Here is a 115343-nt window from a genome sequence, read left to right as displayed (position 1 = left end):
ACACCGCGATTGCCCCCGCTCCTGCGTATTTCGTTACGACGACGAGGCTGTGGGAGCTCGCCATCGGCGCGGCAGTTGCTGTGTTCGCAACGCATCTCGAGCGTCTTCCCGATGGCGTCGGAAGGGTGCTCGGATGGGCCGGACTGCTTGGCGTCCTTGCCGCGTGCCTCGTATTTAGTTCCGATACCCCGTTCCCAGGAAGCGCAGCGCTCCTGCCGACGTTGAGTGCGGCGGCACTGATCATCGGCGGAATGGGGGGACGAGCTGGTTCTGGCGCGGGACGACTGCTCGCCGTTCGGCCAATGCGCTGGCTCGGCGACATCTCATACTCGCTCTATTTGTGGCACTGGCCACTTATCGTGATCGCGACATATCTCCTGGGCGGTGAATTGCGTTTCCGATACGGAGCACTCGTCGCGATCCTGTCGTTACTTCCGGCGTGGCTGAGCTACCGATTCATTGAGAATCCGTTTCGTGACTGGAAATGGGCTGCAGCGCGTTCGGCGAGGGCACTGTGGATGGGTAGCGCGCTCGTAGTGATCTCCGCACTTCTCGGCGGACTCCTCGCCTTCGCCCCAGCGAGCTCACCGGTGCCAAAGAACCCGCTGGGAGCGGCAGCCTTGGAGACCGACCAATCGGCCGGAGTGGTGTCCGATACTGTACCCGGAGGGTTTGTTCCTTCAGCCGTCGCCGCCCGCGACGACAATCCGATTGTGTATGCAAACGGCTGCCACGCTGACCAGGGAAAAACAGTGGATCCGGGTTGCACACTCGGAGCTGCCGATGGTGACGTCACGATTGCACTTGTTGGTGACTCCCACGCTGCGAACTGGGTCCCTGCGCTTGACGCAGTTGCGCAGGAGCAGGGGTGGCGGCTCCGCGTATTCACGAAGTCATCCTGCGCTTTTGCGAATATCATGATTGCCGGCGGTAACGGCAAACCCTATGTCAATTGTCAGGACTGGAACCGTAAGGTGCTCAATATCCTTGCGGAGGAACAGCCGGCGCTCGTGATCACGGCGAACGCGGCGGGTCGCTCAGTGTGGGACGAAGCTCCTCTCTCGGCCGAAGAGAGTGCCCAAGCGTTTTCGCAGGGGTTGCACCGCACGTGGACGCGTTTGGAAGATCAGGGCATCCCAGTGGTGGCCATTCGGGATGTGCCCGACATGGGCATCGACATTCCAGAGTGCGTGTCGGCGAACCCTGATCAGCTCTCCTCCTGCAGTCGTGACCGGTCTCTTGCGGTCGATGACCGCCCGTACCCGGAGCCGGATGCTGCGGCCGGCATCTCGAACGCCAGTGTGATTGATATGAACGCTTGGATCTGTCCGACTGACCGCTGCCCCGCGGTCATTGGAAATGTGCTGATTTGGCGCGACAACCAGCATCTGACCGCGACCTATGCTCGAAGTCTTGCCGCGCCGCTTTTGAATGCTCTCCAGGAAGACTCGACTGCCGCGCGCGTTCTCGTGCGCAGTCGGTAAAAGCACAGAGTATTTACAGCCTCGCGACGATCCGTGAACTCGCGGCTCCGTCGCGATACGTGAATGCGGCGTCCATGCGGCGTTGGTACGGTGACGGAATCCCCTCGAGTAGTGTGCGAGTGGCCTCCACCGCGTCCGCACTTGATGTCACTACTGGGCCGAATCCTTCAGCCTCCGCCGCCTGAGATTTGCTACGAGCGCTATCGGGGGCACCCAACACCGTTTCTCTGTCAACGCGTAAATAAATGGATGGCCGATGCAAATACGCGGCATCATGAGCCAATTGCGAGTAATCGGTGACGAGTAAGGCTGCGGTGCCAATCGCATCGTAACGCCGTTCGTGGGTAACGAGATCAATTCCAGCAGGAGCCGCAAATACCTCGGAAGGAACACCGTCAGGGAGGATCAGAATTATGCGGCGTCCTGAGTCCCGGGCAAAGTCATGCAGCGCGGATGACGATAGATACGCGCACCACTCCCGCAGGAACGGGAGCTCGCGGAACTCGCTCATGGCGTGACCAAGTGATTCTTCCGGAAGTGCCACACCTGCTCGCCATTCTGGTGCGACAACGATGTTTGTCGGACGTCCCGCCTTTCGGAGGAGTAGATCGTGATGGGGGAGACCGGTCAACGCCGCTTCGCTTACCAAGAAGTCATGGAAGGAATGCGAGCCGCTGACACGTTCGAGTTCAATCGCTGACGAAACCGCTACGAATTCAGCCTGGCGGAGCGCCGGGTCACGGAACGACAGTCGATCGTAAGGACGGTCGGATATCAGCGCGACGCGCCAACTTCGTGGGAGTTCAGTCCCAGGAATTGGATCGAGCACTGCTCGGGTGATACGTGAAGTGATCACTTGTGTTGCAAGCTGCAGCAGATCGTGGTGTTCGCCCGACCCCGCGGTAACCGTTTTGCCAGCGGCGCGGCGCATGCGGTGGGCTGCATGCGAACCTGATTTCGCGACGAAACGTGCGTTGACGTCGGGCCTCAGCTTGCGCGCGGCTTTGTAGAGCAGTTCGCTATCAGACACTGCTCGCGCCGAATCATCTCCGGTAGTGAAGATCCAAACATCGCGAGTGTCGCGCAGCAAGCGGCGGGCCTGCGTTGCAATGCGCTCCCTTGCCGGTCGGGGTTGAATCGCGACGGCGGATTTTCCGCGAGCTGCTTGCAACGCAATGGGCGCTTGTAAGCCCGAGTGATCGCGAATCTCGTCAGCAGTAAGTACTTCGCCACCGAATTCGACGGTGAATTTTGGAGTTGGAGATTCGAGACGCACTGCGTCGGTGAAACGACCGCGTAGCTTAACCACACGCTTCGTGAGCCACCTCGTGCCGAGGAAATCTATTCCGCACAATTTTGATTCAATGATTTCCACCGGGCCTGCGGCAACCCGCAGTTCTGGAACTGACGGTTGTGAGGCATATACAGCGACTCGACGCATTCCCCGGGACCGATACCATCTGAGATGCTCGACCGGAGATTCATTGACCGGCTCGATAGCGGAAAGCCACGCGTATCGAAATTCCAGTGGCACCGCGAAGAGGTCGAAAGCGCGAACGTTTGCCGCGCCGATCGACTGTAAGTTCTCCACGAGTCGAGCTCGAATCTCAGCTAGTTGCTGACCTGAGGCAAGATCGACAGGGCTTTGAGTCGAGCGATTGCGACGAAACAGCATGAAAACGAAGTACAGCAGCAAGTTCGCAAGCCACGACGGGCATTCGGTGCCTGCGCGATCTAAGAGGCCCCTGTGGGAGACCCCAAATAGCGACGCGTACCGAGACATGTTACCGCTGTGGGTGGAGACGATTGATGAGGCGTCATTCCGACGTAAGTAGAGATATCTGGCATCGGGAACGAGCACATAGCGGGCATCAGTGCACAACAAGTAGTGGCCGATGAAGTCAGTGTCGGAAGACTGCAAGATCTGCTCATTGAACCGCAGAGCGTGCAGCTCGATGAGGTCGCGGCGGAAGAATGCGACTCCGCCAAGCGTGTGTATTTTTCGTGGGTCTTCAATGAGATCGATGATCCGAGTTTCGCCGTCCTCGTATCGTGCATCCAGGGTGTGACCCACTACCGTTCCGTCGGCCGCGGTGAGCACCGCTCGAGCGGCGAACATAGTTTCGTCGGGGAATCGCTGCTGGGAGCGCTCAAACTCGGTCAGGTAGTCAGGTTCTAGGCGATCGTCGGGATCGGGATGAGTGACCCATACGCCCCGCGCACATGCGAGGCCCGCATTTCTGGCTGAAGCGACGCCGCCATTCTCCTTGACGACGATGCGAACCGCGTAATCGGTGGTACCCATCCACTGCCTCACGACTGCTTCCGAGTCTTCGGGGCAGCCGTCGATGACAAATATGAGTTCGTAAGCACCGTGCACCGCAGTCTGGGCGTCCAGCGACTGCAGAAAGGCCGGCAAATACGGACCAACCTTGTAGCAAGCAATAATTAACGAGGTCTGCGGCAGGAGGGCATCCCACTTATCCTGCTGGAGATTCACCTGAGACCTGTCCATCGCGATATCCACGATCACTCACCAATCTCTTCACGTGCGGCCTGCACCCCTACGTCATAGATTCGCCGAGAGTTCTCGTAATCCAGATGGGCAAAGAAACGCTCAATTCGTTTCTCGAACTTCGGCTCAATCGCGCACTCCCGTGCCATGAGCTCATCCAGCAGAGCGAGCAGTGCATCTTCTGTCCCCGCGACGTCCCCGAAGGCATCACGTTCGTAATCGAATGACCCCGATTGGTAGTGCGGCGGGATTGCAGCCGGCTGGTAATAGACCACCGGTTTTCGCATGAATGCGAAATCGAACTGGACCCCTGAATAGTCGGTGATCATCAGATCAGATGTCGTCAGCAATTGCTCATACGTTACGTCTTCTGTGCCTGAAATTACTGACACTCGATCGCTACTCGATTTGAAATCTGCGACCTGTGCGGCGACATTAGGGTGCAGCAGGAACGATAGACGGTAGTTATAACGCGCAAGCGCATCGTGAAGACGAGGGCTATTGATGAGGGAGTCGAAAACGCGGTAGTAAGGTGTGCGGGTGAAGTCACGATGTCGTTCTGCGCGAGTGTCACCTTGCTGCGGTGTATGGAGATAGGTACGCCAAGTCGGAGCGAGCAACAACGTCCGCGTCGTCGCAGAACGCAGCCCGTCGTAGCGTGCAAATCCTGTCACCTCGACCTGCTCCGGGCGATACCCGTAGTTCGGCTGGAGGAGGTTGTGACGTTCGGTCTCCGAGACCACGCAGACTCGGTCGAAACCAGTGAATCCGGTGTTGAGTACGTAGTCGAGCTGGTCAACTACGAGACCGTGATTGATATAGATCTCCCGGGCTGAGAATAGATCCCGAAAGTGCTTCTGCATGTACTGAAAACCGAACGTATTGCTGGGCATGAGTCGCGTCGCAAACACAATAGATGCGTTCAAGAAGTGCAGACGCTGCTCGTCTGTGCCGAACTCCAGGTACGGTGTGCCGTGAGACGCGAAACGCGATTCAAGCGCAGTCCCAGGCTGTAAGACGTAGTACTTCTCGAACTCATCGTGTTGATCGGCGGCGTACATGTAGGCGTATTCGCCGTTGTCGCCGCCATTGACGATGCGATCCGCGTACATCCAGATACGCCGCTTACGGTATCGAGGCAGTGTAAGAAAGTACTTGAGACGCAATCGTGCGGCCTCTAACTGCTCGGGGTCCTGAGAACCCCTGAGCGCTCTTTGCCTTCGGATCTCTGCGCGTACGTGCTTCCGCCGCGAGTACGGTTCGACGGCGATTGCCCTACCGTCCACCGACAACACTCCGAGGTCAGGGACAGCCCAATACGCCTGATCGATTTCACTCAACTTCGAAGACGGGCGAGTAAAGCGCAAGCGAAGTGGCGTAGATGGGAGCTTTCCATCTGAAAAATAAAACGCGAGTCGGTCGCCGACATCGGCGAACGGAAGTTGGACGGAGAACGTGCGGGAACGCCCGAGTGCGATGCCATGAAAAGTGGTGTCGGCGTATCGTCCACGATCGGGAAGGAGCATGATTCCGTCGCGGACCTGGAGGTAAAGATCCCATCCCGCATACTCCGAAGTGATCGGGTAGTTGCCGTGAATGGTGAGGATGCCGTTTCTCGCTGACATCGTGTCGATTCGCACTTGCACGTCGCGGGGGCGTTCAATCGCCAGATCGCCGAACACTGTCCGCGGCTCGCCGTTCTCCACTGTCACCGTGGGCGTAAAGGCTGTGCCATGTTTCAACCGGAGAAGATGCTGTCGAATCGCACCCGATGTCGGCTTGGCGGGCTTTCCGGGCGCCCAAATCTGCTCATCGCCAATGAACTGGAGCGCGCGACTGAGACTTGCGCAGTATTCGGTGAATTCATCGGGGGTGAATGCGCGTCGTTGACGACGCCCGCTATTCAGGTGCATGCGTACCGAGAGCAGATAAATGAACACGCGATGCAGATACAGTCGCGTCGGTCCGATGTGCTGAATTTCCGAGAGCATTGCGGCCCAGTCACGCGCGAATTCCGTATACCAACTCCCTTTTAGTGCCTTCGGAGCAGCTTCAGCTCGGTCTTCAAGGGAGTGGTGAGAATTCACCTCGCCGAGTACTCCGAATGTTCCGCAAATCGCGAGTATTGATGCGAAGGCGAGCCCTGGTGCCGTTGCCCACGGGAATCGCCTCGCGGCGCTGCCGAACGTATCTGCGCGAACGAGCAGAGGAGTCGAACCCGCCCAGAGCGGCGAAGCCTTCGATGTGGCTACGACTCGATCGACATTACGGACATCCCGGTTCAGCGCGTACGTTTCACTCGCCTCGGTGAAGATTTGGAGATCGTCTTTCGCGCTGTAGCTGAATCGTTCGAAAGCGTTCGAAGTGAACTCCGTCCCAGCCCTTACGATGCAGATACGGTCCCCCGAAGAGAGACCCGCTAACGCTCCGCTCGCAGCGATTTCTTTGAGGGTGCGCCCCGCGACAAGATGAATATCAGCCGCGTGTGTCACTGACGTGAGTGCCGAGATCGATTCTCGCGTGCGCTCACAGCGTTCTAACTTGTCGCTCTCAAACACGACGAATCGGATATGCGCCTGTGTGGACACCCCGCGGGCGCGCTGTTTCTTCGTCTGACGAGTTCTCTGATCCCAACGTTTACGATACGCAGGATCAACTGCAAGAACGGAGAGAACATCCCGACTCCCCATGGGGGGATATCTGACGATGTCCGCGAGCTGCCAAGTTTCGAGCTCATCGGGGAGGGCCGCGACGACACGATGCTCACCGCAGAGGCGAATCCATGATTCTGCTGCGAGCAGTCTTTCGCCGAAGACATCCGGTAACAGAATGTCGGTGTTCTGAAGGAATTCGAGACGAGACATTTCTGATGCGCGCACCACCTGCAACTCGGCGGCGGCGACCTCGTCGGGCGGGAGAACTCCGTGTTCATCGAAAATTCTCACCTCCGCGACGTTCGAATCCGGCAGGAACGACTTCAACTTTCGGAGATCCCATTGCGCGTTGTCGGCCGGGCCCGGAAGCACGATGCCGACCTTCGGGTTCTCTGGGATGCGCACTCGCTTGATCTCTGCCGCATTAATCAGTTCTGCGGCGTGCCCTTGTTGAGTAAGCAAATTCTGGACCTCGGCGGAGGCGACTAGCCAGATGACGTCTGCCCCGAATGCTTCGCGTGCAACTTTCGTACACCAACCGATTGGCGGGAGTACGGCTTGGGCGGAGTGGCGGACGGTCTCATCGAGTACGATCTTGACCACGCCAGCGGTAATTCCGCGATCGTTCGGGCTGGGAAGACCGAGTAAAAACTCTGGATTGTCTACGAGCAACGTGCCGACGTGGGTTTCGTCGCGCCAAGTGAGCCACTGAAGTTCACCGCGTTCTACGGCGTCCGTTAACTCCGTGGAGACCTGGCTGCGAACGTGTGAGCTAAATCTCGGGCGCGAGCCACTGAGGAGACCTATCGGGCCCTCGAATTCAGGGACAAGCATTTGCAGGCGGCGGAAGCCGTCGCGAGGGCGCTCAAGTTGGGCATTCCAGTCTGAGAGCACCGCATAATCGATGTGGACTTTCGCACGTTCGCGGCGCATCCCGGAGGTGGAGTCGCAGACCGCGGGGCGCGCAGGTCCCAGTCGCCAATTGTGGGTCGAAGCAGCCGCGATGCGGCGGTGCGCTGCGCGGAACTGCTGCAAATACGCCCACCGATGGCCCGACATCCAATTGGGGGTGAAATCGGATCGAGAGAGAGAGCCCAGAGTCAGCTGCACCAGACTGAGAGGGATCGGTATTTCGACCAGACAGTCATTCCCGAAAGCTTGGCGCAATCGCTCCGTGAATTCAGAATCCGCGCCCTTGCGCACATCATCGAACTGGCCGAGAACGCGTAAGACCGGCTCTTTGCGAAACAGGAGCGAGGACGCGTTCGTACGGTGCGGAAGATACCCGAAATACGTCACGGCGCCATTGCTGAGTACGCGCTGAGCCTGCGAAACCGATGCCAGTTTCGAGAGATCGTTTCGCAGCGGAAGGACCTGACGCTCGATGCGATCCGAGTGTGACAGATCGTCCGCGTCCTGAAACGCCACGAACGTCCCACGGGCCTCTGCGAGCCCACGGTTTCGAGCTCGATAGGCTCCGCCATTGGTGGGTTGGCGCAGCACTCGAACCCTCGGATCAAGCGCGGCTGCTGCGTTGAGATACTCCACGCCAGTATCGGAGCAATCGTCGACTACGAGGACTTCGATATTTGACCAAGATTGCTGCACCAAGGACTGGAGAGTGTTCAGGAAGCTGGCTTCCGGATTGAACGTCGGAACGATGATCGAGACGAGTTCCTGTGCTGCGGGTGCGATCGCGGGGGCCGCTCGCTTACCCGGCGTGATGCGCCCGAACATGTCGTCGCTCACCACGCATGAGCCATCGCTAACAACGAATGGTGCGAGCCCATGCGCGGTGAAGGGAGCATTGAAACTGGCCCACCACTGGTCGAAACGCTCGCGTTCGTTCCCATTGTCGAGTCGGCGCTCGCCGTCCGCGCCTCGTTCCGGGCGGAGAAAGTCAGTGGCGCCGGCCCAAGCGACACCTGGAGCTGTTGTCGGGAATCGGGCAAGTTCCGCGAAGAGTTCGTGTGCGCGCATCATTGCGGCAATCTGCGTCGCAAGGCGTAAGGCCCCGGCTGCAAATGGGGATGAGAGCATCGTTCGGTCAAGGGTCTGCGTCAGCAGTTCAACAACGATCGAAAAGTTACGCCGATGTGGCTCCATTACACAAGCGAGTAGTGTCGTCGATACCAGTCGCGGCACGTCCCAGAGGAGGAGTCGATCTCGGCCCGGGCTCGACTCAAGCACGTCACGCAGCGCCGACCAGTTATGCTCGCCCGCGGTTGCCGCATGAGCGGCGAGATCAAGAAACTCATCCGAGCGCATGCGCGAGCCGAGCAAGAGTGTTCTCCAGGGGCCCTGGCGATTGACGCGCAGAAATTCTTCGACGCTACTCTCGCGCAGTTTGCCCTGGGTTCGCTTCGTGAGTCGAGTGCGCTCGGATCCCGTATTCTGCATGTCTACAGCGTCACCTCAGCCTTCAGGTGATTCCTTGTCGCGGCGCGCTAGCTCGAATGCCACCCGGGCTGCCAGGCGCTCGGGAAGGTGCAGCTCGATACTGTCCAGCCTCGCTGCGACGTCACCGAGTTCACGCTGCATAGAATCTCTGGCTCCCCGCGACGAATCACCCCGAGTCACGTGGTCTCGCAACTCGTAGACAGCTCTGAGTACCTTGCGAAGAAACAGAAGAGTGACCGCCGTGCATGCTCCCACAACGATGAGGACCGCAAGCAGCCCGAGGCGCAGCGGGGCAAATAGGCACACAATCGCAGCGGCTAGACCACACACCGCCATGAAAGCGATGACAGCGAGTTGGTGGCGTGAGAGAGACATCATTCTTACCTCGTAGGTCGACCGGTGATTCGGGCGTCGGTGAGTGTGCGGAGAATCTGCCTACAGGCGCGAAACGTTTGAGCCGTCGACGCTGTTTCTCGTGTCGAATACGGGCACCGAAGAGTCAATGAGCAGCGACAAGTCAATGTCAGAGTGATCGGTGACCACAATTGCGATATCTGCGGACTCGATGGTTGCCGCGTCGAGATCGACCCGCGTCGCTCCTTCGGGCCAACGGTGGTCTTCGACGTGGCTGTCAACCGCGAGTACATTCGCGCCGTAATTGTTGAGAAGCTCGATGATACGTACTGCGGGCGATTCGCGTGAGTCGCCCGAGTCTTTCTTATATGCGATGCCAATGAGCACGACGTTTGAGCCGCGCAGCGCCTTGTTTTGGTCGTTCAAGATGTGCATCGTTCGCTGCACTACATGGTCGGGCATGTGTTCGTTCACGTCGTTCGCAAGTTCCACAAAGCGGAAGCTTCGCCCGAGCTCGGTGCGTACCTTCCACGAAAGGTAGCTGGGATCGATCGGGAGGCAATGACCGCCGACGCCGGGTCCCGGAGTGAACTTCATGTACCCGAACGGCTTCGTGGCTGCCGCATCGATCGCTTCCCAGACGTTGACGCCGAGCTCGTGCGCGAACACAGCGAGCTCATTCACGAGAGCGATATTGACGTGCCGGAACGTGTTCTCGAGAAGTTTTGCCATCTCGGCTTCACGGGGCGTACTCACCGGAACCGTCTCGTCTACGAGATCCGAAAACAACCTATCGACCCGTTCCAATGAAGCGGCGTCGATACCGGACACAATCTTGGGAGTGGTCTTGAAACTGAACTTCGGATTTCCAGGATCGATGCGCTCGGGACTGTAACCGACATGAAAATCAGCACCAGCAGTGAGGCCTGAGCCACTCTCGAGAATCGGGAGAAGTAGTTCTTGCGTTGTGCCGGGGTACGTTGTCGACTCGAGTACCACGGTCGCGCCTCGTGTGATGTGAGGAGCGAGCGAGGCCCCCGAGCTCTCGATATAGCTGAGGTCGGGCAGTGAGTCCTTCAACGGGGTCGGCACAGTGATCACCGCGAACTCGAAATCCGAGGCCGTTGCGTAGTCGTCGGTCGCGCGGTAACGCCCTGTTGCGCGAGCAGCTGTCAGCGCGGCGTTCGACACATCTTCAACGTACGATTCACCGCGGTTGAGCGCATCGATGCGTCGCTGATCGAAATCGATTCCGACCACGTCATATCCCGCTTCCACGGCTCGTACAGATAGCGGAAGGCCGACATAGCCCTGTCCGATCACGACAAGCTTGGGTGCTGATGAGTTACTCACCGTCTTATCTTAAAGGGTCCTGCCCTCGGCTGGTGGCAATGGCCCCGGTGCTGAACCCTGAACGGGTAGATTGAAGCGGCGATCAAATTCTGGAGGGCAATTGGAATCCGACGAAACCCGGACATATGTGAATTTGGAACCGGAGGCGTGGGATCTTCGACAGCCGGAAACCTCCTTGATCGTTGCGTGTTTCCGGGTCGAACGTTACCTGCCTGACTTTCTTCGTTCCTTAGACGTGCAAACGGCCGTGCACGAGGGGCACGAACTCATTTTCGTGATCGATGGTTGCCCTGAGCGGTCAGAAGAACTCGTTCGTGAGTGGATGCATCAGTCGGATTTTCCGGTGCGTGTGATTGTCCAGCCGAACCGCGGTGTTGCTGCAGCCAGAAACGCCGGGATAGCCGCGGCACGTGGACGCTGGATATCTTCGCCCGATCCCGACGACGTCCTTCACCCGGATTATTTGCGCGACATCGCACATAGTCGAAACATGTATCCAGCTGAGTCGATGTTTGTAGGCCGCATCCGATTCGTGAACGAGAGAGGCACAGAGCAAGAGCATCCGCTTGACTTCAAGTACGGTTCCAGCGGAACTCGAATCGTCGACCTTCTCGTCGAACCCGATGCGATCCAAACGCTCGGCGGCGTCGTGTTCTTTGACCGCCACGAGATTCAGCGTCACCAACTCTCGGTGAGAACGGATTTGCCTACAGCGTCTGACGCGGATTTCATCATGCAGTACCTGATTGCCACTCGAGCAAGATACGTGTTAATTCCCTCTGCTGAGTACTTTTATCAGCGTCGGGCAGACGGTTCATCCATCGTGAAATCCCAGGAGTCGAACATCGCTCGAAACGTCGTCGTTTTTGGGGTGTCACACCGTGAGCTGCTCCGCCGCGCGGGCACTCAATGCCCGCAGTGGCTTGCGAACACGCTGTTATATTTCGCTTTTTACCTTTTCAGGCGGAATCGGACCGAGCATTCTCCGGTGTATTCGACCCCGCGGCCGGTGTTGGCAGAGATTAGTCGCGAGTTCCGGACGAATCTTCAGTTGATCGGCAGCGATCGCATCATGAAGTTTCGGCTGCACGATGTACCGGTTGACATCAGAGCGGCGTGGCTGGCGGCCACGGGTGCTCTCCGGTCGAGTCCGGTCGAACTTTTGAACGACCGGGGCTTCGGTATCGCTCGAGTCGCAGTGTATTCACCGGAGGCTAATCCGCCGATGGGGCTACAACTGGCGGGGAAACTTGGGCGCATTGTGGCGGTTAAGACCCGTAGTGTCGAATATCTCGAGGAGGAGTGGGTCTTTCAACACATTGTCCTCGTGGAGTCCAGAGAGGGCACTCCCATTAGGCTTACCTGCGACCCGCACTTCCCGTTGGAATTCGACGGCACTGCTTTGACTGCAGCTCGACTGCGCGAAAAGTGGGGCCTCAGCAAGCCACGGGTACTTCGCCAGAAGCAAGGCGAACCGGTGCGTATCTCAGAGATATCGCGAAAGCAGCGTCTGAGCGTCGGGCTTCATCGTGTCCTTGCAAAGCTGCGCCGTGCGAAGTACTCCTTGCCATTGCGTTGGTACAGACTTATGAAGAATCGCACGGCCGCGGTGGGCGCCATTGTGTGCGACCTCGACGGGATTGACGCTTCCGCTCGCCCTGACGTGCTTCGCTGCATCGCCGGGATCGATCCGAACGTGCCCGTCTGGATCGTGGGTTCCTCTTTGACGCGCGCTGAGCATCGTGTGTCAACGCGCGTGATACGGCCAGGCGGGGTTCGTCACTTTGTCGTGATGAAACACACGCGAGTGCTTATAACGGGGGATGCGAATCGCGGAGTGCCGTTCCCGGCTGATGTGCTCGGACACACGTGGGCGCGCGTGCTCGTGCTCGAGGCTGAACTCGGCCCTCATTCGTATTGGAGTCTCAACGCTGCCAACGTGGACGGGGTCCTCGCACGTTCAAGTATCCAGGAGCAGGTACTTGTGGCCGATCGAGGCAGGTATCGATTCACGGCCTCCGAGGTCCGAGTTGTCGCCAGCGCTGATACTCCGGAAGTTTCCAGCTTGGACGAGCGTGCCTCGGCTTGGTTGCAAGAAATGGGTGAATGGGTCTGACGATGACCTTGAATTCGCGTGCTTGACACGTCCTCGACATTGTTCATCCGGAGTAGCATGCGGCTTGCCGGATATGCTGAGGCACAGTATCGCCGGCGGGAAAGTGGGAGCAGCGTGAAAGTAATCGTTATCGGAGATGTGAGCTGGAAACAGAGCTACCATCTCGGAGACGAGGCGATGACCGAGGTCGCGATCGCAGAATTGCGAAGTCGTGGTGCCGAAGTCACCCTCATCGCGGGGGACCCCGAACTCTCGTCGGAATTCTATGGCGTGGATACCGTACCGCAGTTCGGCTTTCGGACACTCTCTAGACGAACTGCCTGGGAAGCGCGGCTAGATGAGATTACCCGTGCCTTGGCTGGCGCCGTTGATGTGCCTGCGTACGCGGCATCGACACTCCGAGCTGTCCAAAGTGCAGACGCTGTGGTCATTGCGGGCGGGGGCAATTTGAACTCCGAGTGGGGCCACCATATATTCGAGCGACTCGCACTGACTCGCGCCGCAGCGCAGGCGGGAATTCCTCTCTACGTGTCGAGTCAGACGGTTGGTCCTGAACTGATCGACGAGGACCGTGACCGGATCGCGGAGATTCTTGAGTACGCCCGGGCTTTCGGAGCGCGCGAACCTACTACCGCCGCGCTGCTACGTGAGATCGGCAGCGATAACACTCGGATCGTTCATACTCTCGACGACGCGCTCCTCCTCACACCCGCCGACCTCACTCAAGAGGAGCGCGCCTCTCTTGCGGCGACCACTCCGTACGCGGTGGGGAGTTTCACGTTCCATCCACGTACGACCGGTCTCCACCCCGAGGAGTATTACAGGCGTGTCGCCGAGATTCTCGACTCGCTGGTGAGCCGCTGTGACCTTGACGTCGTGCTGCTGCCACATATGGGCAGCTTGGGTGACGGTGAGGTCGATGCCTCAGTCGTGGGGAGTGATCGCTACGGGCACGATCGCATCGTGGGTTATACGAAGTCGGGCCGGGTGCACTCGCGACCAATGTTGACCGCTCGGAAACTCCTTGCGATCACTGCCGGCGCCCGCTTCACACTCTCGACCCGGTACCACCCCGTAGTATTCGGTCCGAGTGTCGGTGTTCCGGCGATTGGCCTGGTCACCAGCTACTACTCTGCAATCCGCATGCGCGGGGCGCTTGGAAACGTGGGGATGGAACAGTTCGCCATTCCTTTCGAAGCCTGGCAGCCTGTGTTCGGGCGGCGTCTGCTTGACGCGCTCATGGAGAAGCGAGACGAGCTTGCCTCATCTGCGGCGCAGGCGGGTAGGGCGGCACGAGCCTTCCAAAGTCGCTGGTGGGACGGGATCGTCGCCGACATCACCACGGCCGGGTCCGTGCGCCTCGATGACCTTCCTCCGGTCGAAGAGGTGGGCTGGTCGGGTCAGAATGAGCGTGACTTGTTGGCTCTCGCGCGGGTGGCGCACGAGGGCACAAATCTGACGCGGCTCAACGTGGCGGCAGCGGCACGACTCGAACGTCAGCGAAACACGGAAACGGCTGAGGACCAAAAGCGTGCTTGGGAGGAGGTCGGTCGCATCGCCGAGGAACTTGCCGACACCCGAGAAGAACTCGCCCGGGTCCGGCATCGCTTGCGTCCACCTGGAGCCAACGCCAGAGACCGGTTGCAACTTTCTCTGCGCCGCTTTTTCCGTCGCGGAGAGTAGCTCGCCGACGTCGAGTCACCGCGGAGGCGGCTGAGCTACACTGTGGTGAATGCGCCCTCAGAGTGACCCCGTACGCGTGCCGCTACTGACCGTGGTTGTTCCTGTTTACAATGTGGCGCAGTATCTCGATCAGTGTCTGTCATCTGTGCTCAGACAGGGGCTTGGCGACGCCCTCGAACTCGTCCTCGTCGAGGACGGATCAACGGACGGGTCTGAGCTTATCGCGCGTAAGTGGGCGAGAAGACACCCTCAGATTGAACTGATCGAGCGTTCGAATGGCGGCCTGTCAGCAGCGCGGAACACCGGCCTCGACGCTGCTCGTGGCGAGTTCGTAACGTTTCTCGACTCTGATGACATCGTTCCCGATGGCGTCTACCAAAAAATGGTCACTCGACTGCAGGCGAGTGGCTCCGACTTTATTACCTCAGCCCCATATCGTTTCGCGGGCTGGAAACGTTTCGCAACACCGTTCAATCGAAACGCGGATCTCTTTTCGAAGAGCGTAAGCGGCTTGACGCTTGAATCAGCTCCGGAGTACGTCCGAGATTTCACGGCCTGGAACAAGGTGTATCGCCGGAAGTTCTTCGTTGAGAGCGGTATCAGGTTTCCCGAAGGCCGCATATACGAGGATGTAGCGACTAGCCCGATGCTCTACAGTAGGGCTGCGGCATTCGACGTGCTGGGCGAAGTTGGCTATTTCTGGCGGGTGACGCCCGGGGGTATTACGCAGACGATACTCCCAGTGAAAGCGGTCGACCGGCTCTGGGCTGTCGACCGAGTGCAACGCTACTTCCATGAGAGCGGTGCATCGGCGGAACTCGTGAGCGAAGTCGGTTTCGCGATAGTGGACTACAACCTGCGCTGGATCTTTCTCGAGTACTACAGATTCGACTCGACGACGCGGGAACACATCTTGCAGGAATCCGAGCGCCTACTCGCCGATGTCCCGGACACTGTGATCGCCAGGGTCCAGTCTCCACTCAGCACATGGGCCATGCTCGCAAAGCGAGGCAGGACCAGCGAGTTGGCGGAGATCTTGCGAGTTCAGCAGGATCTGCCAGATATCCGGGTGCGCGAGAGCAGCGCTGAGCGGAATGCGCTGAGTGCCGAGGAACCCATTGACGACGAGAGGATTGAGGAAGGGGAGATCCCTGGCGCGATGGCCGATGATGCCGTAATGGAACGCAAAACGACGGCTCGCGCGCGACGGCTCATTGAGGGACTAGCGCCGAGTCGAACGACTCAACGTCGAGTCCGAAATGCCGTCCTCTACCTCGTCATGCGACCAATCTTGTTCCGCCTACCAGTGCTTCCGCGAACGGCTGTGTTCTCCGCGTACTGGGGACGAAAATTCTCGCTTTCGGACGGCCCAGCGGCACTGTGCGTCGAGCTGAACCGTCTCGCCCCCGAATTTCAGAGCGTCGTGTTTGCTGGTCGCCGCGAGCGCGACCGTGTCCGCGCAGCTGTCAGGGAACTCGTGGATCACCCCAACCGTGTTCGAGTCGTACTCAGCAGCTCATTTCGTGCCCATTACTATCTCTGGCGGGCGAAGTACCTCTTTAATGATGTGAACTTCCAGGTGGGGTTTAGGGTCGACCGCGGAATCGGAAAACGGCCAGATCAGATTGAAGTGCAGACAACGCACGGAATCCCAATCAAGAAAATGGGCATCGACTCCGAGGCGGCGATCGATCCGTCTCAGCGAGACGTCTTCCTTGAGCGCAGCCAACGATACGACTACCTTGTCGCTTCAAGCCCTGAGGTTGGGGCCACATTCGCGCGCTCACACGGCGTTACCCCGAAACTGCTCCAGACCGGCCTTCCCCAACACGACGTGCTCTTCCAACGAAGAAGCAGCACTGAACTCGAGAAACTTCGCGCAAAGTACTCGCTTGATCCCCGCAAGCGTATCGCGCTGTATGCCCCGACGTTTCGCAACGACAATGGTGCGGTGTTCCCGTACCTCATCGACTTCGAGGTTCTACAGGAGCGGCTCGGTGATGACTACCAGATCGTCGTCAAACCGCATCCGTTCAATCACACTCAGCTGAGCATCATAGATTTTCGAGAACTTACGGATTTTGCACTGGCGCCACAAACCTCACCGTTCATCAAGTTGATGGGAGAAGTGCGTCGGGACGACGCATATGTTGCCGCAACGCTCGATTATGAAGCGTCTCGTTCGGAAGATCAGGTGCTGAACATCGAGGGGTCCATCAACGAGCTGATGGAGATTGCGGACGTCGTCGTGAGCGATTATTCGTCACTGATGTTCGGGTATATGCACCTACAGAAGCCGCTGGTCCTCTTCACGCCCGACATTGGGCATTATGAAGCTTCACGCGGCAGTTACTTCAACGTCGATGATGTCGCTCCGGGGGCTGTGGCAAAAGACACAGAAGAACTTGCAGATGCGCTACGTCTCGCTGAGTCGATCGAGGCCTGGAATGTCCGGTATGCGACCGCGCGCAGCGTGTTCATCGACCGTTTCCTCGAATGGGAGCGGGGCGGTGCTTCGCGCCGGATCCTCGCCGATATTGGCCTGATTGCGTCAGATGCCCGCTGAGTTCTTACGGGGCGGGGCTCGGTTCGGCCGCGAACTTTGCCTCAATCGTGGGTGAAGGTCACGTCCCCGGAACCGGGGGAGTACTTCGCGACACCCGATTGGAACCGCAGTGAACGACGGCCGCCCTGATCGAGAATCTGCACCTTCCCCATAACAAAACCCCAGTCGCCCCTCGGGCCCCCTGCCGCATCGTACGCGCGTTGAAATGCGCCATTCCGTAGTCCTTGAGTGACTTGGAGCTCTCGCGAAGACACGATGATCCCCTTTGTGCATTGCTGCAGCAGGCCGCCGCCGTTTTCTGTGATCTCGATAGGTGCGCCGAGAGGCTCACCATAGCTTTCCGGATGCTTCTTGATGTATCTCGCAAGTGCGTCGCTAGGCACGAATGCCCGTTTTGAGGCCTGATGCAGCCGTCGGTCAACCGCTCCAGACTTCGCGTTCATTTCTTTGATGGCGTCTTCGATTGGTCCGTCGAATACGATTTTGCCCTGGTGCAGCACGATACCGCGATCACACAGCTGTTTGACCTGGCTTGAGCTGTGGCTCACGATGAACATTGTCTTACCCGCGGCCCTCAATTCGGTCATGCGCGCGATGCACTTCTTACGGAAAGCGGCGTCTCCGACTGAGAGGACTTCGTCGACGAGGAGGACGTCGAGCTGCGTATGCACAGCTACCGCAAACCCGAGGCGTGAATACATCCCAGATGAGTAGAACTTCACTTCCGTGTCGATAAAGTCACCGATTTCGGCAAATTCAACGATGTCATCGAAGACTGCTTCGGTTTCGTCTTTGCTCATGCCGAGAATGGCGGCATTGAGATAGACGTTATCTCGGCCGGTGAGATTTGGATTGAAGCCCGCGCCCACTTCCAATAGACCCGCAATACGACCTCGAGTCCGTATCCAACCGCTGTCCGGGCGCAACACACCTGAAAGCATCTTGAGTGTCGTCGACTTGCCAGATCCGTTGCGGCCCATCAACGCCACCGACTGCCCCTCGGGCACGTCGAAACTCAGGTGATCGATTGCCTGAAATTTCGTACTTACCTTCTGTCGGCGTATCAGCGAGACGACAGCCTCTTTCACCGATGTCGCGTGTCGAATCGTGAACGCCTTGCTGATGTCATTAATGACGATCGCGGGCTTTGCGGTGGTCGTCGGGGTTTCAGAGATACTGGGCAAAGGTCCCCTCCAACTTGCGGAACGTCAGCTGGCCGACGAGCAGGGTGATGATCGCAATTCCGAGCGCGATGAGGGCATTCAGCATGAGGCCGTCTGGGCGGTCTGATCCCGGCGCGATTGGCAGCCAGAACACGTTGTGGAACAACTCGACCGCCGCAGTAACCGGGTTGATCATGTAGATCTCATAGACCCACTGTGGTGCGATGTCGCGAATCATCGAAGATGAGTAAAGAACCGGCGACGCCCACGTCGAGAACATCAGAATCAGCCCGACAACGTTGTGTGCATCACGGTATGCCACGTTCAACGCGCCGAAGAAGAGCCCGAGTCCGAGTGCGAACACAATGACGATAATGAGGCCCAAGACGAAGGCGATGACCTGCATCACGGTCACGGTCCAGCCGAGGAATAGACAGATGATGAGCAGCACGGCGGCCTGAGGGAGGAAGTGCGTGATCGCGCCTCCAACTGCGGCGACCGGGAACAGTTCGCGGGGCAGATAGATTTTCTTCACGAGCGAAGCGTTGTCTGTGATCGCGCTCGTCGTATTGCGCAGAACCTCACTGAACAGGCCGACTGTGATCAGACCGCAGAAGAGGTACACCGGGAAGTACTTGACGTCACGGTGCATGCCGAGCACGACGCCGATAACGACGTAGTACATCAGGAAGTGTGCGATGGTCTGCACGTACGACCAGATCCAACCGAGCGCGGATCCGTAATAGCGCGTGGTGACGCTCTTCTTCAGGAGAAGCGACAGCAGATAGCGATGTCGAAAGACATCCCACAGTCCCTTGCTCTTCCCCGGAGTATCGAACTCCGGGTCAGTGAGCGCAGCTTGGTAAGTCACAAACGTACATTCTACTTATTCTGTCTGGGGAGTGCCGGTGGAGGGCGACGGTCAGGCCTCGGCGTCGAAGATCTGGCCGACCGCCTCGCGCTTCTCCGCCTGGAACCCGTCTTCTGCACGGCCGACTGCCCAATATGCAGAGAGCGACAGGGCGCGCCTGTCGATGCCCCACTCGTTATGGAGCAATACTCGGAGCGCGCGCATCGCGCCGCGCTCGCCGTGTGCGAAGACCTCGGGGAGCGCGTCGCTCGCGGGAGCGGGAAGCGCGCGGGCGGCCTCGACAAGCAGTCCACCGAAGGCTGCCTGCGTGCCATCGGGGCGATTGCGGTGTAGCCACCGGACGTCGATTCCGACCGGGTGGCGCAGTTCGAGCTCGTCGTCGGCGCTACCGACCTCGATCAGGGCGACACCGTGTGCACTCGCTGGAGTGTTTTCGAGGGCGGCGGCGATCGCGGGGAGCGCCGAATCGTCGCCGAGGTAGAGTCGCGGCACCTGGGCATCGATCGATGGTGCGAATTGGCCGCCTGGGCCAGAGAGAGTAACCACGTCGCCCGGCTGGGCCTTGGCCGCCCACGGACCCGCGATGCCCTCGTCACCGTGGACCACGAAGTCGATCGCGAGCGTGTCGGTGGCCGGGTCAACCGAGCGGATCGTGTAGGTGCGCCGCACTGGCATGTCTTCGAGGGGAAGCGTCTCGCGCAGTTCGTCGAGGTCATACGGGGGCGTCAGCCCGAGTTCGGGTTTCGCGAACAGCAGCTTCACATACTTGTCGGTCTTCGCGAGGCGCTCGGGATCGGCATGACCGATAAAGGCGGCGAAATCGTCGCCCCCGAGATGCACGCGCACCAGATGTTCGCTGATGCGCTCAGTGTGATCGACGACGAGGGCTCTGGCGGGCCCACCGCGTCGGCGGGCGGGTGCGGATGCAGTCACTCCCTCACCGTACTCCGCTGGAGCTGGGGCTTTCTAGTGTTCTGTGGGGCGGCTCCGCGCGCTCGCTATAATTGTTGGTTTGACGAGAGGCGCACGATGATCGAGATTCTGAACGAAGACCAGCTGGCACGTGCACGTCGAGCCGGATCCCTCGTTGGCAACACGCTGCAGACTCTGCGCGAGCGCGCCACCGTCGGCACAAACCTGCTCGAACTCGACCGGCTCACCGCGGAGATGATCGAGGCCGGCGGAGGGGTGTCCTGCTACGTCGACTACGCGCCGTCGTTCGGAAACGGCCCCTTCGGGCACTACGTGTGCACGGCCGTCAATGACGCGGTGCTGCATGGCATGCCGCACGACTACGCGCTCGCCGACGGCGACCTGCTTACTCTCGACCTCGCGATCTCGGTTGACGGCATCGCCGCCGATGCTGCAATCAGCTTCATCGTTGGCGAGTCCCGCCCCGAAGAGAGCGTTGCGCTCATCGAGGCGACGCAGTGTGCGCTCGCGGCCGGCATCGCAGTCGCGAAGCCCGACGCTCGAATCGGTGACATCTCCCATGCGATCGGCGGCGTGCTGAAAAGCGCGGGCTACTCGATCAACATGGAATTCGGTGGACACGGCATCGGTTCAACGATGCACCAGGAGCCGCACGTGGCGAACAACGGTCGAGCTGGCCGAGGCTACCGCCTGCGCCCCGGCCTGCTGCTCGCCGTTGAGCCATGGGTCATGGCCGATACTGATCGCCTCGCGGTCGATGCTGACGGCTGGACGTTGCGCAGTGCTACCGGTGGGCGCACCGCGCATAGCGAGCACACGATTGCGATCACCGAAGACGGTGCCGAAATCTTGACGCTCCCGACGTCCTCGTAGCCGCGGCGAACTACTGACGTTCGAGCGTCAGCGACTTGGCAGCGTCGACGCCTCCGTCTGACGAGCCGAGCAGCATGATGTGGTCTTCGTCGATGAAGCCGGCGAAGGTAGCGTCGTGCAACAGTGACGAGATCGGCACCTCGTCTAGGTCGGCACACGCCATATTCGTCCATCGGCCTCCGTCGGCCGTGAACGCGCCATGCAGGGGAGCGGAGTCCATAGACGCTTCGCCGTAGCCCTCGGCCGGGCCCAGGCTCCAGGTGCCTGTCGTCGAGTTGCAGCCGTCGGTGGCGCTCCACTCCGACTCTGACGTGAACTCGATTTGTGCGCCGCCCGTCGCCATCGGATCGCTCGGCACCCACGTGCCGACGAGGGAAACCCCAGTGTCGCGCGTCCGAACGAGGTCCATGCTGTCGCCCTCGGCAGTAGTGAGTACCAGGTCACCACCATCTACAACAGCTGAGACCGCCTGCGAAACCGAGGTCGGGATTGCGACGTTGTCGCACGCGATGAGTGTCATCGCGGTCGAGCCGGCAATCTCGAGCGCGCCGTCGTCACCGACGCTCCACGTGCCGTCGAGCCCGTTGCAGCCATCGGAGGCAAACCACAGACCGTAATCGGTGAACTCGACGAACGCATCTTGATTCGCCGGCTTTGGTGCCTGCCAACGGCCGACGAGCTCGGCGGCGACGAGCGCTTCTGATCCCGAATCGCTTGAATCGCCGGATTCAGAACCAGCGTGACCGTCCGAGTTCGGCGCGATCGCCCACACGGCGAAGACGCTGCCGAACGCGAGTGCCCCCGCCGCGAGGGTGCCAATTGCATGCTTCAGATTGTCAGACACGGGCGCTCCTTCGTCGGTGGGCTGGTGCCAGTGTATGCCAGCTGGGCCCGGCGCAACTAGTCAGTTTTTGGTGTAAACGCCTGTTCAGCGAGATCAATCAACTCGGCGACGCGCAGACTATCGCGCCGTAGCTCGTCGAGTTCGCCCTCAAGGCGGGTAATGCGCTCACGTTCGACTTGCAGCTCGTCTTCGAGACGGGCAATCGTCTCGTGTGGGGTGCCGAGAATACGGCGGGCTCGGCCGACTGCGCGTCGCGCCGCACTGGGTTCGGTCATGCGGATCCTCCGATAGTCGAAGCGGGCGAGGGGTTCGGTGCGTGCTCGGATGCGAGACGCACGTGCGCGCCGATTGGGCGGCGCGAGCGACGCGCGAATGTCTCGGCGCGAGCGAGCGGCATCGTCTCGATGGCGCCGGTGGTGAGCTTCGGGAGGGGCTCGTGAATCGCATCGAACTCAACGATGAGTCCGTATGTCTCGGCCTCCTCGACCAGCGCGGCCTCCTCGAGGTGCCACCCGGTCGGATCGTCGATCGTCACATCCCGCGCGTGCCGCGAGTGGAAGGTAAACGCCGCCCGCCCGCCCGAGCGCAGTGCCATGCGCATGAGCCGCCATGCGTAACCGCGCGCGAGGTGGCCGATCTGTTCGAGCGTGTGATTTGCCACGACATCGAAGGATCCACTGATGCCGAGTTCGAGCGGGATCGCAAGCGACTGCGCGCGGTATAGATTGACGTGCGCGTACTCGGGGGTGCCGCCGCTGGCGGGCGCTTCGCCGAAGTCTGCGGCGCTGGTCGCAAACGAGCTCGCTCGCCGGAACGCCTCCGAGGAGTAATCGAGACCAATCACGCGGCTCTCGGCGAGCGCGGAGTTGAGGGCTCGGGTGAGGGCGCCTGCCCCACTCCCCAAGTCAAGTACTACGGCTGATGGTGTCTGCCGGGCAGTTGCGAGCAGCCACTCGCGGCCCAGCTCCCACTGCGCGTCTACGGCGGCGTACGTTGCCGCGGCGGTGCTTGAGTAGTGCGCATCCCAAAAATCACGCTGAAAGTTGAACGCCCCGAACCAGCTATCAAAGCGGCGGCGGGTGTTCTCTGGCGTCTCAAGTACGAAGCCCGGGATCGGCGTGCGCCAGTTCTCGTCGTAGTTGATCGTGAGCCATCGGTCGGTATCGGCCGGCGCGGGAAAGACGACGCCGGTGATGGTCACCTCGCTGAAGGGGAGCATTTGCGACTGGGTCATCTCACCGCGCACGTGAAACGGCTGATTGATGATTCCGTCGTCGGAAAAGAACGCGGCAAACACGTCGATATAGTGCACGACGGCTTTGCGATCTTCGTCCCGGAAAATGAGCTGCATGTGTGTCGCGCTGTGTCGCTTGACCTCGTAGCCGAGTTCGGCGAGCGCGTGCCCGATTCGGAACGCCTCGATTGCGACGTCAACGGGGTGTGTATGCCGCGAGAGGTATGCAAGATCCGCGTCGTCATCGTGAGGGAGGAGTCGGCCATCACGCACCGCGCCGAGCAGCGTGCCGCCGACGACAAAGGGGCGAAGCCTGAGCTCGCGCAACTGCTCGATCAGGATCGCGGAGCGCTCAACAATGAGTGCCTGGACTTCGGCCCCCATCGCGTCGATCGCAACCCCAAGACGACCCCACTTGTTCACTACGAGGGGGGTGCCAGTGTCGTCGACCACAACGGTGCGGTGCGGTGCCTGGTTGAACGCCACCTCGGCCTCGCTCAGCAGGGCGCCGGTTTCTGAGTCGTGCACGCTCACGACGGTGCTGCCGGTGAGGCGGGGGAGCAGGCTCTCCGGCCACTCGACCTCTGCCGGAGTGTCAACGTCTCGCACATCGATGGACCAGATACGCACGTCATCGAATCTGACGTCGACTGACGCCGTGCGCTCGGGAAGCGCTGAGAGGACGAGGTGTCGAGGCGTAGATTTCACGTTCATATGGTGCCCTGCACTGCGGGTGCGCTCAGTCTAGCGTCGGCCAGTATGGCTCCGGCCTCTAAGCTAGGGGGTATGGATCTTCTCGTAGTCGGATCAGGCTTCTTCGGACTCACCATCGCCGAGCGCGCAGCGAACGCGGGCAAGCGGGTCGTCGTCATCGATCGTCGCTCGCACATTGGCGGCAACGCTTACTCCGAGGCTGAGCCCGAGACGGGTATCGAGGTGCACCGCTACGGTGCGCACCTCTTCCACACCTCGAACGAGACGGTGTGGGAGTACGTGAATCGCTTTACGACGTTCACGAACTACGTGCACAAGGTCTACTCGAACTTTAAGGGCGAGGTGTACCCGCTGCCGATCAACCTCGGCACGATCAATCAGTTCTTCCGCGCCGCCCACGGCCCGCAGCAGGCGCGCGAGCTCATTGCCGAGCAGGCCGAAGAGTTCGACACCAAGTCGGCTCAGAACCTCGAGGAAAAGGGAATTTCGCTCATCGGCCGCCCCCTCTACGAGGCGTTCATTCGTGACTACACGGCGAAGCAGTGGCAGACGCCGACCACCGACCTACCGGCCGAGATCATCAGCCGCCTCCCGGTGCGATACACCTACGACAACCGCTACTTCAACGACACGCACGAGGGGCTGCCGACCGACGGCTACACGGCCTGGCTCGAGCGCATGGCCGATCACCCCAATATTGAGGTGCGGCTCAACACCGACTTCTTCGACGAGAGCCAGCCGCTGAACAAGCGCGCGGTCGTCGGCACTGTGCCGATCGTCTACACCGGTCCTGTCGACCGCTACTTCGACTACACGGAGGGCGAGCTCGGCTGGCGCACGCTCGACTTCGAGCAGGAGGTGCTGCCGGTTGGAGACTTCCAGGGCACCAGCGTGATGAACTACGCGGGCGCAGACGTGCCGTACACGCGTATCCACGAGTTCCGCCACTTCCACCCAGAGCGGGAGTACCCGAGCGACAAAACCGTGATCATGCGCGAGTTCTCGCGCTTCGCGACCCGCGAGGATGAGCCCTACTACCCGGTGAATACCCCCGAGGATCGGGATCGCCTACTGAAGTACCGCGAACTCACTGCGGGCGAGGACGGCGTCTTCTTCGGTGGACGCCTCGGTACATACCAGTACCTCGACATGCACATGGCGATCGGAGCGGCGCTCTCGATGTACCAGAACAAGCTCGCGGAGCGCCTCGGCGCCTAGCGGCCGCCCGCTGCGGGCGCAGCGGGCGCAGCGCAAGGCTGCGCCCGCGCAGCCGCTGACCACGAGGGTTCGCGCTGACCACGAGGGAAAACTAGACGAAAGTTCCCTCGGTCTCGCGCGAAACCCTCGTGTTCAGCGGGCGCCCGGGCGACCGGTCGGCGGGCGCCCGCAGCGGGCGCCCGCCGCGGGTTACGCCTTTGCGAGGTAGGCGGCTAGCGCGTCTTCGGCAGCGCGCGGCGTGAAGCCCGTTGCCTCGATCTTCGCGAGGGCGAGCGTGCTGCGCAGTGGGCGCGGCGCAGCCTCCTTGCCAGCGAAATACTCGGCCGTGCTCACTCCAGTCACTCGCGCGGCGTCGTGGCCCGACAGCTCGTAGACGCGCTGTGCGATCTGCGCCCACGAGACCGCAGGCCCCGAGTTCGTCAGGTTGTACGTGCCGTAGGCCGGCCGCGCGTTGAGCAGGTGGACGATGCCGGCGGCGATGTCTTCTGTGAAGCTGAGGCGACCGATCTGGTCATCGACGACGCTCGGGTCGATGCCGCGCTCCGCGAGCGAACGCATCGTGCGCACGAAGTTGCCACCCTCACCGATGACCCAGCTGGTGCGCACGATGTAGTGGCGCGGCACCGTCTGCACGACTGCGTCGCCGGCGGCCTTGGTCTGACCGTAGACGCCGAGCGGAGCGAACGGCTGCTCCTCGGTGTAGCTCTCGTGCGTGCCATCGAAGACGTAGTCACTCGACACGTGCACGAGCGTGATGCCGTGCTCAGCGCAGGCCCGTGCGAGGCGTGTGACGCCCGACACGTTTGCGGCCCAGGCGTCTGCGCGCCCGGCCTCGGTCTCTGCGTCGTCGACCTTCGTGTAGGCCGCAGCATTGATCACGGTGTCGTAATCAGCCCACCGCAAGCCGTCGAAGGCCCCCGGGTCGGCAAGGTCGATGCGATCCCGAGCCGCGAAATCGGCGGCGGGGAGCGCCTCGCGCAGCGCGCGGCCGAGCTGGCCGTTCGCGCCGAGTACGAGCGTGCGTTTCGGCGACATCGGCACAACGTCGGGGAGTTCGGGGTGCGCGAGATCCTTCGCCGACCGCTCCGCCTGGTCGAGGGGGATCGGCCATTGGATCGCGGCGGTCGGGTCCGCGAGGTTCAGGAACGTGTACTCGCTCTGCGCCTCGGCGCTCCAGTGCGCGTTGACGAGGTAGACGTACGCGGTGTTGTCTTCAAGTGTCTGGTACGAGTTGCCGACGCCGCGCGGCACGAAGATCGCCGAGTCGGGGCCGAGCTCGGCCGTGAAGACGGTTCCGAAGGTGTCACCCTCGCGCAGGTCGACCCAGGCGCCGAAAATGCGCCCGGTGGCAACCGACACGTATTTGTCCCAGGGCTCCGCGTGAATACCGCGGGTTGCGCCTGTCGCATCGTTGAACGAGATGTTGTTCTGTACCGGCCCGAAGTCGGGCAGCCCGAGGGCCACCATCTTCTCGCGCTGCCAGTTCTCTTTGAACCAGCCGCGGTTGTCGCCGTGCACGGGGAGATCGAGCAGTACGAGGCCCGGAATCGTAGTCTCGGTAATGGAGAGCGGCTTCGCTGCCATGATTACTGGCCCTGCTCGCGGTACTTGGCCTCGGTTGCGGCCTTCTGCGGCTGCCACCACTCCTCGTTCGCCCGATACCAATCGATGGTCGCGGCGAGGCCGCGCTCGAAGTCGGGGAACGACGGCTGCCAGCCGAGCTCGGTGCGCAGCTTCGTCGAGTCGATGGCGTAGCGGAGGTCATGGCCGGGACGATCGACGACGTGGTCGTAGGCGTCGCTCGGCTGACCCATGCCGGTAAGGATCAGCTCGAGTACCTGCTTGTTGTTCTTCTCGCCGTCGGCGCCGATGAGGTAGGTCTCGCCAATGCGGCCTGCCTCAACGATGCGGAGCACCGCCGAAGAGTGGTCGTCAGCGTGGATCCAGTCGCGCACGTTCAGACCCTCACCGTACAGCTTCGGGCGCTCGCCGACCAGGATGTTCGTGATCTGACGAGGGATGAACTTCTCGACGTGCTGACGCGGGCCGTAGTTGTTCGAGCAGTTCGAGATGGTCGCCTCGACGCCGAACGAGCGCACCCAGGCGCGCACGAGCAGGTCTGATCCGGCTTTCGTCGACGAGTACGGGCTGGACGGGTTGTACGGCGTCGACTCGGTGAAGCGCTGGGGATCGTCAAGCTCGAGGTCGCCGTAGACCTCATCGGTCGAGATGTGGTGGTAGCGCTTGCCGTGGCGGCGCACGGCCTCGAGCAGCGTGTACGTGCCAATGATGTTGGTGTCGAGGAACGGCTTCGGGTCGTGCAGCGAGTTGTCGTTGTGCGATTCAGCCGCGTAGTGCACGAGCACGTCGGTCTCGGCGACGAGCCGGTCAACGAGCTCGGCGTCGCAGATATCGCCGCGTACGACGGTGACGCGGTTCTCGGGGAGACCCGCGAGAGAGGCTGCGTTACCGGCGTAGGTGAAGTTGTCGAGCACGGTCACGACGTCGTCGGTGTTCGCGACGAGATAGTGCACGAAGTTCGATCCGATGAAGCCGGCTGCGCCGGTCACGAGAATCTTGCGGGCCACGGAGTTCCTCCAGGGGATCGATGTTGTCAGTCGGTGCGGGCCGCGATCACGGCGTCCGCGGGATTCAGTCTAGCCACGGCTCATGGGCCGAAGGCGTGACGCAGCATTCGGCCTACGGCCGCAAAGTTACCGCGCACGAGCGCCCCTGGCGCGAGGCTGAGCGCGTGCGCGCGCGACGTGAGGTGCAGTTTGGCCGCTCGGCGGGTGCGTCGCCAGCCGTGCTCGTCCGCGAGCGTCGCCGCGAGCGCGAAGTACTCGCGTTCACCGGCGAAGCGGCTGCCGTCGAGTAGCAGCACCGATGACGCGCTTTCGTCGTGCCGCCGGTAGGCGAACACCTCGTCAGGAATGACGAGCAGCGTCGTGCCAGCGAAGAACATGTCCATCAGTAGCGCGAGGTCTTGGATCACGGCAAACTCGTCGCGAAACTCGAAACCGCGAATTGTCTCGGTGCGGAAGGTCAGTGACGGCCAGTACAGCCAGTCGCCGTGCATCAGCCCGGTCCCCAGCCGATCGCCCGAAAGCAGCACCGGGCCCGCGGCGCGGGGTCGCAGTAACCGCTGCTTGACCGTATCGACGAGGGTTGACGCCGGCGCGCCCGCGGCGTCGATGACGCGCACCCCCGGCTGAATGATGTCGGCGCCCGGAATGACCTCGGCCGTGCGAACGATTGCGGCGACGTAGTCGGGCAACAGCAGATCGTCGTTACCCATCACCGTGACGAGCGGCGCGGTCGCGGCGGCGACGCAGCTGCGGAAATTCGCGGTGATGCCCTCATTCTGCGACTTCTTCACGTACGTGATGCGGTCGTCGGCGAACGACGCGACGAGGTCGCGGGCGGCGTCGCCGGGGGTGGCGTCGTCGATCACTGTCAGGTGCCAGCGCGGGTCTGTCTGCGCCACGACGCTTGCGATTGCTTCGCGCAGGTACGCCGTGTCACCCCAGTGCGGCACGCAGATGTCGATTACTGCGGGCACGTCCGCCCCCATTACTCGCACCCGACGACGCGGTACAGCCGCGCGTCGCCCTCGCTGTCGACCAGCTTCACCGCAGACGACTTATCGAGGTCATCGAGACCCGGCATATCGTGATTTCCCTTGTGTACTTCGCGGTCACCAAAATCGAGTACGTACTCGATGTTCTCGGCAGCGATCGCGTCACACACCTTGCTGCCGGGCTGAGCGTCGCGCAGTTCCTCGTTGACGAGCAGTGTGTCTTCGGTGAAGTCGATCATGACGTGCGGCATCGTGACCCAGCGTCCACTGAACGCGTACGCCATGCCGGCTCCCGTCCAGCCGTTGCCGGCGATGGTCGCACCCTCTGGCACCTCATCGGCCAGGCGCTTCAGCAGTGCGAGCTCATCGGTGTTGACCAGATCGGAGTCCTTGCCGTACGCGAAGGAGTCGCGAGTCTTCTCGGTGATCTTCTGCATTGCCGTGCTGGCCTGGGTGAGCACGAGCACGGCAGCGACGAGCAGCAGCGTGAGCCCGCCCGCGAGTACGCGCCGGTCTCCGGCCAGGCGGGCGATCCACACGATGATGGTGCTGAGCCCGAGCACGGCCAACGGCAGCGTCGCGAAAACAGTGATCGCTTCGATACGGGGAATGTTCTGGTACCAGATACCGGTCACCCAGAATCGTGTGCCCCAGTGGTGCACACCGGCGACCACGATGAACATGATGCCGACCATCGCGTACGTGCCGAGCATGGCGATCGACACCCGATCGCGCCGGATCAGCGCAACGACGACCCCGATGAGCACGAGCGCCCCGGTGACGTAGGGAATCGCACCGCGGTCAAGCTGTGAGGTAAAGAAGCGGAGCGTCGCCTCCGGGGCGCCCATCTCGGCCTGCCAGAACGCCTGCGCACGCGGCGGGCGTACGGCGAGGAACAGTGCGAAGCCGCCGACGAGGTACAGCACGAGCGAGATGAGCGGGAACGCAATCGAACGCCCCTCGCGGCGGCGATCTCGCACGGCATTGAACGCCCAGACCAGCACGAACGGCACCGAGCAGGCCAGCAGCGCCATGAGGGCGCCCGGGTGCGTCACCGCGAGGCCGGGGGTGAGCCCGAGCAGCAGCAGCCACCGCGTCGACAGCTTCATCGTGGTCGGAATCTTCTCGAATCCGATGATGCCGACGACGACCGCAAGCGCGGCCGGCACGAGCGCGAAGCCCAGGAACATCGGGTAGAGCACGCCGTACCCGAGCATCAGAATCGGGAACACCGGGAAGGCCGCCGACAGCACCGCAGCCGAGAGTGCCACCGCAGCGCCGCGTCCCAGCAGCGTACGTGCCAGCAGCACGCCGCCGGAGCCCCAGATGATTGCTGCAACGACGAGCGTCACCGCATTGGTCGCGACGGGAATGCTCGCGCCGCTGAGATCGACGACGAGGGAAACGACGGCGTGCCAGCCCGACGGGTAGAAGCCGAGGTTGCCCATCGGCGAGTTCATCAGGCCGATCTTCAGCGGAGACGCGTCCTGCTGATCCAACACGAACTGCACCGCATTGAGATGGAAGATGTTGTCGAACGTCTGCGAGATATCGTCGGGCGAACCGATCGCGTGCGTGACGCGCCAGGCCATGATGATTCCGACGAGCACGAGGGTCGCCACGAGCGAGACCTTCGCCCCGGTCGAGAGCCCGAGTGGGGCATACGCCGGAGCACCGTCGGCAACGCGCATGACCGGCTGCCTAAAGACGAAGCGCACGAGCAAGCCGATGAGCACCGCGAGCACCACGCTCACCGCGAGCACGGGCCACACGCCCCACCCGATGCCGGCGAACGATAGCCCAAGCGCTGAGAGCGCGATTACGCTCACTGAAATCGGGCCAGCGGTCGCCCAGAGCCACAGCCCGCGCAGTCGAAGCGCCACGCCGATCAGCAGACCGGGCAGCAGCAGCACCGCGGCAGCGGCGAGGAAGACGGGAGTAATGGCGAACCAGGAGGTCATGAACCGCGCTTTCGCTGGGGGGAACGGAGATTGCTGAGCCCGCGGCGACCGCGCGCCGCGACGATCATGCGCAGCACAAGCAGCCGCGAACGGAGCACGTGCACTATCGAGCGCGGTTGCGACGGCGAGGCGTTGCTGTCGTGCAGGCGACGCAGCGTCACAACGTCATCGATGTGAACCATCTCTCCGGCGAGATTGCCGACGAGCGCGAGCCAGAGATCGTGCGATTCATACAGCCAATTGGGAAACGGCGTCACGCGGTGGGCGAAAGATCGGCGAAACCCCATCGCGCACCCGAAATACGGCATGACGCCGCCGAGCACGCCGAGTGCATTGCGGATCGGGGCCCTGCGGCCGACGCGGGGGAGCCGCCACTCGCGAATGCCGAGCGGCCCCGAGATCGGGCGCGCCTCGCCGAGTAGATCGAGGTTGCCGGCGACGACGTCGGCGTTCGCGAGCGCGCGACGCATCGCGTCGACGCGGCCGGGCGCCCACACGTCGTCTTGGTCTGCGAGCAGCACGACGTCGCCCCTTGATTCGAGAAGCGCGTGCTCGAACGTGCGCACGTACCCGCGGTTCACCGGCTGCTCGATCAAGCGAATGCGCGAATCGTCGATGCCGCGGATGACGTCGACGCTGTCGTCAGGAGAGGCGTCATCGACCACAACGACCTCGTCGTGCGGGCCGAGCTGCGCCAGAATGCTCTCGAGCTGCTCACGCACGTAGGCTGCGCCTCGGTAGCTCGCGACGCACACTGACACCTCGGGCACGGACCCGGGTGAATCGGAATCAGGGTGCTGCACGCGTAAATCGTCTCCTTGTGGCCTGTGGGAGAGGCGGCTCGATGCGCCGGTCCCGCTCCGTCCTCCAGTGAGCCGGGTCACCATCCAGGATAGAGTAAGCGCATCATGAATGATGCGAAGCCCCTGCATACGGCACGGAAATCAGCGTCCGAGCGGGTGGCAGCGATCGTCACTTCGTTCCGCCCAGAGCCCTCGCTTGTCGAGTACTGCGCGCTACTCGCGGAACAGGTGTCCGCGATCATCGTCGTCGACGACGGGAGCGGACCCGCTGCAGACGAGGTGCTGGCCGCGCTCGCCGCCGCTGGCGTGCAGATCGAGCGCCAGCCAGAGAACGCCGGTATCGCCAACGCGATCAACCGCGGGTACGAGGCGATGGCAGCGCACGATCCCGAGCTCGTGATCACGTTCGACCAGGATTCAAAGGTCACCCCCGGCTTCGTGGAGGCACTCGTCGCGCAGTACGACCTGAGCGTCGCCGCCGGGCTGCGGGTCGGCATGGTCGCGCCCGAGTATTTCGCCGGTTTCAAGCAGACGCAGATGCCGCAGCGGAACGGTTATCTCGAGGCGTATCAGCCGATTCAGTCGGGCCTGGTGATGCCGTTCAAGGTGATTCGGGATCTCGGGCCGCAGCGCGGCGATTACTTCATCGACTCGGTCGACACGGAGTACTACTTGCGTGCAATTCGCGCGGGTTACGCCTCGGTGTGTGCGCCCGGTCTCGACATGCCGCACAGCCTCGGCCACAAGCTGCACGTGCGCGTGCTCGGTCGCACGCTGATGAATAAGCAGGGCAATCCGCGCTCGATCTCGGTGAGCAGCCCGTTCCGGTACTACTACCGCATCCGCAACCGGATGGTGCTGAACCGCGAGTATCTATCGCTCGCGTCGCACCGTTCCCTGATGCTGCGTGACACGTTTCGCGAGTACCTCCACTACTGCTTCGCGCTCTATTGCTGCCGGGGCAAACTGTCGCTCGTGAGCGTGCTGTGGGCTGGCTGCCGCGCGGGGCGCAAGCACCGCATGGGCAAGATTCCCGACGCCGTGGCGGCGCGTTCGCGGCGCGTGAGCTGGCGCAACCCGGCGTAGAGTCAGTCGGCCGGGCGCTGCGTGCGCGCGACCTTGCGCAGCTCGATGATCGCCGACGGCAGCAGCACGGCGAAGATCAGCATCTCTGACGCGGCGAGACCCGCGGCGATGCCAGCCGACGATCCGGCGATGCCGAGCGAGATCATGAGTGCCAGGCCGATTACGGCCGCAACAACTGTCGCCACGAAGACCTGCCTGAAGCGCGCGGCCGGAATCATGATGTTGCGAATCAGCGGGGTCGTTGCCGAGATGAAGAACAGCGCCATGCCGAAGTACAGCGACTGCGGGTAGGTCGCTGCGACCGCTTCGCCGAACACGAAACCGGTAACCCACGGGCCGAGGATCGCGATGAGCATACCGCCCACCAGCCCGAGCGCGGTGTGGGCGATGATCGCGGCGAAGTGGCGCTTGATCGGACTCGTCGCGGTCGGTTCGAGCACCCACCCCTGAAAGGCGTCACCGAGTGCGGTGACCGCCATGATCGAGATGCGGTAGAGCCGCTCTGCCGAGCTGAACGTGCTCGCGTTCGCCGGCGCGAGCGTTGCCGTCGAGATGGGCACCGGCGTCGAGCCGTAGGAGTTGCCGGTGAAGTCGATGAGCGCGGTCGGCAGCAGGAAGCGCAGTTCGGAAAGCACGCGCCGCGGCGAAAACCGCTCGTGCTCAGAGCCCCGCAGCACCATGCGGCTGAACGCCCACACCGAGCCGAGACTCACGGCGATCAGCGTCACGGGGTAAAACCACACCCACCCGGTCGCGAGCAGCACGGGCACCGCGGCGAGCGAGACGATGAGGCGCGGGATCGCGTCGTACTTGCCCATCAGCATGGGCCGCCCGACGCCGATGCAGTACCAGTTCGGGCTGAGCCCGACGAGCACGCCGCCGACGGCCATGAGCACCGACTCGAGCCGATAGTCGTCGCTCGTGATGAGCAGCGTCGCGATCACCACGACCGGCAGCGCGATCGCGATCACGCTCAGCCGCGTGTGCAGGCTGATCCGGTAAATGCGCTGGCGCTCGACGTCGTCGGCGGCCTTCGCGATGCGCACGGGGCCCAACACGCCCCAACCGAACAGCACGCCGATCGCGCCGAGCGTGCCGATCGCCTGGCCCGCCGTGTAGTTCGCCCAGCCTCCGTCGCCCAGGAGTCGAGAAATGATCGGGAGCAGCAGGAACGGCGCAATGAGCGCGAGAAGCGGAAACCCGGTGAACCCCGCGAGGCGCTTGAATACGGTCTTCATTAGGGGCGCTCGGGCGCGCGGTGATCCTCGTCGTCGCTCACGCCAATCGTGCCAGGCGCGTCGCCAGCGTCGCCTGCGCCGCGAGCGTCCCGCTCGTCCAGGCGCGCCGCAAGCTGCTCGACCTCGAGGCGATTGATCGCAACGTCTTCAGCGAGCCGGCGAATCTCAGCCTCTGCTCGCGAAAGCTCCCATGAGAGATGCAGCGCGACGCCGACGAGCAGCACGATCGCGCCGCCGAACAGCAGATTCGCGGGCACCTGCACGTGCAGCGCATCGGTGAGCCACTCGAGCAACCCGGGCACCACGGTCACGATGATCGCGGCGATGCCGATCACGAGCCACATCACGGCGTACTTCTCGCTGAGCTGACGCTTCGCGAGCATCACGAGAATCACGGCCACCATGATGATTGCCAGAACTGCGCCGAACGCGATGATCATGCGGAATGCTCCTGCACGTTGGAGGACGCTGGCCGGGTCACCGCGATGAGCAGGGCGAACGCGGAGCGCAACAGGTAGATAGTGGAGCCGATGGCGCCCTGGCTGGGCTGACCGTGACGGCGCGGACGCATCGCGACCGGAACCTGAGTCACGGTGAGACCCGCGCGCAGCGCGCCGACGAGCGAGTCGACGGTGTCGCCGAGATATTCGGCCGGGTAGTAGTCGACATACTGCTGGATCGCGCGCGGCCCGGCCGCGCGGAAGCCAGAGGTGACGTCGGTGAGGCGCGTGCGCGCGATGCCCGAGAGCGCGCGCCCGAGCAGCACCATGGCCCACCTGCGCGGGCCCTTCGCGGTGTAGGTGCCGACGTCAGCGAAGCGAGCGCCGATCGCGATGTCGGCGGTGGTGAGCGCCGCCACGATCTGCGCGATATCTGCGGGGTTGTGCTGCCCATCTGCGTCGACCTGAATAGCAGCCTGGTAATTGTGGCGGAGCGCGTAGTGGAAGCCCGCGCGCATCGCGCCGCCCACGCCGAGATTGAACGGCAGCACGAGCACGAGCGCGCCGGCTGAGCGCGCCACGTCAGCGGTGTCGTCGGTCGAACCGTCGTCTACAACGAGCACGTCGTACCGCGCGTCGGCGGCGCGAATCTCGGCCACCGTTTCAGCGACGTTGGCGCGCTCGTTCCAGGCTGGCACGATCACGAGCACTCGGGTCGATGGTGCCGAAACGGGAATGCCGGAGTGCTGCACTACTGCTCCAGAAGGCGGTTCAGGTACGCGCCGTATCCGCTCTTCACGAGCGGCGCGGCGAGTGCCGCGAGCTGCGCGTCGTCGATCCAGCCATTGCGCCACGCGAGTTCTTCGACGCAGCCGATCTTGAAGCCCTGGCGCTCCTCGATGATGCGCACGTACTCGCCGGCCTGCATCATCGACTCGAATGTGCCGGTGTCGAGCCACGCGGTGCCGCGATCAAGCACCTGCACGCTGAGCGTGCCGGCATCGAGGTAGCGCTCGTTCACCGACGAGATCTCGAGTTCGCCGCGCGCGCTCGGCTCGATGGTCTTGGAGATTTCAACCACCCGATTGTCGTAGAAGTAAAGGCCGGGCACGGCGTAGTTGCTCTTCGGGTGCTCTGGCTTCTCTTCGATCGAAAGAGCCTTGCCCTGCTCATCGAACTCGACGACGCCGTACGCCTTCGGGTTCGCGACCGGGTAAGCGAACACGCGCGCCCCCTCGATCTCGCTGTTGTGACGCAGCGCCGTGCCGAGGCCCGAACCGTGAAACAGGTTGTCGCCGAGCACGAGCGCGACGCTCTCGTCGCCGATGAATTCTTCGCCGATGATGAAGGCCTGCGCGAGCCCGTCAGGCGACGGCTGCACCGCGTACTCGAGGCGCATGCCCCAGTCGCTGCCGTCGCCGAGCAACGCCTTGAACTGGTCGTTGTACTCGGGAGTCGTGATGATGAGCACCTCTCGGATGCCAGCCGCCATCAGCGTCGCGAGGGGGTAGTAGACCATCGGCTTGTCGTAGATGGGCATGAGCTGCTTCGAGATGCCCTTGGTGATCGGCCACAGGCGTGTGCCAGAGCCGCCCGCCAAAATGATTCCGCGCATGTCTACCTATTTCATTCGTATCGGTGGGATGGGTGCGAACTGCACCGAGTCTAGCTGGGGCCTCGGGCGATGCCCCTTAACGACCCTCGAAGGTGCGCTTCCACTCATCGAGCGACGTGACGTGGGGAAGCGCGGCGCGGTACTCGGCGGCCAGACGGTCCCAGTTTTGCTCGATCTCGCGCGCGAGGGCTCGCGACTCCCGCAGCAAACGGCGGAATTTGGCGCGGTCGTGGCGGTACCACATCTTGCCGCTGCCGTCGGCGGCACCCACGATCACGCTTGAGTGATGCGGAATGCGCCACCACAGCGCGTCGACCTTCGCATACTCGAGCTCGGGGGCTTGGGCGTCAGCCTCGCTGACGGTACGGCGCCAGTGCTGCGGCAGCATCCGCGCCGTGAAGATTCCGAGCCGCACGCCGGTGGGGTAATCGGTGGGCTTCTCGAGCAGTGGGAGGGCGCGGCCGCCCCGGGCGAACGGGGTGTCGCTGTCGCCCGGGCGATAGACGTGGGTCTCGGGGAAGTCTGCGGCGCGTGCTCGGGCCGCAGGCATGTCCTGCGAAAGATCCTTGTGCAGGCTGTCGGGCCCGCGAAGCACCGCGCGCATGCCGTCGACCGCGAGCTGCGTCGCGTAGTACTGCATGTTCAGCAGCTTCTTGATGTCTTGCCGGCCGCTGTTGCGCATGAGGCCGCCGCCCTTCGGGCGATCCGAATGCAGCAATCCCGCGATGATGCGGTTGCGCGTGTGGAAAAACGCCTGCCAGTCTTGCGAGTCGTCCTTGTCGATCCAGGAGACGTGCCACAGGGCGACACCCGGCAGCGACACAGTGCGGTAGCCGGCATCGCGCGCGCGGAGGCCGTACTCGGCGTCGTCCCACTTGATGAAGACGGGCAGTGACAGGCCGATGTCAGCGATGATCTTCTTCGGGATCATGCACATCCACCAGCCGTTGTAGTCGGCGTCGAGGCGCGCGTGCATCCACGGAGTCTGCCGCAGGTTGCGTTTGCGGAAGTCGTGGCGGTGCTGCTCTTCGAACGATGGCCCCCACATGAACGGATCTGGGCGCACGACCTCGGCCCATGCGTGCAGCACGGGCTTGTCGAGCAGGTCGAACATGTGGCCGCCGACGATCACCGGGGTTCGGCTGAATCGACCGAACTGCAGGGCGCGAAGCGCGCTCTCGGTCTCGAACTCGACGTCGTCATCGAGCAGCAGCAGAAAGTCGGTGTCTTCACTCTCTAACGTCTCGGCCATGGAACGAGCGAAGCCGCCAGAGCCGCCAATGTTGCCCTGCTCGATGACGCGCAGCTTCTCGCCGAGCACTCCAGCGGCCTCGTCGAAGCCTTCTTCGTCACGCACCTTCTGCGTGCCCTGATCGACCAGGAAGATGCGATCGATGCCCTCGAGCAGCGCGGGGTTGTCAGCGATGTTCCGCAGGGTGCCAACGCAGTAGTCGGGTTTGTTGTAGGTCGTCATGCCGAGGCTGAGTTTGCCCGTCTCAACCGGCTCAGCTTCGGTCGACCAGCGGCCGCCCTCAAGCACCAGATCAGCATTGCTCGCAATCAGGTCGAACCAGTACCAGCCGCCGTCGCTGAACGAGCGCAGGGGCAGGTCGAACGTTGAGGTCGCCTGACCGGTGACCGCTACGGAGTCGACGCGCTGCTGCACGCCAGAGGCGTTCGAGCGGTACACGACGATGGTGCCTGGGCCCTGTGTGCGCAGCTCGAGCTGCACCTGCGTGACGACCGTCCAGCGCTGCCAGTAGGCGGCCGGAAAGGCGTTGAAGTAGCTCGCGTACGAGACGCGATTGCCCGAGCGCACGCGGACGCTGTCGCGGGAGAGCACGTTGTCGATGTGCGCGTTGTGGCTGATGCGCACCGGGCGGTCGCGCACGGCGGTCCAGGTTTCGGCGTCCGCATAGAGCGGCAGCACATCCGGGTCTTTCGCGACCGGGAAAACGACGTTTTGGAGGATGGTCGGCATCAGAATCGTGCCTCTCTTAGCGTGCGTCGGGCAGAGTACCGGGTCAGTCTAGCCGCGGGGCCCGGGGGTTTCGCTGGGGCGCGGCGGCCTAGGGTGGGAGGGCGGCCCGATCTGGGCCGCCGATCCGCCGTTCTGAAGAGGAGCCACCGTGGCCGCACCCGACCGTCCCGTAGCGTCTGAAGTTGCTGATGACGGAGGCCCTGCCGGCCTCGCCCGCGCGATCGATCACACGTTCTTGCAGCCCGACGGGCAGCGGGCAGATGTCGAGCGGGCCGTCGCGGAAGCCGTGGCGCTCGGCACCTACAGCGTGTGCGTGTCGCCGTCTGAGCTGCCGCTGTCGCTGCCTGTGGACACGTCGCTGAAAGTAACCGCTGTGTGCGGCTTCCCGAGCGGCAAGCATCAGTCGTCGGTGAAGGCGGCCGAGGCGGCGCTCGCGGTGTCGCAGGGCGCAGACGAGATCGACATGGTGATCAACGTGGGGGCGGCGCGCGATGGTCGCTACGGCGAGGTCGAGGCCGATATTCGCGCCGTGCGCGAGGCCGTGCCTGCGCCGACCGTGCTGAAGGTGATTATCGAGTCGGCAGCGCTTGAAGACGACGCGATCACGGCGGTCTGCGGGGCGGCAGAGGCTGCTGGGGCAGACTTCGTGAAGACCTCAACCGGGTTCCACGCGGCGGGCGGTGCGACGCTGCACGCCGTCGAGGTGATGAAACAAGCAGTGGGGGATCGCCTGCAGATCAAGGCGTCAGGCGGTATTCGCACCCGCGAGGCAGCAGAGGCGATGCTGCGCGCGGGTGCGACCCGCCTGGGCCTCTCGTCGACGCGGGCGGTCCTCGAGGGCGCCCAAGCCCCAGATACCTACTAGCCCCCCACCCCCAAGCCCTAAACCCACCCCCAAGCCCTAATCCCACCCCCCATAGCCCTAGGGCCCGAGCCCCTCAAACCCCAAGCTTCTGTCGTCGCAAATGATCTCTTCGCGCGCATGAAGGGATCATTTGCGACGACAGAACGGGGCGGGCGGGGGAGGAGGGGGAGGGAGCGAGGGGGGAAGGGGTCCCTAGTGGATTTCTAGGCCCTGGCCTGCTCGCCAGACTGCGACCGTGAGCGGGGGAGCGCTCGCGGCGATCTCGCGGAGGAGCTCGAACTCCACGCGATCCGCGTTGCGGCGGTGGATTTCCGCGTCGGATCCGCCCGCCCGGCCCGCGAGTCGCGCGAGCCCGAACTCCGCGAGCTGACCGCGCGCTTCGAGCAGCTCGTCGCGCAGGGCGAGCACCACGAAGTCATCGATATCTGGGGTTTCGGCATACGCGATCGCGGGGTCTTCGCCGTCGCGCACGCGGTGTTCCATGATCGTCTGCCGTTCGAGGCGCGCCTCGGATCGCAGCTGCACGAGCCGCTCCGTGGTGAGGTGCAGTGTGGTCATCGCTGCGTCCCGCCAGAGCCACTAGATGCGCCAGAGCTACTAGATGCGCCAGTGCCACCAGGCCCGCTAGCGCCGCCGACCCCACCCGACCCTGCTGTTTCGATCACGCCGGTGTCGTGCGTGATTGGTACGCGGCGCCACGGCAGTTTCGTCGGCTCGTTGTCGCGCCACGGGAGCTGGAAGTCGAACCGCGACTTCACCGCGAGCAGCACCAGCAGCAGCCAGTTGCCCTCGATGATGAGCCTGCTCTCGGTCAATGACTGCACGAGCAGAGCGACGACGACGAGAAAGGGCCACAGCGCGCTCGTCGCGTACGCCAGGGGTGCCCCGTAGCCTCGCCGGGGCGGATCCACGGCCCTGAACCAGACCCGCCACATCGTAAGCACAATCAGCGGGGCGAACGCGAGCAGGCCGACGATACCGAGCTGTAGCCAGACGTCGAGCCACGCGTTGTGCGCGCTCATCACGGCAATGCCAGCCTTCTCGTCGAGCGACTTGAATGGCTCCGCCCACGGTGCCCAGTAACTCACCCAGCCCCAGCCGAACCACGGTCGCTGCTCTGCGAGGTCGATGACCTTCTGCCAGGTTTCGACCCGTCCGGTGAGATCGCCGCTCTTGCCGAGCAGCCCGAACACGAAGTCGCGCGCGAAGAGCACGAGCGCAATGGCGACCGCGAGTACGGCTGCGCCAGTGATGTAGAGCGGTACGCGTCGCTCTGGCCCGAGCCGGCGTGCCCACAGCGCGAGCGCAAGCGCGACGAGCACTGCGGCGAGCGCCACCCACACGGTTGCGCCGCGGGTGAGCAGGATCGTGCCGAATGAGATCACCACCCAGCACCAGCCCCACGAGGGTCGTACGAGGCCCGCGCGCAGCTGAATACCGAAGACGATCAGGCCGAGGAGGGCGAGGAAGCCGAGCAGCACAGAGCTTGCCACGACGCCCTGGATGGGCCCACCGCTAAAGAGCAGGTCACGGCTCCAGTAGAGCAGCTTCGGGACCTTGCCAGACTCGGGCACCTCGATGAAATTCTGCATGACGGGATGGCCGACGAACACGGCCACGACCAGTTCAAACACGAGCGAGAGACCGAGCAGGTAGCGCAGCGCCGTGCCGAGGGTGCGCAGCACCTCGTGCCACGAGAGTACGTACGCGATGACCACGGCGAGCAGCGTGGTCGCGAGCTGCGCGATGACGCCGAGCACGCTCTCGAATCGGTACTGCGACCAGATGATCGAGAGCGTCGCGAGCCCGAGAAACCAGTACAGCGGAGAGGGCAGGCGATACCACCTGAATCGCTCCGGTTTTTCGCGCACGAAGATGACGACGCCCCACACGACGAGGGCGACTGCGAGGCCCAAGAACCCCGGCCAGCCCACGATATTTCGGATCCCGTTACTCCCCAGCGCGAGGATGAACACGCAAATCGCAAACGCGCTCACACCAAGTCTGGTCTTGCTCTCCGACATAGTCGGTATGGTAGTTCATGCCTCGCGGGAGATGGTGTGCCGCTGCTGGCGTGGGGCACCCGGTGCGCGGCAGAATCGCGTGCCCAGGCCACGCGCATCGGCCCCGCGACGACTGAGGAGAGACGTGCTGATCTTCATCGAGAACACCCCGCGCGCTTACGCCTGGGGTTCGACCGATGCGCTCCCCAACATGCTGGGCACGGCCCCCACCGGAGAGCCGCAGGCCGAGCTCTGGCTCGGCACCCATCCGGGAAGCCCTGCGCACGTTGCGAAGGCGACCCCGGTGCAGCACACGCTCATCGATCTCGTCGAGAGCGACCCCGACCGCTACGGCGTCAATGGCGGGCCGCTGCCGTTCTTGCTGAAGGTGCTCGCCATCGGCGCGCCGCTGTCACTGCAGGTGCATCCCGATCGTGACCAGGCGGCTGCCGGATTCGCCGCCGAAGAGGCCGCCGGCGTGCCGCGCGACGCCCCCGAGCGCAACTACAGCGACCCGACGCACAAGCCAGAGCTGCTCGTCGCGCTGAGCGAGGTCACCGCGCTGAGCGGTTTCCGCGACCTCGCGACCGCCCGCGAAGACCTGCTGCTGCTCGCCGCCGCCGCGCGCGAACTCGGCCACACCACTGGTGCCGCTGGCCTCGAGTACGCAGCCTGCCGGCTCGTCGGGCGCGACGGGGGAGCGCTGCGCCGAGAATTTCTGACCTGGGTGTTCAGTGGCGATCAGCGTATTGCCGATGCGCTTGCCTGCCTGCCCGCTGTGCTGCATGCCGAAGTGCTGCAGACCGTTGCGCTGCATACCGAGGTGCTGCAGACCGCTGCGACCACGGCGGTTCCAGATGCGCCGGCGGCTGTTGCGACCGACGCTGGCGAGACGCCTCCCGCGAACGGGTTCTGGGAGCGCGCGCTCGAAGACGGGATCGCCGATCCGGATCGCCTCGCGGCCCTCCGCGCCCTCGTCACGGCGCATCCCAGCGATGCAGGGGTGCTCGTCTCCCTGCTGCTGCACCTCGTGCGACTCGCTCCCGGCGAGGCCATTTTTCTCGGGGCCGGTCAGCTGCACGCGTACCTCGGCGGCGTCGCGGTCGAGGTGATGGCGTCATCGGACAATGTGCTGCGCGCGGGACTGACCCGAAAGCACGTCGACATCGCCGAACTCTGTCGCATCGTCGACACCTCTGAGCTCAGCGACCCTCGATTCTCCGCTGAGCGCGTCGGACAGGGCCTGCTCGCGTGGCGACCGGGGGTGCCGGAGTTTCAGCTCGGACGGGCACGACTGCGCGAGGCCGACGCCGACGCGGGATCCGGCTACGCCGACTCCGAAGCTGCGACATCGATCGATCTGCCCGCGCGGGCGCCGGTCGTGCTCGTGGTCACCGCTGGCAAGGTGCGCATCGAACGCCCCGATGCCTCCCCGGCCGAGGTCGCGAGCGCGCGGCGAGGTCAATCGCTCTACGTGTCGGCCGGCGAACCCATTCGCCTGACGGGTCACGGTGAGGTGTTCCTCGCGAGCGTGGGCACTGAGCTGGACGAACTGAGCTGAGCTGAGCTCAGCTGGGCTGAGCGCCAGCCGCCGACGGAGTACACTGATCCGCGTGTCAAACGCCGAATCTGGAGCCGCCGCGTCACCCGTGACCGCACCCGAGTCAGTAGCTACCTCCGCTACCTCCGCGGACTCCGCAGCCACCGGGTCAACGAGCGGGCACAGTTCTGACCGGCTCGGCGGCCTGGGCCGCGTGTTGATCGCCGTCTACGTCGTGCTCGCGCTCGCCGCAACGTTCCGTTCGGTCTACCAGATCATCTCGAAGTTTGATGAGGCGCCGGTCGCCTACTCGCTCTCGGCCCTGTCGGGCGTGGTGTATATCGTTGCGACCATCGCCCTCATTAAGCGCCGCGGCGTCTGGCGCAAGATCGCGTGGGGCGCGCTGATCTTCGAGCTCTGCGGCGTGCTCGTCGTCGGTGTTCTGAGCATCATCGAACCGCAGCTCTTCGGCCACCCGTCGGTGTGGTCGTTCTTTGGCAGTGGATACCTCTTCATTCCGCTGGTGCTGCCGGTGCTCGGCCTGTTCTGGCTGCGCCGCACGGGGCGCGCAGAGGCGGCCGCGCAGCCGGGCGGCGCGACTCAGGGCGCGGGATCCGCCTGATGCAGATCATCGATTCGGTCGACGCGATCCAGCGCGCTGATTTCGCGGCGGGCAGCTGCATTGCGATTGGTAAGTTCGACGGCCTGCATCTCGGGCACCAGGCGATTCTTGAGCGCATGCGCACGACCGCGGAGGAGAGCGGCGCCCGCAGCGTCGCGTTCACCTTCGCGAATCACCCGCTGAGTTTTCTGCGCCCGGATGCCTGCCCGCGACCGTTGATGAGTCGCGAGCAGCGCATTGAGGCCATCGCCGGGCTTGGACTCGACGCGTGTGTGATGGTGGAGTTCAACGCTGACTTTGCCTCGATTCCGGCGGAGGACTTCGTCGTCGACGTGCTCGTCGGCAAGCTCAACGCGAAGCACATCATTATGGGTGCCGACTTCCGGTTCGGGCACCGCGGCGCGGGCGACGGCGAGTTGCTGCGCGCGCTCGGCGCGAAACACGGCTTCGTTGCCGAGGTGCTCGACTGGGTCGAAGACGATGAGGAGGGGCAGGTTTCGTCCTCCCGCATTCGCGAAGCGCTGCTCGCTGGCGATGTCGAGGCAGCCGGTCGCATGACGGGCCGCCCCGTTGCGGTGCGCGGCGAGGTCGTGCACGGCGACGCGCGCGGGCGCGAACTCGGGTTTCCGACCGCGAATCTCGGCGGCCACGTCGAGGGGCTCGTGCCGGCCGATGGCGTGTACGCCGGGTGGGCGGTGCTCGACGGTGTCTCGCACCCCGCTGCGATCTCCGTCGGCAACAATCCGACGTTTACGCCGAACGAGGTGTCTCGCGTCGAGGCCTTCATCTTGGACTTCGCGGACGACCTCTACGGCCAGACCATGGAGGTGCGCTTCGCTCACCACCTGCGCGGCATGGTGCGCTTCGATTCGCTCGACGCCCTGATTGTGCAGATGGACGCCGACGTCGTCGAAACGCGCGCGTTGCTCGGCTGCTGACGACCCGCTGCACCGCGCCAAAGACCGGCATCGCACGGCGCTCTCGCGATCCGCCCAGCACCGGGTGCTAGAATCGGCAATACGGTCGCGCTTTGATGCGGTTCGTGAGTCCCATGCCGCGCATGAGGTCAGGCTCCGAACCCGCGAGCGGCCCGCGACTCGGTACGCGTTCCGAGACTGCAACTCGCCGATCAGGAGATCCATTGGCAACCACCTCTGCCACGCGTCAGCCCCAGACGAAAAGCGGCGCGCAGCGCGGTCAATCGCGCTCGAACGGACGCCGCAAGCACACGCACAACGAGGGCATCATCCCGCTGCTCGCTCGCGCCGTCCGTGAAGTTGAGGCTTCGGCCCAGCGCGGCAAGGCAACCCCGGCGAACCGCACGAAGTTCCACGTCATCGCGCTGCTCATGCGTGAGGAGCGCGCCCGCGTCAAAACCGACGACCAGGTGAGCGACGCCGAGCGCGCCGAAACCCTGAAGCGGCTCGACGGCGTGGCCTCGATCCTCGCCAAGACCGCTGCCCGCGACACGAGCCTCATCACGCTGCTCGAGCCGACGGCCCCGATCACCGAGGGCACGCGCCTGCTGAAGCGCAAGATGCTCTCGCAGGCCGGCATCGAGCTGCCCGAGGAAGAGAAAGCGGCGCCCGAGCCCGCCCGCGCCATCGTGCCGCCCGAGCTCGCCGAGCGCCAGGTGGAGCCCGCCGGCATCGAATCGCGAATGCTCGCGAACCCGTTCTTGAAGCCCGATCTTGCACCGCCGAAGCAGCCGACTCCGGTCGTACGCCTCGCGAACTGGGAGTTGCTCGGACCGCTGCTGAAGTCGTTCGAGCAGGGTGGCGGCGGCTCGGCGTGCATGGAGCTTCCCGAGCCTCCCGTGCCCGACCGCTTGGCCCCGGCCGGCACCGAGCTGATGCCGCACCAGGCGCGTTTCCTCGCCGGCGTGCGCGATGGACACCGCAGCTTCCTGCTCGCCGACGAGCCGGGTCTCGGCAAGACCGCGCAGTCCGTGCTGGCCGCGTCGGTCGCCGACGCCTACCCGCTGCTCGTGGTCGTGCCCAACGTCGTGAAGATGAACTGGGCCCGCGAGGTCGAGCGGTGGACCCCGCAGCGCCGCGTCACCGTGATTCACGGTGACGGCCAAGACATTGACGCGTTCGCCGACGTATTCGTCGTGAACTACGACATTCTTGACCGGCACCTCAGCTGGATCTCCGATTTCGGCTTCAAGGGCATGGTCGTCGACGAGGCGCACATGATTAAGAATGTGCAGTCGCAGCGCTCACGCAACGTGCTCGCAATCGCCGAGCGCATTCGCGAGCGCACGCCGGGAGTCTCCCCGCTGCTCATCGCGTTGACCGGTACGCCGCTGATCAACGACATCGACGACTTCCGCGCGATCTGGCGTTTCCTCGGCTGGACCGAGAGCGACAAGCCGGGCCCCGAGCTCATGGCGCAGCTCGAGAACAACGGCTGGACCCCGGCCGACGCGTCGTTCTACCCCGAGGCGCGACAGACCGTCATCGACATGGGCATCGTGCGCCGTCGCAAGATCGACGTCGCTGCCGACCTTCCGGCAAAGCGCGTCGTCGACCTACCGGTGGAGCTCGACGACGAATTCGGGCGTGGCATCAAGGAGGCCGAGGCGCAGCTCGCGAAAAAGCTGCTCGACCGCTTCCGCCTGGTCAAGCGCGGCAAGCTCGGCGAAAAGCTCGACGACGCGGCCATCATTCGCATGGTGGCGTCGCAGGAGCTCGAAGAGTCGCACGCGTCCGCTGACGGGCTCAACGTCTTCACGATGGTCCGCCAGATCGGCCAGGCGAAGGCCTCGCTCGCCGCAGACTACGCGGCGCAGCTCGCGCGCTCGGTCGGCAAGGTCGTCTTCTTCGCGAAGCACATCGACGTGATGGATCGCGTCGAGCGCCAGCTCGCCGATGCTGGTCTCAAGACCGTCTCGATTCGTGGCGACCAAACCGCGGCGTTCCGTCAGGAGCAGATCGACGCGTTCAACCAGGATCCGGACGTCGCTGTGGCGGTCTGCTCGCTCACCGCGGCCGGTGTCGGCGTGAACCTGCAGGCATCGTCGAACGTTGTGCTCGCGGAGCTCAGCTGGACTGACGCCGAGCAGACGCAGGCGATTGACCGCGTGCACCGCATTGGTCAAGACGAGCCGGTCACCGCGTGGCGCATCGTCGCTGCGCAGACGATCGACGCGAAGATCGCCGAGCTTATAGACGGTAAGGCCGGCCTCGCGGCGCGCGCGCTTGACGGTGCGGCAGCGCCTGTGGAGAACGCCGACTCCGTGCAGTTGCTGGCGCTCATCAGCGTGCTCACGAACGCCGTGGAGCAGGCTGGCGAGTAACCTCACACTCACAGAACCGGCCGCCCGATCAGGGTCTGGCCGGTTTTGTGTTGAATAATGGCGAGAATGACAGTGTCCGAGAGGATCCTGCCAAAGCTAGGCTGCTGTGGGGTGCGGTATCTCCACCCGCCCGCCACGAAGAATGAGGGATCGCATGCGCATTGGTGTTCTGTGCTCGGGGGGCGACAGCCCCGGAATGAATGCGGCCATTCGTGGCGCGGTGCTGCGTGGTGTAGAAGTGCACGGCTTCGACATGGTCGGGTTCATGGACGGCTGGCGCGGCTTCCACGAAGACGATCGGGTGCAGCTCGATCGCGCGTCAGTGCGCGGTATTTCGCCGCTTGGCGGCGTGATCCTCGGCACGAGCCGCGTGCGGCCCTTCGTCTCGGGTGCGGGTGATGCGGCCGATATTCAGGCGATTCGGGATCGCGTCGAGCAGTACGGCATCGACGCTTTTCTGCTGATCGGCGGCAACGGCACCCAGACCGTTGCGCAGATTTTGACGGAGCACGGCATCCCCGCGATCGGGCTGCCGAAGACCATCGACAACGACCTCGGCGGCACCGACTACACTTTCGGCTTCGACACGGCCGTCTCGATCGCCTCTGAGGCCATCGATAGGTTGCGCACGACGGGGGATTCGCACCGCCGCTGTATGGTGCTCGAGGTGATGGGCCGTGACGTGGGGTGGATCGCGCTGCACGCTGGCATGGCCGGCGGCGCGCAGGTCACTCTCGTGCCTGAGTTTCCCGAGTCAATCGAGCAGATCAGCGAGTGGGTGCTGAGCGTGCGCGACCGCGGTCGCTCGTCGCTCGTGGTCGTCGCGGAGGGCTTCAAGCTCGCGGGCGATGCCGCGCAGACGACCCGCGAGGGGCTTGACGGCTTCGGTCGCCCACGGCTCGGTGGTATCGCGGAGGTGCTCGCGCCGCTCATCGAGCAGCGCACGGGCATCGAGACGCGGGCGACGGTACTCGGGCACGTGCAGCGCGGCGGATCGCCCACCGCGTTCGACCGCGTGCTCGCGACACGCACCGGTATCGCCGCGGCCGACGCCGCAGAAGCGGGGCAGTGGGGCACGATGGCCGGGCTGCACGGCGACCGCATTGAGATGGTGCCGCTCGCCGAGGCAATCGGGAGCTTGAAAACCGTGTCAGAGGCGCGCTACGAAGAAGCTCGACTCAACTTCGGGTAGCGTGCTGCGCGCGGTCGAATCTGATGCGCAGGTAAACGGAACGTGAACGAGGCACGGCCAGCTTGACCTGTTGCGGGTGAGGTGGAACCATGATTACGGCGCTTGCGCGGCAGCTGTCAGGGTTTACGGAAACGTGAACGCGAGGTGACTTCGCCGGTGTCCGATAGGACTCCCAGCCCCCCAACGGAAAGACGCCGGTGGAACTCACAATCATCGTGCTGCTGGTCATCGTACTGGCCCTCTTCTTTGACTTCACGAACGGTTTTCACGACACCGCGAACGCGATGGCAACGCCCATCGCGACGGGGGCGCTGAAGCCGAAGACCGCGGTGATGCTCGCCGCGATTCTGAACCTCGTGGGTGCATTCCTCTCGACGGAGGTCGCGAAGACCATCTCGGGTGGCTTGATCAATGAGGGCGGCGGCGGGGTGCTGATCACTCCAGAGCTCATCTTCGCTGGCCTGATCGGCGCGATTGTCTGGAACCTCGTGACCTGGCTCTACGGTCTGCCGTCGAGTTCGTCACACGCACTCTTCGGTGGCCTGATCGGCGCAGCAATCGTGGGCGCCGGTGTCGCAGCTATTAACGGCGGGGTGTTCCTGTCGAAGATCCTGATTCCAATGGTCGCCGCGCCACTCACCGCGGGTATCGTGGCCTTCACCGCGACGAAGGTGGCCTACGCCATCACCCGCCGCCACGACGGTAAAAAAGACGGTCGCGGTCGATTCCGGTACGCGCAGATCGCATCGTCGTCGCTCATCGCGCTCGCGCACGGCACGAATGATGCGCAGAAGACGATGGGTGTTATTACCCTGACGCTTGTCGCGGCCAACATGCAGGAACCCGGCACGGGCCCCCACATTTGGGTGGTCGTTGCCTGTGCACTCGCGATCGCGATTGGCACCTACTCGGGGGGCTGGCGCATTATTCGCACGCTCGGTTCGGGTCTGACGCAGGTGAAGCCCGCCCAGGGCTTCGCTGCAGAGACCAGCACCGCGGCCACCATTCTCGCGTCGAGCCACCTCGGCTTCGCGCTTTCGACGACGCAGGTTGCCTCTGGCTCGGTCATCGGTTCGGGCCTCGGCCGCCGCGGTTCGAGCGTGCGCTGGCGCACCGTCGGCCGCATTGCCTCTGGCTGGCTCTTTACGCTGCCGGCGTCGGGTGTGGTCGGCGCGATCGCCGCCGCAATCGCGCACACCGGCATGGTGGGCGTCATCATCGACGCCGTGCTCGGCCTGGCGTTCATTGTCTTCATCTTCTGGCGCTCGAGCCGCAATAAGGTAGACCACGCGAACGCGATCCCGGTGCCCGACGTGGCCGAATCGGGTTACGCGGTGCGCATTCGCAAGGGCAAGGTCAAGCAGATCAAGACGAAGACCGGCTCCATCTCGCCGCTCACTTCGGTCGCTCAGGCCGCGGTTCGCGACGACGACGCGGCCCGCGATGCAGTGAAGGCGGCGCGCGACGACGCGCAGCTGGCTGAGGCCGCCGCACAGGGCGAGGTTCAGAGACCGAGCGCGACGAGCGCCGAACAGCGGGAGGGCGACCGATGATCGACTGGATGGCCTTTCTCATCGTCTTTGGCTCGGCGCTCTTCTCCGCGATCTTCGTGGTCGCGCTGTATTCGCTCGGACTGCGCTTTCTCGCGACACCGTCGCCGCGCGTGCGCCGGGCCGACGGCTCGCTCGAACCGCTCGGCCCGTCCCGCGATGACGAAGACGACGATGTCGACAATGTCGGCCGACCGCGGTGGGCGACCGTCTCGGCGTACATCTGCTTCGGCCTCTCGGTACTTGCGGTGCTCGTCGGAATCTTCCTGATTATTCCCGTGCTCCACTTCTGGTAAGCCTTCTCAAAGTCGGTCCGTTCGAAGCCAGCCGGAGTAGTGTGACGGCATGACTGCCACCGCGCTCGACCGGATCCCCGATCTCGTAGCTGGGCTCAGGCACAGCCACTCCCAGGGCGTGACGCGCCCCGCCAGCTGGCGGCGTGCTCAGCTGCTGCAATTGCGCGCGCTACTGATAGAGCGCGGCGCCGATTTTGAGGCAGCGCTGCAGGCTGATTTGGGCAAGTCGGGCACGGAGGCTCAGCTGACCGAAATCGGCTTTTTGATTTCGGAGATCGATCACGCCCTCGCGCATCTGGCGAAGTGGATGCGGCCCCGGCGCGTGCGCGTGCCGCTCGCCGTGCAGCCTGCGACAGCGCGCGTCGTGCCCGAACCGCTCGGGGTCGTACTCGTGATCGCGCCGTGGAACTACCCGCTGATGCTCGCGCTCTCGCCCGTGATCGGGGCGCTCGCGGCGGGCAACGCGGTCGTCGTCAAGCCGAGCGAACTCGCCCCGGCGACATCGTCACTCATTGCCAAGCTCGTGCCAGACGCGCTCGACCGTCGCGCGATCGTCGTCATCGAGGGCGCGGTGCCCGAGACGACGGCGCTGCTCGCCGAGCGCTTCGACCACATCTTCTACACCGGCAACGGCAGGGTTGGCCGCATCGTCGCCCGCGCTGCGGCGGAGCACTTGACTCCGATCACGCTCGAACTCGGTGGAAAGTCGCCCGTCTACGTTGACGACTCCACCCCGCTCGACGCCGCCGCGAAGCGGATCGCCTGGGGCAAGTTCATGAACGCCGGTCAGACGTGCGTCGCACCGGACTATGTACTCGGTCGGCCGGAGGTGCTCCGCGAGCTGGCCCCGCTGCTCGCCGAAGCTATTCACGAACTCTACGGCAGCGCGCCCGCGAAGAACCCCGACTATGGCCGCATCGTGAACGCCGCGCAATTCGAGCGCCTGACGTCGTATCTCGGCGACGGCGAAATACTGATGGGCGGCGAATACGACCCGGCAGACCGGTTCATTGCTCCGACGCTGCTCGGCAATGTCGATCGGGCGGCAGCGGTCATGCGCGACGAGATCTTTGGGCCGATCCTGCCGCTCATCGAGGTTTCTGGCGTCGACGACGCCCTCGCCCTCGTGTCGGGGCGTGACAAGCCGCTCGCCGCCTACGTCTTCAGCGGCGATGCTGCGGTGCGGCGGCGCTGGGAAGCGGAGACCAGCTCAGGGGCGCTCGGCTTCGACGTGCCTGCGCTGCATCTGGTCGTTCCCGACCTCCCGTTTGGCGGGGTCGGGGAGAGCGGCATGGGGGCCTACCACGGTGAACGCTCGTTCCGAGTCTTCAGCCACGAGAAGGCCGTGCTGTCGAAGCCGCTCGCACCTGACACCCTCGCGCCCACAATCATGCCGCCGTTCACTCTCGGCAAGGACGCGCTTGTGAGGCGCTGGCTCGGCAAGCTGCTGGAACGCAGCGTATGACGGGTTTCGAATCACTCGATCGCTAGGATTGCTCTGTGGAAGACCCCCAGAACCCCGGTGACACCGGCACCGAAATCTCCCGTGCTGAGATCGTTGGTGTCGCGACCGCCGGTGCCGATGATCTCGATGCGCGCGATGCGACGCGAGAGGTGCCACTCGGCGTGCGGGTGGCCGCGGCCTGGTCGTGGCGTCTGCTGCTGATCGGGATCGCACTCGCGGGTTTCCTGTGGCTGATCGTGCAGGTGCGGATCATCGTGATCCCGCTGCTCGTCGCGATCCTCTTGACGGCGTTGCTTTCGCCCGTCGTGCACCTGTTCGAGCGGCAGAAACTGCCTCGCTGGCTCGGTGTGATGTTTGCGCTCGGCCTGTTCGGGGCGTTCGTCTGGGTACTGCTCACACTGATTATCACGCAACTTCGGGATGGGCTCGGCGATGTCGCCAGCCGGTCAGAAGACGTGTGGTGGGACATGCTGAGGTGGGCGGAAGCTACGTTCGGCATTTCTGCGAAAGAGATTGGCGGTTTCACGGACCAGCTGCTGAAGACCGTCGAGGGTCATCAGTCGGAACTCTGGAATGGCGCGCTCGGCATCGCGACCTCGGCCGGGCAGTTCGTGACGGGGCTGCTGCTCACCATTTTCTCGCTCATCTTCATGCTCATTGACGGCCGTCGTATCTGGAACTGGGTGCTCGGCTTTCTGCCGGCTCGCGCTCACGCGCCGGTCGACGCCGCGGGGCGAAACGGATGGGTCTCGGTTGGTCAGTACGTGCGCGTGCAGATCTTCGTCGCGTTCGTTGACGCGGTCGGCATCGGCGTCGGTGCCGCGGTACTGGGTGTGCCACTAGCGATCCCGATCGCGATCCTCGTCTTTCTCGGGTCGTTTATTCCGTTCCTCGGTGCGATTACGACGGGCCTCCTGGCCGCATTCGTGGCGCTCGTGTACAACGGGCCCGTCAACGCCCTCATCATGCTCGGCGTCGTCATTCTCGTGAACCAAATTGAGGGCCACGTGCTGCAGCCGCTCGTGATGGGCAGCGCGGTGCGTGTGCACCCGCTGGGCGTGGTGCTCGCAGTGTCGACGGGTGCACTTGTCGCCGGCATTCCCGGCGCACTGTTCGCAGTGCCGCTCGCCGCCGCCGCAAATTCGATCGTCAACACCCTTGTGAAACGGCAATGGCAAGACGGCATCGACCCGGTCGCCGAGTATCACCGACAAGATCAACTGCAGCATCGCGCCCGTCACCGGGCGCGCGTCGTCGCCAAGCTGCGGCGCAAGGAAGGACACGCATGAGCGAGCAGACCCCCGCACCGGTGCTGGAAGATTTCGAGCGGGCGCTTGAAGTGGTGCACCGCGTGACGCAGCGCACCCCGCTTGAGACATCACGCTACCTCGCCGAGATTCTTGACGTGCCGACCGTCTACATGAAGTGCGAGAACCTGCAGCGCACCGGCGCGTATAAGCTGCGTGGGGCGTACTACCGGCTCACGCAGCTCACCGATGAGGAGCGCTCGCGCGGTGTGGTCGCGGCCTCCGCGGGAAACCACGCCCAGGGTGTCGCGTTCGCGGCGCGCGAGCTCGGCATCAAGGCGACGATCTTCACGCCGCTGGGCGTCGCACTGCCGAAGCTGCAGGCGACCCGCAACTACGGTGCCGAGGTCGTGCTTGAGGGCGCGACGTTCCACGAGACCAATGCGGCAGCGCAGGCCTTCGTTGCCGCGACCGGCGCGATCTTCATTCCGCCGTTTGACCATGAGGCAGTGATCCACGGCCAAGGGACGGTCGCGCTCGAAATTCTCGACGAGGCGCCCGAGGTTGAGACCATTGTTGTGCCCATCGGTGGCGGCGGTCTCATTTCGGGCGTTGCCGTCGCAGCCAAGCTGCGCGCGGAGCGCGACGGCAAGCCGATGCGGATCGTGGGCGTGCAGTCTGAGAATGCGTCGCCGTTCCAGCCGTCACTCGCGGCCGGGCACCCCGTAACTGTTGACACGCGGCCGACGATCGCCGACGGTATCGCGGTCGCGCGGCCGGGGGAGCGCACGTTCGAACTGGTGCGCGACTTCGTCGACGAGGTGGTCACGGTCAGCGACGACGACATCGCGCGGGCAATCGTGGTGCTGCTTGAGCGGGCGAAGCTCGTGGTTGAGCCGGCCGGAGCTGCCGGTGTCGCCGCGATGCTCGCGGGCAAGGCACGGGCCAGTGGGCCTACTGCCGTGATTCTGTCTGGCGGAAACATCGACCCGCTGCTGCTGCAGCGAGTGATCGGACACGGCCTCGCGGCATCGGCGCGCTACCTGAAGCTGCGCATTCTGTTGGCCGACGTTCCGGGACAGCTCGTGCGCACGGCGTCGATCGTCGCGGAACACAACGCGAACGTTGTCGAGGTGATTCACACGCGCCACGCGACCGAGCTGCCCATCAGTGAGGTCGAGCTTGAGCTGCACATCGAAACGCGCGGCCACGACCACGGCGAAATCGTCGTCCAGGCGCTGCGCGATGCCGGCTACGTGGTGCGAGTGGGCGAGCGGTACTAGCGCTGCTGGGCGGCGGCGCGCGGCGGCGCGCTGCGTCGCCGCCGCGCTGCTTCGCGCTATTTCCGCCGAAGCCCTTGCTCGTCGCCGAACCCCTTGCGTTATTGCGCGTTTACGCGAGGGGCTCGGCGAGTTGCAAGGGGCTCGGCGAGCCAGCCCGGGGCTCGGCGAGCCAGCCCGGGGCGAGACGAGCCAGCCGAGGGCGAGGCGAGCGCGCCCAGGGCTCGGCGAGTCGGCGAGTCAGCCCAGCCTGGCGCCCGCCTGGGCGGCGTAGAGCACGATGGCTCGCCGCGCGTCTGCGACGGTGATCATGCCGCCGCCGGTGATGTGCAGCCCGTAGGCGTCTTCGAGGGCGACGAGGTTCATGGCGATGTCATCGATCGGGCCGGTGAGCACGAAGTCGCCGGCGGCGACACCCTCCGCGAGGATGCCGCGGAACAGCTCCAGCTGCTCGCGGTACAACCGCTGCACGAGCTCGTCGTGCAGCGGGGATTTTCCGCCGAGCACGTCAAACTCATACAACAGGCTCATCAGTGCGTCGTCAGGGCCGGTCGGCAGCCCGGCGGTGATCGCGACGTCAAGTTTGGCGGGCGCACCCTCTTGCTGGGCGACGAGCGCTGCGCGTTCTGATCCGACGCGCGCCATTCCCGCCGCGTGCGCCTCCACGAGAATCGCGTCGAGATCTTCGTAGTAGTAGAGCAGTGCGCCGCGGGTGACCCCAGCCTGATTCGCGACGTCTGTCAGCGAGAGGCTGCGGAGGCCGTGCTCCGCCGCCGCGGCGAGCGCGGCGTCGACGACGTCCTTGCGGCGCTGCTGCTGAGTGCTCGGGCGGGCCATGCCTGCAATTATGCCAGTCGGCAGTGGCAAAAATTGCTCACCCCCTGCGGCGCGGACGAGTTATTTGACTTCTGAGTGAATTAATTTACTCTTGAGTAAAAGAACTCGTCGGGATCGTCGGCGAGCCGAACACGCAGGAGCTGACATGGCCGTCGACACCCTTTTCACCGGTGGGAAGATTCGCACCTTTGACCCCGCGCAGCCGTGGGCCGAGGCGCTGGGCGTCACGGGCGACCGCATCACCTACGTGGGCTCCGCGGCCGATGCGCCCGCCGCGCGCCGCACCGTGCAGCTCGAGGGGCGCCTGCTCACCCCCGGCGTCGCCGACACCCACAACCACCTGCTGCTCGGCTTTGACGACCTCGCGGTCAGCCTCGACCAAGTGCAGAGCCTCGACGTGGTGCGCCAGCGCATCGCCGAGTTCGCTGAGACGCATCCCGAGCTCGAGTGGGTGTGCGCCGAGAACGCGCTCTACTCGGTGGTCGAGGGTCGCCGCCCCCGCGCAGACGACCTCGTGGGCGTCACCGATAAGCCCGTCTTCATCACGACCTATGACCAGCACTCGGTGTGGCTGAACCGCCCGGCCCTTGCGAAGCTCGGCATCCTCAACGGTGGCGACATCGCCTGGGGCAACCCCGAGCTCGACCCGACGACTGGGGAGCCGACCGGCTGGGTGACCGACTTTTACACGAGCGCGATGACGATCAACGGGCTGGCCGAACTGCAGCGAGACATTCCGATGTACTCTCCAGACCGTCGCTACCGCAAGATTACGAATAGCCTGGAAATGGCTGCGCGATCCGGCATCACGACCGTGGTGGAGCCGCAGGTGCCGCTCGCCGAACTCGACCTGTTTGCACGCGCAGAGCGCGAGGGCAAGCTGACGAGCCGCACGATCGCCGCGATCTATCACCCGGTGGGGGCAGACGGCGATTTCCGCTCGCGCATCACCGAGGCGATTCGTGACACCCCGCAGCACGAGCGCTTCAAGCTCGGGCCCGTGAAGCTCTACGCCGACGACGTGATCGAACCCCACACGGCTGCCATGCTCGAGGACTACGCGAACCGCCCGGGTCACCGAGGGCACCCGAGCCTCGAACCCACTGAGTTCACGAAGCTGTTCGTCGAGCTCGACCGGCTCGGCTACCAGGTGCACACCCACGCGACGGGCGACTGGGGCATTCGCATGACCCTCGACTCGATCGAAGCGGCGCAGCGACAGAACGGCCGCACCGATACTCGTCACGGCATCGTGCACGTCGAGTGCCTCTCACCGTCTGATCTGCCGCGCTTCGCTGAGCTGGGCGTCGTCGCCGCGATGCAGCCACGGCACGCGTCGCCCGATCTCGTCGCGGGCACCTGGATGGAGAACGTGGGCGAGGCCCGCTGGGATCGCGCGTGGCGTTTTAAGTCGATGATCGAATCGGGCGCACGCGTCACGTTCTCAAGCGACTGGCAGGTGGGCGAGATGGATCCGCTGATCGGTCTCTACAGCGCCATGACCCGCGCCCGCCTCGACGGCACCGACCCCTGGACGAACGACGAGCGACTCGACCTCGACCGCGCACTTCGGGCGTACACGCAGGGCGGCGCTGAAGCGTTCCACCACGAGGATTCGCTTGGCGTGCTGCGCGTCGGCGCGCTCGCTGACGTCGTCGTCTGGTCGGGAGATCTCTACGCCATGGAACCGGCCGAACTGCTCGCTCAGCGCGCCGATCTCACGGTCGTGGGGGGCGCGCCGATCCACGACGCTCACGGGGAGCTGGGTGGCGCGGCCGCGGCAACGCGGGCGCAGGATCCGGCCGGCGCCGGCCAGGCCTGTGCCGAGCCCGCCGACGATCACCACTGCCACAGCCACGCACACACCCCCACTGCCTGACCGGCGAGAGACCCAGAGGAAAAAGAAGATGTCGACGTTGCCATCACACTCCGCCGTTGAAGTTGCGGCCGCAAGTCCGAGTGGAGCCACCCTGAAGCGCACCTTGAAACTGCGCCACCTCGTGTTCATCGGGCTGGCCTACATGGCACCGCTCGCGGTGTTCGACATGTTCGGCATCGTCGCCGATGTCACGGACGGCCACGTGCCGCTCGCGTACATCGTGGTGATGATCGCGGTGCTGTTCACGGCGTTCAGCTACTCGCGCATGGTGCGATTCTTCCCGATTGCCGGATCCGCCTACACCTACGCCAAGGAGGCGATCAACGCGCATCTCGGCTTCTTGGTGGGCTGGGTCGCGACGCTCGACTATCTGCTGCTGCCGATGATCAACGCGATTCTGTCGGCGATCTACATGACCGCCGTCATTCCGGGGGTGCCGTTCTGGGTGTGGGTGCTGCTCACCGTCGCCATCTGCACGGTGCTGAACCTCGTCGGGGTAAAGCTTGCGGCGAGCCTCAACGTCATTCTCGTCGGCATTCAGCTCGTGGTCGCAGTCGTGTTCGTCGTGCTGACCGTGATCAACATATCGAACGGCGCAAACGGTGCCGAGTTCACGGCGCGGCCGTTCATCTCAAACGACGTACAGGGCGCCGCGATCGCTGCCGGCGCGGCGATCCTCGCCCTCTCCTTCTTGGGCTTCGATGCGGTCTCAACGCTCGCGGAAGAGGCAGAGCGGCCCGAGCGGGACATTCCGCGCGCGATCTTCATCATCATCGCGGTCGCGGGTGCGTTCTTCATCACGGTCACGTACGTGATGCAGACGCTCTTCCCCGATGTGTCGCAGCTCGCCGACATCGTCGGTGCGTCACCGGAGATCGCGAAGTACATCGGCGGAGCCGCGTTCCAGGCGATGTTTGTCGGCGGGTACATGATGGCGGTGCTCGGCTGCGGTATCACCCAGCAGATGAGCGCGGCGCGGCTGCTCTACGCGATGGGCCGCGACGGAGCGCTTCCGAAGCGACTCTTCGGCAGCGTCAACCCGCGCACCGGCGTGCCCGTCGCGAACGTGCTGATCGTCGCGGCCGTTGCGCTGACCGCGCTGTTCATTGATTTGGATCAGGCCGCCTCGATGATCAACTTCGGCGCCTTCATCGCGTTCACGTTTGTGAACCTGTCGGTGATCTTCATGTTCTTCCGCTTCTTGAAGCGGCGCACGGCCGCATCGTGGCTGACGTTCGTCGCGATCCCGGGCATCGGCGTCGTCATCAATGTCTGGTTGTGGTTCAGTCTCGACTCGATCTCGATGATCGTCGGCGGCGTCTGGCTGGCGCTCGGGATCATCTTCTTGCTCGTGAAGACGCGCGGCTTCCGCATGCCGGCCCCCGATCTCACGGGGCCCATCAATATTTCGATGTACGAGTAGGGCGGCCCCCGCACACGACGGAGGGGCAGGATCGCGCCCAGCGATCCTGCCCCTCCGTATTGCTATTGCGGTCTTGCGGCTGCGGTCTTGCTGCTGCGGCCGCGTAGCTGCGGTCGTGCGGCTCGTTAGCCCGCGTAGGTGTCGACCGCGATGATCTTGACCGCGATCTCCTTGCCGGTCGGGGCCGTGTAGCTGACCTCGTCGCCGACCTTGCGACCGAGGATCGCCGCGCCTAGCGGGCTCTCGGCGCTGTACACGTCGAGATCTGAGCCGTTCGCGAGCTCGCGATTACCGAGCAGGAACCGCTCGTCGTCCCCGAAAATGTTCGCGGTCACGACGGTGCCGACCTCGACGACGCCGCTCGCTTCGGGGGCCTCGCCGACGACGACGTGCTTGAGCAGCTCTTCGAGGTCGCGAATGCGCGCCTCCATCTTGCCCTGCTCGTCTTTCGCAGCGTGGTAGCCGCCGTTCTCCTTCAGGTCGCCCTCGTCGCGCGCCGCTTCAATACGCGCAGCGATCTCTTTTCGGCCGGCCACAGAGAGCTGCTCCAACTCACCATTGAGTCGGTCGTATGCTTCCTGGGTCAGCCAGGTCTGGGTGGGCTCGGCCATGGACGATCCTCGATTCAGAGAGTGGCGCGCACGCGCGCCCGGATACAGACAACGCCCTGAGTGAACCAGGGCGCAACCTCCAGGATACCAGTCTTGACCGGTTCGGTGGGGATTGGCCGACGTTAGCTGGCGTCGACCTCGATCACCCAGCACTCGCGCACGCTCACGGCGGTGACCGGGTTCGTCGTGACCACGCGCGCAGTCACCGTGTGCGATTGCTGCTCGGTGACCGGCAGCTCGACGACTTTCCAGCCGACGGTCGCCTTCGAGGAGTTGAGCGCTTCGACGGCGCACGCGACTGGCGTGTTCGCCTCGGTCGTGACCTGGAACTTCATGTCGACGCTGGTGTCGCCCTGCCTCGTGAACCCGATGTCTTGGAACGAGACGCGGTTCGTTTGTTGCCACCCGCTGAACGCGAAGAACGCAATACCGGCCGCGACGAGCAGCCCCGCGGCGGTCCACGCGAAACGACGGTCGAAGCGAGACCGCCGTCCCCTGCCGTAGCGGTCCTCGAGCGACTGCGCTGGTGCGCCGGAAATCAGGGGTCCGGAGGAGGGAATGTCGGCCTGCGGCACGGCAATCTCCGATCTGCGCTGGGTAAACTGGATGTCTGTTGCCAGAGTACCGGGAAGCTCCCGGGAAGCACGTGGGAGGACCCTCATGACGCTCAGGTTGATCGCGGTGCATGCACACCCCGACGACGAGTCCAGCAAGGGTGCTGCCACCTACGCGCACTACGTCGAAGCGGGTGCCGAAGTGCTCATTGTGAGCTGCACCGGTGGCGAGCGGGGTGACCTGCTCAACGAGTTGGTGGCCCGCGATCCGAAGAGCCGCCGCGACCTCCCCGGGCTGCGCCGCGACGAGATGGCGCGCGCCCGGGAAATCATCGGATTCGAGCACAAGTGGCTGGGGTACCAAGATTCGGGCCTGCCCGACGAGGGCGAGACCGTACCGGAAACGTCGTTCGCCGGCATTCCCGCAGAGGTCTCGGCCGAGGCGCTCGTGCGCATCATTCGCGAGTTCCGCCCGCACGTGATGATCACGTACAACGAGCAGGGCGGCTACCCGCACCCCGATCACATTCGCTGCCACGACATCAGCCGAATTGCGTGGGAGGTGTCGGGCGACGCAAATGCCTACCCCGAGGCCGGTGCCCCGTGGGAAATGTCGAAGATGTACTACGAGGAAATCTTCAACGCGAAGCGCGTCAACACGATCTATCAGTGGCTGATCGACAACGACCCGTCGTCGCCCATGATCGATCAGTTCACCGAGATTCGCGAGTGGATGACGCGCCGCCCCTACGTCGGCACCGCGAGCGTTGACGTCGGCCGTTTCTTTGAGCGCCGCGACGAGGCGCTGCGGGCGCACGCGAGCCAGGTGGCTCCCGATAGCTCGTTCTTCTTCTGGCCGAACGAGCTGCAGCGCCAAGCGTGGCCGTTCGAGGATTACCGCCTCGCCGCGTCGCGCGTGGCGACCAGCGAGTTCGAAGCAGATCTTTTCCAGGGAATTGAGGAGGGCGCATGAGCCTGTTGGCTGCTGTGGTGCGCGTCGCCGAAGAGACCGAGTTTGACCCCGACACAGTGAGCCCCGGCGTTGCCGGATTCTTCGCGTTCGCAGCGCTCGGTATCGGCATCATCTTGCTCGGTTTCAACATGGTGCGGCGCTTGCGTCGCAACAGCTACCGCGCCGACGTGCGCGAGCAGATCGAGCAGGAGCTCGCTGATCAAAACGGCACGGTCGGGGCCGCTGATACCGGCGGCGCCGAGCCGGGTGCTGTCGAGCCGGGTGCTGCTGAGCCGGGTGCTGTCGAGCCGGGCGCTGCTGAGCCGGGTGCTGATCCGGCGGCGGGGCCGCGAGGCTGAGCGTATGACGGGCGGGCGCATGACGGGCGACTGGGCCGCAGGCGCAGACGAGCAGAGCGCCGATTTCGATTTCGGCGACGACGAGCGCTGGCCCGGCGAGGCCTGGGGCGCCCCGGCGCCTGACGGTTGGTCTGGCGGTGCTGCCGCGGATGGCGCGGCTCCTGGACGCGCGGGTGCACCCGCTGCGGCTGCGAACGGCGCGGGCGCTCTCGGATCCCGCGCGGCGAGCCAGTCCTTGCAACCGGGCGGCCCCCACGTCGGCCGTGAACCGGGGGAGGTGCTCGCCGAGGTTTTCGGCTATGACGCGTTCCGTGGTGAGCAAGAGGCGATCATTCGCCAGGTCATCGACGGTGGCGACGCCGTTGTGCTGATGCCGACCGGCGGCGGCAAGTCGATGTGTTACCAGATCCCGTCGCTCGTTCGCGAGGGCACCGGCATTGTGCTGTCTCCGCTCGTCGCGTTGATGCACGATCAGGTCGCGGCCCTGCGGCTCGTCGGCGTGCGCGCCGCGGCACTGAACTCGGCGATGTCGATCGAGGATCGCCGCGCCGTCGAGCAGGCGTACCGCAACGGGCAGCTCGACGTGCTCTACCTCGCGCCTGAGCGGCTGTCGGCGCCCGGCACAGTCGAGTTGCTCGCTCAGGGGCGTATCGCGCTGTTCGCGATCGACGAAGCGCACTGTGTGTCGCAGTGGGGCCACGACTTCCGCCCCGACTACCTGCGCCTCGGAGCGCTCGCTGAGCGGTGGCCCGACGTGCCACGCATCGCGCTCACGGCGACCGCAACTCCAGAGACGCACTCCGAAATCACTGAGCGTCTGCACCTGCAGCGCGCGCGGCACTTCGTGTCGAGCTTCGACCGGCCCAACATCCGCTACCGCATTGAGTCGAAGCAGAGCGGTCGCGCGCAACTGATCTCGTTCGTGCGCGGCGAGCACGCCGGTGAAGCGGGCATCGTGTACGCGCTCAGCCGCAAGCGCGTCGAGCAGACCGCGGCAGCGCTGCGCGACGCTGGGGTCGACGCCGTCGCGTATCACGCGGGGCTTCCCGCCGAGGTGCGGCTCGACGCGCAGACCCGTTTCTTGCGCGAAGACGGCGTCGTTGTCGTCGCGACGATCGCGTTTGGAATGGGCATCGATAAGCCCGACGTGCGTTTTGTCGCGCACATCGACCTGCCGAAGTCCGTTGAGGGCTACTACCAGGAGACGGGTCGCGCCGGTCGTGACGGGCTGCCGTCAGACACGTGGCTGGCGTACGGACTGCAAGACGTCGTGCAGCAGCGCCAGATGATTGAGTCGGGCGAGGGCGATCAGGCGTCGCGCGCGGCCAAGTCGCGCCACCTGAACGCGATGCTCGCGCTCTGCGAGGGCGTGCAGTGTCGGCGCGTCTACCTGCTGCGTTACTTCGGCGAAGATCGCACGGAGCCGTGCGGCAACTGCGACGTCTGCCTGACACCGCCGAAGCTGTGGGACGCGACGGTGCCATCGCAGATGCTGCTGTCGACGGTGATCCGCACGCAGAAGGAACGCAATCGCACCTACGCAGCGGGACAGCACATCGATGTGCTGCGCGGCGTGACCTCGGAACGCGCGACCCAGATGCGACTTGACCAGCTCTCCACGTGGGGGATCGGCACCGAGTGGTCGGTCGCCCAGTGGCGCGGCGTCGTGCGACACCTGCTCGCGGCGGGGCTACTCGAAGCGCAAGGTGAGTGGGGCGTGCTCGCTCCGACCGAGGCTGCGAAGCCCGTGTTGCGCGGCGAAGAGTCCGTGCAGATGCGCGAGGAGGTCGTGACCCGCGCAGCGTCCGGGCGCGGTGGGCGCGCGACTCGCGGTTCGGGCGGCGAAAAGCGCTCGGCGGCCGCTGCAGACCTGTCGCCGGATCAGGCCGAGGTGTTCGAGCGGCTGCGAGCATGGCGCGCGGGCGAGGCGCGCGGCCAGGGCGTGCCAGGGTACGTCGTGTTCGGCGACGCGACCCTTGCGGCGCTCGCGGTGCACGAACCTAAGACAGACGAAGAACTACTCGCTATCTCGGGTATCGGCCAGGTCAAGCTCGAGCGCTACGGCGCGGCTGTACTGGAGACGCTCGCTGGGCCTCGGTGAGAGAATCGGCTTCGGTGAGATAACTGTGCTGCGCTCAGCCTCACCGAAGCCGAATCGCCGACGCTGGCGGCGGCCGCTCGGCTCAGAGAGCGTCAGCATCACTGAGCGCGTAGCCCTCGATTTCCTCCTGAATGTGGTCGATCGCTGCGGCGTCGAGCCCGCCGTCGCCCGAAACACTCATCCAACCGCTGAGCACGACGTCGCCGTAGTTGGGGCCATGGCGCGCGGGCACTGATTCGCCCATCAGCATGTCGACGACGACCTGCACGGCGGTGACGCCCGGGATCCACCGCATCGATGGCGACACGTCGGGCGCGCGTGCGTCGCCGAGCCACTCGGGTGGTGACCACAGCAGTTCGGGCGTCAGCCAGGTCACTGGATCGGTCGCGTGCTGCAGATACACGACGCGCGGCGCGAGCCACGGGCCGGGAAGCAGCCGCTCGTCGCCGAGCTGCGATAGCCACCTCACCTCCCGCCCGTTGTCGAGCACGGGCCGCCACACGGGTGATCCCGGGTCGCGAGCGGATTGCAGCTCTCGCCACAGTGGCGAGCTGTTCGGGCTGCCGACGAGCATCGCACCGTCGGTGCTCGCGCGGAGATCGGTGAGATCGTCGAACACTGCCTGGGTGCCGTGAGCCCCGAGGCTCAGCCCGTACACCAGCAGTTCGGGGCGGTCACCCGGATCAAGCGTCTCCCACTTGTCGTGCACCGCGTCGAACAGTGCGTCCGCGGCACTGACTGGTGCATCCGGATCAAACAGGAACGACACCCAGCTCGGCGTGTACGCGTACTGCATCGCCGCGATGGCGGTGTCGCCGCCGTGCAGATATTCGAAGGCGTCGACCGTCTGCGGTTCGAGCCAGCCTGAGCCCGTGGTCGTTGCGACGACGAGCCACTTGCGGTCGAACGCACCGGTGCGTTCGAGTTCGTCGACGACGAGTGCGGCGCGTGCGCGTACGTCGGGGGCTGAATCGAGCCCGGCGTACACGCGAATCGGCTCGATTGCTTCGTGCTCGGTGAGTGCGCTGATCTGGTTTGCGGTTGGTCCACCGCCCACGAAGTCCGAGCCGTGGCGGCCGAGCGTGTCCCAGTCGATGGCTGAGTCGGGGCCGGCTGAACGGAACTCGGAGGCGGGCTCGACGCTGTCGGCAGATACCGTGCCATTGCGGCCGAGATATACGGCGTCGACGGCGGCGACGGCTCCGGCTACAACGGCGGTGCCCCCGACCGCGACTACAACGATGACCGTGATCGAGGCGAATCCGCGCCCGCGCAGCCGCCCACCGTCGCGCCGCGCGATACGGCGAAACAGTCGCACGCACCCATTCGCAATCGCGAAACAGAGCGCCACGGTGACGACGAACCCCACGATTGCGAGCCAGGGGGCGAGCGCATCGAGCGGTGGCATCTCGACCGCCGCACGCACGCCGTTCTGCCACCCGAGCACGAGCGCGCCGACGGGGACGATGCCGACGAGCAGCGCGATTCCGACGCCCCACCACACGCGGCGGCGCACGCGCGCTGACCACCTAACCGCCGTGGTGCGCCGCACGATCGCCGTAAGTGCGCGGCCGCACAGGTAGGCGGCACCGAACGAGAGCCCGGCAATCACGCCCTGCAGCAGGGCCGGCCTCGGCAGCAGCGAGGGCGTCATTGAGAGGACTGCTCCCAGGAGCCCCAAGAGGGTCCCGAGCAGATCCGGCCGCCATGAAAATCTGTGCACGTCACTCACTGTAAACCTCAGCCCAGCGCCTGCCTCCACCGCCTGTCCGGTGAGCGATTCGGGTTCGGTGAGACGTAATGGCGTGGTTTCGTCTCACCGAAGCCGAATCTCTCACGCTACGGGCGTGGCAGAAGTGGTGGGGGCGCCAGAGGTGGCAGAAGTTTGCCGTGCCCACTCCGCCAGGGCCTGGTCCCAGGGGGTCGGCCGCTGGCCCAGCTCGGTTTCGAGGCGACCCGGGCGCATCACGCTGGGGGCGTTCCAGAGGTAGCGCTGGTGATACAGCTCGCGTGCCATGGGCGAGAACAGCCCGCCGATGGCGAACACCGCGGTGGGGATGCGTCGCACGGGGCGCACCCGCTGCCCGGTGACCCGTGCCCCGTCGCGCGCCATGCTGCGTTGCGAGCGCGCCTCGGCCGTCGGCGCCATGAGCACCGTGTCACCCGAGGTCGCGAGCGGCACGGCGGCTATCATCGCTCGGCTGAGATCCGGGATCAGCGTGATCGCGTGCGGTGCATCCGGGTCTCCCATGACCCACGCCGTGCGCCCGGCGGCTGCCGGGGTGAGCACCGTTCCGAGGACGACCGATGTGCTCGCTTCGGCGGTTGGGCCGAATAGGTCGGACGCGATCACCGACGCGGTGCGGGCGGGGTGCGCGGCGCGGGCCGCGAGTAACTCGGCTCGCACCTCACCGAGCGGGGACGCTGGAGCAAGGGGTGACGTCTCGCTCAGATCGCGCGCTCCTCGGCCGAAGGCGTAGACCGACTCGGGAAAGACGACGGGGATGCCGAGCTCTGCCGCGACATCCATTACGGCGAGTTCGCGCTGGGGCAGCTCCGCACGCCAGGTCTTCGCGGAGTAACTCGTGTGGATGCAGTGGAAGATCGCGCTCGCGCCAACCGCGGCGGCGCGCAACTGGTCGCGGTCGCCCGCGTCTCCCGAGCGCACGGTGGCACCCGCTACAGCGCCGTTCCCGCGAAGAAGCACGGTTGCCGTGTGGCCGGCCGCCTCGAGGTCGAGCGCCAGTTGTGAGCCGATCTGGCCGGCTCCGGTGATGAGGGTGTGCATGTCTACGTCCATTCTGTGAGCACTGCTCTCTAAAGCGTTCGTGTTCACCGTAGTGCGTGCGCAGAGAATAAACAAGAGCAGTGATCGCAAAATTGCGTCGAGGCCGCGCTGCTGACACACTGATGCACATGGAACGACCACGCCGCACGCACGCCGAGGCCCGCGCGCAGATGCGCGCGGGGATCCTGCGCCTCGGCCGAGACCAGCTCGCAGAAACGGGGGCAGCGGGTCTCTCTGTGCGCGAGATTGCTCGCGGACTCGGCGTCGCATCGTCCGCAATCTATCGCCACGTGGCGAATCGCGACGCGCTGCTCACCCTGCTTGTCGTTGACGCCTATACCGAGCTGGCCGAGGCAGCGGAGGCGGCAGATACCGCCACAGAGCCCGACGAGCGACTCCGACAGCTCGCGACGAGCGTGCGCGCCTGGGGCACCGCCAACCCCGCGTCGTGGTCTCTGATCTACGGATCACCCGTGCCCGGATACGCGGCCCCCGCCGATGAGACCACCCCCGCGGGTACCCGCGTCATGCTGCAGTTCCTCTTCATTCTGGTACAGGGCGACCCCGCTGCGCGTCGCTCCCCGCGTCCCCCGGTCAGCGACGGGCTAGCGCAGACGCTCAGCGGGGGCATCACTGAACTCGTCGGGCAGGAGGCGACAGTCGGTGCGGCGCTCGCCGCCGAGGCGCTCGCGGTGCCGGGCTTCGCCGCGGACGCTGTCGAGGCCTGGACGGCGCTCATCGGCCTGGTGAGCGCGGAGATCTTCGGGCAGCTGGGCCCCGAGCTGTCGGTGTTTGGTGAGGAGATTCTCGGGCGCTGGGTCGCCGCTACCGCGGAGAGGTTCGGCCTGAGCTCGCCTAGCCGCTAGCTGCCTGCTCGCAGATAGTACGGGTCGATCACCAGCAGCAGCGCCGCCGTCCAGTGGCAGAAGAACGCCAGCACGGTGAGCGCGTGAAAGATCTCGTGGAATCCGAACACGCCCGGCACGGGATTCGGGCGCTTCATGCCGTACACGACAGATCCGATCGTGTAGAGCAGCCCGCCGACCACGACGAGCACCATCGCTGCGAAGTTCGCGTGCGCGATGTCGACGATGTACATCATCGCCGCCCAGCCGAGCAGCACGTACAGCGGCACGTACAACCAGCGCGGTGCGTCGAGCCAGAACATGCGGAAGCCGATGCCGAGCAGTGCGCCAATCCACACCAGCACGAGTAACAACACGCCCTTGTCGAGGGGCAGCGCCAGCAGCGCAATCGGCGTGTAGGTGCCCGCGATGAGTACGAAGATATTTGCGTGGTCGAGCCGCCTGAACACCTGCTTGGTGCTCGGCTTCCAGCTGAAGCGGTGATAGAGCGCCGACACTCCGAAGAGCAGCATGCTCGAGAGCGTATACACGAGCGACGCCCATTTTGCGACCGGCCCGTGCGCCACCGTGATCAGCACAATTCCCGCGATGATCGTGAGCGGGAAGGTGGCCGCGTGGATCCACCCGCGCCACGTCGGGGGAGCGGCGATGGGGCTCGTCGACGTCATATCTTCGAGTGTATGTTCCCCACAGTTGCGTTGACGCATATGTGCGGGGATCGGCAGCGGCTAAGCCCCGGCCCGGTACACTCGGAACGTGAGTGCCCAGCCGTCGAATCCGCGGGCCGGTTTGCTCTACCGGCTGTATCAGCGACGCCTTCGGCGCGAGATTGACCCGAAGCAGGTGCCGCAGCACATCGCCGTGATCGTCGATGGTAATCGGCGCTGGGCGAAGCAGCGGCTGCAGGAGCGCGCCGCGTTTGGCCACCGGGCCGGCGCGCGCAAGATTCCCGAGTTTCTCGGCTGGTGCGAAGAAATCGGGGTCGGCACCGTCACGCTGTATCTGCTCTCCGCAGACAACCTTGGCGCGCGCGATCGCCAGGAACTTGAAGACCTGTTCGGCATCATCGCCGAACTTGCGGGCCTCCTCGCGGAGCACCCCGGCTGGCGGGTGAAGCACGTCGGCACCTGCGAGGGGCTCTCGCCCGAGCTGACCGAAGCCCTGCGCGACGCGGAACAGTCGACCGAGAACCGTGCCGGGCTGCACATCAACCTGGCGGTTGGCTACGGCGGACGCAGCGAGATCACGGCGGCAATGCACAGCGTGATCGCCGAGCACCAGGCCGCTGGTGGCACGATCGACACGCTCGCCGAGCGGCTGACGCCGGAGCTCATTGGCGAGCACCTGTGGACGCGCGGGCAAGCTGACCCCGACCTCGTGATTCGCACCTCGGGCGAGCAGCGACTCTCCGACTTCATGATCTGGCAGTCGGCGCACTCCGAGTTCTACTTCGTTGAGGCGCTCTACCCCGACCTGCGCGAGGTCGATCTGTTGCGCGCTCTGCGCGACTATTCATCACGGCAGCGACGGCTCGGGGGCTAGGGCAATGACCATTCAGACTGGACCAAACCTCGCGGGCCAGCGCGTATTGATTACCGGCGCTTCCGGCGGCGTCGGCGGCGGCATTGCGCGCGCGTTCGCGGCCGCCGGTGCGCGACTCGCATTGCACTACCGGGGCGCAAGCCAGTCGTCGAACGACACGATGGGTGCGCTCATGCGCGAGCTGCGCGACGCGGGCGCCGAGGTTGAACTGGTGCGTGCCGATCTCACGGATCCGGGCGCGGCTCGGGCGCTGATCGCCGCGGCAACTGCCGCGCTGGGCGGCCTCGACGGGCTCGTCAACAACGCCGGCGTGCAACCGGTCACGCCGCTCGCCGAGACTGCTCGCAGCGAGTGGGACGAGGTGCTCGATACGAACCTCGGTGCCGTATTCGAGCTGTCGCAGGCAGCAGCTGCCGTGATGGCGAACGACCGAGAGCGGCACGCTGCGCGGGATCGCTGGATCACCCACATCGCCTCGATTGAAGCCTCGCGTCCGAGCCCGGCGCACGCGCACTACGCGGCGGCGAAGGCGGGTCTCGTCATGCACGCGCGGGCGGCGGCACTCGAACTCGGACCCAGCGGCATCAGGGTAAACACGGTGTCACCGGGACTCGTCGACCGGCCGGGTCTCGCGCAGGACTGGCCCGCGGGTGTCGAAAGCTGGCTCAGCCACGCGCCGCTCGGCAGGCTCGCGACGCCAGCCGACATCGGTGGGGCCTGCGTGCTGCTCGCCTCGCCCGGAGCGAGTTTTATCACCGGTCAAGATCTGGCCGTCGACGGCGGAATGCTGGCGACGCCCGGCTGGTGAGTTGATCCTTCACGCCCAGACCACACACTGACTCGAGAACGGAGCCGCGCATGAGCGAACACGAAACGGTGCTGCGCGCCGACGCAATGCTGACCCCGGGCGGCGTCGTCACCGACGCAGAGCTCGCCTTCGATGGCAGCGGACGCATCACCTACGTTGGCCCGGCCCGGCCCGACGCTGAGTCGGCGAGTGACCGCGTGGTACACGAACTGGGCGGGCACGTACTGATGCCCGGCCTCGTGAACGGCCACACGCACTCGGCGATGACGCTGCTCCGAGGTGTCTCTGACGACGAGGGATTCATGCCGTGGCTCGCGGCCGTGCAGGCCCTCGAACAGCACCTCACTCACGACGATGTCGAGGTGGGTCTGCAGCTCGCGATGGTCGAGATGATCGAGACCGGCACGACGACGTTCGCCGACATGTACCACTGGGATGCGCAGCTCATCGAGCTCGTGCGCGCGGCGGGTATGCGCGCGCTGGTCGCGCTCGCGTCGTTCGCCCCCGACGCGGTTGGCTTTCCGGGGGTCTCGCCGTGGAACGGGGCTGAGGCAACGGACCAGACAGAGGCGCTCGCCGAGCAGTTCGCCGGCGACGCGCAGGTGCGGATCGCCTACGGCCCCCACGCGCCGTACACCTGCCCGCCCGAGTTTCTCCGCGACATCGCCCGCCGAGCGATCGAGCGTGGCATCCCGATTCACACGCACATCTCCGAGTCGGCGGCAGAGGTCGCGCAGATTCAGGAGCGGTACGGGGCGACGCCCGCCGACCACCTCGACTCGCTCGGACTGTTCGAGGCAGATGTGCTCGCGGCGCACTGCGTACACCTGACCGAGGGCGAGATCGCGCTCTTCGCGCGCACGGGAACCGCTGTCAGCCACAATCCGGTCTCGAACCTGAAACTCGGCAACGGTATTGCCCCGTTGCCCGAGTGGCAGGCCGCCGGGCTGCGCATCTCGCTCGGCACCGACTCGGTCGCGAGCAACAACACGCTCGACCTGTTCGAGGAGATCAAGACGGGCACGATTCTGCACCGCGGAGCCAGACAAGACGCCGCCATCGTGCGCGCGGCCGACGTGCTCGATATCGCGACGCGACGCGGAGCCGAGGCCGTCGGGTTCCCCGAGACCGGGGCGCTCGAGGTGGGCCGCCTGGCAGACGTGATTGCGCTCGACGTCACGGGATCCAGCGCCGTTCCGTTCGAAGCGGCCTCGCTCATCTCGCACCTCGGCTTCGCGGCCACCGGTGCCGACGTGCGCCACGTCTTCATCGGCGGACGCCACGTCTACGCCGAGGGGGAGCACCTGACGCTCGACGCCGACGAGATCCGCCTGCGGGCCGCTGCCGCCCGCGCACGACTGACCGCAGCGAACGCCGCGGCCGCCGCGACCGCACACTGATTCTGACTGATCTGAACGAAAGGCCTCCAATGCCCGTACGACTTCCCTCCGGCGCCGAACTGCCGCTGCTGCGCGCCCGCGTTTCTGACCTGGCAGACCGCGCACTCGTGGTGGGCGATCCGGCCCGCGCCGCGCTCGTTGCCGAGCGACTCGACGACGTTCGCCAGCTCACCGCCAACCGCGAATACCACGTGTACGCGGGCAGCTGGAAGGGTGTGCCAGTAACGGTCGCGTCACACGGCGTCGGCGCTGCCGGTGCAGCCGTGTGCTTCGAGGAACTCGCACGCGGCGGGGTCACCCGCATCATCCGCTCCGGCACCGCGGGCGGCATTCAGCCCGAGGTCGTCGACGGCGCGATCGTCGTCGCTACCGGCGCTGTGCGCGCCGACGGCGTCAGCCACCAGCTCGTACCGACGGAGTTCCCCGCGATCGCGACGCCCGAATTGACGATCGCGCTGAAGGCAGCGGCAGCGCAGTCGGGACTGAACGTGCACAGCGGCATCGTGCTCACCGGTGACATGTTCTACCCGAGTGACGTCATCACCGGCATCGACCACCAGATGTGGCAGCGGGCGGGCATCGTCGCGGTCGAGATGGAGGCGGCCGCACTGTTCGTTATCGCGTCACTCCACGGCATCGAGTCGGGGGCTGTCTTCGCGATCGACGGCAACCCGCTTGCAGCGAAAGACGAGGCTATGGATGGCTACGACCCGTACCGCGAGATTGTGACTCGGGCGGTCGATGGCGCGCTCACCGCGGCGCTCGACGTGTTGGTGGCCTAGGCGTGACCCGAATCGCAGCGGCGGAGCCGGGGCCCGGCTTCTCGGCGGTGCTGTTTGATTGCGACGGTGTGCTCGTCGACTCTGAATTGATCACCGTTCGCCTGATCGCGGAAATGCTCGGCGAGCTCGGCTGGGAGATCAGCGAAGAGGAGGCCGTGCGCACATTCATCGGCCGCGCGCTGGTGGACGAGTGGGAGGTGATTTTTGAGCACACGGGCGTCCGGATCACGGAAGAGTGGATTCACGCGTTCCACGTGCGCCGGGACGACGCCCTGCGCGACAGCGTGCGGCCCATCCCGGGCGCCGAGCAGATGCTCGCGGAGATCGCCGATCGCTTCGGCGATCGCATCGCCCTCGCTTCTGGTGCGGATCGCGTCAAGATCACCATGCAGCTCACGGTCACAGGTCTCGGCCGCTGGTTCGGCGACCGAGTGTTCAGTGGCATGGAGCAGGCTCGCAGCAAGCCAGCGCCAGACGTCTATCTGGCCGCAGCCGCGGCCCTGGGTGTCAATGCGGCTACCGCGCTGGTCGTCGAGGACACGGTCGCGGGTGTCACGGCAGGCGCCGCGGCCGGGGCAACCGTGTTTGCGTATTCGCCCGACAGCCCGGTGAGCACCGACCGCGAGGCGCTGCGCACAGCCGGCGCCGCGCACGTGTTCAGCGACATGGCGGAGCTGCCCGGGCTGGTCGACGAGTGGGGCGCGCGACTCGCGAGCTAGGCCAGTCGCGATCGGTCAAATGCGTCAAGGCTGATGCCCCGGTCGAGCACGATTTTCGACCATTCCTTCGCGGAGTGCAGGCTGTGGTCGCGGTAGTTGCCGCAGCTCACGGCCTCGGTGCCGGGCACGTCCTCCCACGTGACGCGCTCGACGAGGTCTTCGAGGGAACTCTTGATCGCAGAGGCGAGTGTCTCGACGCTCGGCTCACCCCACGCGATGAGGTGGAAGCCGGTGCGGCAACCGAACGGTGAGATGTCGATGAGTCCTTCGAAGCGGGTGCGCAGCAGGGCGGCAAGCGTGTGCTCTATCGTGTGCAGACCGGCCGTCGGAATCTCGGCTTCGTTCGGCTGCACCAGTCGAATGTCGAAGTTCGAGATCGCGTCGCCGTGCGGCCCGTGCTCCACTCCGATGAGCCGCACGTAGGGTGCGAGCACCCTCGTGTGATCGAGGGAAAAGCTCTCAACTTCGGCAAGTTCGACGTCGCTCATGGCCTCAGTGTATCGAGCGCTGCAGTGGCATTTTCGTGCGTGTCGGCGTATGACAGCGTGCGTGCGGACAACGAAAAACGGGCCCGCACCCGAGGGTGCCGGCCCGTTGATCCTGCCAGAAAGTGCGCGTCGGTTATGCCGCGCGCGCAAGGTCCTTACGCGTGAACGCGATGCGAGCGTGATCGCCGGCAACCGGCTTCGAGACGGTCACGTCCCAGCCTGCGCGGTCGAGGCGCTTCAAGTCGCTGCGGGCGTCGCTGAGACGATCGGTCTCAACAACGTAGAGCGTGCGCCCCGAGCTGCGGTAGACGGAGCGGCGCTGCGCCCAGTCAGGGACGAGCATGTCGTCGGCGCTGCTGAGCGAGTGGTAGGGCGTGCGCAGGGGAGCGACGGCGGTGAGCCGGGCGCCTGCGGTGTTGGGCATACGAGTATGCAGAGTCATGGTGTTCCTTCCTACACGCACCGTCATGGTGCGTTTCCCCCGAGCAGTTCTCGGGGGTGGGCTCCGTGGAGCCCGGCGCTGCATCGCTGGGGCTGCGTCGGTACAGCCCGCACGATCTCTACGATCGATAGCGGAGCGCATCAGCACCGGTCTCATCTGGGGACCAGCCTCGTCTGAAGGCCTTCGGTGCTCGGTGGATCTCACGGCGACTGACGCAGAGTTGAGGTGATCTCGACGTGCCATTTCTGGCGATCATGCGTACGGCTCGTGGACCCGACTCCTCATATTAGAACACATTTTCGAAAAGCGCTAGTCTGGATGGGAAAATCCTGATCAACGGGCGCGGAAGCGCCGCTGGGAGCGCCGATGTCTGACCTCACAACCCTGCTCGTCTTCGCCCATTGTGACGAGGCCTCCGCCTTTGCCGATGTGCCGCACCTGGTCACGGGGGTGGGCAAGGTGAACGCCGCCGTCGCGCTCGCGGCGGAGCTCGCAGAGCGCCCGGTGCAGCGGGTCGTCGTACTCGGCACCGCGGGGGTCGTCAGCGATGCGCCCGATCGGCCGTCGCTCGACGAGATCTACCAAATCGGTGCAGCGGTGCAGCATGATTTCTCGCTGCCGTCGCCGACACTGGTGCCGGCCGGCGAGGCGATCCTGCCCGCCGCTGCAACCGCCGTGATCGCGACCGGTGATGTCTTTGTGCAAGATGATGCGCAGCGCACGGCGATCGCGGGTCTCGGAGCGAACCTGGTCGATATGGAAACCTACGCCTACGCGAGCGTGTGTGCGCGGTTCGGGGTGGCGCTGCAGGTGTTCAAGATTCCGTCGGACTTCGCTGACTCATCGACCACTGGCGAGGAGTGGGATCAGATCGTGTTCCGCAAGAGCGAGCAGCTGCGCGAGTTCTGGGCGGCGCGCTTGGCGTAACCGGCGGCATGGGAACACGGGCACACGGCTGCTGCGCTGCGCGGCGCCGTGCGGCGCTAGCTCGTCGCCGCAGCCCGGGGATTCCGAATCCCCAGGAACGACACAATCGCCCCCGCGAAGAACAGTGACCCGGTGACGATCGCGGCCGAGTGGAAGCCACTGAGATCGAGTTGGCCGCCCACGATGGTCGCGAGCAGTGCGATCACGATCAACCCGGCGACCCGCGAGATCGCGTTGTTCACGGCCGACGCGATGCCGCTGCGCTCCGGCCCGATAGAGCCAAGGATCGCCGCGGTCAGCGGTGCGACCATGATCGACAGGCCCAACCCGATCACGATCATCGACGGTAGCACCTGCCACCAGTACGAGAACGGCGCGTCAACGCGCAGCAGCAACAGTGCGCCGATGCCCAGTAGCAGCGGCCCGACCGACATGAAGAAGCGCGGGCCGTAGCGGCCGGCGAGCGCGCCGACCTTCGAACTCAGCAACACCATCAAGATGGTGATCGGCAGGCTCGCGAGGCCCGCGAGCGTGGCGGTGAGCGCCGGGCCGTTCGGATTCTGCAGATACACGCCGATGACGAAACCGTTGAGCGACAGCGCCGCGTAGATGAACAGCGTCGCCAGGTTGCCCACCCAGAAGTTGCGCACGGTGAAGAGCGATAGCGGCAAGATCGGCGACGCGACGCGTGTCTGCCACCACAGGAAGCCGCCGAGCAGCACGACACCAGCGGCGAGCGGCGCCCAGATAGTCGGGCTCGCCCAGCCGTGCGCGGGTTCCTCGATGAGCGCCCACACCGCGAGCCCGAGCCCGATCGCGGCCGCCGCCCCGCCCCACCAGTCAATGCGTACGCCGCGCTTGCGGTCGTCGGTGCCGCGCAGCTTCACGAGCATCCAGAGCGTCAGCCCGATCGGAATCACATTGATCAAGAACACCAGCCGCCACGACAGATAGTCGGTAAACAGGCCGCCGAGCAGCGGACCGATGATCATGGCGCCGGTGGTCGCAGCAGTCCAGGTGCCGATCGCGCGCCCCTGTGCGGGCCCCGAAATCCGCGACGTGATGAGCGCGAGCGAACTCGGCAGCAGGAACGCACCCGCCGCCCCCTGCAGTGCGCGAGCGATGATCATCATTTCGGGGGAGACCGCCAGACCGACGGCGATCGACGCGATGCCGAAGCCAATCAGGCCGATGCGCATGATGAACACGCGGCCGTACGCGTCGGCGATGGATCCGGCCAGCAGCATCAGCGCGCTGAGCGTGACGAGGTAGGAATCGACGACCCACTGCTGGGTGCTGAGGCCGCCGCCGAGCTCCGCGGAGATGCGGGGGAGCGCGACGTTGGTGACCGACATGTCGAGCGACGTGACGAACGAGGCGAGAATGGCGATCGTCACGACCAGGCGCTGAGGCGGGGTCAGTGCATGTGTGTCGCTCGCGCTCGAATCTGCCATGTAGACAGGATAGGGCTCGGCGGGTCGTGCCCGATCGTTGTTCGCTACCGGAAGCAGCGACTGATTCCGCTGACGAGTTGTGCGAGTTGAATCCAGATCGCGAAGCGGTAGGCGGGGCGCATGAACAGGGCCAGTACGCGCTGCCACCGCGGTCGGCGCGCGCCCCGCTCCCAGGTGAACGCGATCCGGAGCTGCGTGCCGCCGGCCGCCGGTTCGAGCCCGATGTCGATGATGCGTGAGTTCGCCCGAGGCTCATCGGGGTAGCTGATGCGCCAGGCGATGCGGGACTCGGGTGTAGCTTCAACGAGCTTGATGGTCATTCGCTGGAGCCCTGACACGATCTTGAGCGGTGTGCCGTCGGGTCGTTCGGTCGTTGCGCGGGCGTTCCATAGCTCGCCGGGCTCGGGTGCCTCGGTGTCGACGCTCGAGATCGAAGATTCCCACTCGTGCATGCGCGCCGGATCAGCAAGGAGCGTCCACACCTCCGCGATCGGGGCAGGAACGAACGCCTCGGTGGTTCCGGCCAGCCGGTCGCGCGATTGCCGCCGCGGGCGGGTGTCGGGGAGCGAAGCGGCGTGAACCAGGTCGCGGGAAATCGATGCCGGATCACCACCTGCCTGGCGCACCACAGCGTCGATGAGTTCGCTCGGCTCGGCGAGGAGCTCAGTGAGCACTGCGCTCGCGTCGCCCGAGTACTCTTTCGCGCTCGCTCGGGTGAACACGCGCTGGGCGCGGTCGCTCCACGCATAGCCGTCGGTTTCGTGGAAGACGATCCGGCCAGGGGGAGGAGCTGCGGTGGTCACGCCGACACCCGCGAGTTGTTCGGCGTGCTGGTCTGCGATTGCTACCCGGGTCGCTTCGAGGGTGAGTCCGTGGGAGCGCAGCACCTGGCCCGCGGGCTCCGGGTCGAGGGTCAGGGCAAGCAGCAGATGCTCGATGTCGGCGGTGCGCTGGCCGAGACGCGAGGCCTCTTCCATTGCGGCCAGCGAGAGCCGATGCATGGTGCTGGCCGACTCAGTGAACTTGCTCACGAGCTTCTCCGCGGAATGCTGATTGTGGGGTCGATCCGCTTCGCGTATTTCTTGTGAACGGCCTGGCGGGTGACGCCGAGCGCGTCGGCAATCTGCTGCCAGCTCAGGCCGCTGCGCAGAGCCGATTCGACCTGTCGCAGTTCGAGCGTGTCGGCGAGCGTGCGAAGGGAGGCTACGGCGCGGAGCCCCGCGCGCGGATCGCTGAGGTCGGCGGCGCGGGCCGCGAGTTGAGTAGATTCCATGCTGTCAACCTACGTTGCTTCGCACGGGGTTGTCAACCTTGGTTGCTACTTGGGTGTGGTGGGGGGCTTATGGGGCGCGGCGCTCGAGCGCGCGTACGATGCGGGTGCTGCGTTCGGCAAGTGATCTGCGTTCCGCAAGCTCGAGTAGCAGGAGTGGGGCTTGCGGAACGCAGATCACTTGCGCAACGCGGCGCTCGGCGCGCGCACTCGAGTGGTCGGGCGGTAGCGGTTTACCAGGTGCTGTCGCCTCGGAGCAGAGCGTCAAATCCGCCGTCGACGAAAATGATCTGTCCGCAGAGGTGCGAGTTTTCGACACCGGCGAGCCACGTCAACAGGCGCGCGGCGACTTCTGCTTCGAACGGCCCGTTCAGTGGCATCGGGACCTTCTCGTTGAGCGCTGCCCGCCCCTCCGGAGTGGCAACGAGCTCTCGTGTCATGGGGGTGAGGACGACGCCAGGTGCGATGGCGTTCAAGGGGATGCCGGCGCCCGCCCACTCATCCGTCGTAGCGGCAGTGCGGAGCCAACGGGCGAGTGCCCGCTTGCTTGAGGAGTAAATCTGATGGCCGGTCTCTGGCTTTTCCGCGAGAGTGGCGGAACGCGCGAGCGCCTCCTCCTCTGTGCCGTGCAAGAAAATCTCGACCAACTCTTCGTCGTGAGTCTGCAGCGAAGCCATCGAGTCGACGGCAACTGCCCGCGGTGCCGCCGAATTGAGAAGCAAGGGGCGAAGCCCTTCGAGCGTTGCGAGCGCTCCGTAGTAGTTCACGGAGGCAGTCACGGGGATCGGGTGGCTGAGACCCGCTACCGCTATCACCCCATCGATGACTCCTCCGGAAAGCTCCTTGGCCTGTGCAACGAGAGCTTGCCGGCCCTCGCTGGTCGAAAGATCGGCGCTGATATCGGTGCCCTGCAGGTCTGCGCCGATTACACGCTCGCCGCGCGAAATGAGGAGTTCTGCGGTGGCCTTTCCGATGCCGCTCGCGGCGCCGGTAACGAGATATGTTCGCTGAGTCATTTCACTACTTTCTTCATGTGGCGGGTTGGGAAGCCTGCGTCGGATAGGCAGCCTGTGAGAGCGCGTCGTCGCGGAATCGTCGAAGCAGCCGGTTGAAGTCGGCGCGGTCGTCGTCGGTCCAGTCGCGCATGATGTCGCTCATCATTGCGTCGCCCGCGTCAACAAGCGTCTGTGCGACGTCGCTGCCAGCGGATGTCAGTCGAAGCAGAATCGCACGGGAGTCGCTGGGGTCTGCGACGCGCGCTACGAGGCCGGCGCGACCCAGGCGGTTGGTGAGTTTCGAGATGGCCGACGGCCCGATGTGTAACCGGGCGGCAAGCTGAGACGCTCGCTGATCGCCGTGCCAGGCGAGGTGCGTCACGGCGGAGATGCAGGTTTGATCAAGCTCAACGCCGACGCTGCTGGCAAGCCGACCGATGAACGTCCCCGAAGACCAGAGCGAAAATACTTCCAGCAGCGTCGATAGTTGTTCGGAGCGATACGGCAGTGACGTCGTGGGGAGCGGTGTTGTGGCTTTCGCCGTGGTAGCTTCGCCCGTGTTCATGTATCGAGCATAACCCTTTTAGTGTCTTCAGGACAGTAAAGCTGCTGACGCTCGCTTCCGGCTGCCCCGTATCGTTGAGGTGTTGGCCCCACGCCAGCATGAGCAGTGTTCGATTTTCTCGATGTCGTGCGGGCCCTGCTGCAGCCGAAAATGCTCAACGCTCGTCGCCGGGAAGGTCGCAATGAATCGCTTGCTTGATAGACCGAGTACCCGCGCTCGAAGCGTTGCTGCTCATAGGGGGACACTTGCCTAACGGGAAAACGGCGATTGCAGCGCTGCTCGTCGGAGCCATCGTGGTGGGAATGATCGGTGCGGGGGTGTACATGCTGAAGAGTGCGGCGGAGACACGTGCGCAAACTCAGCGAATCATCGATCATGGGCGCACCGCGTCGGTGTCTGATGCCCGTGTCAAGGTGTTTCAGGGGAGCGACGGCGAACGCCGCGTCGTTGAAATGGAGGTGACGTTCACGGATTCAGACGGATCGGCCGTGACTTCGCGTTTACGCACAACGCCGACCATTTATGTGGCTATCTCGGGCCCCGACCAGTGGGAAAACGACTTCACTGGCAAAGTGGACATCGTTGGGTCACAGGTGAAGTATCTTCCCGGGACGCCGCCAACAGTAGAACTTGAATCCGAGCTAGCAGCTCAAAAATCCCCGCGCTGGACTTTTTCCGACATTTTCGGCGCAGCACTCTGCGGAATGGGTGCACTCATGGTGCTCGGGGCAGTGATCTCAGTGTTGCGCGCTCGCCGCGGGCCAGGGCGAACGGATGATCGTGCCGGTCTTCGTTGCAAAGGGGTGCGCGGTCGTATCGCCTGATTGAGCTCTGGGACTAACCCTGAGTCACACGTCCCGTTCTGGCTGGTGTTCGAGGCCGAGGTCGGGGTTTCCGTATACGGACTGCACCTCAGAGACGATGACCCGGTACTCGCCAAGCCACTCACTGTAGCGACGTTTTGCGACCTGGTGCGTGTCCATGCTGATGAGCGTGCGGAGGGCGTTCTGATCAGCCCAGTAGTACACCTCGGCGTGCAACCCCGTGTCTTCGTTGTGCCAGGTCTCCTCGCCGAGAAAGCCGGGAATCTGGCGGGCGCGCTGAGCGATCTCGCTGTCAAAGCGGTGAAACTCCTCCGTCAGCGACTTCGTCTCGAATATGAACGTTGAACTGTATTTCGGCTTCGTACTCATGGTTTCCCTTGATCTGACTTGACGTGTACCGGAGTTGTTTCTTCACCGCGAGCGCTGCCGCGCTGCGCCGCTGCGCCCGCTGTGATGACGAGGCACACACCGAGCAGTTGCATGAGAGTCGGGGTCTGGGCGAGTACCAGGAGTCCGATGATGATGCCGAACGCGGGCTCGATCGACAGGAGCGTGCCGAAGGCGGTGTGCGTCATGCGGCGCAGCGCGAGCATCTCCAGCCCGAACGCGATCACCGGTGTGATGAGCGCGATTCCCGCGGCTGCCGCGAAGACCCACCACGTGGCCGCACCGTCGAGCACCTGCGGCAATCCCAGCGGGAGCGTGGCGAGAGCTGCGATCGGGATGGTGAGTGACAAGCCACTGGTTCCGGAAAACCGGTCACCGACGTGCTGCGTCAGCAGGTTGTATAGGCCCCAGCAAATCCCCGCCGCCAGCGCGAACCCAACGCCTGGTAGGTCGATGCGACCGTGCCACGGCTCGGTGAGCAGCACAACGCCGATGAGAGCCAGCGCTGGCCAGATGAGCGCCTTGCGCTGTTTGCTCATCAGGCCGGCGACGGTGAGCGGGCCGAGAAACTCGATCGCGACCGCCGTACCCAGGGGAATCCGCTCCACCGCCGCAAGGAAGAACGTGGTCATGAACCCGGTTACGATCCCGAGCCCGATGAGTGCGGGGAGTTCGCTGCGGCGCAGAGATCGGAGCGCGGGTCGCGCGATGAGCCACAGGAAGAGCGCACCGAAGCACATGCGCAGCCACGCCGTGCCGGCAGCGCCGATCTGCTCGATCACCGAAACTGAGAGCGCGTTCGATAGTTGCACGGCAAGCATGGCCGTCACGGCCATTGACCACGGTGGGATGCCGCCTGTGGCGCGTCGCGTGCTCACGGCGCACCGACCGTTTGGCAATTTCTGAACGTGTCGAAAGATTCGTTGGCGGTGGCAGTTGGGCTAGGCATGCGTCGTCTCCGTTCGGTGCGCAGTACCCACTCCCGGCTCGAAGACCGTGAGGGTGAAGCGTGCGGGCTGGGCCGCGGGGTTCGTGTACGAGTGGGCAACTGCTCCGTCAAACGTCAAGGCATCGCCCTCGTCGAGTTCGAAGCGCTCATTGCCAACCGCGATAGTGACCGTGCCGGTGAGTATCTGAAGCAACTCACGGGTGCCTTCGCTGTGCGGCTCGCTCGTGTGTGATTCGGCCGGCCCAAGGGTCCAGTCCCACAGCTCCACGACGTTTGGTGAATCGGTGCCCGCGACAAGCACGCCTCGCCCGCCCTTGCTCCCCGTCCACAGCACAGCACCGTGCCCGTGTCGCGTGAGCTTCGGGGTTCGGGGTGCGGGGTGCGGGTGGTTCGACGAGCTCGGGCAGGCCGACCCCGAGCGCGTCGGAGATCCGAAGCAGCGTTCCCACGCTCGGATTTACTCCGCCCTGCTCGACATTCACGAGCATTCGACGACTCACCGATGCTGTTGCAGCGAGCTGGTCGAGCGTCCACCCGCGTCGGCCGCGTTCGTGCTTCACGCGCGCTCCAATGGCCCGCGCTAACGCCTCTGCTTCGTTATCCATATAGCATACTGCACTAAACGTGCAGCGATCGTGCACTATTCGTGCACCGCCGTTGCGGTGCTCGAACGCGAATCAGGTGCACGGCTCGCGTGTGCGATTGACTCGGACCCCGGCCTGTTATTCCGGGAGCGAAGAAACCCCCGCGATCCCAATCAAAGAAGGGGACCTGCGGGGGTTTCTGGTGGCGGTGACGGTGGGATTTGAACCCACGGTAGGGGGTTACCCTACACAACTTTTCGAGAGTTGCACCTTCGGCCGCTCGGACACGTCACCGCTAAAGAGATTAGCGCATTGCACTCAGCTGACGCGAATCGGCGCGTCGACGGCGATCCGTCTGCGGGTCGTACAGCGCGAAATCACGCATGATCGCGCCGAGTTCCTTTCGGTCGGCAGCCCCGAGTTTTGCCCGGGCCTGGGCCAGGTGCGATTCGACGGTGCGCACGCTGCAGCGCAGCCGCACGGCGATCTCCTTATTGCTGAGACCGTTGACGAGCAGCCGGGCCGTTGCGACCTCGCGCGGTGTGAGGTGCAGGTGGCCGGCATCGGGGAGCGACGCGAGTCGAAACCAGGGGTCGACGCGCATCGCGGCAGCCTCGAGTGCGGTCAGCAGCGATGCACAGTGATTGACACTGCCCGTGGCTCGCCGACGCACGAAGATGCGCCGCGCCTCTTGCAGCGCAAACGCCGCTGGTGCCCAGAACCCTTGAGCCGTCAGTATCTCGCCGACCTGCACAAGCGCGGCCGGATTCTGTTCGTTCGCGGCCTGCACATGGGCGCGGGCAAGGCGCGTCGCAACGAGTGACCGCGAGCTGTCATTCGGCGCATCGTGCAAGTATCCGAATCGCCTCGCGCGTGGACCAATGCGGTCAATGCGGCCGCTGAAGTAGGTGATCAACTGAGTGGAGAGGTCGTCAACCGCGTCGGATGCGGGCCCGTCGCTGTCGGCGTGCCCGTTCAGCGTCCGCTGAATCGCGTTTCCGGTGTCGCGTACGAAAGCGACGAGCCGTTGTGGCAGGAAGCGCGGAAGATGCTCCTCTACGAGCTCCCATTCGCGATACGCCCGCGGCATGTCGCCGGAGGCAATCGCTTGCCCGGCGGCGCCAAGGTGGCGAATCCACGCGCGGTGCATGGCTGACGCGGGAAGCGTTTCCGAGAGAGAGAAGAGCGCGATATCACTACCGTCGGTGTCTCCCATATACAGCGCGATCATCGACTCGATGACGGCCGATGCCGCCAGCAGATCGCGAAGTTCCGGTGCACTGCCGACTGCAATGTCGGTCACGCGCGCGATGCGCTCGCTGCACGTCGCCGTGCCGTGCGGCTTTCGGCCCTGCTTCACCTCTTCGAAATCGAGGAGCTGATCGGCGAGCAGCGCGACCTCGGCGCAGGGGTGCGTCTGCGCGATCCTCGCGAGTTCCGGAGCATCGGCGACGATCGAATCGACATCGTTCCAGCGGGAAAAAAGCAGTTCGATGGCGGGCTCGTTCGAGCGAGCAGAACCGCCCGCAGATCCTGCACCCTGCATCGGTGACTCGGCGAGCAATTGGCGAGAGAGCGCGATGCGCGCGATCCTCGTGACATCGCTCTCTGATTCGGAGTGGGCCGTAAGTCCGATGCTCCGAAGGCCTGCAAGCACACCCTGCAGCACGGTCGCCGCCCGCGCGCGATCGAGATCGCTGAGAGTGATGCCGACGCTCGCGCCCCGCAGCAACAAATCGCGACATTCACCGCCGTTGCCGAAGCTCAGGGCATCGAGCACTGAGCGATGGAACAGGTGCGCACGGAACGGGTTGGCGAGCGACGCTTCGCCGCCCTCGTCAGGAACCGCCGTGCAGTATGCGGCCTCCCTGTCTGAGAGGGGAATACCGAGCGACTCCTGCATGAGAAGTGCCTGCGCGGCCCGCGCCTCGGCCCGCGCGACGAGAGCCGAGTCGGCCCAGTGCTCGAGAGCGCCCGCGAACAGCTCCGGGACCCCATACTGAGTTGGATCGTGCGGTGCAGGGATCAGGATGCCGTGCGCGAGCAGCGACGCAACGACGTCGCTGCCGACGAGGTCGCCGAGGCCAATCAGCGATCGCGGATCAAGCTGCGCGAGAGCCACCGCGCCGGCGATGGCATTGGGCGTCAGTACCTCGCGGGCGAGCGTATCCGTCACGCCGAATGTATGCAGCCCAAGCTCGCGTGCGTGCATAGGATCAATGTGTGGCCACGGCTCAGCAGTGATCGCTCCCTGCGCCGCAAGGTGCGTCAGCTCTAAAAGCCACGCCGGTCGCCCCCAGGACATCGCATATACCGCGGCGAGCATGCTCGCATCGAGCGGCGCGTCCGACGTCTCAACGACGATGTGCTGCGTCTCGGCAAACGAGAGCGGTTCGAGCCTGATGGAGCGCGGGAGCGGCAGGTCTCCAGTTCGTGCGAGCAGAGCGCTCCACGCCTCCTGCGACCCGGATTCCGAGGCCGATGGGTCTGACGTGATCGCGCACAGCCCCTTGCCACCGTTGCGAGCTCGAGTGAGGAGCGCCGCAATGACCTCGGCGGACGCTTCACCAACGTCGTCGACGAGGTGTATTGCGTGGACGGATGCTGCCGTCAGCTGAGCGGCCGCATCGACATCGCGGGCGCTGATCGGTGTGACGGGCACCCCTGAGGCGGTGAGTGTCGAAGCGAGCGACCGCAGTGCGTGCGACTTTCCGCTCCCTCGGTGCCCTGTAAGGAGCACGACTCCGGGCGCACTCACCGCTTCGATGAGCCGCTCAGTGACGGTGCTTTCAACCCTGTTTCTGTGAACGCGACGAATCACGTCTTCCCCCCTTGAAAGACGACACTGCCCCGTACCCGCCCATCATTCGCCGGGCACATCCGGGGTTTAGATTCACCATAGCCGTCTGACATTCAGTTTGTGCAGACCTTGACTTCGCGCGTTATAACGATTCGTCTCAGTAGTCGGCCGACTCATTTCAGGGGATACATGCGCGGAAGCCAGTAGCGCGCCCAGCGACCTTCCGCATTACGGGAATCCGTGGCTCTCAGCAAACACTCATCAATACCCTCGCCGGTATAGGGAGTGGACTTTGTCCATCTCCCGCCGCGCACGCGCGGTGCATGTGTTAGCAGACAGGGGGGGTATCTCGTGGGGTACAGAGGAGACAGACGGCGAACGCGATTGCGGGGGCCCTCGCGGCCGCTCGCGGTCGGGCTTGTCGCGGTAACGGCGCTTGCCGCGTCAACAATGTTCGGCGCGACGGCAGCATCGGCGGATTCGCCGACGCCGTCAACCGGTACGAAGTCGGCTGCCCACGGGCACGGGATCTGGATCGACGGGCTCGGCTTGAATGTCGCGGGGGCGGCATCTGCATACAGCGAGTTCCCCGACAACGCCGGTCCCAATACCGACGCGCTCAACCTTGAACTGCTCGGGTTGCTTAACGTTGACGCGGGCACCACGCAGCTGCCGCTCCTTGATGACGGGGCTAACGGCGGCCTGCTCGGCCTCGGTGATCTGGGCGCAATGTCCAGCTACGCCTCGTCTCCGAGCGACACCGCAGAGATCGCATCCTCCGGCATCATCACGGCTGACGGCGCACTCGACCTCGGTCCCATCGAGAACCCGGGCAGCTTCCAATCGGCGCAGCTCGACGCGAGCGGGCTGCTGCGTCAGGTGATCTCCGACGAGGTTGCGAACGCGCTGCTCGACGATGCGACGCTGAGCGTCGGCGCGCTTGCCTCACGCGTGGCGGTGGACGGTGCAGTCGAAAGTGGTGCGCCACAGAGCGAGTATTCGCTCTCGGGCATGAAGCTCGATCTCTCAAGCCCCGCGGTCGGCAACCTCGTTGACGGTGTGGACACCCTCGCGGGCAGCCTGATCGACCCGATTGAAGCGCTACTCGCCGATGGCGGCGGCGTTGAAACGGCCGTGGGTAATCTCGTGAGCGGCATCGACGCGCTGCCGCTCGTTGACGCCCAGCTCAACAGCCTGTCGCTCGACACGTCGTCGCTCACGACCCAGCTCCGGCAGCAACTGTTGCAGACGCCACTCGAAAACAGCGAGGGCAGTGTCTCCGTGGATCTCAGCAGCGGCGTGATCCACGTGGATCTCGATGAGCTCGTGGTCGACAGTTCGGGCGCGTCGACCCTCAGCACGCTCGCTCCAAATACTCCGGTACTCGACGACGTCACCGTGAACGCAATTCTTGACGGTGTCACCGACGCCATCATCGGCGACGGCCCGAACTCGCTCATCACCAAAGCGGTCACTCTGATCACGGAGGGCATCTATGGTGTCGGCGTCAATATCGACCTGCAGGTTGGGCTCAGCGTGAACTACCTGCTGGGAACGCTCGATGTCGCAGACGGCCCCATCACCATTAAGGGGACCCTCGGCGGCGTTCTCGGTCAGCCGGGGTTCGCTCCTTTGACCCCGGATGTCTCAGGTGTCACGCTGCTGCCAGGTCTTCCCATTCCGGTGAACGTCGGATTGCTACTTCAGCCGGTTGTGAATCTCATCACCCCCGCGATTGCGACGATCGGTTCGGCGCTCACGCCCGTCATCAACGACGTGATCGCTGGAATCCAGCCCGCGCTGCTCGAGTTTCTGCAGCCGATTGTGACCGAACTACTCGATGACGCAGTTGAGCCCGTGCTGAATGGCGTGCTCGACATCACGATCAACGAGCAGCCCACCCTGGTCGGCGGATCCAGTGACTTTGGCGACGCCGGCTTTACTGTGCGGGCGCTCAGCGTCACCCTGCTCCCGCTGCTCGGCGCAAACGCCGTGAATCTGGAGCTGGGTTCGTCGACCGTGCTCGTACCGGCCGCTGAAGCGACGCTGACGGCGTCGCCGAATCCAGTGGTCCAGGGCGGCACGGTCACCCTCACGGGTGCCGGCTTCACCGAGGGTGAAGACGTCGATATCGCGCTGCCGGGTGGCGGCACGACGACCGAGGTCGCCGGTACCGGCGGGTCGGTCACTGCGACGTGGGCGGTACCGGGCGACTTCGCCCCGGGTACGGCGACCTTCACGGCGACCGGCGCGACGAGCGCACTCACGGCGACCGCGACAACTGAGGTCGTGGCGGCGTCCGACGCGACGCTGTCGGCAACACCGAATCCGGTCGCGCAGGGCGGCACGGTGACCCTCACCGGTGGCGGCTTCGACGACGGTGAAGACATCACGGTGACCCTTCCCGACACGACGACTGTGACGGCCACGGCGAATGGCAGCGGGGAATTCACGTCGACCTGGGATGTTCCCGCCGATTACCCGGTGGGAACGGCGACCTTCTCGGCTACCGGAGTGACGAGCGGCCTCACGGCCACGGCTGACACCGAGGTTGAGGCGGCTGCAGTGGCGACGCTGACGGCGCTGCCGAACCCGGTCGATCAGGGCGGAACAGTCACCCTCGCCGGCGACGGCTTCGCAGACAGCGAAGATGTCACAGTAACGCTGCCCGATGGCTCCACGGTCGTCGAGGCGGCGGACGCGGATGGTAGCTTCACGTCGACCTGGGACGTTCCCGCAGACTACCCAGTGGGAACGGCTGAGTTCTCGGCAACGGGTGAGACGAGCGGCCTCACGGCAACGGCTGAAACTGAGGTGCAGGCCGCGGCCGTGGCAACTCTCGAAGCCGCACCCAACCCGGTTTCGCAGGGCGGAGTGGTCACTCTGACGGGCGACGGCTTCGGCAGCGGTGAAGACGTGGTCGTGACGCTGCCCGACGGTGAGGCGACTGTGTCCGCTGACATCGATGGATCCTTCGAGACGACCTGGGACGTGCCGGACGACTTCCCGGTCGGCACCGCAGAGTTCTCGGCAACAGGCGTGGTCAGCGGACTGACCGCGACGGCTGAAACGACCGTCGAGGCCGATGCCGGTGCAGACGTGAACGCGAATGCCTCGGCCTCAGCTTCGGCTTCGGCTCAGGCGGCGGCCGACAACGATGCCTCGGCTTCAGCTCAGGCGGCGGCTCAGGCCGCGGCGAACGCCGACAACTCGAGTGACGCCTCGGCTTCGGCCGATGTCACCGCCGACGCCGCCGCTTCCGCGGCAGCAACGGCCGACGCATCGACGGAAGCATCGGCTGAGACGAACGCTGCGGCCTCTGCCTCAGCGACAGCGAGCGCGGATTCTACGGCTGACTCGGCCTCGAACGCGGACGCTTCTGCCTCGGCTTCGTCACTCGCAGACGCGGACGCTTCGTCGGCAGCGGATGCGGCCTCGGAGGCGGCGTCGGAGGCAACCTCGTCGGCCGATGCCTCGGCTTCTGCCTCGGCGAATGTCAGCGCAGACGCCGATGCGGATGTGAACGCGAATGCTTCGGCATCGGCGTCTGCCTCCGCTGATGCAGCAGCCGACAACGAGGCTTCGGCCTCGGCGCAGGCGGCGGCTCAGGCAGCGGCGAACGCCGACAACTCGAGTGACGCTTCGGCAGCCGCTGACGTGACCGCTGACGCTGCCGCTTCGGTGGCTGCGACCGCGGACGCTTCGACTGAGGCATCGGCTGAGACGAACGCTGCGGCCTCGGCTGCTGCAACGGCCAGCGCCGATTCGACGGCTGACTCGGCATCGAATGCTGACGCTTCGACGTCAGCATCGGCAGCTGCAAACGCTGACGCGTCGGCGGCATCTGATGCGGCCTCGGAAGCGGCATCGGAAGCTACCTCGTCGGCGGATGCCTCGGCTGCGGCTTCGGCCAATGCCACGGCGGATGCGGACGCGGACGTTGACGCGGCGGCAACGGCAACTGCCGATGCAACGGCGGCCACAAACGCGAACGCCTCGGCTTCGGCCTCGGCCTCGGCGGAGGCGGCAGCCGACAACGACGCATCCGCGTCAGCTCAGGCGGCGGCTCAGGCCGCGGCGAACGCCGACAACTCGAGTGACGCGTCGGCTTCGGCGGATGTCACCGCCGACGCCGCCGCTTCGGTGGCAGCGACGGCCGACGCATCGACCGAAGCATCGGCTGAGACGAACGCTGCGGCCTCGGCGGCAGCGACGGCCACCGCCGATTCGACGGCAGACTCGGCATCGAACGCCAACGCCTCGGCGTCGGCCTCGACGGCGGCTGACGCGAACGCCTCTGCGGCATCGAATGCGGCTTCTGAAGCGGCCTCCGATGCGACCTCCTCGGCGGACGCATCTTCGGCGGCCTCGGCAAACGCGACAGCTTCGGCGAATGCCGACGCTGACGCCGACGGCGAGCAGCTCGCCGTCTCCGATCCCGCAGACGTCACCGTGGTCGAGGGCCAACCCGCGAAGTTCTCGGTAAAGGTCCTCTCGGGAGCACCGACATCGGTCGAGTGGCAGCAGTTCGTGCCGTCTGACGATGGCGCTGAGCCAGCTGCAGATGATTGGGCGCCAGCCCAGGGCGTTACGTCCGACGACGGGCTGCAGCTTACGGTTGCGGCACCCACGCTCGAGAACAGCGGCATGCTCTACCGAGCAGTTGCGACCGACGGCGAGACCGACGTGGTGACTGACCCCGCAACGCTGACGGTGGAGCCCGCGGGCGGGTCGGCGAACACGGGTGGATCGGCGTCGTCCGGTGCATCGGCCTCCGCGTCGGGTTCGGGCAACGCCTCGGGTGGCGGTCAGCTGACGAACACCGGTGGTGAGAGTCAGCTCGCCGTTGGCGGCGTGGGGCTCCTGCTCCTGTTGCTCGGAGCGGGCATCGCAATGGCATCGCACCGTCGCAACCGCGTCCAGCGCAACTAGCGAGCGGGGCCCGTGAAGGGCTCTCACCTCACCACTGCGGCCCGGTACGCACTCTGAGGAGTGGCGCACCGGGCCGCAGTGCGTGTTAGGCGCCGAGCGCCTCGCCGATCACCCTCGCGGCCTCCGGAAACGCGCCGGGATTCGGGCCCGAGTAATTGAGTCGCAGGTATCGACCCGTGGGTTCCGCGGGGAACCAGGCGTCGCCCGCAGCGATCATCACGCCGCGCGCCTCGCAGTCGCGGGCGAGCGCAGCCACATTCGTATCGTCGGGAAGCCGCACCCAGAGATTCAGGCCGCCGCGTGGAATGGCCTCAATGTGCGCGGTCGGTGCGTGTTCGCGGAGTCCCGCGACGAGCAAGTCGCGGCGGTCGGCGAGCTGCTGCCGCAGGCTCCGGAGATGCGTTCCCCACCCCGGTTGCGTGACGACGTCGAGCGCGACCGCCTGCAGTGCGCCGCTGACGTACATGGACTGCGCCTGCGTGTCAGCGACGATTCGATCGAGCGCGGGTCCGCGCGCAATCAGACCGGCGATGCGAACCGCGGGTGACACGCTCTTCGTGAGCGAGCGAATGTACACGACGTGACCACTGTCGTCGCGGGCGGCAATGGGCGTCGGCGGGGCGGCAATGCCGAAATCGTGCGCCCAGTCGTCTTCTATGAGAAATGCGCCGTGCTCACGCACGATCTCGAGCACGCGATCGCTGAGTTCTGCCGACCACTGACCCCCGGTGGGGTTCGCAAAGTTCGGCTGCGCATAGAAGGCTCGGGCCCCAGTTTGCGCGAACGCACGGTCGAGCTCCGCCGCATCAGGGCCGTGCGGGCCGCTCGGGATCGGCACCAGCTTCACCCCGACCTGAGCGGCGGCGAGCATCGCGCCCCAGTAGCTCGGTGACTCGATGAGCATCGGTCTTCCCGCCCCAACCAGCGCGCGAAACAGGCTACTCAGGCCGCTCTGGCTGCCCGGCAGCACGACGACGTCGCGGTCAGCTGGGGGAGTGACGCCCGCTGGGGTCAGCGCACCGAGCTCCGCGGAAAACCACGCCTGCAGCTCGGGCAGCCCCGTCGTCGGCGATCGCTGGACGGCGACCTCGCTGCGTGCTGCGCGCGAGAATGCCGCGCGAACGAGGCGCGCGGGCAGCAGCTCTTTGTCGGGGTAACCCGAGTGCAGTGCTATCACGTTATTCGGCGTGGTGCGCAGCGCGGTGAGGGAGCTTGCTCCCTGAAACTGCGGTGCGCCGAGCGCTGCTGTCTGCCAACCGTAATCGTTCGGCCTGGCCGCGCGTACGGTCCGGACGAAGGTACCGATACCTGGCCGCGCTTCGATAGCGCCCGCATTGATCAGGGTTTTCAGTGCTTTTTGTACCGTCACCGGGCTCGCTTCGAACTGGGCGACGAGGGCCCGCGTCGAGGGCAGTCGTGCTCCGGCTGGCGCGCTCGCGATCCAATCGCGAAGCGCGGCGAGGATGCGATCACTGCTACTCTGGCTCATGAACGGCAACGATACCGCTACTCTAAAAATTGCCCAACCGCTACTGTTGCGGCGCCCTGGACTCTGGTGGGGATTGCTCGGCGTTGTGGCCTTCTCGTTCACCATGCCGCTCACGCGCGTGGCGGTCGGGCACGGGCATATGTCCGCGTTGTTCGTGGGTTCGGGCCGAGCCGTGATCGCCGCCGTGTTCGCCGCAGTCGCGCTCGTCGTGACCCGGCAGCGAATGCCGCGCGGAGGCCAATGGCTGCAGGTCGCAATTGTCGCCGCGGGTGTGGTGCTCGGGTTCCCGCTCCTGACCTCGTTCGCGATGACGACCGCGCCAGCGAGCCACGGCGCGGTCGTCATCGCGATTCTGCCGGCCGCAACGGCCGTAATCGCGGTGTTGCGAACCGGTGAGCGCCCCACGCGGGGGTTCTGGATCGCCGCTGCCGCGGGCACTGCCGCGGCCCTCGCGTTTGCCGTTGTGCAGGGTGGCGGCTTCGGCGGCCTGAGCGTCGCTGACCTGCTGCTGTTCACCGCCGTGCTCGTGTGTGCGCTGGGGTACGCCGAGGGGGGTATGCTCTCGCGCACGCTCGGGTCGTGGCAGACCATCTCGTGGGCGCTCCTGCTGGCCTCTCCGGTGACAATAGCGCTGGCCGGAATCGCGATTGCGCAGCAGCCGCCGGCAGCGACCCCCGTCGAGTGGGGTGCGTTCGCCTATCTCGCCGCGGTCAGCATGTTCTTGGGGTTCATCGCCTGGTATCGCGGGCTCGCGATCGGGCCGATGGCTCAGGTGAGTCAGGCGCAGCTGATTCAACCGGTGATGAGTATTTGCTGGGCGGCGCTGCTGTTGCGGGAGACGATCGGTTGGACGACGATCCTCGGCGGCGTCGCCGTAATTGCGTGTGCGCTATTCGCGGTTCGCGCGCGCAACCTGGGCGCGTAACCGGGGCGCGCAACCGGGGTGCGTAACCGCGGCGCATAAACCGCGATGCGTCGCGAGCCTCGCCCCACTCAGTGCACTTTCAGCAATGAAGTGCAAAAATGCATTTTATGACCGATAGTGCACTCAGTGTGCGAGAGCGCCGCCGCGCGGCGACCGCGCGCACGCTAGCGTCGACCGCACGGGTCTGGACCGCGGAGCGCGGGCTCACGGGGTACACGGTTGAAGAATTGTGCGAGGCGGCGGGGGTGTCGCGACGTACGTTCTTCAATTATTTCGCCTCGAAAGAGGACGCCGTGCTCGGTGTTCCGGTTGATCGAAACGATGAGCAGCTCAAGGCCGCCTTTATTCATCGCGGCGTGGGGGCGCCGCGCAGTGCGTCCGGGCTGACACACGACGTGCTCGACGACCTCATCGAACTGTTTCGCGCGCGCTGGGAGCTGTTCGAGGTCACGGTCACCGATGTGCGTGCGCTGTTTGCCGCGCTTGACCGCGAGCCTCGGCTGCATCGACGGCTGTTCGAGCATCTGCGCGAGGGGGAAGACGCCGATATTGCGCTCGTCGAACAGCGGGAAGGGCTCGCTCCGGGCGATCCTCGCGCCTCGACCCTGATGCACATTTTCGGTGCGATGAATCGCATCGTGGCGCAGGAATATTTCGAAACTCACGAGCACGGGCCCGTCGGCCTCGACACGTACACCGAACTTCTGCGGGAGCGCATCACTATCGCCCGCACGCTGCTGTCGTAGCCAGCCCGCGCCACCACCAGACCTCACCTCTCTTTTTCTCAGCAACCCCGGGCACACCCCCGCTATCCGAGAACGGACCCATGACCACCACAGCCACCTCCTTTCTGCTGACCAAACGCAGGATCTGGATCATCTTCAGCGCGCTGATCGCCGGCATGCTGCTTTCGAGCCTCGACCAGACGATCGTCTCCACGGCCATGCCGACCATCGTCGGCGAGCTCGGCGGCGTCGAGCACCAGGTCTGGATCACCACGGCGTATCTCCTCGCCACCACCATCGTGATGCCCGTCTACGGCAAACTCGGCGACGTGCTGGGCCGTCGCTGGCTCTTCCTGATAGCGATCGCGCTGTTTACGCTCGCGTCGATCGGCTGCGCGTTCGCCCCGAACTTCTGGGGCTTCGTCGTCTTCCGGGCCATGCAGGGTCTTGGCGGAGGCGGGCTGATGATCCTCTCGCAGGCGATCATCGCCGATATCGTGCCGGCAAATGAGCGCGGCAAGTACATGGGCCCGCTCGGCGCCGTGTTCGGCCTCTCGGCCGTCGCCGGTCCGCTGCTCGGCGGGTACTTCGTAGACCACCTCACCTGGCAGTGGGCGTTCTACATCAACATCCCCGTCGGCATCGCCGCGTTCATCATCGGGCTCATCGCACTCAAGCTACCCACCAAGAAAGCGACGCTTCCGGTCGACTATCTCGGCATCGCATTCCTGTCGATCGCGACCACGTGCTTGATCTTCTTCACCGACTTCGGCGGCGACAAGGCCTACGGCTGGGATTCGCTCGCGACGTGGATGTGGGGCGCTGGCCTCGTCGTCGCGGCCTCCGCATTTATTTTCACCGAGGCGCGGGCGAAGGATCCGATCATCCCGCTCACCCTGTTCCGCAACCGGATCTTCGTGACCGCCACCGCGATCGGCCTCGTGATCGGCGTCGGCATGTTCGCCGCAATCGGCTTCGTGCCCACGTTCCTGCAGATGTCTTCGGGCACGTCGGCCGCGGCCTCCGGGCTGCTCATGATCCCGATGATGGTGGGCCTCATGGGCACCTCGATCGGTTCGGGCATCGCAATCTCGAAGACCGGCAAATACAAGATCTATCCGATTCTTGGCGCGATCGTCACCGGTATCGCGATGACCGCGATGACAACCCTTACGGCAACGACCCCGATCTGGTTGATCTGCGTCTTCCTGTTCGTGTTCGGAGCGGGGCTCGGCCTGATTATGCAGGTCGTGGTGCTGGTCGTGCAGAACGCGGTGCCGGCCGCACAGATCGGCACGGCAACGAGCACGAACAACTACTTCCGCGAGGTGGGTGCCTCACTCGGCACCGCCGTGTTCGGCACGATCTTCACGACGCGCCTCGCCGAGAACCTCACCGACGTGTTCACGAAGGCGGGCGCGAGCCCGGCAGACGCGGCGACCGCGACGGCGACAATCGACCCGGCGACGCTCAACTCGCTGCCCGAGGACGTGCGCTCCGGCATCGTCACCGCGTATGCGGACGCCCTCGCACCCGTGTTCTGGTACCTCATACCGTTCATCGCGATCGCGCTTGTGCTCGCGCTTGTGCTCAAGCAAATTCCGCTCTCGGATCAGGCAGGCCTCGTCGCCCGCGGTGAAGCGATCGGGGGCGACGAGGCTGAGCGCCTCGAAGCCGAGCAGCGCGCGAGCGGCGCGCAGGGGGAACTTGTGGGTGCGGGCACTGACCCCGATACCGGCAGCGTTTCGGTTTCGGATCGTAGCTAATCGCCCGCTCGCCGAGAGCACTCAGTGTTTCTCGGCGCGTTCGGTGATGCTCAGGTCGAGCGGAAAATCGACCTGAGCACCACTGAATAGCAGTCGGCCGGCAGCGGCGGCCGATTCGCGAACGGCCACCGCTACGGCCTCACTGTGCTCCAGCGGCGCGTGCACGATCACCTCGTCATGTAAGAAGAACGCGAGGTGCGGGCGGCGCCCGAACACCGCCCCCGATGCGCTCGCCGCCGCGGATTCGGCGACCGGATCAAACTCTGCCAGCCGTTGACGCAGGTCCGCGAGCCAGCACAGCGCCCACTCGGCGGCCGTGCCCTGCACGACAAAATTGCGCGTGAAGCGCCCGCGATCCCGAGCGGTTCGCCGCGCGAGCGCCTCATCCCGGCCCGTCGCCTCTGGCAAGCTCGCGGCCGATTGCACCGACTCCCAGTCTGCCCCTGGCGCGGGCGAGCTGCGCCCCAACCACGTCGAGACGGTGCCACCCTGGGCGCCGACCTCAGCCGCGTCGTCGACGAGCCGCATTGCCGCCGGAAACGCGCGGCGCAAGCGCGGCACGAGTCTGCCGCTCTCGCCCGTCGTTGACCCGTACATCGCGCCGAGCATCGCGATCTTCGCCTCTTGCCTGGTGGCGACCGCGCCGCTCTCGACGATGCCAGCGTAGAGGTCGCGGCCCGCGCCGGCGGTGGCCATCGCGCGATCGCCCGCCATCGCGGCGAGCACGCGCGGTTCGAGCTGTGCGACATCGGCCGCCACGAATGTCCAGCCGGGGTCGGCTCGCAAAGCAGGCCGTAGCTGTCGCGGGATCTGGAGCGCGCCGCCGCCGTTCGAGGCCCACCGCCCGGTGACGACGCCGCCCGGAATGTAGACGGGCCGATAACGGCCGTCGTGCACCCACTCGTCGAGCCACGCCCAGCCGTTCGCGGTGAGCAACCGGGCGAGCTTCTTGTAGTGAAGCAGGGGCGGGATCGCCGGGTGTTCGTGCTCCGCGAGCTCCCACTGCGAGGTCGAGTTGACTTCGATTCCAGCCGCCCGCAGCACGCGAAGCAGCCGGGGCGGCGAATCGAGGGGTGCATCTGGGGCGCCGAGTTCGCGCCGTACCACCTCCCCGACCTCTACCATGCGATCGGGTTTCGCGCCCGGCGCGGGTCTCGGGCCCAGTGACTCCGCGAGAATGCGGTCGTGTTCCGCGACATCCCACGGAATACCGGCGGAAGCCAGTTCGGCCGCGACCAGGGCACCGGCCGATTCCGCGGCGAGCAGCAGGGCGAGGCGGCCCGGCTCGGTGGCGGACGCGAGGGCGGAGCGCTGGCGCTCAAACTCGGTCAGCGCCTCAGTCACGCCGTCGGGTACGCCGCGGGCGGCGTTCGGCTCGACGATCACATCGAAGAGGGTCGGGATTGCGACAGTCTCCACCGCGGCTGGCGCCGCCTCGATCTCTGGCGGAACGTTCCACTCGTGCGCTGCGCGAAGCGCCGCTGGCTGCTGCACTGACGCGGCGTTGCGCAGTATCTGGTGGCACAGGCGCAGGTCGTGGCAGCGTTCGACGCGCACGCCCGCGGCGAGCAACGGCCGATACCGGCTCGCGGTGTCGTGCCACACCCAGCGCACGGCCGCGATGCGTTCGCGCTCGGCAACGAAATCGGCGAGGCCGTTGGCAGGTACCGTGACCGTGGCGATCCGGGTACCGTCGGCGGCGACATCGACCGCGCCCCAGCCACCCGCTGCATCTCGCCCGACGACGCACCAGCGCGGAGCGCCCGGAGCGGATGGGCTCGCGTCGGGCTGGGTCGGGGCGGGCATGTTCTCACCGTAGCGGCGACCGGGGACAACGTCATCAGTGTCGGAGGCCGCCAGTAGGCTCGCACCATGGCGAAATCAAGCGGTGGCTATACCTGCAGCGAGTGCGGTTGGCAGACCTCGAAGTGGGTCGGCCGTTGCGGCGAGTGCCAGCAGTGGGGCACGGTCACCGAGCAGGCGCGGGCCGGTGCGAGCCTGGCGCGCACGACGCGGGCCGCTGCACCGATGGCTGGCCGAGAGGCGCGCCCCATCACCGAGCTGCAGGGTGACGCGGTGCGTCACCGGCAAACGGGCATCGGCGAACTCGATCGGGTGCTCGGGGGAGGGGTGGTGCCTGGCGCGGCGATCCTCTTCTCTGGCGAACCCGGCGTCGGCAAGTCAACGCTGCTGCTCGACGCGGCCGCGCGTGCAGCGCAAACCGGGGCGCGCGTGCTGTACGCGAGCGGTGAGGAGTCGACCGGTCAGATCCGAATGCGCGCCGAGCGCACCGGGGCCATGCACGACACGCTGTATCTCGCCAGCGAAACCGATCTCGCCACGGTGCTCGGCCACATCGAGACGGTTGACCCCGAGCTCGTCATCGTCGATTCGGTGCAGACAATGGCGAGCGACCAGATTGACGGCGGCGCCGGGGGTCCAGCACAGGTGCGCGAGGTCGCTGCGGCGCTCATTCGCGCAGCGAAGCAGCGAGGCACCCCCGTGATTCTGGTGGGGCACGTCACGAAAGACGGCTCCGTCGCTGGGCCGCGCCTGCTCGAACACCTCGTCGACGTCGTCTGCCATTTCGAGGGCGACCGGCAGACGTCGCTGAGGTTCTTGCGCACCCTCAAAAATCGCTACGGCCCTACCGACGAGGTCGGCTGCTTCGAGATGACCGATCGCGGTATCTCGGAGGTGCCAGACCCGAGCGGACTCTTCCTCAGTCGCGCGACCGCTCCCGTCAGTGGCACGTGCGCGACGGTCGCGATGGAGGGCCGCAGAGCGCTGCCCGTCGAGGTGCAGGCGCTGGTTGCCAAAAGCGCTACACCGAACCCGCGCCGCGTGACGAGCGGCGTCGATCCGTCGCGCGTGGCGATGATTCTCGCGGTGCTCGAGCGACGTTTCGGCGCACGATTGCATGATCAAGACGTGTACGTGTCGACGGTGGGCGGCGTGAAACTCGCCGAGCCAGCGGCCGACCTCGCTATCGCGCTCGCCGTGCTCTCGGCAATTGCCGACCAGCCGCTGCCACACGATCTGGCGGCGTTCGGTGAGATCAGCCTCGCGGGCGAAGTGCGGCCCGTGGTGGGCGGAGCACAGCGTTCTTCTGAGGCGGCACGGCTCGGTTACGTGCGCATCGTCGACGCCTCAGTCGAAACGCTGGATCGTGCCAGACGGGAAGCTGGCTTCTAGCGGCGCGAGAGCGAGCTAGACTTGCACACCGTGAGTAACAACACGGTAGACGTAGCGCTCATCGGTGGCGGCGTAATGAGCGCCACGCTGGGCACGCTGATCAAGCAGGTCCAGCCCGACTGGTCCATCGAGATTTTTGAGTCCCGCTCTGAGGTGGCGACCGAGAGTAGCAACGCGTGGAACAACGCGGGCACCGGTCACGCTGCGCTCTGCGAACTCAATTACATGCCCGAGGGTAAAGATGGCAGCCTGTCGGCCGCGAAGGCAATCGACATCAACGAGCAGTTCCAGCTCTCCCGCCAGTGGTGGTCCACGCTCGTTGAGCAGGGGATCCTCGGCGAGCCGTCGTCGTTCATTAACGCCACACCGCACATGACCTTTGTGCGCGGGGCCGACAATGTCGACTACCTGCGCCGCCGCTGGGAGCTGCTGCGCACCGAGCCGCTCTTCTCCGACATGGAATTCAGCGACGACCCCGAGCAGATCGCCGAGTGGGCACCGCTGCTCGTCGACCGCCGCGCAAAAGACGAGGTCTTCGCCGCGACCCGCTCCGAGAGCGGCACCGACGTTGATTTCGGCGCGGTTACCCGTCAGCTTTTCTCGCACCTCACGGCAAACGGCGCGAGCCTGCACCTCGGCACCCAGGTGCGCAAGCTGCGTCGCCGAGCCGACGGCACGTGGGACGTGTACGTGCGGAACCTCGCCGGGTACACCACGAGCATCGTGAATGCGAAGTTCGTTTTCGTGGGCGCGGGCGGCGGCGCGCTGTCACTGCTGCAGTCCTCTGGCATCCCCGAGATCAAGGGCTTTGGTGGTTTCCCGATCAGCGGCAAGTTCCTGAAGACGAGCAACCCCGAGATCGTGCGCGAACACCAGGCAAAGGTGTACGGCAAGGCAGCGGTGGGTGCGCCCCCGATGTCGGTGCCGCACCTCGACACGCGCGTCGTCGACGGAAAGCAGAGCCTGCTCTTCGGCCCGTACGCCGGATTCAGCCCGAACTTCCTCAAGAAGGGTTCGTGGTGGGACCTCCCGGGGTCAATTCGCACGCACAACTTGGGTCCGATGATCAAGGTTGGCCTGACCGAGTTCTCGCTGGAGAAGTACCTGCTCGGCGAACTCCTCGCGAGCCGCGAGCAGCAGATGGACACCCTGCGCGAGTACATGCCGACGGCGCGTACCGAAGACTGGGAAATGATCGAGGCCGGTCAGCGCGTGCAGGTCATGAAGAAGGACCCCAAGAAGGGCGGCATTCTTCAGTTCGGTACCGAGGTCATCACCGGCGGCGACGGAACGATCTCGGGTCTGCTCGGCGCATCGCCCGGCGCCTCCACTGCTGTCTACGCGATGCTCGGTGTATTGCGGAAGTGCTTCCCCGAGCAGTTCACGAGCAAGTGGGAGTCGATCTTCACGCAGCACGTGCCCGCGCTCGCGACCGGTGGCCTGAACGGCGACCCCGAGCTCGCGGCGGCGTCGCTCGCGCACACGTCGAGCGTGCTCGGCCTCACCCCGGCCACCGCGGAGTAACACCCGCGGCGAGAGCCGCGAACCCGCCGAGCCCCTCTCGTATCGCCGAGCCCCTCCCGGAAACACGCGTTTTCGGGAGGGGCTCGGTGTGTTAAGCGGGGTTCGGCGGGCACGGAGGGGTTCGGCGAGTAACACGCGGCGGACTAGCGGGCGCGGGAACCGCGCCCGCTAGTCCGCCAGCAGGACCTCGAGGTATTCGGCCGTGTCTTGCCAGCTGGTCACCGCGTGGCAGGTGACGCCGAGCGCGAGCACCGGATAGTCGTTGCCGTCGGGATCGAGGCGGTCGCCGACAAAGAGCATGTCGTCGAGCGGGATGCCCGTGTGCTCTGCGAGCTTTCGCATCCCGTGCGCTTTGTCGATGCCGCGACGGGTAATGTCGACCGAGGTTGAACCGCCGCTGCGCACCTCAAGCGCGGGGAGCCGGGTCGCGACGGCTGCGCGCAACGCACTCTTCTTGGCGCCGTCGGGGTCCCACGCGTGCTTTTCGGCGACCGGCGCGCGCTGGCCCAGAGCAGAGAAGGTGATCTGCGAACCGCGATCCTCCAGGATTTCACCCCACGCGTCGGCCTCCCAGATGCCGAGTCGCTCGGCCTCCTCGCGCAGCGCCGTCATCGCGGAGTCGCGTTCGGTCTCCGTCAGGTGCTCGCGATACACGGTGACCCACTGGCCGCCCTCGCGGCGCTCGTAGCGGGTGCCGCACGTGGGCAGCAGGTGCAGTCGCTCGAGTGACGCCTCCGTCACGCCATCGAAGCTGTCGAGCCGCGACACGAGCTGCGTTTCGAACTGCTCGAAATTGCCGCCCGAGATGACGGCGACGGTCGTGCGCTCAAGCAGGCGCGCGAACACGGCGAGCATGCGGGGGTCGAGCGGGGACTTCGAGGGTGCGAGCGTGTCGTCGAGGTCAAAGGCAATGAGGCGCGGGAGTTCAGTCACGCCTTGATTCTTCCACGGCGGGCAGGCCGCGTTCCGCGGTTCACTCGTCGTCGAACGAGGGGAGCGTCGTTGCGTTGGCGTAGAAGCGCACGTCGACGCGTTCGAGCCCGGATCCCTCGAAGATGATGCGGTAGCTGCCGGGCGAGGGGATCTTCGCGTCGGCAAGCGGGAACACCATCGGAATGTACCCGAAGCTGTCGTTGCCGCCGCCGAGGCTGAACGTGCCCTCGACGTTGAACAGCTCACCGCCGCCAACGGCTGGCTCGCAGCGGGCGCGGAACGAGCGATCCGGATCGCCCCGCCGCGCCTCGTTTTCGTCGTACTCAACGACCACGACGAGGGTCGCCCCGAGCTTCGCCGGGTATTCCTCACGATTGATGGTGTTGATGAAGCCCGAGAGCACGCCAAGCGTGCCCTCGCGCACGTTCGCCGCATCCGCAAGAAAAGCCGCCGCTACCCGCATGTGTGTCTCCTTGTTCGCCGTGGTGCCTGCCGTTCCAGCCACTGTGCCACAGCCGGCTGTGTAGTGGTCAACGGATGTAAGGTCTCGCCGTCGCCAGGAGCATGTTCGGAGTCGCAAGGCCGAGGCGCACGCCCGTGTCGACCCGCGTCTAGACTGATGCGGGTGACCCGACATTTTCTTCGTGACGATGACCTGAGCCCCGCCGAGCAGCGCGATGTCCTCGAGCTCGCGGCACGTCTGAAGCGAGAACCGTACGCGGAGCGACCCCTGGCCGGGCCGCAGTCGGTGTCCGTGATCTTCGACAAGACCTCAACGCGCACCCGGTTCAGTTTCGCCGCGGGCATTTCTGCGCTCGGTGGAGCCCCGATCATCGTGAACCCGGGTGAGGCGCAGCTCGGCGTAAAAGAGACGATTGCCGACACCTCCCGCGTGCTGTCGCGCATGGTGTCAATGATCGTGTGGCGCACCTACGCGCACGCCGGGCTTGAAGAGATGGCGGCGAACTCCACCGTGCCCGTCATTAATTCGCTCTCCGATGACTTCCACCCGTGCCAGATTCTCGCCGACCTGCAAACGATCCAAGAGCGCAAGGGCGAGCTCGCCGGGCTCACCGCAACGTACATCGGCGATGCGGCAAACAACATGGGCCACTCGTACCTGCTCGGATTCGCGACGGCGGGCATGCATATTCGTATCGCCGGGCCCGACGGCTACCACCCGCGCGCTGACATCGTCGCCGACGCCGAGCGCATCGCAGCCAGCACCGGTGGCAGCGTCGCGATCTTCACCGACCCGGCAGAAGCGATGGCCGGTGCCGATGCCGTGATCACCGACACGTGGGTATCGATGGGGCAAGAAGCCGAGAAGGCCGAGCGCATCGCGACATTCGGTGCGTACCGCGTCACCCCCGAACTCATGCAGCGCGCAGCATCAGACGCAATCTTCTTGCACTGCCTCCCCGCGTATCGCGAGTTCGAGGTCGCCCCAGAGGTGATCGACGGCCCGCAGAGCGTGGTCTGGGACGAGGCAGAGAACCGCGTGCACGCGCAGAAGGCACTCATGGCCTGGCTGCTGGCGCAGGCATAAGACGGAGAGAAAGACTATGACGAACGAACACGAGAACACGCCCGCAACCGACGCAACCGACGCTGCAGCGGGCAACCGCGCCGGCGAGAGCGGCTCCCTCTGGGGCGGCCGATTCGCGAGCGGCCCGTCGCCCGCGCTCGCTGCCCTCTCGAAGTCGACGCAGTTCGACTGGATCCTCGCGCAGTACGACATTCGCGGTTCGAAGGCGCACGCCACCGCGCTCGCCGCAGCGGGCTACCTGAGCGCCGACGAACTCGCGGAGATGCGCGCGGCTCTCGACGAGCTCGCGGCACGCGTGGCCGATGGCCGTGCGGTCCCCGCCGAAGATGACGAAGACGTGCACTCGGCGCTTGAACGCCTGCTCATCGAGATCACGGGCGTGCAGCTCGGCGGCAAGCTTCGCGCCGGCCGCAGCCGCAACGACCAGATCGCCACGCTCGTGCGGCTCTACCTGCTCGATCACGCCGCCGTGATCCGCGGCATGCTGCTCGAACTGCTCGACGCGATTTCGGATCAGGCCGCGGCTCACCCCGAGGCGATTCTGCCCGGCCGCACCCACCTGCAGCACGCGCAGCCGGTGCTGCTCGCGCACCAGATCGCGGCCCACGCCTGGCCCATCGTGCGCAATCTCGAGCGCCTTCGCGACTGGGCGACGCGCGCCAGCTTCTCGCCGTACGGTGGGGGAGCGCTCGCCGGATCATCGCTCGGCCTCGACCCCCGGCTCGTCGCCGAGGAGCTCGGCCTGGGCGATCCGCTCGAGAATTCGATCGACGGCACCGCAGCTCGCGACGTCGTCGCCGAGTTCGCGTTCATCACCGCACAGATCGGAATCGACCTTTCGCGGCTGTCCGAGGAGATCATCCTCTGGAACACCAAGGAGTTTGGCTTCGTGCGCCTGCACGACGGGTACTCGACGGGGTCGAGCATCATGCCGCAGAAGAAGAACCCCGACATTGCAGAGCTGGCTCGCGGAAAGTCCGGTCGTCTCATCGGCAACCTGACCGGCCTGCTGGCAACGCTCAAGGGCCTGCCGCTCGCGTACAACCGCGACCTGCAAGAGGACAAGGAGCCGGTGTTTGACTCCATTGCCCAACTTGAGGTCCTGCTGCCCGCCTTCACCGGCATGGTCGCGACGATGACTTTTAACACTGATCGCATGGCCGAGCTCGCCCCGCAGGGCTTCTCGCTGGCTACCGACGTGGCCGAGTGGCTCGTCAAGCAGGGCGTCATCTTCCGCGACGCGCACGAGATCTCGGGTGAGCTTGTGCGTTTCTGCGAGGAGCGCGGCCTCGAATTGCACGAACCGAGCGACGAGCAGCTCGCTTCGGTCTCGGAGCACCTCACGCCCGCGGTGCGTGACGTGCTCACAATCGAGGGATCGGTGAACTCTCGCGTGGGTGCTGGCGGCACGGCCCGAGTGCGGGTTGATGAGCAGCTGGCGCGTCTGGCGGAGCGTATCGCGGAGTTCCGCGCGGCATAGCGGAGGCGTTACACCCGTGCCACTTGCCGCAGCAGTGGCCGGGTCGCGAACATCGTCGCCACGACGATGAGCACGCCAACGGCGATGGTCGACAGCGTCACCGCTACCGACAGCGGCGCGAACAGAATTGCCATGCCGAGCAGTGGAAAGAGCAGCACGGCCGCGAGCGCCGCAGACCCGACGGACGCGATGAGCAACGGCAGCATGGTGGCGCCCCGGCGGGCGGCGTCTTGCACCTCGATGGGCGTGCCCATGATGGCGAGCGACCGCGTCACGTCGCGACGATCGAGGATCTGCGCGGCCTGATTCACCGCAACCGAGCACGCCACCATGATGAACGTGCCGATCACAGTGAGGGCGACGCCGGTCTGTACATCGCCCACGAGATACTGGTCCACGCCGCTGTCCGTGGTGCTGCCGTCTCCGGCAGCCAGGTTCATGAGCGCGATCCCTGAACCGGCAAACACGGCCATGAAGCTCGACATCGCCACGCCCGACACCTGTCGCCACGCAGCGCGGGGCGACTCAAGCACGAGCCGTGCGGCAATGAGGTCAGCCGGACGCTTCGCGCGCCTTGCTTTCGCCTTGCCGAACATTGCGAGCACCCAGGCGCCGATGAGGTCGAGCGCAAGGAGCGCGAGCGCGAAACACACCCCGAACGCACCGATGAGGGCGACGACGCCGACCTCTGAGAAGCCCCCGATGTTCGACGTGACGACCGAGGCGATCACGATGATGGCGACCGCGATGAGTGCTTGCAGCCAGGGCACCTTCGGAGCCGACTGTTTCGTGACGACGCCGAGCGGTGAGATGATGACGCGGCGCAGGCTGAGCAGCGCGCTCCCGGTCGCGACGCCCACGATTCCCAGCACCAGCAGCGCCGCTGCGAGTGGTGGTAACGCGACACCCGAGGTGCCAAGCGCCTCACCGCGAAACTGAATCAGCCCGACGAGCGGCGCCACCGCGTACGAGAGCAGCGCGCCGGCGACGGCGCCCACGAACGCGATCCCGGCGGCCTCGATCACCGCGATACCCGCTGTTGAGCGGCCGGTCGCGCCCAGCAGGCGCAGGATCGCGAGGCGATCATCGCGCCGTCGCGCCGACAGTCGAGCGGCCGCCGCACCAAGGGAGAGGAGCGGCACGATCAGCAGGGCGAGCGCGATCGCGGTGAACGCCCAATACAGGCCGGCCATCTCGTCGTCGTATCCCCAGAACGTCTGGGACCCGCCGAGCACGATTGCGAGCAGCGCTGTGACTGCGAGAAACGCAAAGCCGGGCAGTACCAGCGCGCTCGCGCCCTGTTTGCTGGGACGGGAGAGCAGCGGCAAAATCCTGAAAATCATCGCGTGGCTCCCGACGACGGCGCGACCGCGCTCGCGGGTGAACCACCGAAGTGGTCGGCCACGATCCTGCCGTCGCTCACGGTGATTACGCGCTGGCAGCGGGCCGCGACCTGCGGATCGTGGGTCACCATGACCAGTGTCTTGCCCTGCCCGACGGTCGACCCGAGCAGCGCGTCGATCACCTCGCTCGATGTTGTGGAGTCGAGAGCGCCGGTCGGTTCGTCTGCGAACACGATGCTCGCACCCGTCACCTGCGCCCGCGCGATTGCGACGCGCTGCGCCTGGCCGCCGGAGAGCTCGCCGAGGCGCCGATCTTCGAGCCCCGCAAGCCCGAGCGCCGCAAGCCACTGGGCCGCGGGTTGCAACGCTTCGCGCTTCGTCGCGCCGTTCAGCATCACCGCGAGCGCAACATTTTCGACCGCGGTCAGCTCGGGAACGAGCAACCCCTGCTGAAAGACAAAGCCGAACTGCTCGCGGCGGAGGCGGCTGCGATCAGCGTCCCCGAGTCGGCTAATCTCGGAACCGGCGTAGACCACCGATCCGGCGTCCGGTGCGATGATGCCCGCGAGCACGTGCAACAGTGTGGTCTTGCCCGAGCCAGAGGCCCCCATAATCGCCGTCGAGGTGCCCGCGGCGCATGCGAGCGATACGCCGTCGAGCGCCCGCGTGGTGCCGTACTGCTTGATCAGGCCGGTCGCCTGCAGAATCGTGTTGGTCATGATCCCAGGTTCGCGCGTGCGACCGCGAACCGGATCGCCCCACGGTACCCACCGCATTGCACTCAGGTCTCATGCTGGGGTGACGGGTGACGGGTGGCGGGTGCTGCGGTCTCAGCGGGCGCGGTACGATGTCAGGCGTGTCTGAACTGAACGATCGCACCGACGTCCTGGCCGCCCAGCGCAACGACGACAGCTTTTCCACGCTGTGGGAGGAGCTCGAGTGGCGCGGGCTGATTCACGTGTCGACGGACGCCGAAGCGCTGTCTGAGCTGCTCGAGGGCGAGCCGTTTACGTATTACTGCGGGTTCGACCCGACTGCGCCGAGCCTGCACCTGGGCAACCTCGTGCAGCTGCTGCTGTTGCGCCGGCTCCAGTTGAAGGGGCACAAGCCGCTCGGCCTCGTCGGTGGTTCCACCGGCCTCATCGGCGACCCACGGCCCACCGCCGAGCGCACACTGAACAGCCGTGACACGGTCGTCGAGTGGGTGGCGCGACTGCAGGAGCAGGTGTCGCGTTTCCTGTCGAACGAGGGCGACAATGCCGTGAGGCTCGTCAACAACCTCGACTGGACCGCGCCGCTGAGCGCGATCGATTTTCTGCGCGAGATCGGTAAGCACTTCCGTGTCGGCACGATGCTGAAGAAGGACGCCGTCGCGGCGCGGCTGAACTCCGATGAGGGCATCAGTTACACGGAATTCAGTTACCAGATCTTGCAGGGGTACGACTTCCTCGAACTGTTCCGCAGCTACGACTGCAAGCTGCAGTCGGGCGGCAGCGACCAGTGGGGCAACCTGACGAGTGGCACCGACCTGATTCGCAAGGTCGAGGGCAAATCGGCGCACGCGATCGGCACCCCGCTGATCACGAACGCCGACGGCACGAAGTTCGGCAAGAGCGAGGGCAACGCAATTTGGCTGAATGCCGAGATGTGCTCGCCCTACGCCTTCTACCAGTTCTGGCTCAACCAGGCGGATGCCGACGTGATCGACCGGCTGAAGGTGTTCACCTTCCTGTCGCGCGCCGAGATCGAGGAGTACGCGACGCAGGTGGAGAATGAGCCATTCAAGCGCGCAGCGCAGAAGCGGCTCGCGCTCGAGGTCACGACACTCGTGCACGGTGCCGCGGCAACCCAGGGCGCGATCGACGCCTCGGAAGCGCTGTTCGGCCGCGGCGATCTCACGGCCCTCGACGAGGCATCGTTGCGCGGTGCGGTGTCAGAATTGGCACACGCTCCGGGCTCGGTCGGTTCGTCGGTCGCGCAGCTGCTGGTCGACACCGAGCTCGTGAAGAGCCTGGGGGAGGCCCGCCGCGCGATCGCGCAGGGTGGCGTCTACGTCAACAATGTCGCGGTCGAGTCAGCTGACCGGGTGCTTGAGTCGGCTGACCTGCTCCACGGCGCGGTCGCCGTGCTTCGCCGAGGCAAGAAAACCCTAGCGGGAGTCCTAGCCCCCTAGCCTTACCCCTCGCCCCCTCGCCCGAGCCCCGAGCCCCGAGCCCCGAGCCTCTTCCCCCGAGCACCCACTCTTTCTGTCGTCGCAAATGATCCCTTCGCTGGGCTGATCGGATCATTTGCGACGACAGAAGGGGAGACAAGCACGGGCACGGGAGGGCAGGGCGGGCGAGCAAGGGCGGGCAGGGCGGGGCTGGGCGGGCACGGGCGAGCGCGGGCGGGGGCGGGGGTTACGCCGAGCCGCTCCAGGCCGCCGGGACGAGCACCCAGACCGCTTCGGCGCCGTGGGCGCCCGCGCGCCACGTGTGCGGGGTGCGGCCCGGAAAAGTGAGGGTGTCACCGGGGGAGAGCGAGACCTGGCGGTCCGCGAACTGAATGTCCAGTTCGCCCGAAACGACGTGCAGCGACTCGAGGTTGCAGTTGACCGTGTAGAGCTGGTCGCCGCCGCTGGCGTTTGGTTCGAGCGACGACCGCAGCACCTGCACGCGATCCTCTGAGCGCGGGGTAATGAGACGCTCATCGGCGCCGGTGCCGCCCATGTTGATCGCGGGCGCGGCCTCGAGCGAGATGAGCTGCAGCTCAGGCTCCTCGAACAGGTTGCCGATCGGCAACGAGAGCGCCTGGCAGAGCTGCACGAGTGTCGGCACGCTCGGCATGGTGTCGTTGCGCTCGATGCGGCTGATGAACCCCTTTGTGAGGCCCGTCGCCTGGGCAAGCTGTTCGAGGGTGAGCCCCTGCGCGAGTCGTGACGAGCGCAGCTTTGCGCCGATGCGAATGGGGTCGAGGTCGGCGGTCGGGTGGATTGCTCGCATGCGGTTCCGCCCTTCTCGTGTGGAATGCGCGGGCCTCGGCGATCCGGCACCGCGTGAGTATCGGCACCGATCGCGGCGGGTCCTGTCGACCGCGTTGACCTCCGCGCGGTCTCCAGCCTATAGTGAATGCGGGTTCACTCAGAGAACTCACTTGTTTACTCTCAGAAAACCTTGAAAGGACGAGACGCATCGTGACCTCACACACTCCTCAGGGCCCGGTCGACGCGAGCCTCACTCCGCGCTACGCAGGCATCGCAACGTTCGCGAAGCTGCCGCGCATCGAAGACGTCACCGAAGCCGACATTGCTGTCGTGGGCGTGCCGTTCGACACCGGCGTGAGCTTCCGGCCCGGCGCGCGCTTCGGCCCGGCGCACGTGCGCGAGGCCTCGCGCCTGCTGCGCCCCTACAACCCCGCGCAAGACGTCTCGCCGTTCGCGGTGAAGCAGGTCGTTGACGCCGGCGACATTGTCGCGAACCCGTTCAGCCTCGACGAGGCCGTGCGCCAGGTCGAGGAGGCCGCAGTCGAGCTCGGTGAACGCGTCGACAAGATCGTCACGATCGGCGGCGACCACACGATCGCGCTGCCGCTGCTGCGCGCCATCAACAAGAAGCACGGCCCCGTCGCGGTGCTGCACTTCGACGCGCACCTCGATACCTGGGACACCTATTTCGGAGCGCCGACCACTCACGGCACTCCGTTCCGTCGCGCCTCCGAGGAGGGGCTCATCGATCTCACCGCGTCGATGCACGGTGGCATCCGCGGCCCGCTCTATGGCAAGAGTGACCTCGAAGACGACGTGAAGCTCGGCTTCCAGATCATCACGACCGAGTTCATTGAAGAGAACGGCGTCGCCGCAGCGATCGCGAAGATCCGCGAGCGCGTGGGCGACAAGCCGCTCTATATTTCCATCGACATCGACGTGCTGGATCCGGCTCACGCTCCGGGCACCGGCACGCCAGAGGCCGGCGGACTCACGAGCCGCGAGATGCTGCGCATGATCCGCGGTCTCGCGGACCTCCAGATCGTGGGCGCCGACGTCGTCGAGGTCGCCCCGGCTTATGACCACGCTCAGATCACCGCCGTCGCAGCGAGCCACGTCGTGTACGAGCTCGTGTGCGCCATGGCAGCGCGAGACTAAGGAAACCACCATGCAGACTCCAGATCACGCCGCCGTGCTCGCCGCGGCGGACGCCATCATCGAGGCGTTCGCCGCGACCGACACCGAGGCGTACTTCGCGGGCTTCGCCCCCGACGCGAGCTTCGTCTTTCACCCCGAGGCCGCGCGGCTCGATTCGCGCGCCGGGTACGAGGCGATCTGGGCTGGCTGGGTCGCGAGCGGTTGGCGGGTGACCTCGTGCTCGTCGAGCGATCGGCTCGTGCAGACGTTCCCCGGCGGCGCCGTGTTCAGCCACACCGTCGCCACGAGCATCGACTCAGCCGAGGGGCCGGAGTCGTACGTCGAGCGCGAGAGCATCATCTTCCGCGCCGACGGCGATCAGCCCGATGGGCTCGTCGCGATCCACGAGCACCTGTCGACGGTGCCAAGCGAACTGCCGAGCGGCACGGAGCTCTGATCATGACCAGTCCCGAGACCATGGCGGTCACCCTCGACGGCGAGCACGATTCCGCCGGCCCCGTACGCGGCACCCAGTCGCTGCTGCACATCGGCATGATCTGGCTGGCCGCGAACCTCGTGGTCACGACCCTGCTCACCGGCACGCTCTTCACCCCCGCCGTGTCATTCGGCACGGCGAGCGCGATGATCGTGGTGGGCACGCTGATCGGTGTCGTCGTGCTCGTGATGATCGGCAACATGGGAACCCGCACGGGGCTGCCCACTATGGCACTGACTCGCGGCTCCTTCGGCATTCGCGGCAGCATCTTGCCGGCCGTGGCGAACCTCATCATTTTGATGGGGTGGAGCTGGGTGCAGGCGATGCTCGCGGGCGTCACCGTGAACTATCTCGTGCACGAGGCGACCGGGTTTTCGAATCCGATCCTCTTCTCCGCGCTCTGCCAGGCGCTCGTGGTCGTACTCGCGATCTTCGGCCACACCGGCATCTCGCGAGTCGAGCCGTGGCTCGCGCTCGCAATTCTCGTCGTCATGGGATTCGTGTTCGCCGCCGCGTTTGGCGCGTTCAGCCCGGGTGAGTTCGCCGCGATGCCGGTCGACACATCGCTCGGAGGCACCCCGTTCATTACCCTCGACATGGTGATTGCGACCGCCATCTCGTGGACGGTGCTCTCGGCAGACATGAACCGTTACGCAAAGAGCAGCAGAGCGGGCATCATCGGGTCGGGCGTCGGCTACACGCTGTCGACGACCATCGCGATGTTCCTCGGGCTCGTCGCGTTCAGTGCAGTGCTGCTGCGGGGGCACGAGGCCACGCCGTTCGATCCCTCGGTGATTGTCGGCGAGTTCGGGTGGCCGCTCGGCATCGCGATCTTCCTGTCGGTGATGGCGACGAACACGATGGTGGTGTTCGGCATGGTGACCTCCGTGATCAATGCGCAGTCGAAGTGGCACCTGAGGTTCCTTCCGACGGCGCTGGTGCTCGGAGTGATCTCGGTGATCGGCTCGACGTTCCTGGGACTCCTCAACCAGTTCACCGATTTCCTCTTCATCATCAGCGCGTTCTTCGTGCCGGTGTTTGCGATCATGATCGCCGACTACTACCTGCTGAAGCGGCGCGGCTACTCGCGGCAGATTCTGCACGAGCGGCCCGAGAGCCGGTACTGGTATCGCGGGGGAGTGAACTGGGTCGCCGTGATCGTGTGGGTGATCGGTGCGGTGCTCTCGTACGTGCTCGCGTATGTCGCGCCGAGCCCGATTGGCGCGAATATCCCCGCGTTCATCATCAGTTTTGCGCTGTATCTCGGGCTGATGCTGGGCATCGGGCGACGCGGTGGGCTCGGGCTGATCGATCCGCGCGACAGGGAGCCGACGGGTCACCTGCTCGACGGCGCTGACGATTCCGCCGCGCTCAGGCTCGAGCACTGACCGTGGCCGTCGTCGACCTGAGCCACCCGGTCGCCTCTGGCATGCCGGTGTATCCCGGCGATCCAGAGGTGACCATCGTTCCCGCGCTGAGCGTCGCGGAAGACGGCGTCGCGGTCGCGCGCCTCGACCTCGGTTCGCACACGGGCACGCATCTTGATGCCCCGGCGCACTCGGTCGTCGGCGGCCGCACGGTCGACAGTATTCCGCTCGGCCTGCTCACCGGCCCGGCCCGGGTACTCAGGGTCGGGCCGCAACCCGCGGTCGCGAGTGAGCAGCTCGGGATCGCGCGAATCGTCGGAGGGCTTCCCGCTCAGCTCCCGGAAATCGTGTGCATCGCCACAGGCTGGGACGTGCACTTCGGTGCGCCGCTCGGGCGCACGCACCCCGCCATTTCGATCGCGCTCGCCCGCGAACTGTGGGAGCGCGGCGCCCGCGTGCTTGGAGTGGAAACGCTGAGCCCCGACCCGACTGATTCCGCAGATGCCTCACCCGCCATGCCTGTGCACGAATTCTGGCTCGGAAACGACGGCGTCATCGTTGAGAATCTCACCGGATTGGCTGCGCTGCCCGATGAGGTCGAGATGGCACTGCTGCCCCTCCGGCTCGCAGCGGGCGACGGTTCACCGATTCGCGCGGTCGCGTTCGTCGACTGAGCTTCCCTCGCGTCCGGAGACTCGCGCTGCCTCAGGCTGCGGCTTCGAGGGCGGTGAACGCGAGCAGGATCCGCGCGCGTTCAATCGGGTCGTCCAGATCCCGCGCGAGCAGCCGCGCTGATTCGGCCACGAGCCGCCGCACCGTGTTTCGATGCAAACCGTGCGCTCGCGCCGTGCGATCCCAGGAGCCGTGCTGGCGCAGCCATTCTTCGAGCACGACCCGGTGCTCGGCGCGCTCATCGCCCGCGAGCGGCGCCAACCACCGGGCGGCGGCGACGCGAGCGACGCTGGGATCGGCGATCGCGCTCGACGGCCACGCATCGGCCGCCGATCCAGGGTCGGCGCCGTTTACGTGTCGCCCGAGGTGTCGCGCCGCGCGCGCCAGCTCCTCAGCCTCGAGCATTGCCTCCTGCAACTCGTCGAACTCGCGCGGCCCGCTCACGGCGAAGAGCCAGCCGAGTGCCGACGCCTGCGCAAACTCGGCTTCGGACGGCGGGCGGGCAACGAAGGCGCGCACCCGTTTCGCGCGGTGCTCCACGAACGGCGTGTGCAATAGTCGGCGCAGCCAGCCGGCATCGCTCGAATAGGTGTCGCCGGAACCGCGCTGGTCGCGCGGCTGCTGCGGATCCCGGATCGCGATGAGGCCGTGCACCGCGCGCGTTCCGCCGCCGAATGAGTGAGCAACGAGCCGCGAGAAGCGCTCGCCGGCGCCCGCTCCGGGGCGCGACTGGGTCGAGTCGACCATGAGGTGCATGAGCAGTTGGTCAACGGCCATCGACTGCTCGGCGGGCAGCTGCACGACGAGGCTGACGATGTTCGCCGCGAGTAGCAGCGCCGTGCGGTCGAGGCTCGTGAGCCGCGGTGACCGGCCGAGCAGCAGCACCGCCGACGGGCTCGCGACCCCGACGTGCGTTCGCCCGGGCGTGATGCGGTGGGCCGTGACCTCGAACGCGACGCCGTCGACCTCGACCGCGGTGAACGCCGTCGGAACCGCGCCGCGCACTCGGCCCTGCGCGTCGAATCGAGCCCCGAGATCCGCGAAGAGCGCATCGACATCGAGTGAATCGGGTACCGGGCCGCCGCCGTACGTGTCTTCGTCGATCCGCAGCAGCGCCCAGCCCTCCCCACTCTGAGCGAGCACCGACGTGATGCGCTGCGCGGGGCCGTGCTGCAGGGCCGCCTCGGTGACTCGACGCGCGAACGTGTTCATGACCTCAAGCGTGCGTGTGCGCTCGGTTTCGAGCGCACGATTGAGGTGCATCGTGATCGGAGCGAAGTGGATGTGCGGAGGAAGTTCGATGAGGGGAAACTCGAGCGACCGGCACGCCTCGACGAGCGCGTCGGGCACCGCGTCATAGACCGGTTCGACGCCGAACACGAGCGCCGCGACGCCGCCGTCGCGGATGCCACTCACGTATTTTGCGATGGCCGCCGCGTCGTCGGGCAACCCGAGCCCGGTGATCAGCAGGAGATCGCCGGGGGTGACGTAGCGACTCGGGTCAGTGAGGTCGATGACGATCGACGCGGCCACCGCTGCATTGCGTACCCGTTCAAGGATCTCGGGATCCCGCGTGATATCGGTGGGCGCGGGGGAGAGCAGGCGGGCCGCGAACGCGGGAGCATCGAGCAGCGTGGCGAGTGGCACGGTCGCGTGCGCGGCCACTGATTCATCGTCGAACAGCATGCGTCCAGGATAAATCATCTCAACGCTAAAAGATCCGGGATATTGCGCCCGAGACGCTGGGCTCGTTCGCGGATAACGTTCAGCGTACGAAACCAGTGTCGCTGAACGTGGGCAACGGCGCTGAGCTATCCGCTCCCACTAGGAGGACACCGTGGTCCTGGATTACATCGTCATGGCCGTCTACCTCGTCGGAATTCTCGGCGTCGGGTACTGGGGCATGCGTCGTTCGAAGTCGAAGAGCGATTACCTCGTCGCCGGCCGCCGCCTCGGCGGATTCATGTACTCGGGCGCGATGTCGGCGATCGTGCTCGGCGGCGCCTCGACGGTCGGTGGCATCGGCCTCGGCTGGGAGTACGGCATCTCAGGCGCGTGGCTCGTGACCTGCATCGGCCTCGGCATCCTCGTCTTGAGCGCGTTCCTCGCGAAGCGCATCGTGAAACTCAAGGTGTACACCGTTACCGAGATGCTCGACCTGCGCTACGGTGGCTCGAACGGGTTGATCTCGGGCATCGTGATGTTCCTCTACACGCTCATGCTCACCGTCACGTCGACGCTCGCGTACGCCACGATCTTCCACGTGCTCTTCGGGATCTCGAATCTCTGGGGCGTCGTGATCGGCGGCACGATCGTCGCGATCTACTCGATCATGGGCGGCATGTGGTCGATCACGATGACCGACGTCGTGCAGTTCGTGATCAAGACCATTGGCATGTTCCTGCTGCTCCTTCCCATCGCCCTGATGACCGCGTCTGATGAGGCGGGCGGGTGGAGCGGTATTCGTGAGCGCCTCGGCGATTCGTTCTTCTCGCCGTGGTCGATCGGCGGCATGACCATCGTCACCTACGTCATCGTGTACACCCTCGGCCTGCTCATCGGCCAAGACATCTGGCAGCGCGTGGTCACGGCCCGCACGCCGCGCGTCGCGAAGTGGGGCGGCCTGACCTCGGGCGTCTACTGCCTGCTCTACGCGTTCGCCGGGGCCCTGATCGGTATCGCCGCGCGCGTGCTGTACCCGGATCTCGCGAACCGCAATGATGCGTTTGCGTTCATGGCGCAGGAGATGCTGCCGCCCGGAGTGCGCGGTATCGTGCTCGCTGCTGCGCTGTCGGCGATGATGTCGACCGCAAGCGGTGCCCTGATCGCTTCGGCGACCGTGTTCGGTACTGACCTGCTGCCGGCGATCAAGCGTCTGTTCGGTGTGAAGGGCGCCCGCGTCGAGCTGCATGACGGTCACATCGGCGGCGAGAGTCTGCGGTCGTACCGCGTGACCATTCTTGTGCTCGCCGTGGTCACGATGTTCATCGCGACGATCGTCACCGACGTCGTCGCCGCACTCACGGTTGCCTACGACATTCTCGTCGGCGGGCTCGGCGTCGCAATTATCGGCGGTCTGTTCTGGAAGCGCGGCACGCGTGCTGGCGCGCTCAGCAGCATGCTGGTCGGCACAGCGGTTGTGCTCGTCTCGATGGGTGTGTGGGGCGTGCTCGCGAACGAGCCGATCTACTACAGCCTCGCAGCGAGCCTCGTCACCTACGTGGTCGTCAGCCTCGCGACGAAGCCGACGCCGGGCGTGATCCTCACCGAGTGGACCAAGCGACTCAGCCTCGATGACCGCACCGCGGTCAACGACGTGGTGTACGACGCCGTGCCCGAGCGCGCGAAGTAGACCCGGCCATCGGTGGGCACCCGCCCACCGGTGCAGACGGAGGGCACGCCCGAGCAACGAGTGCCATCGACCCCTTCCAGGAGGAACAGATGACCAGAGAACCCACCGCCCCCGCGGGCGATTCAGGTCGCCGTATCGGCGGCGATGTCGTGCTCGAAACCCTTGCGGCGCTCGGTGCGCGCGCGGTCGTTGGGCTGCCGGGGCAGCACGCGCTCGGCCTATTCGACGCCCTGCGCCGATCCGAACTCGCCTATCTCAGCGCCCGCGTCGAAAACAACGCGGGATTCATGGCCGATGGCCTCGCCCGCGTCACCGGATCGGTTGCGCCGCTGCTGCTCTCAACCGGTCCCGGCGCGCTCACCTCGCTCGCCGCGCTGCAGGAGGCTGCGGCCTCATCGATTCCGGTGCTCGCTATCAGCGCGCAGATTCCGGTCGCGGGGCTCGGCGGGGGTCGCCACGGGTACCTTCACGAACTTCCGCAGCAGTCTGACTCGTTCCGCGGCATCGTGAAGCACGTGGTGACGGTGCGAGCGATGAGCCAGATTCCGACCGCGCTCGCAGAGGCGTGGCGCACCGCCGACACCGCCCCGCGGGGACCAGTGCTGGTCGAGGTGCCGCAAGACATCTTGCTCGCCCCCGCCCAGGGGCTCGTGCCTGAGGTGGTGGCGGTTCCCGCCGTCGCGCAGGCCGCCCCGCTCGTGCCGCTGCCCGAGGTCATCGACCTCGCCGCCGCCGCGCTCGCGAGTGCCGAGCGCCCGGTGATCTTTGCTGGCGGTGGCGTGGTTCGCGCCGGAGCCGAGGGCGCGCTCGTCGCACTCGCCGAGCGTCTCGATGCGCCGGTGGTCACGACCATCGGCGGGAAGAGCGCGATCGGGTGGGAGCACCCGCTGTCCGCGCGATCCTGGATTGAAGACATTGCGACCACCGAGTTTCTCGAGGACGCAGACGTGCTGCTGATCGTCGGCAGCGGAGTCGGCGAGCTCTCGAGTAACTATCACACCTTCGCGCCCCGCGGCAGGGTCGTGCAGATCGAGGCCGACCTCGGCAAACTCGGTTCAAATCACGCGGGGATCGGCGTCCACGGTGACGCCAGGATCGCTCTGACCGATATCGACTCGGCGCTCTCGGCGGTTGGTCGAGTGTCGGACTCCGCGCGGCGCGCCGACGCCGAGGCACGGGTCGCGGCGCTGCTCGAACGCGTGCTCGATCGCGTCGAGGGGCAGGGCCTCGAGGCCGAGCTCGGTCTGATTCGCGGACTGCGCGAGGCGTTACCCGCGACCACACCCGTGTACTGGGACATGACGATCCTCGCCTATTGGGCGTGGTCTGCCTGGGACCCGCGCGGTCTCGAATTCGCCTCTGCTCAGGGGGCGGGCGGGCTCGGCTACGGATTCCCGGCGGCGCTCGGCGCGGCCTTTGGGCGGGAGGTGCTGGCTGGTGCTGGTTCTGCACGTTCACAGTCGCCGTCGGTGCTCGCGGTGTCGGGTGACGGGGGAGCCCTCTACGGCATTGCTGAACTCGCGGTCGCGGCCCAGCACCAGCTCCCCGTTGTCTGGCTCATCGTCGACGACGGCGGCTACGGCGTGCTCCGCGAATACATGGAGGGAGCGTTTGGCGCCGCCACCGCGACCGAACTCGCGCGCCCCGACTACGTTGCACTGGCAGAGTCCTTCGGCATCCCGGCCGAGCGCACCACCCTCGACGACGCCCCGGCCGTTGTCGCCCGCGCGCTCGCGGCCGGTGGGCCGCGCGTCGTCGTGCTGCCGGCGGTGCTCGAGCTGTTTGCTCCGACGCACCTCGACCGCCTTACCGGGGCCGACTCATGAGCCGGCCCCTCGTCCTCTTCACCGACACGACTGATCTCGATCCCCAGCCGGGCCGAGCGCTGCTCGAAGCGGCGGGCTGTGACACGATGCTCGCCGCCCTGCCCGTTCGGGCGGGGGAGCCGCAGGTGGTGCCAGAGGGTGCTGAGCATGCCGTCGCGCTCGTGGTGGGCTACGCCAGGATCGACACCGCGCTGCTCGACCGATTGCCGAGTGTGCGCTGCATTGCCACGATGAGCGCAGGCTTCGACATGGTTGATGTCGCCGAGGCCAGGCGACGCGGTATCTGGGTGATCAACCTCGTCGACGCGGCGACCGAGGAGGTGGCCGCGCACGCGCTCACTCTGATGCTCGCCCTCGAACGAGACCTGCGCGGGAGCCTCGCGGTGACCGCCGCTGGCGGGTGGACGGATGACGTGCGATCGGTACCCCGTCGCCTGAGCACCCTGGCACTCGGGCTCTTTGGATACGGTCGCATCGCGCGGCGCCTCGCGCAGATCGCGGTGCCCACGTTCGGCGCGGTCATTGCGCACGATCCGTTCGTGAACGCCGCCGACGGAGACGTCGAATTGGTTACGCGGGAACAGCTGCTCGCGCGTTCCGACGTGCTCTCGCTCCACTTACCGCTCGTGCCTGAAACGGCAGGGGCAGTCGACGCCGCGGCCCTTGCGGCCATGCGACCAGGGGCGAGTCTGATCAACGTCTCGCGCGGCGAACTCGTGGACGCCGAGGCGCTTCGCGCCGCACTGGCCTCGGGAGCTCTGCGCGGTGCGGCACTCGACGTGCTTGACGGAGAGCCGCCCGCTGGTGACGACCCGTTGCGCACCGAGCCACGGGCACTCGTCACTCCGCACGTCGCATTCCTGTCTGATGGTTCGCTCCAGCACTACACGCTCGACCCGGCCCGCAACGTGCTCGAGTGGTTGCGGACGGGCAGGCTCGACGGGGTGGTTGTCGAGGGAGAAGCGGCGGCACCACTGCTCTGAGTTTCTGCGCTCTGCTCTTTGCGCTGCGTTCTCTGTTCTCCGCACTCCGCGGGAGGCAGCTCGGGTCTCGGTTCGCGGGTCGTCGCTGCGGCGACGCGCCCGGGAACCGGGGCTTGGAACGCCGATGGGCCTATTTGCGGCCAGATAGCCAGAGATGGATCGTGTGTGTCGTTGGGGTGTCTGGTGGGTGGATTGGCGGTTTTGTGCGGGGACACGCCCGGGATGTGGGCTGTAGTTGCTGGTGGGCGGGTGGTGACCGTAATGTATTCCTTTGTCAGCGCGACGCAGCCGGACTTGAAAATGGTCCGGCTCATTTACATGCGCTTCTCGCCACAGGTTTT

At 65.4% G+C, this 115343-nt stretch carries 94 protein-coding genes, 1 tRNA gene and 2 pseudogenes (1 of these 97 running past the window's edge); 48 read left to right on the top strand and 49 right to left on the bottom strand.

Annotated elements, in window-relative coordinates; all coding sequences use genetic code 11:
• Window positions 1–1484, top strand: partial view of an acyltransferase family protein gene (locus tag ACFWHR_RS13390; RefSeq protein ID WP_382448812.1) — the 3' portion only. It extends 631 nt beyond the left edge of the window; 1484 of the gene's 2115 nt are visible here — the last part of the coding sequence; its start codon lies beyond the left edge, outside the window; its stop codon occupies window positions 1482–1484.
• Between the two features lie 13 nt (window positions 1485–1497).
• Here ACFWHR_RS13390 and ACFWHR_RS13385 read toward each other — a convergent pair whose 3' ends face one another.
• From ACFWHR_RS13385 to ACFWHR_RS13375, 3 genes and pseudogenes are all read right to left on the bottom strand, one after another.
• Window positions 1498–4017, bottom strand: a complete 2520-nt coding sequence (locus ACFWHR_RS13385; RefSeq protein WP_382448811.1) for a glycosyltransferase — start codon at window positions 4015–4017, stop codon at window positions 1498–1500.
• A complete protein-coding gene (locus ACFWHR_RS13380) occupies window positions 4014–7586 on the bottom strand; it encodes a CDP-glycerol glycerophosphotransferase family protein (protein ID WP_382449181.1) in 3573 nt (1190 codons plus the stop codon). Before ACFWHR_RS13380 ends, ACFWHR_RS13385 begins: the two co-directional genes overlap by 4 nt.
• Window positions 7587–8012: 426 nt before the next feature.
• Window positions 8013–8390 (bottom strand): annotated as a pseudogene (locus ACFWHR_RS13375) (glycosyltransferase family 2 protein); the annotation flags it as partial.
• A gap of 51 nt (window positions 8391–8441) precedes the next feature.
• On the opposite strand from ACFWHR_RS13375, the gene ACFWHR_RS13370 reads away from it, so the two are divergent.
• On the top strand, window positions 8442–8663 hold the full coding sequence (locus tag ACFWHR_RS13370; protein ID WP_382449194.1) for a hypothetical protein: 222 nt from the start codon (window positions 8442–8444) through the stop codon (window positions 8661–8663).
• Window positions 8664–9488: 825 nt separating this feature from the next.
• Here the strand turns inward: ACFWHR_RS13370 and ACFWHR_RS13365 are convergent.
• Entirely contained in the window at window positions 9489–10760 is a 1272-nt protein-coding gene (locus ACFWHR_RS13365) for a nucleotide sugar dehydrogenase (protein ID WP_382448810.1), read from the bottom strand.
• 100 nt (window positions 10761–10860) lie between these two features.
• Between ACFWHR_RS13365 and ACFWHR_RS13360 the strand changes: the two genes are divergently transcribed.
• The 3 genes from ACFWHR_RS13360 (at window position 10861) to ACFWHR_RS13350 (ending at window position 17125) form a co-directional block, all read left to right on the top strand.
• Window positions 10861–12876, top strand: a complete 2016-nt coding sequence (locus ACFWHR_RS13360; protein ID WP_382448809.1) for a glycosyltransferase family 2 protein — start codon at window positions 10861–10863, stop codon at window positions 12874–12876.
• A 114-nt stretch (window positions 12877–12990) separates the two neighbouring features.
• Complete coding sequence (locus ACFWHR_RS13355; protein WP_382448808.1) at window positions 12991–14559, top strand: polysaccharide pyruvyl transferase family protein; 1569 nt, start codon at window positions 12991–12993, stop codon at window positions 14557–14559.
• Between the two features lie 91 nt (window positions 14560–14650).
• On the top strand, window positions 14651–17125 hold the full coding sequence (locus ACFWHR_RS13350; RefSeq protein WP_382448807.1) for a CDP-glycerol glycerophosphotransferase family protein: 2475 nt from the start codon (window positions 14651–14653) through the stop codon (window positions 17123–17125).
• A 41-nt stretch (window positions 17126–17166) separates the two neighbouring features.
• Here the strand turns inward: ACFWHR_RS13350 and ACFWHR_RS13345 are convergent, their stop codons facing one another.
• The 3 genes from ACFWHR_RS13345 to ACFWHR_RS13335 are packed head-to-tail and all read right to left on the bottom strand — an operon-like array spanning window position 17167 to window position 20092.
• Window positions 17167–18309, bottom strand: a complete 1143-nt coding sequence (locus ACFWHR_RS13345) for an ATP-binding cassette domain-containing protein (protein ID WP_382448806.1) — start codon at window positions 18307–18309, stop codon at window positions 17167–17169.
• Window positions 18293–19159: an ABC transporter permease gene (locus ACFWHR_RS13340; RefSeq protein WP_382448805.1), complete on the bottom strand. Its 867-nt coding sequence runs from the start codon at window positions 19157–19159 to the stop codon at window positions 18293–18295. The genes ACFWHR_RS13345 and ACFWHR_RS13340 overlap by 17 nt, the downstream gene beginning before the upstream one ends.
• Window positions 19160–19210: 51 nt before the next feature.
• On the bottom strand, window positions 19211–20092 hold the full coding sequence (locus ACFWHR_RS13335; RefSeq protein WP_382448804.1) for a siderophore-interacting protein: 882 nt from the start codon (window positions 20090–20092) through the stop codon (window positions 19211–19213).
• Window positions 20093–20188: 96 nt separating this feature from the next.
• Between ACFWHR_RS13335 and map the strand changes: the two genes are divergently transcribed.
• On the top strand, window positions 20189–20965 hold the full coding sequence (gene map, locus ACFWHR_RS13330; RefSeq protein ID WP_382448803.1) for a type I methionyl aminopeptidase: 777 nt from the start codon (window positions 20189–20191) through the stop codon (window positions 20963–20965).
• 10 nt (window positions 20966–20975) lie between these two features.
• Here map and ACFWHR_RS13325 read toward each other — a convergent pair whose 3' ends face one another.
• From ACFWHR_RS13325 to ACFWHR_RS13315, 3 genes are read right to left on the bottom strand one after another with little or no spacing between them, the layout of a single operon-like run.
• Window positions 20976–21809 carry a hypothetical protein gene (locus ACFWHR_RS13325; RefSeq protein WP_382448802.1) on the bottom strand — a complete coding sequence of 278 codons (834 nt, stop codon included), beginning with the start codon at window positions 21807–21809 and terminating at the stop codon, window positions 20976–20978.
• A gap of 56 nt (window positions 21810–21865) precedes the next feature.
• On the bottom strand, window positions 21866–22084 hold the full coding sequence (locus tag ACFWHR_RS13320; protein ID WP_382448801.1) for a hypothetical protein: 219 nt from the start codon (window positions 22082–22084) through the stop codon (window positions 21866–21868).
• On the bottom strand, window positions 22081–23751 hold the full coding sequence (locus ACFWHR_RS13315) for a LicD family protein (RefSeq protein WP_382448800.1): 1671 nt from the start codon (window positions 23749–23751) through the stop codon (window positions 22081–22083). The genes ACFWHR_RS13320 and ACFWHR_RS13315 overlap by 4 nt, the downstream gene beginning before the upstream one ends.
• Before the next feature lie 78 nt (window positions 23752–23829).
• Here ACFWHR_RS13315 and glf point away from each other — a divergent pair, with 78 nt between their 5' ends.
• Complete coding sequence (glf, locus tag ACFWHR_RS13310; protein WP_382448799.1) at window positions 23830–24975, top strand: UDP-galactopyranose mutase; 1146 nt, start codon at window positions 23830–23832, stop codon at window positions 24973–24975.
• A gap of 189 nt (window positions 24976–25164) precedes the next feature.
• Here glf and ACFWHR_RS13305 read toward each other — a convergent pair whose 3' ends face one another.
• The 5 genes from ACFWHR_RS13305 to ACFWHR_RS13285 form a co-directional block, all read right to left on the bottom strand.
• Window positions 25165–26559: a sugar nucleotide-binding protein gene (locus ACFWHR_RS13305; RefSeq protein ID WP_382448798.1), complete on the bottom strand. Its 1395-nt coding sequence runs from the start codon at window positions 26557–26559 to the stop codon at window positions 25165–25167.
• A gap of 2 nt (window positions 26560–26561) precedes the next feature.
• On the bottom strand, window positions 26562–27563 hold the full coding sequence (rfbB, locus tag ACFWHR_RS13300; RefSeq protein ID WP_382448797.1) for a dTDP-glucose 4,6-dehydratase: 1002 nt from the start codon (window positions 27561–27563) through the stop codon (window positions 26562–26564).
• Window positions 27564–27643: 80 nt separating this feature from the next.
• Entirely contained in the window at window positions 27644–28537 is an 894-nt protein-coding gene (locus ACFWHR_RS13295; protein ID WP_382448796.1) for a glycosyltransferase family 2 protein, read from the bottom strand.
• A gap of 11 nt (window positions 28538–28548) precedes the next feature.
• A complete protein-coding gene (locus ACFWHR_RS13290) occupies window positions 28549–30516 on the bottom strand; it encodes a DUF6541 family protein (RefSeq protein WP_382448795.1) in 1968 nt (655 codons plus the stop codon).
• Window positions 30513–31319 carry a glycosyltransferase gene (locus ACFWHR_RS13285; RefSeq protein ID WP_382448794.1) on the bottom strand — a complete coding sequence of 269 codons (807 nt, stop codon included), beginning with the start codon at window positions 31317–31319 and terminating at the stop codon, window positions 30513–30515. Before ACFWHR_RS13285 ends, ACFWHR_RS13290 begins: the two co-directional genes overlap by 4 nt.
• A gap of 105 nt (window positions 31320–31424) precedes the next feature.
• Between ACFWHR_RS13285 and ACFWHR_RS13280 the strand changes: the two genes are divergently transcribed.
• A complete protein-coding gene (locus ACFWHR_RS13280; RefSeq protein WP_382448793.1) occupies window positions 31425–32405 on the top strand; it encodes a glycosyltransferase in 981 nt (326 codons plus the stop codon).
• Between the two features lie 2 nt (window positions 32406–32407).
• On the opposite strand, the gene ACFWHR_RS13275 is transcribed toward ACFWHR_RS13280, so the two are convergent.
• From ACFWHR_RS13275 to ACFWHR_RS13255, 5 genes are all read right to left on the bottom strand, one after another.
• Entirely contained in the window at window positions 32408–33643 is a 1236-nt protein-coding gene (locus tag ACFWHR_RS13275; protein ID WP_382448792.1) for a lipopolysaccharide biosynthesis protein, read from the bottom strand.
• Complete coding sequence (locus tag ACFWHR_RS13270; protein ID WP_382448791.1) at window positions 33643–34083, bottom strand: DUF2304 domain-containing protein; 441 nt, start codon at window positions 34081–34083, stop codon at window positions 33643–33645. Before ACFWHR_RS13270 ends, ACFWHR_RS13275 begins: the two co-directional genes overlap by 1 nt.
• The gene (locus ACFWHR_RS13265) at window positions 34080–34835 is read right to left on the bottom strand and encodes a glycosyltransferase family 2 protein (protein WP_382448790.1); all 756 of its coding nucleotides are present in this window, start codon (window positions 34833–34835) and stop codon (window positions 34080–34082) included. The genes ACFWHR_RS13270 and ACFWHR_RS13265 overlap by 4 nt, the downstream gene beginning before the upstream one ends.
• Entirely contained in the window at window positions 34835–35698 is an 864-nt protein-coding gene (gene rfbA / locus ACFWHR_RS13260; protein WP_382448789.1) for a glucose-1-phosphate thymidylyltransferase RfbA, read from the bottom strand. The genes ACFWHR_RS13265 and rfbA overlap by 1 nt, the downstream gene beginning before the upstream one ends.
• 76 nt (window positions 35699–35774) lie before the next feature.
• On the bottom strand, window positions 35775–37679 hold the full coding sequence (locus ACFWHR_RS13255; protein ID WP_382448788.1) for a glycosyltransferase: 1905 nt from the start codon (window positions 37677–37679) through the stop codon (window positions 35775–35777).
• A 148-nt stretch (window positions 37680–37827) separates the two neighbouring features.
• Between ACFWHR_RS13255 and deoC the strand changes: the two genes are divergently transcribed.
• Window positions 37828–38544 carry a deoxyribose-phosphate aldolase gene (deoC, locus tag ACFWHR_RS13250; RefSeq protein ID WP_382448787.1) on the top strand — a complete coding sequence of 239 codons (717 nt, stop codon included), beginning with the start codon at window positions 37828–37830 and terminating at the stop codon, window positions 38542–38544.
• Window positions 38545–38736: 192 nt separating this feature from the next.
• Here deoC and ACFWHR_RS13245 read toward each other — a convergent pair whose 3' ends face one another.
• A complete protein-coding gene (locus ACFWHR_RS13245; RefSeq protein ID WP_382448786.1) occupies window positions 38737–39102 on the bottom strand; it encodes a hypothetical protein in 366 nt (121 codons plus the stop codon).
• Window positions 39099–40568: an O-antigen ligase family protein gene (locus ACFWHR_RS13240; protein WP_382448785.1), complete on the bottom strand. Its 1470-nt coding sequence runs from the start codon at window positions 40566–40568 to the stop codon at window positions 39099–39101. The genes ACFWHR_RS13245 and ACFWHR_RS13240 overlap by 4 nt, the downstream gene beginning before the upstream one ends.
• Before the next feature lie 124 nt (window positions 40569–40692).
• Between ACFWHR_RS13240 and ACFWHR_RS13235 the strand changes: the two genes are divergently transcribed.
• The 10 genes from ACFWHR_RS13235 (at window position 40693) to ilvA (ending at window position 53043) form a co-directional block, all read left to right on the top strand.
• Window positions 40693–42108 (top strand): type I phosphomannose isomerase catalytic subunit, encoded by a 1416-nt coding sequence (locus ACFWHR_RS13235; protein ID WP_382448784.1) that lies wholly within the window; start codon window positions 40693–40695, stop codon window positions 42106–42108.
• Between the two features lie 52 nt (window positions 42109–42160).
• Complete coding sequence (locus tag ACFWHR_RS13230) at window positions 42161–42709, top strand: hypothetical protein (RefSeq protein WP_382448783.1); 549 nt, start codon at window positions 42161–42163, stop codon at window positions 42707–42709.
• A complete protein-coding gene (locus ACFWHR_RS13225; protein ID WP_382448782.1) occupies window positions 42709–43647 on the top strand; it encodes a bifunctional riboflavin kinase/FAD synthetase in 939 nt (312 codons plus the stop codon). Before ACFWHR_RS13230 ends, ACFWHR_RS13225 begins: the two co-directional genes overlap by 1 nt.
• A 203-nt stretch (window positions 43648–43850) precedes the next feature.
• Entirely contained in the window at window positions 43851–46010 is a 2160-nt protein-coding gene (locus ACFWHR_RS13220) for a DEAD/DEAH box helicase (protein WP_382448781.1), read from the top strand.
• Between the two features lie 154 nt (window positions 46011–46164).
• On the top strand, window positions 46165–47202 hold the full coding sequence (locus tag ACFWHR_RS13215) for a 6-phosphofructokinase (RefSeq protein WP_382448780.1): 1038 nt from the start codon (window positions 46165–46167) through the stop codon (window positions 47200–47202).
• Window positions 47203–47399: 197 nt separating this feature from the next.
• Window positions 47400–48755 carry an anion permease gene (locus tag ACFWHR_RS13210; protein WP_382448779.1) on the top strand — a complete coding sequence of 452 codons (1356 nt, stop codon included), beginning with the start codon at window positions 47400–47402 and terminating at the stop codon, window positions 48753–48755.
• Entirely contained in the window at window positions 48752–49048 is a 297-nt protein-coding gene (locus tag ACFWHR_RS13205) for a hypothetical protein (protein ID WP_382448778.1), read from the top strand. Before ACFWHR_RS13210 ends, ACFWHR_RS13205 begins: the two co-directional genes overlap by 4 nt.
• A gap of 49 nt (window positions 49049–49097) precedes the next feature.
• Window positions 49098–50513, top strand: a complete 1416-nt coding sequence (locus ACFWHR_RS13200; RefSeq protein ID WP_382448777.1) for an aldehyde dehydrogenase family protein — start codon at window positions 49098–49100, stop codon at window positions 50511–50513.
• A gap of 35 nt (window positions 50514–50548) precedes the next feature.
• A complete protein-coding gene (locus ACFWHR_RS13195; protein WP_382448776.1) occupies window positions 50549–51802 on the top strand; it encodes an AI-2E family transporter in 1254 nt (417 codons plus the stop codon).
• Window positions 51799–53043, top strand: a complete 1245-nt coding sequence (gene ilvA, locus ACFWHR_RS13190; RefSeq protein WP_382448775.1) for a threonine ammonia-lyase — start codon at window positions 51799–51801, stop codon at window positions 53041–53043. Before ACFWHR_RS13195 ends, ilvA begins: the two co-directional genes overlap by 4 nt.
• Window positions 53044–53280: 237 nt before the next feature.
• On the opposite strand, the gene ACFWHR_RS13185 is transcribed toward ilvA, so the two are convergent.
• A complete protein-coding gene (locus ACFWHR_RS13185) occupies window positions 53281–53877 on the bottom strand; it encodes a TetR/AcrR family transcriptional regulator (RefSeq protein ID WP_382448774.1) in 597 nt (198 codons plus the stop codon).
• 145 nt (window positions 53878–54022) lie between these two features.
• On the opposite strand from ACFWHR_RS13185, the gene ACFWHR_RS13180 reads away from it, so the two are divergent.
• Window positions 54023–55756, top strand: a complete 1734-nt coding sequence (locus tag ACFWHR_RS13180; protein ID WP_382448773.1) for an amidohydrolase — start codon at window positions 54023–54025, stop codon at window positions 55754–55756.
• Window positions 55757–55784: 28 nt separating this feature from the next.
• Window positions 55785–57179, top strand: a complete 1395-nt coding sequence (locus ACFWHR_RS13175; RefSeq protein WP_382448772.1) for an APC family permease — start codon at window positions 55785–55787, stop codon at window positions 57177–57179.
• 125 nt (window positions 57180–57304) lie between these two features.
• On the opposite strand, the gene greA is transcribed toward ACFWHR_RS13175, so the two are convergent.
• Window positions 57305–57790, bottom strand: a complete 486-nt coding sequence (gene greA, locus ACFWHR_RS13170; RefSeq protein ID WP_382448771.1) for a transcription elongation factor GreA — start codon at window positions 57788–57790, stop codon at window positions 57305–57307.
• Between the two features lie 122 nt (window positions 57791–57912).
• Entirely contained in the window at window positions 57913–58452 is a 540-nt protein-coding gene (locus ACFWHR_RS13165) for a DUF4307 domain-containing protein (RefSeq protein ID WP_382448770.1), read from the bottom strand.
• On the opposite strand from ACFWHR_RS13165, the gene mca reads away from it, so the two are divergent.
• The 3 genes from mca to recQ are packed head-to-tail and all read left to right on the top strand — an operon-like array spanning window position 58451 to window position 61756.
• On the top strand, window positions 58451–59317 hold the full coding sequence (gene mca / locus ACFWHR_RS13160) for a mycothiol conjugate amidase Mca (protein ID WP_382448769.1): 867 nt from the start codon (window positions 58451–58453) through the stop codon (window positions 59315–59317). The genes ACFWHR_RS13165 and mca overlap by 2 nt on opposite strands.
• On the top strand, window positions 59314–59655 hold the full coding sequence (locus ACFWHR_RS13155; RefSeq protein ID WP_382448768.1) for a hypothetical protein: 342 nt from the start codon (window positions 59314–59316) through the stop codon (window positions 59653–59655). The genes mca and ACFWHR_RS13155 overlap by 4 nt, the downstream gene beginning before the upstream one ends.
• 4 nt (window positions 59656–59659) lie before the next feature.
• On the top strand, window positions 59660–61756 hold the full coding sequence (gene recQ, locus ACFWHR_RS13150; RefSeq protein ID WP_382448767.1) for a DNA helicase RecQ: 2097 nt from the start codon (window positions 59660–59662) through the stop codon (window positions 61754–61756).
• Window positions 61757–61838: 82 nt separating this feature from the next.
• On the opposite strand, the gene ACFWHR_RS13145 is transcribed toward recQ, so the two are convergent.
• Together ACFWHR_RS13145 and ACFWHR_RS13140 are read right to left on the bottom strand one after the other, a co-directional pair.
• Window positions 61839–63479: an alpha/beta hydrolase gene (locus tag ACFWHR_RS13145; RefSeq protein WP_382448766.1), complete on the bottom strand. Its 1641-nt coding sequence runs from the start codon at window positions 63477–63479 to the stop codon at window positions 61839–61841.
• A gap of 111 nt (window positions 63480–63590) precedes the next feature.
• Window positions 63591–64544 carry an NAD-dependent epimerase/dehydratase family protein gene (locus ACFWHR_RS13140; RefSeq protein ID WP_382448765.1) on the bottom strand — a complete coding sequence of 318 codons (954 nt, stop codon included), beginning with the start codon at window positions 64542–64544 and terminating at the stop codon, window positions 63591–63593.
• 128 nt (window positions 64545–64672) lie between these two features.
• On the opposite strand from ACFWHR_RS13140, the gene ACFWHR_RS13135 reads away from it, so the two are divergent.
• Window positions 64673–65410 carry a TetR/AcrR family transcriptional regulator gene (locus tag ACFWHR_RS13135; protein ID WP_382448764.1) on the top strand — a complete coding sequence of 246 codons (738 nt, stop codon included), beginning with the start codon at window positions 64673–64675 and terminating at the stop codon, window positions 65408–65410.
• On the opposite strand, the gene ACFWHR_RS13130 is transcribed toward ACFWHR_RS13135, so the two are convergent.
• Window positions 65407–66078 (bottom strand): hemolysin III family protein, encoded by a 672-nt coding sequence (locus tag ACFWHR_RS13130; protein ID WP_382448763.1) that lies wholly within the window; start codon window positions 66076–66078, stop codon window positions 65407–65409. The genes ACFWHR_RS13135 and ACFWHR_RS13130 overlap by 4 nt on opposite strands.
• Before the next feature lie 88 nt (window positions 66079–66166).
• On the opposite strand from ACFWHR_RS13130, the gene ACFWHR_RS13125 reads away from it, so the two are divergent.
• Genes ACFWHR_RS13125 through ACFWHR_RS13105 form a run of 5 tightly spaced genes read left to right on the top strand, consistent with a single transcriptional unit; the run spans window position 66167 to window position 70661 of the window.
• Entirely contained in the window at window positions 66167–66952 is a 786-nt protein-coding gene (locus tag ACFWHR_RS13125) for an isoprenyl transferase (RefSeq protein WP_382448762.1), read from the top strand.
• Window positions 66953–66956: 4 nt separating this feature from the next.
• A complete protein-coding gene (locus ACFWHR_RS13120; RefSeq protein ID WP_382448761.1) occupies window positions 66957–67760 on the top strand; it encodes an SDR family NAD(P)-dependent oxidoreductase in 804 nt (267 codons plus the stop codon).
• A gap of 50 nt (window positions 67761–67810) precedes the next feature.
• Window positions 67811–69160 (top strand): amidohydrolase, encoded by a 1350-nt coding sequence (locus ACFWHR_RS13115; RefSeq protein ID WP_382448760.1) that lies wholly within the window; start codon window positions 67811–67813, stop codon window positions 69158–69160.
• A gap of 29 nt (window positions 69161–69189) precedes the next feature.
• On the top strand, window positions 69190–69942 hold the full coding sequence (locus ACFWHR_RS13110) for a nucleoside phosphorylase (RefSeq protein ID WP_382448759.1): 753 nt from the start codon (window positions 69190–69192) through the stop codon (window positions 69940–69942).
• A gap of 2 nt (window positions 69943–69944) precedes the next feature.
• Window positions 69945–70661: an HAD family hydrolase gene (locus ACFWHR_RS13105; protein ID WP_382448758.1), complete on the top strand. Its 717-nt coding sequence runs from the start codon at window positions 69945–69947 to the stop codon at window positions 70659–70661.
• On the opposite strand, the gene ACFWHR_RS13100 is transcribed toward ACFWHR_RS13105, so the two are convergent.
• Both ACFWHR_RS13100 and ACFWHR_RS13095 read right to left on the bottom strand, forming a co-directional pair.
• On the bottom strand, window positions 70658–71149 hold the full coding sequence (locus tag ACFWHR_RS13100; RefSeq protein WP_382448757.1) for an S-ribosylhomocysteine lyase: 492 nt from the start codon (window positions 71147–71149) through the stop codon (window positions 70658–70660). The genes ACFWHR_RS13105 and ACFWHR_RS13100 overlap by 4 nt on opposite strands.
• 133 nt (window positions 71150–71282) lie before the next feature.
• Entirely contained in the window at window positions 71283–71591 is a 309-nt protein-coding gene (locus tag ACFWHR_RS13095) for a hypothetical protein (protein ID WP_382448756.1), read from the bottom strand.
• 366 nt (window positions 71592–71957) lie between these two features.
• Between ACFWHR_RS13095 and ACFWHR_RS13090 the strand changes: the two genes are divergently transcribed.
• Window positions 71958–72518 carry a purine-nucleoside phosphorylase gene (locus tag ACFWHR_RS13090; RefSeq protein WP_382448755.1) on the top strand — a complete coding sequence of 187 codons (561 nt, stop codon included), beginning with the start codon at window positions 71958–71960 and terminating at the stop codon, window positions 72516–72518.
• A gap of 56 nt (window positions 72519–72574) precedes the next feature.
• On the opposite strand, the gene ACFWHR_RS13085 is transcribed toward ACFWHR_RS13090, so the two are convergent.
• From ACFWHR_RS13085 to ACFWHR_RS13065, 5 genes are all read right to left on the bottom strand, one after another.
• The gene (locus tag ACFWHR_RS13085; protein WP_382448754.1) at window positions 72575–73972 is read right to left on the bottom strand and encodes an MFS transporter; all 1398 of its coding nucleotides are present in this window, start codon (window positions 73970–73972) and stop codon (window positions 72575–72577) included.
• Between the two features lie 44 nt (window positions 73973–74016).
• Entirely contained in the window at window positions 74017–75003 is a 987-nt protein-coding gene (locus ACFWHR_RS13080) for an SRPBCC family protein (protein WP_382448753.1), read from the bottom strand.
• Window positions 75000–75245 carry a hypothetical protein gene (locus tag ACFWHR_RS13075; protein WP_382448752.1) on the bottom strand — a complete coding sequence of 82 codons (246 nt, stop codon included), beginning with the start codon at window positions 75243–75245 and terminating at the stop codon, window positions 75000–75002. Before ACFWHR_RS13075 ends, ACFWHR_RS13080 begins: the two co-directional genes overlap by 4 nt.
• Before the next feature lie 230 nt (window positions 75246–75475).
• Window positions 75476–76258, bottom strand: a complete 783-nt coding sequence (locus tag ACFWHR_RS13070; RefSeq protein ID WP_382448751.1) for an SDR family oxidoreductase — start codon at window positions 76256–76258, stop codon at window positions 75476–75478.
• Between the two features lie 13 nt (window positions 76259–76271).
• Window positions 76272–76802 (bottom strand): MarR family winged helix-turn-helix transcriptional regulator, encoded by a 531-nt coding sequence (locus tag ACFWHR_RS13065; RefSeq protein WP_382448750.1) that lies wholly within the window; start codon window positions 76800–76802, stop codon window positions 76272–76274.
• Between the two features lie 245 nt (window positions 76803–77047).
• Here ACFWHR_RS13065 and ACFWHR_RS13060 point away from each other — a divergent pair, with 245 nt between their 5' ends.
• Complete coding sequence (locus ACFWHR_RS13060; protein ID WP_382448749.1) at window positions 77048–77626, top strand: hypothetical protein; 579 nt, start codon at window positions 77048–77050, stop codon at window positions 77624–77626.
• 24 nt (window positions 77627–77650) lie between these two features.
• On the opposite strand, the gene ACFWHR_RS13055 is transcribed toward ACFWHR_RS13060, so the two are convergent.
• The 6 genes and pseudogenes from ACFWHR_RS13055 to ACFWHR_RS13030 all read right to left on the bottom strand — a co-directional run bounded on the left by ACFWHR_RS13055 (window position 77651) and on the right by ACFWHR_RS13030 (window position 82208).
• Complete coding sequence (locus ACFWHR_RS13055) at window positions 77651–77995, bottom strand: antibiotic biosynthesis monooxygenase family protein (protein WP_382448748.1); 345 nt, start codon at window positions 77993–77995, stop codon at window positions 77651–77653.
• Entirely contained in the window at window positions 77992–78891 is a 900-nt protein-coding gene (locus tag ACFWHR_RS13050) for a DMT family transporter (RefSeq protein WP_382448747.1), read from the bottom strand. The genes ACFWHR_RS13055 and ACFWHR_RS13050 overlap by 4 nt, the downstream gene beginning before the upstream one ends.
• Before the next feature lie 63 nt (window positions 78892–78954).
• The gene (locus ACFWHR_RS13045) at window positions 78955–79296 is read right to left on the bottom strand and encodes a cupin domain-containing protein (RefSeq protein WP_382448746.1); all 342 of its coding nucleotides are present in this window, start codon (window positions 79294–79296) and stop codon (window positions 78955–78957) included.
• Between the two features lie 121 nt (window positions 79297–79417).
• A pseudogene (locus ACFWHR_RS13040) lies at window positions 79418–79567 on the bottom strand (helix-turn-helix domain-containing protein); the annotation flags it as partial.
• Window positions 79568–79749: 182 nt separating this feature from the next.
• Window positions 79750–79840 (bottom strand) — tRNA-Ser (locus ACFWHR_RS13035).
• 10 nt (window positions 79841–79850) lie between these two features.
• On the bottom strand, window positions 79851–82208 hold the full coding sequence (locus ACFWHR_RS13030; protein WP_382448745.1) for a LuxR C-terminal-related transcriptional regulator: 2358 nt from the start codon (window positions 82206–82208) through the stop codon (window positions 79851–79853).
• A gap of 522 nt (window positions 82209–82730) precedes the next feature.
• On the opposite strand from ACFWHR_RS13030, the gene ACFWHR_RS13025 reads away from it, so the two are divergent.
• Window positions 82731–87278 (top strand): choice-of-anchor G family protein, encoded by a 4548-nt coding sequence (locus ACFWHR_RS13025; RefSeq protein ID WP_382448744.1) that lies wholly within the window; start codon window positions 82731–82733, stop codon window positions 87276–87278.
• Window positions 87279–87363: 85 nt separating this feature from the next.
• On the opposite strand, the gene ACFWHR_RS13020 is transcribed toward ACFWHR_RS13025, so the two are convergent.
• On the bottom strand, window positions 87364–88767 hold the full coding sequence (locus ACFWHR_RS13020; protein WP_382448743.1) for a PLP-dependent aminotransferase family protein: 1404 nt from the start codon (window positions 88765–88767) through the stop codon (window positions 87364–87366).
• On the opposite strand from ACFWHR_RS13020, the gene ACFWHR_RS13015 reads away from it, so the two are divergent.
• The 3 genes from ACFWHR_RS13015 to ACFWHR_RS13005 all read left to right on the top strand — a co-directional run bounded on the left by ACFWHR_RS13015 (window position 88766) and on the right by ACFWHR_RS13005 (window position 92183).
• Complete coding sequence (locus ACFWHR_RS13015) at window positions 88766–89692, top strand: DMT family transporter (protein WP_382448742.1); 927 nt, start codon at window positions 88766–88768, stop codon at window positions 89690–89692. The genes ACFWHR_RS13020 and ACFWHR_RS13015 overlap by 2 nt on opposite strands.
• 107 nt (window positions 89693–89799) lie before the next feature.
• Window positions 89800–90438: a TetR/AcrR family transcriptional regulator gene (locus tag ACFWHR_RS13010; protein ID WP_382448741.1), complete on the top strand. Its 639-nt coding sequence runs from the start codon at window positions 89800–89802 to the stop codon at window positions 90436–90438.
• Between the two features lie 80 nt (window positions 90439–90518).
• Window positions 90519–92183 carry an MDR family MFS transporter gene (locus ACFWHR_RS13005; RefSeq protein ID WP_382448740.1) on the top strand — a complete coding sequence of 555 codons (1665 nt, stop codon included), beginning with the start codon at window positions 90519–90521 and terminating at the stop codon, window positions 92181–92183.
• 21 nt (window positions 92184–92204) lie between these two features.
• Here the strand turns inward: ACFWHR_RS13005 and ACFWHR_RS13000 are convergent, their stop codons facing one another.
• Window positions 92205–93989 (bottom strand): bifunctional 3'-5' exonuclease/DNA polymerase, encoded by a 1785-nt coding sequence (locus ACFWHR_RS13000; RefSeq protein WP_382448739.1) that lies wholly within the window; start codon window positions 93987–93989, stop codon window positions 92205–92207.
• Between the two features lie 66 nt (window positions 93990–94055).
• Here ACFWHR_RS13000 and radA point away from each other — a divergent pair, with 66 nt between their 5' ends.
• The gene (radA, locus tag ACFWHR_RS12995) at window positions 94056–95378 is read left to right on the top strand and encodes a DNA repair protein RadA (protein WP_382448738.1); all 1323 of its coding nucleotides are present in this window, start codon (window positions 94056–94058) and stop codon (window positions 95376–95378) included.
• Between the two features lie 30 nt (window positions 95379–95408).
• Window positions 95409–96902, top strand: a complete 1494-nt coding sequence (locus ACFWHR_RS12990; RefSeq protein ID WP_382448737.1) for a malate:quinone oxidoreductase — start codon at window positions 95409–95411, stop codon at window positions 96900–96902.
• Window positions 96903–97070: 168 nt separating this feature from the next.
• Here the strand turns inward: ACFWHR_RS12990 and ACFWHR_RS12985 are convergent, their stop codons facing one another.
• Both ACFWHR_RS12985 and ACFWHR_RS12980 read right to left on the bottom strand, forming a co-directional pair.
• On the bottom strand, window positions 97071–97835 hold the full coding sequence (locus tag ACFWHR_RS12985) for an HAD-IIB family hydrolase (RefSeq protein WP_382448736.1): 765 nt from the start codon (window positions 97833–97835) through the stop codon (window positions 97071–97073).
• Between the two features lie 40 nt (window positions 97836–97875).
• Window positions 97876–98298, bottom strand: coding sequence for a DUF6941 family protein (locus tag ACFWHR_RS12980; RefSeq protein ID WP_382448735.1), 423 nt, complete (start codon window positions 98296–98298; stop codon window positions 97876–97878).
• Between the two features lie 162 nt (window positions 98299–98460).
• Here ACFWHR_RS12980 and argF point away from each other — a divergent pair, with 162 nt between their 5' ends.
• Window positions 98461–99384: an ornithine carbamoyltransferase gene (gene argF, locus ACFWHR_RS12975; RefSeq protein ID WP_382448734.1), complete on the top strand. Its 924-nt coding sequence runs from the start codon at window positions 98461–98463 to the stop codon at window positions 99382–99384.
• Window positions 99385–99400: 16 nt separating this feature from the next.
• A complete protein-coding gene (gene argH / locus ACFWHR_RS12970) occupies window positions 99401–100864 on the top strand; it encodes an argininosuccinate lyase (protein ID WP_382448733.1) in 1464 nt (487 codons plus the stop codon).
• An 8-nt stretch (window positions 100865–100872) separates the two neighbouring features.
• Here the strand turns inward: argH and ACFWHR_RS12965 are convergent, their stop codons facing one another.
• Together ACFWHR_RS12965 and ACFWHR_RS12960 are read right to left on the bottom strand one after the other, a co-directional pair.
• The gene (locus ACFWHR_RS12965; RefSeq protein ID WP_382448732.1) at window positions 100873–102207 is read right to left on the bottom strand and encodes an FtsX-like permease family protein; all 1335 of its coding nucleotides are present in this window, start codon (window positions 102205–102207) and stop codon (window positions 100873–100875) included.
• The gene (locus tag ACFWHR_RS12960; RefSeq protein WP_382448731.1) at window positions 102204–102926 is read right to left on the bottom strand and encodes an ABC transporter ATP-binding protein; all 723 of its coding nucleotides are present in this window, start codon (window positions 102924–102926) and stop codon (window positions 102204–102206) included. The genes ACFWHR_RS12965 and ACFWHR_RS12960 overlap by 4 nt, the downstream gene beginning before the upstream one ends.
• 128 nt (window positions 102927–103054) lie before the next feature.
• Here ACFWHR_RS12960 and tyrS point away from each other — a divergent pair, with 128 nt between their 5' ends.
• On the top strand, window positions 103055–104380 hold the full coding sequence (gene tyrS / locus ACFWHR_RS12955; RefSeq protein WP_382448730.1) for a tyrosine--tRNA ligase: 1326 nt from the start codon (window positions 103055–103057) through the stop codon (window positions 104378–104380).
• A gap of 226 nt (window positions 104381–104606) precedes the next feature.
• Here the strand turns inward: tyrS and ACFWHR_RS12950 are convergent, their stop codons facing one another.
• The gene (locus ACFWHR_RS12950; protein ID WP_382448729.1) at window positions 104607–105188 is read right to left on the bottom strand and encodes a helix-turn-helix domain-containing protein; all 582 of its coding nucleotides are present in this window, start codon (window positions 105186–105188) and stop codon (window positions 104607–104609) included.
• Window positions 105189–105379: 191 nt separating this feature from the next.
• Here ACFWHR_RS12950 and speB point away from each other — a divergent pair, with 191 nt between their 5' ends.
• Genes speB through ACFWHR_RS12930 form a run of 4 tightly spaced genes read left to right on the top strand, consistent with a single transcriptional unit; the run spans window position 105380 to window position 108843 of the window.
• Entirely contained in the window at window positions 105380–106327 is a 948-nt protein-coding gene (speB, locus tag ACFWHR_RS12945) for an agmatinase (protein ID WP_382448728.1), read from the top strand.
• Between the two features lie 10 nt (window positions 106328–106337).
• Window positions 106338–106763: a YybH family protein gene (locus ACFWHR_RS12940; RefSeq protein WP_382448727.1), complete on the top strand. Its 426-nt coding sequence runs from the start codon at window positions 106338–106340 to the stop codon at window positions 106761–106763.
• Between the two features lie 2 nt (window positions 106764–106765).
• Window positions 106766–108190 (top strand): purine-cytosine permease family protein, encoded by a 1425-nt coding sequence (locus ACFWHR_RS12935; protein WP_382448726.1) that lies wholly within the window; start codon window positions 106766–106768, stop codon window positions 108188–108190.
• A gap of 2 nt (window positions 108191–108192) precedes the next feature.
• Window positions 108193–108843, top strand: coding sequence for a cyclase family protein (locus tag ACFWHR_RS12930; RefSeq protein ID WP_382448725.1), 651 nt, complete (start codon window positions 108193–108195; stop codon window positions 108841–108843).
• Window positions 108844–108874: 31 nt separating this feature from the next.
• Here ACFWHR_RS12930 and ACFWHR_RS12925 read toward each other — a convergent pair whose 3' ends face one another.
• Window positions 108875–110527 carry a PucR family transcriptional regulator gene (locus tag ACFWHR_RS12925; RefSeq protein WP_382448724.1) on the bottom strand — a complete coding sequence of 551 codons (1653 nt, stop codon included), beginning with the start codon at window positions 110525–110527 and terminating at the stop codon, window positions 108875–108877.
• 172 nt (window positions 110528–110699) lie between these two features.
• Here ACFWHR_RS12925 and ACFWHR_RS12920 point away from each other — a divergent pair, with 172 nt between their 5' ends.
• From ACFWHR_RS12920 to ACFWHR_RS12910, 3 genes are all read left to right on the top strand, one after another.
• Window positions 110700–112193: a sodium:solute symporter gene (locus ACFWHR_RS12920; RefSeq protein WP_382449180.1), complete on the top strand. Its 1494-nt coding sequence runs from the start codon at window positions 110700–110702 to the stop codon at window positions 112191–112193.
• A gap of 89 nt (window positions 112194–112282) precedes the next feature.
• A complete protein-coding gene (locus ACFWHR_RS12915) occupies window positions 112283–114019 on the top strand; it encodes a thiamine pyrophosphate-binding protein (protein WP_382448723.1) in 1737 nt (578 codons plus the stop codon).
• Window positions 114016–115002 carry a C-terminal binding protein gene (locus ACFWHR_RS12910; RefSeq protein ID WP_382448722.1) on the top strand — a complete coding sequence of 329 codons (987 nt, stop codon included), beginning with the start codon at window positions 114016–114018 and terminating at the stop codon, window positions 115000–115002. The genes ACFWHR_RS12915 and ACFWHR_RS12910 overlap by 4 nt, the downstream gene beginning before the upstream one ends.
• The last annotated feature ends 341 nt before the right edge of the window (window positions 115003–115343 follow it).

Source organism: Leucobacter sp. NPDC058333 (assembly GCF_042726155.1).
Lineage (GTDB): Bacteria > Actinomycetota > Actinomycetes > Actinomycetales > Microbacteriaceae > Leucobacter.
The sequence above is the reverse complement of the archived record's forward strand: the minus strand, read 5'-3'. Positions and strand labels throughout refer to the sequence as shown.

What these genes read in the sequence shown, in the direction of transcription:
- ACFWHR_RS13380 (WP_382449181.1), bottom strand. Translation starts at nt 7,586, where the DNA reads ATGCGCCGCGAACGTGCGAAAGTCCACATCGATTATGCGGTGCTCTCA.
- ACFWHR_RS13370 (WP_382449194.1), top strand. Translation starts at nt 8,442, where the DNA reads ATGCGCGGTGAAGGGAGCATTGAAACTGGCCCACCACTGGTCGAAACG.
- map (WP_382448803.1), top strand. Translation starts at nt 20,189, where the DNA reads ATGATCGAGATTCTGAACGAAGACCAGCTGGCACGTGCACGTCGAGCC.
- ACFWHR_RS13320 (WP_382448801.1), bottom strand. Translation starts at nt 22,084, where the DNA reads ATGACCGAACCCAGTGCGGCGCGACGCGCAGTCGGCCGAGCCCGCCGT.
- glf (WP_382448799.1), top strand. Translation starts at nt 23,830, where the DNA reads ATGGATCTTCTCGTAGTCGGATCAGGCTTCTTCGGACTCACCATCGCC.
- ACFWHR_RS13305 (WP_382448798.1), bottom strand. Translation starts at nt 26,559, where the DNA reads ATGGCAGCGAAGCCGCTCTCCATTACCGAGACTACGATTCCGGGCCTC.
- ACFWHR_RS13290 (WP_382448795.1), bottom strand. Translation starts at nt 30,516, where the DNA reads ATGACCTCCTGGTTCGCCATTACTCCCGTCTTCCTCGCCGCTGCCGCG.
- ACFWHR_RS13280 (WP_382448793.1), top strand. Translation starts at nt 31,425, where the DNA reads ATGAATGATGCGAAGCCCCTGCATACGGCACGGAAATCAGCGTCCGAG.
- ACFWHR_RS13275 (WP_382448792.1), bottom strand. Translation starts at nt 33,643, where the DNA reads ATGAAGACCGTATTCAAGCGCCTCGCGGGGTTCACCGGGTTTCCGCTT.
- ACFWHR_RS13270 (WP_382448791.1), bottom strand. Translation starts at nt 34,083, where the DNA reads ATGATCATCGCGTTCGGCGCAGTTCTGGCAATCATCATGGTGGCCGTG.
- rfbA (WP_382448789.1), bottom strand. Translation starts at nt 35,698, where the DNA reads ATGCGCGGAATCATTTTGGCGGGCGGCTCTGGCACACGCCTGTGGCCG.
- ACFWHR_RS13255 (WP_382448788.1), bottom strand. Translation starts at nt 37,679, where the DNA reads ATGCCGACCATCCTCCAAAACGTCGTTTTCCCGGTCGCGAAAGACCCG.
- ACFWHR_RS13245 (WP_382448786.1), bottom strand. Translation starts at nt 39,102, where the DNA reads ATGACCACACTGCACCTCACCACGGAGCGGCTCGTGCAGCTGCGATCC.
- ACFWHR_RS13240 (WP_382448785.1), bottom strand. Translation starts at nt 40,568, where the DNA reads ATGTCGGAGAGCAAGACCAGACTTGGTGTGAGCGCGTTTGCGATTTGC.
- ACFWHR_RS13225 (WP_382448782.1), top strand. Translation starts at nt 42,709, where the DNA reads ATGCAGATCATCGATTCGGTCGACGCGATCCAGCGCGCTGATTTCGCG.
- ACFWHR_RS13215 (WP_382448780.1), top strand. Translation starts at nt 46,165, where the DNA reads ATGCGCATTGGTGTTCTGTGCTCGGGGGGCGACAGCCCCGGAATGAAT.
- ACFWHR_RS13205 (WP_382448778.1), top strand. Translation starts at nt 48,752, where the DNA reads ATGATCGACTGGATGGCCTTTCTCATCGTCTTTGGCTCGGCGCTCTTC.
- ACFWHR_RS13200 (WP_382448777.1), top strand. Translation starts at nt 49,098, where the DNA reads ATGACTGCCACCGCGCTCGACCGGATCCCCGATCTCGTAGCTGGGCTC.
- ilvA (WP_382448775.1), top strand. Translation starts at nt 51,799, where the DNA reads ATGAGCGAGCAGACCCCCGCACCGGTGCTGGAAGATTTCGAGCGGGCG.
- ACFWHR_RS13185 (WP_382448774.1), bottom strand. Translation starts at nt 53,877, where the DNA reads ATGGCCCGCCCGAGCACTCAGCAGCAGCGCCGCAAGGACGTCGTCGAC.
- ACFWHR_RS13180 (WP_382448773.1), top strand. Translation starts at nt 54,023, where the DNA reads ATGGCCGTCGACACCCTTTTCACCGGTGGGAAGATTCGCACCTTTGAC.
- ACFWHR_RS13175 (WP_382448772.1), top strand. Translation starts at nt 55,785, where the DNA reads ATGTCGACGTTGCCATCACACTCCGCCGTTGAAGTTGCGGCCGCAAGT.
- greA (WP_382448771.1), bottom strand. Translation starts at nt 57,790, where the DNA reads ATGGCCGAGCCCACCCAGACCTGGCTGACCCAGGAAGCATACGACCGA.
- mca (WP_382448769.1), top strand. Translation starts at nt 58,451, where the DNA reads ATGACGCTCAGGTTGATCGCGGTGCATGCACACCCCGACGACGAGTCC.
- ACFWHR_RS13165 (WP_382448770.1), bottom strand. Translation starts at nt 58,452, where the DNA reads ATGAGGGTCCTCCCACGTGCTTCCCGGGAGCTTCCCGGTACTCTGGCA.
- ACFWHR_RS13155 (WP_382448768.1), top strand. Translation starts at nt 59,314, where the DNA reads ATGAGCCTGTTGGCTGCTGTGGTGCGCGTCGCCGAAGAGACCGAGTTT.
- recQ (WP_382448767.1), top strand. Translation starts at nt 59,660, where the DNA reads ATGACGGGCGGGCGCATGACGGGCGACTGGGCCGCAGGCGCAGACGAG.
- ACFWHR_RS13140 (WP_382448765.1), bottom strand. Translation starts at nt 64,544, where the DNA reads ATGCACACCCTCATCACCGGAGCCGGCCAGATCGGCTCACAACTGGCG.
- ACFWHR_RS13135 (WP_382448764.1), top strand. Translation starts at nt 64,673, where the DNA reads ATGGAACGACCACGCCGCACGCACGCCGAGGCCCGCGCGCAGATGCGC.
- ACFWHR_RS13130 (WP_382448763.1), bottom strand. Translation starts at nt 66,078, where the DNA reads ATGACGTCGACGAGCCCCATCGCCGCTCCCCCGACGTGGCGCGGGTGG.
- ACFWHR_RS13120 (WP_382448761.1), top strand. Translation starts at nt 66,957, where the DNA reads ATGACCATTCAGACTGGACCAAACCTCGCGGGCCAGCGCGTATTGATT.
- ACFWHR_RS13115 (WP_382448760.1), top strand. Translation starts at nt 67,811, where the DNA reads ATGAGCGAACACGAAACGGTGCTGCGCGCCGACGCAATGCTGACCCCG.
- ACFWHR_RS13110 (WP_382448759.1), top strand. Translation starts at nt 69,190, where the DNA reads ATGCCCGTACGACTTCCCTCCGGCGCCGAACTGCCGCTGCTGCGCGCC.
- ACFWHR_RS13100 (WP_382448757.1), bottom strand. Translation starts at nt 71,149, where the DNA reads ATGAGCGACGTCGAACTTGCCGAAGTTGAGAGCTTTTCCCTCGATCAC.
- ACFWHR_RS13095 (WP_382448756.1), bottom strand. Translation starts at nt 71,591, where the DNA reads ATGACTCTGCATACTCGTATGCCCAACACCGCAGGCGCCCGGCTCACC.
- ACFWHR_RS13090 (WP_382448755.1), top strand. Translation starts at nt 71,958, where the DNA reads ATGTCTGACCTCACAACCCTGCTCGTCTTCGCCCATTGTGACGAGGCC.
- ACFWHR_RS13085 (WP_382448754.1), bottom strand. Translation starts at nt 73,972, where the DNA reads ATGGCAGATTCGAGCGCGAGCGACACACATGCACTGACCCCGCCTCAG.
- ACFWHR_RS13075 (WP_382448752.1), bottom strand. Translation starts at nt 75,245, where the DNA reads ATGGAATCTACTCAACTCGCGGCCCGCGCCGCCGACCTCAGCGATCCG.
- ACFWHR_RS13070 (WP_382448751.1), bottom strand. Translation starts at nt 76,258, where the DNA reads ATGACTCAGCGAACATATCTCGTTACCGGCGCCGCGAGCGGCATCGGA.
- ACFWHR_RS13065 (WP_382448750.1), bottom strand. Translation starts at nt 76,802, where the DNA reads ATGAACACGGGCGAAGCTACCACGGCGAAAGCCACAACACCGCTCCCC.
- ACFWHR_RS13055 (WP_382448748.1), bottom strand. Translation starts at nt 77,995, where the DNA reads ATGAGTACGAAGCCGAAATACAGTTCAACGTTCATATTCGAGACGAAG.
- ACFWHR_RS13015 (WP_382448742.1), top strand. Translation starts at nt 88,766, where the DNA reads ATGAACGGCAACGATACCGCTACTCTAAAAATTGCCCAACCGCTACTG.
- ACFWHR_RS13020 (WP_382448743.1), bottom strand. Translation starts at nt 88,767, where the DNA reads ATGAGCCAGAGTAGCAGTGATCGCATCCTCGCCGCGCTTCGCGATTGG.
- ACFWHR_RS13010 (WP_382448741.1), top strand. Translation starts at nt 89,800, where the DNA reads ATGACCGATAGTGCACTCAGTGTGCGAGAGCGCCGCCGCGCGGCGACC.
- ACFWHR_RS13005 (WP_382448740.1), top strand. Translation starts at nt 90,519, where the DNA reads ATGACCACCACAGCCACCTCCTTTCTGCTGACCAAACGCAGGATCTGG.
- ACFWHR_RS13000 (WP_382448739.1), bottom strand. Translation starts at nt 93,989, where the DNA reads ATGCCCGCCCCGACCCAGCCCGACGCGAGCCCATCCGCTCCGGGCGCT.
- radA (WP_382448738.1), top strand. Translation starts at nt 94,056, where the DNA reads ATGGCGAAATCAAGCGGTGGCTATACCTGCAGCGAGTGCGGTTGGCAG.
- ACFWHR_RS12980 (WP_382448735.1), bottom strand. Translation starts at nt 98,298, where the DNA reads ATGCGGGTAGCGGCGGCTTTTCTTGCGGATGCGGCGAACGTGCGCGAG.
- argH (WP_382448733.1), top strand. Translation starts at nt 99,401, where the DNA reads ATGACGAACGAACACGAGAACACGCCCGCAACCGACGCAACCGACGCT.
- ACFWHR_RS12965 (WP_382448732.1), bottom strand. Translation starts at nt 102,207, where the DNA reads ATGATTTTCAGGATTTTGCCGCTGCTCTCCCGTCCCAGCAAACAGGGC.
- ACFWHR_RS12960 (WP_382448731.1), bottom strand. Translation starts at nt 102,926, where the DNA reads ATGACCAACACGATTCTGCAGGCGACCGGCCTGATCAAGCAGTACGGC.
- tyrS (WP_382448730.1), top strand. Translation starts at nt 103,055, where the DNA reads ATGTCAGGCGTGTCTGAACTGAACGATCGCACCGACGTCCTGGCCGCC.
- ACFWHR_RS12950 (WP_382448729.1), bottom strand. Translation starts at nt 105,188, where the DNA reads ATGCGAGCAATCCACCCGACCGCCGACCTCGACCCCATTCGCATCGGC.
- ACFWHR_RS12940 (WP_382448727.1), top strand. Translation starts at nt 106,338, where the DNA reads ATGCAGACTCCAGATCACGCCGCCGTGCTCGCCGCGGCGGACGCCATC.
- ACFWHR_RS12935 (WP_382448726.1), top strand. Translation starts at nt 106,766, where the DNA reads ATGACCAGTCCCGAGACCATGGCGGTCACCCTCGACGGCGAGCACGAT.
- ACFWHR_RS12925 (WP_382448724.1), bottom strand. Translation starts at nt 110,527, where the DNA reads ATGCTGTTCGACGATGAATCAGTGGCCGCGCACGCGACCGTGCCACTC.
- ACFWHR_RS12920 (WP_382449180.1), top strand. Translation starts at nt 110,700, where the DNA reads ATGGCCGTCTACCTCGTCGGAATTCTCGGCGTCGGGTACTGGGGCATG.
- ACFWHR_RS12915 (WP_382448723.1), top strand. Translation starts at nt 112,283, where the DNA reads ATGACCAGAGAACCCACCGCCCCCGCGGGCGATTCAGGTCGCCGTATC.
- ACFWHR_RS12910 (WP_382448722.1), top strand. Translation starts at nt 114,016, where the DNA reads ATGAGCCGGCCCCTCGTCCTCTTCACCGACACGACTGATCTCGATCCC.